Source organism: Pedobacter agri, from assembly GCF_032678665.1.
GTDB lineage: Bacteria > Bacteroidota > Bacteroidia > Sphingobacteriales > Sphingobacteriaceae > Pedobacter > Pedobacter agri_A.
On sequence record NZ_JAVTSH010000012.1, the window covers coordinates 1 to 115343 of the forward strand.

Genomic DNA, 115343 nt, shown 5'->3' on the forward strand with positions numbered 1-115343 from the left:
GTTGAGATTTATATCAAGTGATTTTCACGAATAACAATGAACGACTATTGAATATAAATATGAAGGCATTAAAAGTTTTAAAAAATTAAATCCCAACATCACTATCAATTTATATCCCCTTTAGGTATCCCCTTTAACATTACGCTGGTTTCACGCTTAGCGAAATCTATAAACACCAATTCCAAGTCCGAATATAACTGTATGCCTGCAGCCGTTAATGACTGATAACCGAAGTCTTCCATAGCCCTTTTATCCTTAAAGGAAATCTCGTATGGCAGATGGATGCCAATAATATTTGGAAGACTTACTTTAAGAAGGATATTGAAATTTCTAAATAGCGCTTCCAATTTTCGAGCTGCCAGTGCAAGCTCAGCGGGCGTCATGCAAGCCATAATTGATCACCTTTAAATATATTTCTTATATAAACAAATTAGTCATTGTCCATTTTCCTCACGCACCATGTAGTCATGCTTCGCAAATTCTGCACGTTAGTAGTTTTTATAGGCTCATGCAACATCCCGCCAAGCTTTTTGGTTAGACGGATAAGCATTTCCTGATTGACCAGGAAGCGTTCGGACTCGTCAGGCATGATGTATCTTCCGTTTCCGATAAAACGCACGGAGGACTCGATCCCAATATCCGAGGCCAGTCTGCAAAACAGATAACCACCGGGTTTGAGTACACGCCACATCTCGCCTAACATCTCCTCGAAATGCCCGAGACTTAGGGCAAAGTGTAAAACGGCACTGCTGATCACCAGGTCAAATTTTTCATTTTCAAAGGGCATATTCTCTACCGGAGCGATATGAAAATTTTCAGAAGCCCTTGATTTTAAAGTGTTCTTAACAAAGCTTTTTATATCATTAATGGATTCAGCATAATGATCAACTCCATGTACATCATATCCATTTTTTAGAAAGTAAATCAGATTTCGGCCTGTTCCGCAACCCGCATCCAGGACGGTATGACAATTTTGATAAGTGCCCTTAAGCAATTGATCAAAAAGATAAATATCTATGTTTCCAAAAGCTTCCTGTATATCCTGTGTTCCGTTCATGTGTACAGGCAAATATAAAAAATGATATTAATCGAATACCATTACTTTGCAAAGAGGTGAAACAAAAAAAGGCTATCTCCCGACCGCCTTTAAATTATTAATTCTGAAGTTAACTATTTACTCATAAGTAAAATGTAGGAAAACAACAACGTGCCATTCCATTTGTTTTGAAAAGTCACATTTGTTATCCACCGATTTTAATTGAATAAGGTTAGATCGGGGCCTGAGGGCTTATTGTTGTCCTCGTCCTTATTTCTGGAATTGTTTATTTTTTTATCGACCTGCCAGCCTTTCAGCAATTCATTATCCACAGAGTGCAAAACCTTCAACCGTTCTGTAACCGGAAGTTCCCTGTCGAGCCAGATGGCGCTTTCAGCCTGAGAGAGCATGCAGGGCATTCGATCGTGGATCCTGGACATAAATTCATTGGCGGGCTGCATGATCATGGTACAAGACGGAATGACGATGCCGGTCCTTGGATCTTTCCAACTGTCCCAATAACCAGCAATGAGCATCAGCGCTTTATCCTGGCGTTGAAAAAAGTAAGGTTGTTTCTCGGCATTACTCCTGTCCCATTCATAAAAACCTTCGACAACAAAGACGCAGTGACGCCTACCGACCAGGTGTTTATAAGTGGGCAAAGACTGCATGGTTTCGATGCGGCAATAGGTGGTATTAAACTTCGGAACCTCGCTGGAATAAGATGGGATCAGACCCCATTTGATATAATGGAGTTTACCCGGACGGGCATCCAGAATGACAGGCATATCGGTGCCCGGGGGACGATTGGTATCTTTTGGTTTTGCTTCCCCGCCTAAGATGAGGCCTGCTTTTGCCGCCATCGCTTTACTCTCGCCGATCAGTGTTCTTCCGCACATCGCTATGTCTCCTTTACTTTTTTTTGTTCCTAGATTTTTGGCTGTTGAGGCCGTTTATTAATGATTTTGACGTTTAATTTAAATCACTTTTATAATATCACTCCAGCGTGTGGTGTAGCCCTTGGACAGGTATTCATGTTTGAGTCTCCATTTTTTTTCAAATCCTTCAGTTGCCATTCTAAGCGTTCCCCTGCCATAGGCAAGATTGAGCTTATCCAGGACTGCAGAGACCGTATCTTTCTTGCCACCATCGTGGTCTGAAAACATGTTAAGCTGAAGTTCACTTTCCGGGATAAGCCCCGTGGCGATCACCCCGGCCTTTCGATACTTGATGCCATACCTAAAAAGTTTCTGCGCTACCTTTACCGCAATGCTCACCAGGTCAGTGGTACTGTTACTGGCGATGAGCAATTTGTGCGTATGGCTGGGAAAATGCTGTGGATGATCTTCGCGGTTTTTATTGGTATATAAAAACACCTGTAGGTACATACAACGAAGCTCCTGCGCCCTCAGCTTCTCAGCGAGTCTGCTGGCATAAAGCGTCAATGCTTCTGAGAGGATCTCAGGGCTTTCGATGTAGTTCCTAAACGAGCGGCTGACCGTAATCCCTTTGGTTGCCTCACGGATTTCATCCAGCGGGATGGCTGGCCTGCCCCATAACTCATTGTACATGCGCTGGCCCATGATAGTCATATTTTGCTTAAACCACATTTCAGGCATTTCCCTTAACTGTGCGACAGTTTCTATCTTCAGTTCCTCAAATTTTTTATAGTATTGTCTGCCCACTCCCCACAAATCATGCACAGGAAAGTCTTTTATGGCGGAGGCAATTTTTTGATCAGTATCCAATACCAAAACACCGTTGTGTTTTTTAGCGAGCTTATTCGCAAGTTTAGCGAGGGTTTTGGTCGGTGCCACACCAATGGATACGGGGATACCGGTATTCTGCATTACTGATGTCCTGATTCTCGGGGCATAGGAATTTAAGTTATTGATACCGCCAAGCCAGCCGAAGGCTTCGTCGATGCTATAAACATCAAGTCGGGGGAACCACCGGCCAAGCTGGTGCATCACGCGTTCACTCATATCACCATAAAGCACATAGTTACTGGAAAAGACATTGATCTGAAATTTTTTAATCAGGTCTCTAACCAAAAATTCAGGATCCCCCATCCTGATACCGCAGGCTTTTGCTTCTTCACTTCTGGCAATGACACAGCCATCATTGTTGCTTAATACCACAATGGGCTTGCCTTGTAACTCTGGGCGAAACAGACGCTCGGCGGAGGCGTAGAAGTTATTACAGTCACAGAGCGCAAACATGGCGGTACTTCCCGTTTTTAAGTGATTTGGGTAATACGTTCCTGCAGATTGAGGTTACTACACCCCAGACCTGCAAGGTATTTATTTCTGTCTGGAAGACAACATCATTATCGTTTCTAAGTGCCGGAACATTACCAGCGACCTGATAAATCCGGCAAGTAAAGTTTCCATTCACAAAGGCGACGACAACAGCGCCATGTTTAGGGTTTAAACTGCGGTCAATGATCAGAATATCCCCGTCATGAATGCCGATCGAAGACAAGGCATCCCCTTTCATTTGAAAATAGAATGTGGAATGAGGATCCACAACCAAAGTAGAGGCGATATCAAGCCGTCCCTCCAAATAATCCGCAGCCGGAGACTGAAACCCCGAAATCTTTTGCTCTGCTCTATTTTCAAACGTCCTGATCATAAATACCCTGCCTTAGTGCAGTACAAATTTATACTAATATTTTTAGTATTACAAATTTTTATGATTTATTTTTTAGTAACACAAGATTTCTGAAATGGAAGTTTTAATATACTAGGCTATTCCCCTTCAAAAGTTGATAATTAGCATTCAGAAATCCAGGCTCCCAAGTTTGGGCTGAGCCCTTAAAAAATTGTATAACATTGAAATAGATCTATCCAGTCTTGACAACAGGCCTTGTTTTATCTTGGGATCAAAAAATTACGAGTACTCATCATGGTTCAATCAGATGACAAGACAATTAATATATGCTTATTATCACCTGAATTAATAAAACACTTATTGTGGCTTACACGTGCTCAAAAAGAAGCCTAGTCAAAACGCTGAATCGCAAAAGCTGCAGATTGCACTTGCGATTTTCATTGACCAGTCTCGTCAACAGATTCAGCTAAAGATCAACAATCACATCATTCCTTCGTCCATAAAACTATAGAATCCATAAGCTGAAATGATAATGTGATCAAGCACCTCAATCCCCAACAGCTTTGCGCCTTCTGACAATCTCCTCGTTAATTTTATATCCGCATCACTCGGCTTAAGTTCCGAACTTGGATGATTGTGGCTGAGAATAATCCCGCTCGCACAAGCCCTTAATGCCGCCGAATAGATGACCTTCGGATCGACCATCACTTCGGATAAACCACCCTGAGCAACATTCAGCACGCCCAGTACCCTGTTTTGCCGATTCAGGAGCATCACCTTGAACTCTTCCAGTAATTCTATCCTATTGCGATCCCAACTCTGATCAAATATCGAGTAAGCGATACGAGATGAAGTTACTTTAGGTTTTTCCGAAAGTTTAAATGCCGGGCGGTAACTGATTTCAATTTCTGAAACTTTAAAAACTTGCTTTTCCATAATATTTAAGATTTAATTATGGTGCAGTACAAGGTTCAGTTCCAGCGCCAAAGCAAAAGGAGGAACGGAATAAATGGACTTTAGCTGAAAAGGCCACAGGAGGGTTTATGCCGGAAATTCCTTTGCGTGCCGCAACTGAACCTTAAATTTGTGGCGGAATTGGATCGTTAGACTAAAAAATAATCGTATCAGGTATTCAATATTGTCATGCTAATAGCTTATCATTCTCCATCATTTTACAAGTTATTTTACGCTCTTTCCTGGTTTTTAGAAACCAGATCATCTAATCAAACTGGATGATAGATAGAATGTAGAGCTGCTAAGACCGTTTAGATTAGTGTTTTGTTGGATTCTTATCATGAATATATCTCAAAATAATGCTTCAATATTCAAGGCATTCTGCTCATCAGACTTTTTTTCAATGGATGACTGAATAATCTTCAAAGGAAAATCAAAGAATCTTATTCCAGAAAGTTTTTGGATTTCAAAACCAACATTTGCTTTTGTATGTTTGGAACCGAAACCAAACCAACATAGCAGTGAGTAAACCAAATCATTTTTTAGGCATCATCATCTTAGGGCTTATAGTATTAACCCTAACGTCTTCTGCCCAGTCCTTTGTAGATTCAACGTGTTATAAATATTTTGAAATCACTGCGAAACTTAAAAATGGCGATACCTTAGACCGGTCGACCTGGGGAACATTTCTTTCTGACAAAGCCATTAAGGATTATATGGCTGATCAAGGTGTAGATGACCAGTATTTTGAGTCCTATCGTAAGAATATGCAAATCGTGTATATGCCACAAAATGCCGATCGGTTGAAGAAACGACTTGCTGATCCAGCTTCCTATTGGCTTACCTATATGATTAATCAGTATAAAATCAACGAGGAGGATATGAAAGCATATCTTAAAAAAATTGATGCAAATCCTAAGTCTTACTTCGAAACCTCTTATCAATATGCCTATTCGGCGCTTCCAAAAACTTCCCATAAAACGCTGCCAGATCTGAAAGTAGCTATTATTCCTATTCATAATGATGCACATGCGCAGGAAGATCTGATCATTTACACGCTGCTCTGTGCTTTCAAAAATGATCAGAATAAAATGGGTGCATTGGGCGGACATGAACTTCACCATATGCTTCGCCCTCAACCAAAATTTAATATAGAGCCACGAGATGAAAGTGCTGTAATGGCGATGTACAGGATACTCAATGAGGGGGCAGCGGATATGGTAGATAAAAAATATATGACTGATACCGCAACTAAGTTATTGCCTAGCCAAAGATACTTCCAGGAATTTTTTGACCAGGGCAAGAAAATACTTCCACGAATGGATTCTCTGTTTCAGCAGGGTGCAGCTAGTTGGAAAAATTTGCGCACCAGAGATTACTTTAAGGGAACACCGTTTTCAAGTGGTCATGTTCCCGGGACATACCTATCACATTATATTGAAAAAAATGGCCTCAAAAGTAAACTTTTAAAATCACTCGATGATCCTTTCTCATTTTTTTTAATTTATGACCAAGCGTCCAGACGAGACAAAGATAAGCCTTACCGTTTCTCAGCAGCAGCAATAAAAAACATCAAAAATCTGAGGGCTAAGTACATTAAAAGTATCTAGCTTTTTTCAGCGAGGGATTACGAAGAACAAAATTTGATCAGGTGATATGAACAGCGAGATATCTCCTATGGAATGTACTTTCTGATGGTCAATATAAGCATCAGCGCTATCGTTATTTTCGTAGTGATCGTGATGATGAGTACTGGAAATAATAGCATTATTTTTTTGGATGATATCATATTGCCCTATCTGCAGCAACGATATATCAATTGTATAGATGCTGCGATTTTACAAAATAAGTCTTGCGTCCAACGATCCTGTCACTTAAGACTTCTTCACCCTTTGCAGTTTCTTTTATCCCGGCCCCGTGTATACGCATGAAATCACGGAGCTCCCCCTTAAGTTCATCGCCGTTCTCCATTTCTATATCCCTGATCGCTTTCTTCAGCACGTGATGCAGGCTCTTGTAGAGCTTTTTCACTTCATTTCTAGGAATGGCCTTTGCTATCGAAAAAGGTGAGATTCCAGCGTGGTATAAAATCTCATCAGCATAGGAGTTACCAATCCCACGCATTTCCCCCTGATCCATCATCAGGGTTTTCACGTTTCTCCTCTTTCTGAAGAGCAGATTGAGAAAATACGCTTCATCCATTTCCAGTGCATCAGGAACCGTTGTAGGCTGGGGATTGAGGGTTGGAGTGGCCTGTTTTTGAAGGTCCACGACCGCAAAACCTTCTCCTCCTTTAAAATGAAATCCCAGTATCTGATATTTCGGGGTCTCATCTACCTCTAGCGAAACCAGTTGACCGCGAAGCATCAGGTGGATACCCAACACCTGGTTGGCAGAGAAATGCAGTTGAAGCGTTTTTCCCTCGCGGGATACGTTTTCAAGCCGCTGTCCTTCGAGACAATGCGTAAATTCTTTCACACTGACATTTAGCTTTTTAGCAACGGTCACTTCCATTTTCTCCAAAGTCTTGCCCTGAAAACGCCGGTAGAGTATCTTTGCAAAGACAGAAAGATCTGGTAATTCAGCCATTGTTAAACGCTTAAATATTTCTTTACGTCCGCTATTTTATTGCCGTGGAGTACAATGGCCGCTTTCAAATCTGGTACGCTTATCTGGAATTCTATCGCCCAATGATCGAGGTCATTTGGATCATCAGCATTTATTATTCCGGTAGTGGCACCAAAACTTTCCGCTTCGAGGGTATCTTCATCACTTTCCAGTGTGTTGCGGTCCATTTCCTCCTGCATATGACCAACCATTTTACCCGATCTGCCCTTTAGATTTTCAGAATTATCTTCAGTAATTGGAATTTCCATGATTGTTTTTTATAAGTCAATTGATAGTTATCCTTACAACACACCGATCATGCAATTGGTTTTTGGTACCACGGGCCCCAGGCAGTAAGCGTGATCAAAAAATTCTGATTTCTGCCCTTGAAAAATTGTTATCAAACATAAACATGCGAAATCGTGCAGAAATGCATTGGAGCTGCCGAAATAACTTTAGCACCACTAATGATGCAATTTGTTTTTTAAAAAAAAACAACAGCCGTGTATGGATTAAAAGACTAAAACTTTTGAATATGACGCAACTATTATCGTTACTAAAGTGTTAAGGCATTAATTTAGTAGTTGGATTTACTTTTTGCAATAAACCTACAACTAATCACTTTTCAGCAGTTTACACCAATCACTACCTCAGAATATTTCAATGAAAGCAATAGGATTTAGAAAATCGTTACCAATTAGCGAAGAAGAAAGCTTTATCTCCTTCGAAACAGAAAAACCCGAAGCCAGAGGCAGAAATTTGCTGGTTAAAATCATCGCGATAAGCGTCAATCCGGTAGATTATAAAGTTCGGCAGAGCAGCGCGAAAGATAAGGTTCTTGAGCAAACCAAAGTAATTGGCTGGGATGCGGTGGGTATTGTTGAAGACACCGGAAGCGAGGTCACTTTATTCGAAAAGGGAGACCACGTGTATTATGCAGGTGATATCACCAAAAGCGGCAGTAATGCAGAATATCAACTGGTGGATGAGCGTATTGTGGGTAGAAAACCCAAGAACCTTTCCTGGGCAGAGGCCGCCGCCATGCCCCTAACCCTTCTTACGGTCTGGGAACTTTTTTTCGACCGGATCCGGATCAATCAAAGTGACAGCGGCAAGTCATTGCTTATTATCGGTGGCGCAGGCGGCGTAGGATCTATTGCCATTCAAATCGCAAAGCGGATAGCCGGATTAACCGTCATCGCTACCGCCTCCCGGGCCGAAAGTCAAGAATGGTGTAAGCAACAGGGCGCAGATTTTGTAGTGAATCACCAGAACCTCGTTGAGGAAGTTCAACAGGCCGGTTTTCAACAGGTAGACTTTATAGTTGACTTTGTGGACGTTAATATGTATTGGGATGCCATGGTTACACTCATCAAGCCACAAGGTCAGATCGGATCGATCAGCGACCCGGTAGAAAGTGTAAATTTAAAGGCGTTAAAAGGAAAAAGCGTCAGCTTTCACTGGGAGCTGATGTTTACCAGATCAATGTTTCAGACAGAAGACATGAGCCGTCAGCACCACATTCTGAACCAGGCTGCGACACTTTTTGAAAATGGAACAATTACCTCCACAATCAATCAGTGCTTTTTTGGATTTAGCACCGAGAATCTGAAACGGGCCCACGGGTTGCTGGAAAGTGGTAAGTCCATCGGTAAGATAGTCATAGAATATTAATGCATGATGCAGGATACATTTAGAATTACAACCTGAGTCATCTGGGCCGCTATCCTGTTTGGAATCCAGATTAGCTTTTATTAGCAATCGAGCTGATTTGGATTCCAATTTCTACCAATAGGGCGCTGGATATGAATCGAGTACTCGACTATTCATGCACCAAAACAATTTTCCCGATATGTCCGCCGGACTCCATCAGTTCATGCGCCTGGATGACATCCTCAAAACTAAAAGTTTTGTAAATAAGCGGTTTCAATTGACCAGTGTTCAATAATGGCCATACCTGCTCCTTAATTTCTTCTGCAAGCTGTTTTTTGAATGTATATTCCCTTCCCCTGAGCGTACTTCCGGTAATGGTCAACCGCTTTTTCATCACTTCGGCAATACTGATTTGCGGGGAATTTCCCTCCATCGCATTGATATAAACCAGGCGGCCCTCCGGACGCATTATGGCAATGTTGCGCTGTAAATAACTTCCTCCTATCATATCAAGAACCACATTGACACCTTCCGGAGCGAGTAGCTTCTGAAAGTCCTGAGTTTTATAATTAATAGCAATGTCTGCACCGAGTGCAATACAGGCTTTTGCTTTCTCATCGGAACCTACTGTTACAAAGACCTTTGCCCCGAATGCCTTGGCTAGCTGTATAGCCGTAATGCCGATGCCGCTGCTGCCGCCGTGAACTAAAAAATGTTCATCTTTTTTCAATGCGCCTCTTTGAAAAACATTTGACCAAACCGTAAAGATGGCCTCAGGCAGGCTGGCCGCCTCGGCAAAGGACAAGTGCTCTGGTATGGATAAACATTGTCCTTCCTCTACTACCACCTGTTCTGCATATCCCCCGCCGGCAAGCAATGCACATACTTTATCACCTAACTTCCACTGGCTTACATTTTTGCCACATTCAACTACTACACCAGCGACCTCAAGTCCGGGAATTTCTTCCGGAACGCCTGCTGGCGGCGGATATTTCCCTTGGCGCTGTGCAATATCTGCCCGGTTCAGGCCGGCGGCTTTGACTGCTATTCTCACCTGTTGATCTGAGGGAGAAGGATCAGCATAATCTACCAACTTTAAGACACCTGGCCTGCCGGGGCGAGTGATTTGAACTGCTTTCATAATATGGTTTTTTGAAGGTTAAATTGTTTTTTATGATACGGACAATTCGCATACCAATAAAACCAAAATAATAAATGCACTAAACATAAATCTTTTTGCGGCAGGTGATGTTCTTCCATTACATCTTAATTTGAAAATATGGAAAACAGAAAAAAATTTGCGCTCATTACCGGTGCCACCAGCGGAATCGGACTGGAACTGGCTAAACTGTTTGCCCGGGATCAATCCAATCTGATCCTTGTCGCACGCGACAAACAAAAACTCAATGCTACTGCTGGAATGCTGAAATCCGAAGGCGTAGAAGTAGTAACCATTAGCACCGATTTGTTCATAGCCGGAAATGCCCAGGAGGTATACCAGCAGGTCAGTGCATTAGGCCTTCAAGTAGAAGTATTGGTAAATGATGCCGGCCAGGGCGTGTATGGTAAATTCACAGACAACGAGCTGGAACGGGAACTTGACATCATCCAGCTGAACATCTCTTCACTGGTTACCTTAACCAAGCTCTTTCTCAAAGATATGGTGAGCCGGGGATCAGGTAAGATACTCAATGTTGCCTCTGTAGCAGGAAAAGCCCCGGGGCCATATCAAGCCGTATATCACGGCACAAAGGCATTTGTGCATTCTTTCAACGAGGCCATCCGCAACGAGCTGAAAGACACAGGGGTAAGCGTAACTTCACTTTTGCCAGGAGCTACAGACACGGACTTCTTCAACAAAGCAGATATGCTGGAATCAAAAATCGTTCAACAGGGAGAACTGGCAGATCCGGCAATTGTTGCAAAAGACGGTTATGAAGCTTTACTGGCAGGAAAGGATATGGTGGTTTCAGGCTTTAAAAATAAAGTACAGGTGGCTTTGGGAAATCTAACACCTGACAGCATGCAGGCTGCCCAAATGGAAAAAGTGCAGGAGCCCGCAGATACCAATAAGAAATCATCATGAGAATATAATAGTCCTTGTAACCGCTATGGCAGAAAGAAGCAGTAAAAAAATGATTATCGTTCGCGGCGCAAGGGAGCACAACTTAAAAGACCTAAGCCTGGAAATCCCAAGGGATAAACTGGTGGTTTTTACCGGAGTTTCCGGATCAGGAAAGTCATCGCTGGCTTTCGGAACGTTATATGCCGAAGCGCAACGACGTTATCTTGAATCCGTTTCGCCCTATGCCCGTCGACTTTTTAACCAGATGAGTGTTCCCGAAGTGGATTCTATCGAAGGACTGCCGCCGGCAGTAGCGCTTCAGCAGCAGCGGGGCGGTGCCAGCACTCGATCCTCAGTAGGAAGTGTCACTACCCTTTCCAACTTGTTGCGCATGCTCTATTCCCGGGCAGGAGACTACCCTGGCAACCAATCCATTATATACGCGGAAGGATTTTCACCCAATACACCCCAGGGCGCATGCACAGTATGCCACGGATTGGGCAGTGTTTTTGAAATCAATGAGCAAACCATGGTTCCTGATCCGCGATTGAGCATTCGTGAAGGTGCCATTGCCTCCTGGCCCAAAGCATGGCAAGGACAAAACCAGCGGGATATTCTGGTTTCCATGGGCTATAACGTAGATGTCCCATGGAAAGAATTACCAAAACATGATCGTGAGTGGATACTTTTCACTGAAGATACGCCAACCGTCCCGGTATATCCTGGCTTTACGCCCAGGGAAACCGCAAAAGCGATCCGGGATAAAAAAACGCCCGACTATATGGGCACCTTCATCGGCGCCAAACCCTATCTTCTCAAAACGTTTTCTTCCAGCCAGTCCGAACTGATGAAAAATAGGGTTAGACAATATATGATCAGTGCTGTCTGCCCACTATGCGAGGGGAAACGTCTCAACAAAGCATCCCTTTCAGTTAAATTCGAGGGAAAAGATATCTCGGAACTGTCCCGTCTACCGCTTGCAGCTCTGGAAGGAATTTTTAACCATTATGCCGGGATAATGGCGAAAAACGAAAAACAAATTGTTACTCAACGTATTTCCGCCGACATCAGCTCAAGGTTATCAGTGATGCTTGAACTGGGTTTAGGCTATCTTGACCTGGAACGCAGCACCCCGACACTTTCACCCGGGGAACTGCAGCGGCTGAGGCTCGCGACACAGGTACATTCCAATCTTTTTGGCGTAGTATATGTTCTTGATGAGCCCTCAGCCGGACTGCATCCAGCCGACACACGGGCATTGCTTAATATACTGGATAAACTCAAAAGAGCCGGCAACAGCATCTTTGTCGTTGAGCACGAAATCGAGGTAATCCGTCATGCAGACTGGATCATCGATGTCGGACCGGGAGCAGGTGCTGACGGTGGCCAGATTATCTATAACGGCGTACCGGAAGGATTAAAAAATACAAATAATTCCCTAACCGCTGATTTTCTCTTCGATAAAACACCGCGTGTTCTGGTTGAAGCAAGGAAACCTGTATCGAAACTTTGCGTGAGCGGGGCAACCCGCCATAACATCAAAAGTCTGGATATTGACTTTCCGCTGGGTGTGATGACCTGCGTCACTGGGATTTCCGGTTCCGGAAAAAGCAGCCTGGTCAGTCAGGTACTGGTAGAGCTGGTAGCCAATGGCCTTGGACAGCAGGTCGAGATTGATAATGAGCTTACAAAAGATTTCCCGCTAGTCGAAATACCCCTCCCCGTACAGGGAAAAATCACTTCCGGGATTGAAGAAATTTCCCGCCTGATTGTTGTTGACCAGAAACCCATTGGAAGGACGCCCAGATCTAATCTGGCAACCTACACCGGACTATTTGATCTGGTCCGAAAACGTTTCGCCAGTACTCCGCTTGCCAGAAAAAGAAAGTACGATGCCGGACGGTTTTCCTTCAATGTAGCCAAAGGTCGTTGTCCACACTGCCAGGGCGAAGGCTATATTATGGTTGAACTGCTCTTCCTGCCAAGCGTCTATACCCCCTGCCCAACCTGTGAGGGCACCAGATATAATCCTGAAACCCTGGAAGTGACCTTTAGAGAAAAGACCATTGCCGAGGTATTGGAGATGACTGTAGACGAAGCCTGCACTTTTTTTGATGATGACCCTGGCATTTACCGTTCCCTTAGGTTGCTTGGGGATGTAGGTTTAGGCTATATCAAACTCGGACAATCTGCTACAGCTTTATCGGGGGGCGAGGCACAGCGCATCAAACTGGCTACCGAACTTCAAAAAAGCCAGAAGGGCTCCGCACTTTATGTTCTCGATGAGCCGACAACTGGCCTGCACCCCTCCGATGTCGAAAAGTTGCTCATCCAGCTAAACCATCTTGTTGATTCCGGAAACACAGTGATTGTAGTGGAGCACGATATGCAAGTGATTGCGCAAAGCGACTGGATAATAGATATTGGTCCGGGAGCAGGTGATCAGGGCGGGAATATCGTATATTCCGGAGTCGCCCAAGGCCTTACCATGATCAAGGAAAGCAAGACCGCCCCCTTTCTCAAACATTATCTAGCATCGATGCAAAGTGCAAAAAGTTAGTTTGGTTATCTCCTCAAACCAATGCCGTTTCAAATGGTTAAAAGAATATGGAAAAAATGAAAAGAAATGTAGTGATCACGGGTGCTTCGAGTGGTGCCGGCAGAGCCACCGCTCTGACATTCGCAAAAAATGGTGATGATCTAGTCATCGCCGCCCGACACTCAAAGGCGCTGGAAGAACTGGCTGAAGAATGCAGGGCTTTTGGGGTGCTTGTAAAAGCCATACCAACCGACGTTTCCAATTACCACGAAGTAATCAATCTGGCCGGAATTGCTGCTGAAGAGAACCGGAATATTGACGTATGGATTAATAACGCGGGTGTGCTATCCATCGGAGCATTTGACCTTACTCCAATGGAAATCAGCGAACAAGTAATCAAAACTAATCTGATCGGATATATGAATGGTGCACATGCGGCTCTTCCATACTTTAAATCACAAGGCCATGGCATTCTGATCAATAACATCTCCATTGGCGGCTTTCTACCTGTTCCTTATGGAGCAGGCTACTCCGCTGCAAAGTTCGGCCTCCGGGGATTCTCAGCGGCACTGAAATCAGAAATGAAATCTTACTCCCGTATACATATCTGCGATGCATTTCCAGGATTTCTTGACACCCCGGGTATGCAGCATGCCGCTAATTACACCGGGAAAGCATTGAAACCCGGACCTATCGTGTATGATCCGTTCCGACTCGCAAATGCGATCTATGAGTTATCACTTCATCCCCGGTCAGAAAAAATGGTGGGAAGCTTTTCAATCCTGATGCGTCTGTCCTATGGTCTGCTTCCTTCACTAACTAGGGGAATTGAAGCAGCAGTAATTAATACCTACCTGAAGCAGGCAAAAAACATCACGCCTACCAGCGGAAATGTTTTTAACAGCGTGGATTACGGTCATTCCACCCATGGTGGATGGGGAATCCCGGGAAAGCCCAAATCACATCATAAATATATAGCGATGGGCACAATTGCCCTACTTGCATTGCTGCTCACCAAAAGAAAAATATAGACATGATACCGCGCGCTATTGAAGAGGATAAACGATCTTTCTTTATATGCAAGGAAGTTACGCGTCGTTCAATAATGGTTTAAGCAATTTTAGGGTACCCGAAAAACAGGCTATGCCTTCAGTTATTTTTACCCGCAAGAAGCTTGTCAGCAGATAAAACCAAAATGAATAAGAGCATGTTGTCTTATTAACTACAATCAATCGAATCCGAGAAGGTCGGTCATGCCGACTCAATCTGAATACTCAAGTAGTGTAAGAAGCGTGAATAACTAATATTTTCAGTACTTACCGCATAAATGATTTAAAGCCAATAAATGATGAATATTCCAGAAAAATTAATCGTCCAGGTCGCGCTTGAAGGAACAGCTGCTAAATTCAATCCCATCATATTTAAAAATGAAGATAATTTCTGTGCACTGTATGGGAATAATCCGCAGAGCGGAATATATGGTTGCGGAAAATCTATTGAAGAAGCATTGTTAAACTGGGAGTATAATCTCCAATTAATGCTATCAAACAATATGGACCTTAAAAAAATGCTTTCAGAACACGAGCCGCCTGAAAGCGTGAAGCAATTTTTGAACGAATATCGGGAACGGGCAAAACATGATTCAACTGGGTATGATCTTAATAAATCTTTTTAAGCTGTACTGATGCGTTGGTCGTACCAGGAAAAGATCATCCAATATTCATTGATTAATTTGACATCCGCAGCGATTAAAGAGCTCAGAAATTAGTCATTAAAGAAATTTACAAAACTTCTGTATTTGATTACGGTTGTTAAGTAAGATCGATACAGACAAGATGAAAGAAATTCTACGTTGTCTAAACTATTCCTTCTGCGGTATTAAAGAAGTACTAAAGCACTACCAAATTATCCGAGAAATATTTTCCGGTACCATTTTCACCTTAAAACAAATCATATGCTAGCAATGAATTACAGAGGGCCATTTCGCGTACGCGTCGAACAGCGCCCGATGCCGGAAATCCTTCATCCTGAAGATGCAATTGTCCGTGTTACCAGAACTTGTATCTGTGGTTCAGATTTACACCTGTATCATGGTATGGTTCCGGATACCCGCGTGGGTTCAACTTTCGGACATGAGTTCATCGGAATTATTGAGGAAATTGGTCCACTTGTGACCAACGTAAAGATTGGTGATCAAGTTTTGGTTCCATTCAATATTGCCTGTGGTAAGTGTAACTTTTGCAAACAAGGCTTATACGGCAATTGTCATGAATCCAATTCGATGGCTACGGCTGTAGGGGCAATATTTGGTTATTCCCATACCGCAGGAGGTTACAACGGCGGACAAGCAGAGTATGTGAGGGTTCCATATGCAAACTTTGGCCCTACCGTCATTCCTGCCGATATGGATCCTGATGATGCCGTTTTACTGACCGATGTGGTTCCAACCGGATACCAGGCCGCCGAAATGGGTGGCATCAAAGAAGGTGACACTGTGGTTGTTTTCGGTGCCGGCCCCATTGGAATAATGGCAGCGAGGTGTGCCTGGTTTTTTGGCGCTGCCCGGGTGATCATTATTGACCATATCGAATACCGCCTTGAGTTTGCCAAAAATTATGCAAAATGCGAAGCTTACAACTTTAAATCCATGGCCGATCCGGTTGTATTTCTTAAAAAAACCACAGACTGGTATGGTGCGGATGTCTGTATTGATTGTGTAGGCTGTGAAGCGGAAGGCAATACCCTTCAGACCTTCACCGGTAAGCTAACCTTGATGCAGGCGGGTGCTGCAACTGCATTACAGTGGGCAATCAACTCTGTAAAAAAAGGAGGAATAGTATCGGTAGTCGGGGTTTATGGGCCGCCATTTAATTACGTGCCTATTGGTAATGTATTAAATAAAGGAATTACACTGCGAGCCAATCAGGCATCTGTTAAAAGGCTGCTTCCGAAACTTATAGAACATGTACAGGCAGGTCGATTAAATCCAAAAGGCCTGATTACCCATCGGGTTCCGCTGGAAGAAATTTCAGATGCATACAATATATTTTCAAAAAAACTTGACGAGTGTATCAAAACTGTACTTATTCCTTCAGCCAAACACTAAAACTATGAAAACTGAAAACAAAGATTATAAAAATATCCCGGGATGGGGAATGGATATTGACATTGATAATGAGCCAACTTACCCGATGAAAAACTATACGGGAGATGATCATAAGCGAAGTAACTACGAGCGTTCTGAACAACAAAAAGTTGACGTGGAGTTGCTAAAATCCAATGAAAGGCCACAATATAGTGCCGTTTTTGGAAATACCGTACCTCCTTCAGGGTTAAGCGGAATAATTAGACGTTATGCTTTTAAGCACAGTGAAGACAGATACCGACACTGGATCCCGCTGATACTTGCGGACCGGGTTAATGCATGGGAAGGCATCATCGAAGATATAGCTAATGGCACTCTCCCTAATGTACTGGCCGAACGTGGAATAAAATCTGAGCTCCGATATAATGCAAAAAATTTCGCTGCTAAAACGTTGGTTACCATAGCTGCAACTGTACTATTGATTGCACTAATTAAAAAAAGAAAATAGCGCCTGTTTATCAGTTAAAAAACCAACTGATCTTACCACATCAATCTGCATAACGGCAATCCTCGAAAGATTGCCGTTATATTCACGAAGTGAACCCATTATACCTTTGTTTTTCGATAAGTCCTACTAAATCAATCTGGTTAATTTCTTGTACGATAATTTTCACAGATGATGTATAAAACGGAGTTTTAATACATTATTAGCATAAATTACCTTATCAATATGTCACTAGCGCTCGAATAGACGCGCAGATAGATTTAAAGAGCTGGTTCAAGCAAAATGGTGTATCCATGAAAGTAAAAAATTATACCAACTACAATTTTGATTTATTGTTTATAGTTGCGAGTGGTGATGTAGTCACTAAACACATTGATCTTAAGGCTCACCATGAAAAAAAGATGAAATTATTGAGCTTCGGGAAGATCAAAAACTTGAATAGCATCAATGACACCGCGGTAGTTATTATAGTTATCGAGTTAAAAGGAAAATTTAACAGACAATGGGTTTAAAATAAATATCGTTAAATAATATGATGGAACATTTTGATGATCATGTTTCAGTGAAGGCATAACAGGGAATAGGGATTTTATGATTTGGAAGTCGACCAAAATAAAACAAAGAGCCTTTAAATTTTAGTTTACACAATTCAACGGATCAAGTAATGCACCAAATGATGAGGAACAATCCGTATTTTTATATTATTACTCCATCCTTAATTGCTGAATATGAATACCAGAAGAGATTTTTTACGAAATATAGGTGCATCAGCCTTGATGCTGCAATTGAATTCATTATCAACATTTGCTGATTCTTCAGATGATAATGAACAGCCCTACCAGGGAAAAGTATTGAGGGTTGCTATCATGGGTTTGGGTGGATATGGTACCCGTGTCGCCGAAGCAATGAAAGACTGCACTAAAGCTAAGCTGGTAGGTGTTATTAGTGGTACTCCTTCTAAAATCAAAGACTGGCAAGCGAAGTATAATATCCCTGAAAAAAATTGCTACAATTATAACAACTTCGATCAGGTGAAAAACAATCCGGATATTGATGCGATTTATGTAATTACACCAAACGCATTGCACCATAGTCAGGTCATCCGTGTAGCCAATGCGGGGAAACACGCGATATGCGAAAAACCCATGGCGCTAAATGCCAGAGAGGGACAAGAGATGATAGACGCCTGTAAAAAAGCAGATGTAAAATTGCTGGTTGGCTACAGAATGCATTTTGAGCCACGCACATTGGAAGTGATCCGGATGCGAAATGCCGGAGAATTTGGTAAGGTGATGTTTTTCCAGGGGCAATGTGGTTTTAAAGCAGGGGATCCTAAACAGTGGCGTTTAAACAAAGCGCTAGCTGGCGGCGGATCAATGATGGATATCGGGATTTATGCACTTAATGGAGCGAGGTATATGGTGGGTGAAGAACCGATTTGGGTGACCGCTCAGGAAACCAAAACGGATCCGGTAAAATTTAAAGATGGTGTTGATGAAACCATTCAATTTCAACTCGGTTTCACCAGTGGTGCTGTAGCATCCTGCTTATCTAGCTACAACATTAATCATCTGGATAGATTTTTTCTAAGTGGTGACAAAGGATTTGCAGAAATGCAGCCCTCAACCGGTTATGGTCCGATAAAGGGAAGGACACATCAGGGCGAACTCACGCAACCGGTAACCATTCACCAAACGGTACAAATGGAGGAAATGGCCGACATTATTTTTGCAAATAAAAAGCCGATAGTTCCAGTGAACGGTGAAGAAGCCTTGAAAGACCTTAAAATTATTGATGCCATCTATCAGGCGGTTAAAACAGGCAAAAAAGTCCCACTTACTACTTAAAAAACGTTTAGTAACAGATTTAGCTGCCTCGTTTAAAAACGTAATAGTGTTGATAGCAGGCTGCGATCTATCACAGCCTACTGCCAAAATACAAATAACTTACCTTACGGTTAATAGATTTACACTTATTTTATCACTATCTGCTGGGCCATAAATAGATACTTCATCTCATTCGCTACCTTTTTCTGATTAACTTTCGAATAAATTTGTGTCGTTCGGATATTTGAGTGCCCAAGCATATGCGACACGCTCTCAATTGAGATTCCTTTCTCTAACGTCACAGTCGTGGCAAATGTATGCCTGGCAACGTGAAAGGTCAATTCTCTGCGCACCCCCGCCTTTTGCGCAATTACCTTTAAACTCCTGTTTGTGTGTTGATTCGAAGGGCAGGGGAAAATTGTTTCCCTATTGATCGCTTCAGGAGATAGTTTATATTTTTGAATCAGAGCCATGGCTACTGGTAGTACCAATACATGAAAACTTCGCCCATTGGTATTTAATGTTTTCTTCCTTTGCATCACGAGCCAGACACCTCCTTCATTATCAGTCGTAATGTGATGGGAAGCAAGGGAGCTGATTTCACTGTAAGCAAGCCCAGTGTAACAACTGAAAATAAACATATCACGCACAACAGCTTGAACAGTATCGGGCAAATCTACCTGTTGAATTGAAGCCAATTCATTATCATTAAGAACCTCGCGGTCTTTAGTCACTAGTTTTCGAGTAAAATGAAGGAAAGGATCTCTCAAAATCCAACCAAATTTTAATGCAAGCCCCATCAACTTCTGAAATCTTTCCATGTGTTTCATTACTGTATTGTTAGTACAAGGTCTCTGTCCTTTATCAGGTGCTTTAGTTCGTAAATAAACGCCAAAATCAGTAATAAACTTAAAATCTATTCTTCCGAGCTGAATGTCTGATAACTTTTTTCTCTTTAAAAATTCTGACAGAAAGCGCTCTGTGGAATAGTAATTTTTTAATGTGCCTGTAGCTAGTAATTTACCCGGTTGATCGAAATGGTATTTAATTAAGTCTTTTAATGACTTGCCCTGCTCCTCGCCTTCCACTTTGATTTTAATCTTTTCTGCTGTTACCAACTCTTTCTTAAAACGTAGTTCATCGTAAGCAACATTGATATCGTTCAGAACTTGTCGCATTCTGTCACGCACAGAATTATTCTCTGGTGAATTTCCTTTCAATTTCTGAGCTTTTTGGTTCCATTGTGATGGATCCACCGACTTTTTTATAGAAAAATAAACCATCTTTCCATCAACCGTAATTCTAACATACAAAGGAGCGACCCCAAAGGCCTTCCTGTCACTTCTAACGTAGAAATTAACACTAAAACTGTGCTGAGATTTCATCGAATTTCCTCCATTTTTTTTTACCAAATCCAATACCAAAAGCAGATAAAAAATGGATATACGGATTTGGTAGTTTTGTTTAAAAAAATATGTCTAAAAAAATTTCGATTTTGTTGAGAGAACAATAATACTGAGAAAAGTCTGGTATTGGATTTGGTAAAAAAAAGTTTGATATTCTTTTACCTAAACTGATACCAATAAAAACATGAAACCCCCTAAATGAACCATTTAGAGGGTTTTTGATACGATTTGTATCTGTAAGTGTCGGGATGGCAGGATTCGAACCTACGACCTCCTGCTCCCAAAGCAGGCGCGATACCGGGCTACGCTACATCCCGAACTTAGGTATCACCTTTTGTTAAACCTTTTTTTGAAAAAGTTGGTTTAAAACTTTTTGTCGGGATGGCAGGATTCGAACCTACGACCTCCTGCTCCCAAAGCAGGCGCGATACCGGGCTACGCTACATCCCGAACTTGGTATCTTCTTTTTCCCTTTTTCTAAGGGTTGGCAAAGTAACGGTTTTAAAATGATAATTCCATTTTTTTTGTTACTTTTTTTTTGTTTTGCGGTGAGGGCGGGATTCGAACCCGCGGTACCGTTACCAGTACGACAGTTTAGCAAACTGTTCCTTTCGGCCTCTCAGGCACCTCACCGTTAACCTTCAAAATTTGTCCTACCGACCTTGTTTTGAGGTCTGCAAATATAGTAAAACAAGTTATTCTACAAAAAAAAATTACAAAACTTGTTGATAATCTATTCGCACATGATAGATACTCATCAGCATCGTCTTGAATATCAATTTGATAGTTTCAATATCTTTTAATGTTAAATCGCAATCATCTAATTGATTTTGTTCTAATTTGTAGTTAATTATCCGTTCAACGATGTCATTTATGTTCTGAGCATCGGGATTTTTAAGACTTCTAGAGGCAGCTTCGACAGAATCTGCCAGCATTAACACTCCTTGTTCCTTACTAAAAGGTATAGGTCCGGGATACCTAAAAATGTTCTCATCGACAAATTTTTCGGGTGTATTTTTTAAAAATGACTGGTAAAAATAATCAACACGGGTGTTTCCGTGGTGGGTTCTAATAAAGTCGATGATTGCTTCAGGGATTTGATTTTTCCTCAAAATCTCGATCCCCTTGTGTACATGCTGAATAATGATCTGTGCGCTTTGCTCGTAAGGTAATTTATCATGCGGACTCACCGCGGTATTTTGATTCTCGATAAAATATTGAGGATTATCTACCTTGCCAACATCGTGATACAATGCCCCTGCCCTTACCAATACAGAGTTTCCGCCGATTTTGAAAATTGCGGCTTCAGCCAGGTTGGCCACCTGTAGCGAATGTTGAAAGGTACCTGGCGCTTTAAATGCCAGTTCACGGAGTAATTTGTTATTGGTGTTAGTTAACTCAATCAGCGCCACATCAGATGTAATTCCGAAAATTCTTTCGAAAAGATAAATCAGTGGGTATGCCAATAATGATAGTAACACACTAAATACAAAAGGTAAAAAGTTAATCCATTCAATTTCACGGAACGAACCTTCGCGAAGCAACGCAATACCAACAAAAGAAACGAAGTAGGCCAGCAATATAAATAAAGCGGAAACAAGAAATCTTTCTCTTTTGACGAAATTTTTGATGCTGAAGATTGCCACCATTCCAGCAGTTACCTGATAAAATACAAATTCAAAACTATTGGCAACAAAGAAACCGGCAATTAGAATTACCAGCATGTGTAAGTAAAGTGCCAAACGTGTATCAAACAAAATCCTGATGATAATCGGAACTACACAAAACGGAATGTAATACAAGCTCGGAATTTCCATCTTTATTGCCCAGGTGAGCGCAAGCAGCATTCCAGTTGTTACAATCAGAATTAAAGATAACTGGCGATTGTCTGCAAAAATATCTTTCCTGAAAAGAAAGAGGAAAGACATTAAAATGGTAAGGATAAAACTAACCAATACCACCTGGCCAATATAAACGAGCACCCTGCTTCCAATTGTTTTTGTTTGTGCATCGTAGGTGGTTTTGTATGATTCTAGCTTCTGATAGATTTCCTCATCAATCACATCGTTTTTGGAAACAATTAATTCACCCTTCTGCACCATTCCCTTTGTTGTGGAGATGTTACTAACGGTGTTATCCTGGATTACCTGGGTTAAACGTTCATCAAAAACAATATTGGGAACAAGATGGTCGATTACCAGATTAGAAACTAAATCTGTCATTACCTGGTTAGTTGCATTGAAATTCGCTTTGAAAAAAAGTAATGCACTCTCTGTGGTAAAAACGTCTTGAGTATTCCTTGTTTTGGAAACATTATTTTCCATCAGAGAAAAGTCGTAATGTTTGGCACCTGCCTGATGTTTAATGTTTAGCCCAATGATCCCCCTTTGATAAATATTTTTTAAAAGATTAGCAGATTCAGCTTTGTATAACACCCTATTCTTCTCATCGAGTTGTGTTGACTTCCATTTAATATCAAAATCATTAGAAAACTCTTCTAAGGCATTATCAGAAATTGCTTTATCAAACTGATAAACCGGCAAAATATTTTTTAATGCATTTTTCTTATCATTACTTACCTGAGGATTCGTTTTTAAAATCGCGAAGCTAAAAGGTGAAATCAGATCTTTATTTTTCCAAACTGTGTTTTTCTCAAATTCATATCTGAAACGTGGCTGCTTTGGTAAAAATAGCGTAATGATGAAAACCGTAAAAATCATCATCACATATTTTAGGTTTGACGAATATTTACGGTAAAGAATTTTGTGTGAGTTTTTTTTGATTTTAGCCAAAACGAAGAGATTATTGTGCTTTCAAAATTAACATTTTTATCTAATATACATTTTACTGTTTTTGTTTGCAATTACCAGATTTTATATTTTATTTTATGATATCAAATTAATATCAATCATGTATCAAGAAAAAATTATCAGTCCTCCATCAGGTTATTTAACTTTTGTATTATGCCTTGCGCTTTTAGGCGCCTCTATTTTTTGTTTCGTAACAGAAAACTTTTTATGGGGCGGAGTTTTGCTAGCTATCGATGTATTCTTAATATTTCCCGGTTTTTTAATCATCAATCCAAATCAATCAATGGTTTTAACCTTATTTGGTAAATACATTGGCACGGTGAAAGCCGACGGATTTTTTTGGGTGAATCCGTTAACTGCAAAAAGAAGAATATCATTAAAGGCTAACAACTTAAATGGTCAGCAACTTAAAGTTAATGACAAATTGGGTAACCCGATAGAAATTGCAGCTGTTGTAGTTTGGAAAGTTAACGAAACCGCCAAAGCAGTTTTTTCTGTAGAAAACTATATGCAATACGTAAATATTCAAAGTGAAGCTGCAGTAAGGCATTTGGCAAATATTTTTCCTTACGACCACTCTGAGGGCGAAGAAGATAGCATTACGCTGAAAGATGGTGCGGAAAAAGTTAGTGAGCTATTGGAAAATGAGTTGAACGAGAGGTTATCGCGAGCCGGAATTGAAGTTTTAGAGGCAAGAATTTCGCATTTGGCCTACGCTCCGGAAATAGCAAGTGCTATGCTACAACGCCAACAAGCTACGGCTGTAATTGCCGCCAGGAAACTGATTGTAGAAGGCGCGGTTGGAATGGTTGAAATGGCGTTGGAAAAGTTATCCCAAAAAGGTATTGTCGATTTAGACGAAGAAAGAAAGGCAGCCATGGTGAGCAATCTGTTGGTTGTTTTGTGTGGCGATCGGCATGTACAACCTGTGGTAAATACAGGAACCCTTTATAACTGATAAGATGAAATTCGAAGAAAAACAAGGGTTAAAAATTTGGTGGTTATACCTCATTACCGGCTTAACCATATTTCCTACAGTAGCCATTCTCATTTTTTCTGAGGATGGACTGAATTTCAAAGAACTACAGGCAATGTATTTCGCCCCTGTTTTTGCTATTTTTCTTCCTTTCTTAATTATTTTTATCATCCAAAAAAACCAACTTACTTTATTGATTACGCAAGATGGTTTATCATACAGATATTTCCCATTTCATCGTAAAGGAAATGTTTATCCGTGGGAAAGCATTGAAAAAGCTTATGTCAGAAAGTTTGATGCGTTTTCTGAATATGGTGGCTACGGTGTGAAACACAGACTTTGGTTTAAGTTAAGAGACAAAGCCTACATTTTAAACGATCACTCGAAAGGGCTTCAATTTGAATTTAAGGATGGAAAAAAGGTCTTATTCAGCTCAAATAAAATTGATGAGTTGGAATTATTCCTAATTAATTTAAAAACAAAATACAGTATTCAAGCAATTAGTTGAGGGATGGCAGAAAAAGATAAAAAAGCTTTTGTATTGAGAATCAGTCATACTTTATTGAAAGAAGTAGAGACCTGGGCTGCTGATGAATTTAGAAGCACCAATGGACAAATTGAGTTTTTGCTTAATCAAGCGATAAAGACGCGAAAAAAACCAAAACCAAAAGAAGAATAACCAAAGCCGCAGTTTTGCGGCTTTGGTTATTAAATGGCATATCACCTACCCCTACGCTAAAATGACATGATATACGTTATTGCAATGTTAAAATATTTATAACTTAGCAACCTAACCAATAATTCATAAAAATTTTTATTCATGAGAGAAGTTGTAATTGTTTCGGCTACCAGAACGCCGATTGGAAGCTTTGGTGGTTCGTTGGCACAGTTTTCTGCTACACAATTGGGTGGGTTTGCAATTAAAGCTGCCATTGAAAAAGCAGGTTTAAAACCAGAACAGGTACAAGAAGTTTACATGGGAAATGTGCTTTCTGCTAACCTTGGGCAAGCCCCAGCTACACAAGCCGCAAAATTTGCGGGCTTGCCTGACCTACCAGCAACAACCATAAATAAAGTATGTGCCTCTGGTACGAAGGCTATTATGCTTGCAGCGCAGAGCATCGCCAATGGCGATAACGAAATTGTTTTAGCAGGTGGCATGGAGAGCATGAGTAATGTACCTTATTATTTAGACAAGGCTAGAAATGGTTATCGATTGGGGCATGGGCAGGTTACTGATGGTTTGGTAAAAGATGGCTTATGGGACGTTTACAATGATTATCATATGGGTTCTGCAGCCGAGCTTTGTGCTACAGAATGCAACATCACCCGTGAAGCGCAAGATAACTTCGCTGTTGAATCGTATAAAAGAGCGCAAGCAGCGCAGACTGCTGGTAAATTTGCAAATGAAATAACGCCAATTGAAATTAAGGACAGAAAAGGTGAAATTTCACTAATTGATACAGATGACGAACCAACGGCTGTTAAGTTCGAAAAGATTCCAGGATTAAAACCTGTATTTAAGAAGGATGGAACAGTTACTGCGGCAAATGCTTCGACACTAAATGATGGGGCGGCAGCATTGGTTTTAATGAGCGCTGATAAAGCCAGAGAATTGGGCATTAAACCATTGGCTAAAATTTTGGGTTATGCCGATGCACAACAAGCGCCGGAATGGTTTACCACGGCACCGGCGAAAGCCATTCCTCTAGCTTTACATAAAGCAAATATTGATATTAAAACGGTAGATTATTTTGAAATTAACGAGGCTTTTTCAGTAGTTTCCATAGCTAACAATCAATTATTAAAATTGTCGGACGATCAGGTTAACGTAAACGGTGGCGCTGTATCGCTCGGCCATCCGCTGGGCGCTTCCGGTGCGAGAATTGTAGTCACCTTACTTTCTGTTCTTGAACAAAACGATGGGAAGATCGGCGTAGCCGGAATATGTAATGGCGGCGGTGGTGCAAGTGCGATTGTAATCGAAAAATTGTAACACATGCGGTTTGTTTCTTTAGCATTTTTATCATAAATGAGAATTAAAACAGTATATATTTTTTTAATGATTGCTTTGTTTGGCTTTGACCTAAAAGCCCAGCAAAGTAATCAGAAACTTAATGTCTTTCAGGATACGCTAATCAAAATCTCTAATGCCGCCATGGCAGAAAATTTTGATCAGAAAAAACTGGATCTTAACGGAAAGTTTGTTAAAACTTTGGTTGAGGCTTTGAAAACACCGAGTTCCTTTAGTTATCCTTTTGATTCTTTAAAAAATGTTTCGGTAATCAAGTCTCCGGACCAATCGTTACGAATCATAAGCTGGTACATGCAATTGGAGAACGGTACGTACCGATATTATGGAGCTATTCAGATGAATACAAACAGCGGCCCGCTGAAGCTTTTTCCATTAATTGATCAAACAGAAAACATCAAAGACCCGAATGCGATTGATGATAACCAAAAGTGGTTTGGAGCCCGTTATTACGAGATTATTCCTGTTGTAAGCGGCACTCGTTTGCCCTATTATGTTTTATTGGGATGGAAGGGCAATAACCAAACCACAACAAAAAAGGTGATTGAAATATTAACTTTCAATAAAGATAAAGCTACTTTTGGTGCGCCGGTTTTCGATGGAAAAAACATTAAAGACAAAAACAGATTCATATTTGAATATGCCAAATCAAACGCCATGTTTTTAAAGTCTGATAGAAAAGCAGGTATGATTGTTTTTGATCACCTGGCACCATTTGATTCCGAAATGGTTGGAAAATTTGAGTATTATGGTTCGGATGGCACCTTCGATGGTTTTAAAGTCATCGGAGGAAAATTAAAATTTCAGGAAGGACTGGAACTTAATAATGATCCGAATGCGATGGACGAACTTTATGCCGATCCGAAAAAAAATGTTAAACCCATTAGAAAGTTCTAGCATTTCTTCTTTTCTTAACGGATTCATTATCCGCCCCTAACGCAAAAATTTGTGAGTTTGCCGCTCACTGCCTATATTGCGCCTTACAAACTAGCTTAACAACACACAAATTCTGAATTCATAAACTAACACCAACAAATGTTTTATGCAAACATCCATTGAAACCAAAGACGATTTCTTTAGTAGTAAGGTATTGGGTCATCCGGCAGGATTATTCGTGCTTTTTTTTACGGAAATGTGGGAAAGATTTTCGTATTACGGCATGCGGGCGCTGCTCGTTCTGTTTTTAACTTCATCAATGTTTGGCGACAACCCGGGATGGGGATGGCCAAGAGAGCACGCATTAGCTATTTATGGCTCTTATACTTCATTGGCTTACCTTACTCCAATTTTAGGCGGTTTCATTGCTGATAGATTTATCGGTTACCGCTGGGCCGTAATTCTCGGCGCTTTACTGATGACGTTAGGCCACTTATCTATGGCTTTTGAGTTCAACCCGATTTTCATGTACTTAGGGTTATGTCTTTTGGTAACCGGAAATGGATTCTTTAAACCAAATATGACTTCCATTTTATCTCACATGTATAAAAAACATCCTCAAAAGAAAGATGGCGCTTATACAATTTTTTACATGGGTGTTAATTCTGGTGCCTTTTTAGGAATGCTTTTATGTGGCTACATTGGTGAAAATCCAAATTGGGGATGGAGTTATGGTTTTGGTTTAGCGGGTATTTTCATGTTTGTGGGTATGCTGCAGTTCTACTTCACCAAAAATATTTTTGGCTCAATTGGACTAAAACCAGAAAAAAATAATGTTGTTGTTGATGAAGATGAAGATCCGGCAGAAGCTAAAAGAAATCCTTTTTCGGTTTTCGACATTGTTCTTATTGGGTTAATTTCAATCATCGGATTGGTTTGGATTATCAATGACCCGGCTTCTAAAATTACAGGATCAACTGTGTTTAATTTTAGTGTTGGCAGCTTAACAGGAGACAACGTAGCCATTATTGTTGCGCTAATACTATTCATTTTTATTTTGATTAAGAGAATTGCGCAATATACTCCGCAACTTCGCGACAAAATGATTGTGGTTATTGTCCTTGCTTTTATCACCATTTTCTTTTGGGCATCGTTTGAGCAAGCGGGCGGTTCAATGACAATTTTCGCAAAAGATTATACGGCCAGATTGCTGGAAGGAAATGCGAAAATTATATTTAATGTTGCCAATACCTTAATTACGATAATCCCGCTGGTTATCATTACTTATGTGCTTTTTAGCCTATTCAGAAAAACTTTTGCCAAATTCGCTTTAGGAAATATTATCCTGGCGGCAGGTTTTGCCATTATTTGGGGTTTAGTTATTTACATGCTCAAAAATCAGTATGCCGATGTTAAGGCAGAAGTTCCGGCAACTTGGTTTGGCGTATTAAATTCATTGTTTATTATTTCCTGTGCACCAATTGTATCAAAACTTTGGGAGAGCAAATTTAATCCTACGGCAACGGTTAAAAATGGGTTGGGAATGATTTTATTAGGAATTGGTTTCGCAGCCCTGGCTTATGGCTCAAGTTCCATTCCATCTGGAGCAAAAGTTGCATCTGTGAGTATGATCTGGCTTATTTTGGCCTATTTCTTTCATACCATGGGTGAATTATTTATCTCTCCGGTAGGTCTGTCTTATGTATCGAAATTGGTTCCAGGCAGAATGATTGGTATTATGTTTGGAATCTGGTATCTGGCTATCGCCATTGGTAATAAAATTGCCGGAACGATGGGGGGAGAAATTGATAAGATTACGGCAAAATATTCCATGTCGACATTCTTTTTGATTTTCACTTTGATTCCAATAGGTTTAGGTATTTTCATTATGCTCCTCACTCCTATCATTAAAAAACTAATGCACGGGGTAAAATAACATGCAAATCGCAACAGAAAAAACGCCTTCTATCGAAACTTTAGAAGCGATTCAAAACTTTGAGGGTAAGTACCCAAAACAACTTTGGTATTTATCGTTAGTAGAGATGTGGGAACGTTTCTGCTTCTATGGAATGCGTGGTGTTTTAGCTTTTTTCATGGTTGATCAATTGGGCTTGAGCGATCAGAAATCCAATCTACAGTACGGCGCTATCCAGGCTTTTGTGTATGCTTTCACTTTTATCGGCGGAATATTCGCTGATAAAATTCTAGGATTCCGTAAGTCGCTTTTTTGGGGTGGATCATTGATGATTATTGGTAACCTGATTTTAGCTTTTTCTCCTCAGGATTTATTTTATGTCGGTATAACTTTATCCATCATTGGGACTGGCTTTTTCAAACCAAATATCTCATCAATGGTTGGTGAATTATACCACGAAAAAGATAACAGAAGAGATGCTGGTTACGGGCTCTTTTATGCCGGAATTAACGTTGGCGGCCTTTTAGGTGGTGCAATGTGCATTTACCTTGGCAAGTATGTTTCATGGCATTTGTGTTTTCTTTCTGCGGCCTTAGTAATGGCTTTCGGTTTAGGCACCTTTATTTTCACCAAGAAGTTTCTGGGCCCGATTGGTAATTCGCCGTTATTAAACTTAGAAAAAACAAAACGGACTGCTTACGAAATTGCCGTTTATGTGGGTTCCCTGCTCTGTATTCCGCTCATTTTTATAATGGTAAAAAACACGGCCTATACAGATTACTTCATGTATACCATCGGCATTGTGGCGCTGATTTATTTCATTTACGAAACCGCAATGATTAAAGATATTAAAGCTCAATATAAACTGATTGCAGCTTTTGTATTTATTTTCTGCTATTTTATTTTTATGGCCATCTCTGAGCAAAGCGGTGGCTCTTTATCACTTTTTGCTAAAGACAATTTAGATCATAACTTACTGTTTTTTAACATCGATCCAAATGTGGTAAACAATAGTGTGAATTCATTTTTTGTCATCGTATTTAGTCCGCTGGTTGGTTTATTGTGGATTGGTATGTACAAACGAAAAATTGAACCCAACACAGTGGTTAAATTCGGAATCGGATTTTTATTACTGGCGCTCAGTTTTTATGTATTCTATGCCACCCGGTTTTTTGCAAACGATCAAGGCATTAGCTCACTGAATATTTTCACATTGGCTTACCTGCTGCTAACCCTCGGCGAACTTTGTTTAGGGCCGATTGGCATGTCAATCATCACCAAACTTTCGCCAAAGAAAATGTTTGGAATGATGATGGGACTTTGGTTTTTATCGAGTGCATTTGGCCAGCTTGCTGCTGGTAAACTCGGTGCGGAGATGTCAAGCATTGATAACGCCTCGTTAATGACTAAATTGGTAGCCTATACCGAAGGTTACAAATCGCTTGCGCTTTATTCGCTCATTGCGGGGGTGGCTTTAATTGCCTTTTCTCAACTGGTTAAAAAGTTGATGGGTGAAGTGAGATAAATCAATTCGAAATCAAATCATCAAAGGCCAGAAAGAAAATTTCCGGCTTTTGATTTTTAATAGCTAATTTCGCCCCATTCCAATAAATGGTCTATCGTTATTCTAAAATCTTAATTAATAGTGTCTGATAGTTTAGTAATCATCCCAACTTATAATGAAAAGGAAAATATTGAAAAGATTATCCGCAAGGTATTCTCTTTAACACAACCTTTTCACGTATTAATTATAGATGATGGATCGCCGGATGGAACGGCTGATATTGTTAAGTCGCTACAATCTGAATACGATGGGCATCTTTTTATAGAAGAACGTGCTGGCAAACAGGGTTTAGGAACAGCGTACATTTATGGTTTCAACTGGGCTTTGCAACGAGATTATCAATACATTTTTGAAATGGATGCCGATTTTTCTCATAATCCTGATGATCTTTCGCGGCTGAGAGATGCCTGTGTTCAAGGTGCAGATGTGGCTGTGGGCTCGAGGTATGTAAAGGGTGTTAATGTGGTAAACTGGCCGATGGGTCGTGTGCTAATGTCTTATTTCGCCTCGATGTATGTTCGGTTTATTACCCGTATTACCATCCAGGATGCTACAGCGGGATTTAAATGTTACCGCAGGATTGTATTAGAAACCATTCCGCTTAATAAAATTCGTTTTGTGGGTTATGCTTTCCAAATTGAAATGAAGTTTACGGCGATTAAGTTTGGTTTTAAAGTGGTTGAAGTTCCCATTATCTTTACGGATAGAACAGAAGGCACATCGAAAATGAGCACAAAAATTTTTAGAGAGGCTTTTCTGGGTGTGATTCAAATGAAAGTAAATAGTTGGTTTAGGAATTATAGTCGGAGTTAAGGAGTTGAAAGTAAAAGTTAAAAGTTTGGATGAACTTAAAATGTAATGAAAATACTTCCTTTGCCATTTAAGACTTTCGACTACGGACTTAAGACTTTTTTCCTTTGTTTTCTCTGATCATTGCACCAAAATCTTGTTTCTTCACCATCGCATCTACCGTCATCGCCAATCGTTTAGTCCGGGTCGTTTCTGTTTTTGCTTCATTGATCCACCTAATGAAATAATTTTGATGCGATTTTGGCTGCGCTAAAAACACATCCAGCAATCCGTCGTCATCAGCCAAACACATTTCCAAATCTTCTGGTATATCAATTTTAAAATCCTGATCCTCTTCCAGCCATAATTCAATTTTAGCTCCCGCCTCCTTTTTTAGTTTCTTTCGAAGCGCTGCCTTTAATGCGATAATAAAATCGCCCGCTCCCATTGGTATGGTTGCCACGCCACTAATTTCCAATGCATCAATTTTTCCTTTTACCCTAAAACTGACCTTACAATCTGGTTTGATTTTACTCGCAACATCTGCCGGAATAAAAACATAACTCCAACCTGTTTTTTCGCCCATTTGGTCGAATTTCTCTATTTCAGCTTTGATGTTAATCATGGATTTGAGCAACATTTAATTTATAATGAATACTTCTGCCTCCGCCTGAAACTATAAGCACACCTAATTTTTCCAACTCTTGCAAATCTCTTGTTGCTGTAGCTTTAGACACTTTCGTTAACGAGATGTATTTTTTCGCAGTCATTCCGCCTTCAAAACCATCTGGACCAAAGCTGTACATTTTTTGTAGAACCTTTACCTGCCGTTCATTAAATCTGTTCTTAAATAAGTCAAAAGTCTTGATTTTATTAAGTGTAAAATCAATCATCTCTTTAGCATCAAACTGAGCTGTCAATGCCAAATCAACAAAATAACTCAACCAATCAGAAATATCATTGCTTTCCTGGGCATTTTTCAATGCATTATAATAAGCAGCTTTGTTCCTTTCTATTATTTTAGATAAGCTTAGCATAACTGGCCTTCCTAATGTTTGCGATAGTGCCTTTTCTGCTATGGCACGACCTATTCTCCCATTCCCATCTTCAAAAGGATGAATGCTTTCAAAATATAAATGAGCGATTCCCGATCTTATTACAGGATCTTTAAGCTCATTTATGCCTCCAGGCATAGTTTCATTAAACCATCTTAAAAACACTCTCATTTCATGTAAAACCAGAGCAGATGGTGGAGCTTCAAAATGAATTATTTCTTTATTTAAACCTCCCGAAATCACCCTCATTGGCTCGTTACTCTTTCTCCAAGCACCTACGTTAACCCGGCTGTTTTCTCCAAGTAGTAATATATGCCAATGAAACAACGTACTTTCTTCCAGGGGGGCTTCATAAGTATTTCTTACATCAATCATCAAGTCAGCTATGCCAGAAGCTCGTTTATCTTTAACTATTTCAGCAATTTTATTTATTCCTAAGTTATTCTTAATAGATGACATAACATCTTCTCTACTTAAGAATTCTCCCTCAATCGCTGAGGTTTTTATTGCCTCCGATAAAATTGTTTCTAGAAGAGTTTCTGTTCGAAGATTACTGGGTAATGCTTTTAACAAAGCATTAACTTCGCCAGTTTGTTGTGCAAAATCATACAACTTCCCAGAAATTTTGTCAGTAGAATAACTGAACTTTGGCCAATCAGAAAGCTCCCAATTATATCTCATGAGCCGAATATACGATTTATTCGGCTCAAAAAAAAGGTAAATGATGAGCCGATTAATTCACCTAATCGGCTCATCATTTTACTGAAACAAAGAAAGTTGCCCTTTTTAAAAAAAGAGATTCATTTAAATAGCCTCATTCTATGATCATAATATGAGCTTCTGAATTTGATTTGACTTTATTAATAATTCCCTTCTGAGGGTAAACAACTGCCGAATACCAATCCTTTTTCAATTTTATATTCATACTTCTGTGATTAATCAACCGCAACCGGATTCATCATAATATCTAGCTTGGCGAACTTTAAAACCTCTATGCTCGGGAAACCAAAATCTTCAACAATTTTACCTAATATTAAATAACAGCCCTTCCCTTTAAAGGGATATATCGGCGTTGAGTTTGGAAAATGTGTGGTATCGAAAAAATCTCCGTTATGATCTAAAAAGGTACCAAACCACATTTTGGAATTTTTAATGGTGTGAACCGTTTTTTCACATACATAGTTGCCTACCATCCGAACGGTTTTGCCAATGTACTGATGCATATCGGCAGCCATCACATCTCCGCGATAGCTCGTTTTCAGGAAATCGAACATGTTGAAATTTAAAGGATAACCCAACAGTTCCCATTCAATATAGGCATCTTCAAGTGCTGAATTTTCCAGCTCAGGTAATGTATAACTCTTTTGCGTTACACTAAAAAGCTCCGCCGAATTGATCCGTTTTTGTTTATGCCCCAAGTAGTTATAAATTTCCCAAAGCAAGGTTTTCTTATCTTTTCCGGTAAACCTCAAAGCGCCTAACCGAATTAGCAATATTGCCTGTTCTAAGGTAATTTGAGTCCGTTTGACAAACTGTTCGAGATTCGGATAAGCGCCGTTTAACTGCCGTTCTTTCGGTATAAGTTCGATCAATTTCTGCTCTAATCCTTGTATGCCAACAAAGCCTAAATAAGCATCGTTTTCTTTAATAGTCACCACTTCGTCGCTATGGTTAACACATGGCAAATGCACCTTCGCTCCTGTTTTTTGCAACTCGTGAACGTAAACCCAACGCGTATAAAAACCGCCATAGTTATTTAAAACGGCAACCATAAACTCTTTCGGGTAATAAGTTTTTAAGTACAGGCTCTGGTAACTCTCTACTGCAAAGGAGGCAGAATGTGCTTTCGAAAAACTGTAACCAGCAAATGAAGAAATCTGGCGCCACACTTCAGTAATTAGCTTTTCGCTATGCCCTTTTTTCCGGGCCGATGCAAAGAACTTGTTTACCAGTTCATCAAAAGCAAGCTTAGATCGATACTTTCCACTCATTGCCTTACGCAAAACATCAGCATCAGCCAGATCGAGGCCAGCAAAATAATGGCAAACCTTAATCACATCTTCCTGATAAACCATCACCCCGTAGGTTTCTTTGAGTTGCGTTTTCATTTCTTCGCAGAGGTAAACCACCTTATCGGGTGCATGGTAGCGCTCAATGAATGATTTCATCATTCCTGAACTTGCAACGCCTGGCCTGATGATGGAACTGGCCGCAACCAGGGTTAAGTAATCTTCGCATTTCAGTTTTTTTAATAGTTGTCGCATTGCCGGCGATTCAATATAGAAACATCCAATGGGCTGACCTTCGCGTAAAATCGCATTTAGTTTCGGATCATTTCTAAACGTTTTAAAATCGTGAATATCGATATCGTGATCGCAGTTTCGCTTAATAATTTGCACAGCCTCGCGGATGTGACCAATTCCCCGCTGACTTAAAATATCGAACTTTTCATAACCAATTGCTTCGGCTTCATACATATCCCACTGTACGGTAACAAATCCCTTTGGCGGCATATCCAGCGCAGTATAGTAGGTTATCGGTTCTTCAGAAATCAGGATTCCACCGGCATGAATAGACCGCTGGTTGGGCATATTTTGCATGTAGCGATGTACCGCTGCCAACTTTTTATACGTTGCATTCTGTTGATTCTCTCTTTCCTTCGTGGGATCACTAAAACTATCAATCTCACTTTTAGGCAGGCCCAACACCTTTCCTATCTCCCGAATAATCGCCCGGTCTTTGAAAGTACTCATGGTCCCTAGAAATGCAACATGCCATTTTGGGTACTTGTTGAAGATATATTTTTGGATGGTTTCGCGTTCATCCCAGGCAAAGTCAATATCAAAATCAGGTGGACTAGTCCGCTTTTCGTGGAGAAACCGCTCAAAATACAGGTCAAGCGCTATAGGATCAACATCTGTGATACGCAAACAGTAAGCAACGATGCTATTGGCGCCAGAACCTCTACCCACATGATAGAAATTACACCTGCCGATGGCGTAACGAATAATATCGAAAGTGATTAGAAAATAGGCGCAATAGTTCTTAAGTTCGATGATGCGTAGTTCTTTCTCCATTCGCTCCTGCGCAACCTTATTATCAGGTCCGTAGCGATAAACCAATCCTTTGTATGCTATTCTTCGCAGCAATTTCTGGTCGAATGCTGCACCTTCTTTACTATAAGAAAATCTGTTTTTCGATGTTGGCTGGGGCCCCGATTCAAAGTAAACACTCAGATCACAATGATCCATCAGCCTCTGCGTATTTTCAATGATGAAGGGGAACCTATCGAAACTGCTTTTTAATTGTTCTTCAGTAATCAAAACCTCCTCATGGCTACATTTCGCATCTTCAGGAACCATACTTAAGAGCGTGTTCAATTCGATGGCTCTTAAATATTCGTGCAAACGATATTCGACCTTATTACTCACGGTAACCGGATGCCAAACAACCAGTTTTTCTTTTTTGCCAAGCAGTTGGTGCTGATACAGATGATTAAGCTGTTTCGCTTTTATCCCCACAAATTCATTTAGTTTCAGCTCACGATTGAAGTTTTTTGTAAAAGGATAAATGAAAAATACATCAGAAAGCGAAGGTGCATCGCTGGGCAGAGGTGTACCTTCTATATTGTGGTGGCTTAAAAACTCATTGAGTTCACGCATTCCCTCTTTGTTTCTGGCGATACCGACGTATAACAGATGGTTGTCTCTTCTAAATTCAATACCGGCAATTGGTTTAATTTGATAGGGAATATTACCCGCCTGAATATCATCCGCTTCGCGGGAAATGCCCTGCTGGTAACATTCGCGAATAAACTCCATTGCGCCAGTAGAATTATTGATATCTGTTAGAACCATTTGTCGAACTCCCAAAGCACGAGCTTGCCTCACGATTTCTTTCACATCAATCGTTCCGTATTTTAAACTATATGATGAATGTACGTTAAGGAACATATTCAGTTTGCAGTTCTCAGTTTGCAGTTTTCAGTAATTAATCCAGTTTGGTGGCCGTTCCTAATTCAGCATTAATGAAGGTTCTGATTCTCGATTTTTTGCGCTCCTCAGTTTTATCGGTTTCACCTTCCACAGGCGTTTTGAGTTTATTTTTCCGGGGATTATATTTAATTACCTTGCCGTTTTCATCTCTTTCAGGGCCCTTCACGATACAGGCCTTTACCACCGATTCAATTCCATAGTGATTCCGCACCTTATCCATTGCCTGATATAAATCATACTCCTCCTCTGAAGTATGATATAAACCAATTTGTTCGAAACCACTTACCAAATGTGAAAGTTTGACCCCTATTAACCGCAGCAACATCCGTTTAGAATACAGCTTTTTAAACAGATCATGTGCCTTGGCAATTAAAAATGAATCGAGTGCGGTATATGGAATCCGTGATTGTTGGGTTACGGTTTCGAAATTCGAATAACGAATGGTGACGGTTATGCAGGCCGTGAGTTTCTGCTGACTCCGAAGTTCATAGGTTAAATTGGTAACCATTCCGCTCAGTATGGCCTTCATCTTCGAAATATCCATGCTATCGCTCTCAAAAGTTGTTTGCGTACCAATTGATTTGCGTTCTCTGTACGGTACCACCGGAGAGAAATCTATGCCGTTCGCCTTTTGCCAAAGTCCTAAACCATGCTGTCCTAAAATCTTGAACATCAAATCCTGAGGTATTTCAGCAAGTGTCTGAATCTTTCGAACGCCCATTTCACTCAATTTTTTAAATGTAGCATCACCAATGCCCGGTATCTTATGTATGGCAAGCGGGTTTAAAAAGTCACGTACTTCCGGAAAAGGAATTTCTTTTTCGCCATTAGGCTTACATTCATTGGTTACGATTTTAGATACTGTTTTATTTACCGATAAGCCGAAGGAAATGGGTAAACCCGTTTCTTTAATAATTGTCTGTCGTAATTCCGACGAAAATTTCATACAACCGAAAAACTTATCCATTCCGGTCATGTCGATATAATGCTCATCGATACTGGCTTTTTCAAATAGCGGAACTCGATCGGCAATAATCTCCGTAATTTCATGCGAAGCCTTCGAATAATCATCCATATTGCCCCTAACAAAAATAGCCTGCGGACAGAGCTGTTTTGCCATCCGCCCAGGCATTGCAGCATGAACGCCAAATTTCCGGGCTTCATAGCTGCATGAGGTAACCACTCCCCGATCAGCATTGCCGCCAACAATTACAGGTTTGCCTATTAGCTTTGGGTTTTTCCTGAGCTCCACCGATACAAAAAACGCATCCTGGTCCATATGAATAATCTGTTTTTCCTTGTCCATCACTTTTCTTTCATTAATTTACCACCCCGACTAAAACCATTGAATCAAAAATACTAATAAATTTAGTTTTCAGGACGAGCTTTTTATCCACAAAATACTAACATTTTTAGTTTTATAGGCCCTCGTATTTGTTGCAAAAGTCTTGGATTGCCTATTTTGAAGTAATTAGCCTACACCGGATTCGTATCGCTAAGAATATATGTTAGCCATCTGATTTCAGGTACTTTTTGCTGCCATAACCGACGAATTCACGCTAATATGGCTTAGGAATGTTTACATGATGTTTTTTAATTAAAAAAATTAAAAGTTCCATCAGTAATACTACGCGAATAAATAACATACGACGTTAGCGGTATGATGTTTGTCAATATTTAGGCACATTACCTAAAAATCAAACCTATGAACAAAACAGAATTTAGCAGCATTGTTAACAGCAATGCGAGCTCGCTACGCTCTCACGCTCTTCAGTTTACGAAAGACCTAGATGATGCAAATGATCTGGTACAAGACACCCTGATGAAGGCAATTAGATTCTTCCATAAGTTTGAGGAAGGTTCTAACCTAAAAGGATGGCTTTTCGTAATTATGCGTAACACGTTTATTAACGATTACCGCAAAACAGCAAAGAAAAACGCACTGATTACTACGGAAGAAGAAATTACTTACGCAAATTTGAGTCATAGCGCTACAAGGAATGTGGCGGAGAACAAGTTTATGATGAGCGACATTCAGAAAGCGTTAGATAAACTTCCTAAAGCTTACCGTGATCCATTCGTTCGATATTTTGAAGGTTATAAATATCACGAGATAGCCGAAGAACTTGGTTTACCCATTGGTACGGTAAAAACCCACATCCACCAGGCCAGGCTTGAGCTTAAAAAGAATTTAAAAAATTATAAAAATGATGCTTATTACCGAGCATAAAAAAAGCCTTCCTAATATTGGGAAGGCTTTTTTATTTATTGATCGGCATCCGCGTCGGCACCTTTTTGATCGGTATCTTTATCATCAAGTTGCTTAAACGTTCCGTCTTCGGCATAGGCCTTATCGGCGTCGCTTCCAGCCAAATCATTATCCGGAATTACGCCTGTTTTGCTTTCATCCTTTGTCTGTTGCTTTTCTTGTTCCCCTTTGGGATTTCCATTTTCCATATCCTTAATCTTTTATTAACAACCATTTCTACCGATAAGGGTTTTGTGTTTATGAATTTAGCTTAATAATTATTCCGGTAGCGATATTTTAAAATCAGCATTAAAACATCCATTGAAAAAGAAAAAGCGTTTGTGATGAGAATGGGCCAATCCATAATTAACATTCCGTAATAAAACCATAAACCATTTCCGGTGAGTAAAACGACAAACATAAACGGCGAGACATTAGCTGCCTTTTTGGTTTGCAATGTTTTAACAATCTGCGGGATGATGGCCAATGCAGTTAATACGCCAGCCGTTATTCCAATTACCAATTTTAAATCCATCTTATTTTTCTACACACAATCGCATGATTTCGAGAAAGTTTTGCTTTCGAAAATTCACGTATTTAAATCTTTAATCAATTGATAAAGGCAGGTAGTTAACGTTGCGCAATACGGCTCATCAATGTATTTCTACGCAACGTTTCAAACCATAAAACTATGTGCATTTAATTCAGTTATGTATCAAACATCAACCTAAATATAATATTATGGCAACTACAGCAAAAACGAAAAAAACAAGCAAAACACCAATAGGTAATACAGGTAAAATGGAAGATTCAGCGTTCCATAAATTCTTCGTTGACGAATTGAAGGATATTTATTGGGCAGAAAAGCATTTGGCAAAGGCGCTTCCAAAATTTAAAAAAGCAGCTACAAGCCCTGAACTGGCAAATGCTTTTGAAAAACATGCTCAGGAAACAGAGCAGCATATTCTTACGCTGGAGGAAATTTTCTCATCACTAGATGAAAAGGCTGCAGCAAAAAAATGTGACGCCATGGCTGGATTGCTTGAAGAAGCAAATGGAATTATCGAAGAAACAGATAAAGGTACAATGATTAGGGATGCGGGATTAATTTTGGCAGCACAGAAAGTTGAGCACTACGAAATTGCGACCTATGGTACCTTAGCAGTATTTGCAGAAAATATGGGCCATACGGATGTGGCTGCCTTGCTTAATCAAACGTTAGAAAACGAAAAGGCTACTGACGCTATATTGACGCAAATAGCCGAAGGCGCCATTAACACTCAGGCTGCAGAGGAATAAAAAGTTCTTTCAGCCAAGTAAAAGACTTCCAGTTTTGGAGGTCTTTTTTTTTTAATAAAAATTGCATTCCTTATAGCTATGCAATTTTTTTGACAATGCTAAACAAATATTTGAAACTGCTTGTCATTATTACAAAATCTATACTATGAAAAAGACAATCATATTTGTACACGGCATGTTTCAGAACCCAAAAAGTTGGGAAGGCTGGATTAATTTTTTCGAATCGAAAGGTTATACGTGTATTGCGCCGGCATGGCCCTATCATGATGGAGAACCTGCAGCTTTACGAAACCATATTCCTGAACAATTAGGCGATTTGGAACTGGATGACATCATCACGCCAATTGAAACTGAAATTTTAAAACTTGATGAAAAACCAATTATCATTGGCCACTCCGTTGGTGGTTTAATTGCACAGCTTTTGCTTGCAAGAGGTGTGGTGAGTTCGGCAGTTGCCATCTGTTCTGTAGCGCCAAATAAAATGATCACTTTCGACTGGTCGTTTTTCAAAAATGCCGCAACCATTGCAAATCCATTAAAAGGAAATGAACCAATTCCGATGGATCTGGAAACTTTCAAAGGCGCTTTCGCAAATACTTTAACTGATGCACAAGCGCAGATTGAGTTTGAAAGAACCGCTACTCCGGATAGCAGAAATGTTTTCAGAACCTGCATGACTGATTCGGCAGATATTGATGTTGAATTGCCCCACGCACCACTCCTGCTCATTGCTGCCTCGGAAGATATGATCTGCCCGGCTTCTTTAATTGAGAAAGAACAGCAGGCTTACACGGATGAAAATAGCGTAACAGATTTGAAGGAATTTCAGGGACGAAGCCACTATATCTGTAATGAACCTGGCTGGGAAGAAGTTGCCGCCTACGCATCAGAATGGATTGACAGGCAGATGAACAATATGCCGCTAACCGAAGATTTTAAACAGATTTAGAGAACCTGACACAAAAAAAGCTCATGTTAATCATGAGCTTTTTTATTTTTCTGAAATAATGCAATTAGCGGCTATTTTAAATTTATCGAAACTTTAAAAAGTAAACGGTGTTGATTTTTTAAAAGAATGATATATGAAACTTACCAATTTTACTTTAGCAGCACTTGCATTAACTTTTTTTTTAAGTTGTAGTAATTCAGAAAAAACCGGGGAAAAATCTTCCGATTCTAATGAAAATGCGATAGAGATAGATACCGGAATTACCAAAAACGAAAATGCTGCAAAGCTCGATGAAGCAGATATTGAGTTCTTAAAAAGTGCAGCAATCATTGAAATGGCTGATGTAGAAATCGGAAACAAAATTATCCAGCTGGGTGCTACAAATGATATTTTAACATTTGCCAATACGCTGGTAAAGGATCAAACTGCTTCTGGTAGTGCGTTGAAAAACCTGGCTAAAAAGAAGGGTTTCAGTTTGCCTGGCACATTACCAGATTCAAAAATACAAACAATTAAAAGATTAGAAACTTTTAAAGAGGATGGCAAAAATGAATTTTTTATTGATACCATTATCAAAGACCGCCAGACTACAATTGATCTTTTCGCAGCCGCTGCAAAATCTAAAGATGCTGATATTGCTGCATTTGCCGAGTTGACAAAACCAACTTTATTAAACCATTATGAAGAAGCCAATAAAATCAAGAAAAAGATACTCGAATCGAAAGCTGGCCAGGGAGAAGATCCATTAAAAAAGAGCGATCAGAAAAATTTTAAGGGTTAACAGATCGCTTAATTCGCTTCAATGGCAGTTATATTCTTCACTGCCAACTCCAATGCACCAATTTCATCAGGAAAAAACGGCTGAATAACAGAAAAAGTTATTGCTAATAAAAAAGCAATCAATATACAATAGAAACTAGCCTTGGCGCTATATTCCATTTGTTCGGGTCTTCTGCCTTGTTCCATTTTTATCATAGGGATAGTGACAATCAAGACAATAAATATTGTAAAATGTTTGACGAAACAAAAAATATCTGCTCAGGCTTAAAAAAAAAAACGATATGACATTAAAAACTACAAACAAACCGTACCAATTATTGCTTGATATACTTAGCGCAGCAGGTATGGGTTTAGGCATTTATCTTACTAAACCTTCGTTAGAAAAAAGGCTGTCAAAAAGCTTAAATCTGGCAGATTCGAGCGTAAATAAAACTTTCAAACATTCGCCGGCATCAAAAAGCATCAATCCTATAAATTTTGAACTTGCTGGTTTAGGTGGTATCGCCGCTTATAAAATGTATAAAGGATTTAAGAGGAACAAAAAAGCAAATGTGGTAGAAGGCTTTTTCTTAACTGCAGTGCTGGCTGCCGCTGTAATTTATACAGCAAGCATATCAAAATCTAAAGCTTAAATTATTTTAACGGGACAATAAGAACTGTCCCGTTTAGAAAAAATTAACGAATGGTAGAATACCAATTAATGGGATGCGACCTTAAATTCATTCCATCTCGTTCAATGTGGTATAAGATGATTGGTATTGTGAAATCTATCATTCGTTCAACTTTCTTAGATAATCTTCCAAGAAAATCAATACTAGAGATTCCTTCTTTTAGATGAACATAAATTACCGTCGGCGTTTTAAATTCAAAACGATCGATCATTCCTGGCCATTCGCTTTTAATGCGGTTTAGGAAATTAGGAATTTTAACATAGTCTAGGTTTTTTTCCATATTTCAATTATTTATCCCTTAAATTAAGTAATCAGTTGCAATATTTGAAGCGATTGCTCAACATCAACAACTTTTTTACACAGGGATAAGTAGCCTAAACTCAACAAAATCGTTACCTAAAACCGTAAAAAACACGTAGTAGGCAACGTATTTATACTTAAATTGTTCCGTTTATAGATATTAATTTAGGCGAGTAGACAAACGGTCGATTAAAATGAGCAAGCGGGTTTTAATTCTTGATGATGATTATTCAAATGCGGAAGCACTGGCCTTAATTATGAAAGAAGAAGGTTACGAAGCCTTGTCTATTTTTTCTGCAACAGACTTATTTTCCACCATTACAGCCTTTAATCCGCATATTTTACTTTTAGATATACAATTGGGACAATATGATGGTAGAATCCTTTGCAGAGAACTGAAACACCGAACGGAAACAAAGCACTTACCTATAATTCTTATTTCGGCCATGCTTGCAAGCCAGCTCACCGAAACGAATGCAGAAGAGGATGGAATAATAAATAAACCTTTTGAAATTGAAGAACTCGTTTCGATGGTTGAACGTTTGCTCAAACTCCCTTAGAATGAACAATTGAAAATTCTGAATCCCTAAAGAAATTGGACAATAAGTATTATTACGCAATAATATACTGAATTTAAAAAAGCCCGGATTTCTGCTTAGAAATTCGGGCTTTTTTTAAACTGCGTAACCGTTTAAGATGGAAAACCGTACGAGTGCTGCTGTGTTTTTACAACCTGTCCGATCGATGAGTGCCTGCCTTAATCCCTCAACAGTTCGCCTGCTCAAAAATAGCTTATCAGCCATTTCCTGATTAGTCATTCCCTCGCCGATAAGTTTGAGCACACTTAACTCCCGCTCTGAAAACTGAAGCCTGTGATTTTGTTCGGGAGAAAGCATAACCAACTGTTTATTAAACCTTTCCAGTATAGAAATACACAAAGCGGATGAAACATAGCGATGGCCTTTCATTACATGTTGCAGGCAAAATAATAGTTCATCAGCACCCACACTCTTTAACAGGTATCCGTTTGCACCTGCCAAGAAAGCATTGGATGGATACTTTTCATCCTCCAAAACACTTAAAAGAACAACTTTAAGATTTTTAGACTTCTTTTTGATCAGTGGAATCATTTCAATACCATCCATTTCGGGCATTAAGACATCTGATAAAATGATATCAGCCTGAATGCCAGTATCTATCAAATCAAGCAGCTCACGTCCGTTAGCAACATCTGCTACCACCTCAACCGATTCGTATTTATCCATAAGTGCGGTAAGCGACTCACGCATTAAGTGATGGTCATCTACCAGGATTATTTTGATCATAAACCAAATATAATTGAAGGAATGTAATTCAGAAAACAGGCCAATTTCGATAAGTACGGAAAATGGCTTTTTTGCGCTTATTTAAGTATTTATTTGGGTAATTCTACATAAAATGTAGTTCCTTTTCCAGTCTCGGTATCAAACCAGATTCTTCCGCCGTGAAGCTTTACAATATTATAGATAATGCCCATTCCCAAACCGCCAGAATCTTTGCCTTGCAGGCCAGCTTTAAAACCTTGTTTGCCTCGTTCAAATAAAGTTGATCTGATCTCTTCGGGTATTCCTCTTCCATCATCATGTACCGAAATGATCACACTTTCGCCCAAATCATTTACAGCAATTCCAATTGTACCGTTTTCATCAGTAAATTTTATCGCGTTTGATACCAGGTTATTGATCACCTGCAAAAATTTCATTCCATCAAGCGGAAGGTAGATTTTATCTTTATTGCTCTTAAATTTAAAATTCCTGACTGCCCGAAGCTGCGACCGGCGGTAATACCTTAAAGCATCTTTAAGTTCCCAGACCAGCTCCAACCTGTCTTTACTAATTTCTACTTCGTTTGATTTAATGAACTCATGATTAATCACACTTCTTACCAAACGCGTATTCCGATCGCACATATCCATAATAAACCGAAGCGACTCTTTAAGTTCCTTATCGCCGGTACTGGCTATGCCTCTCTCCATTGATGAAGCCGTTAACTTCATCATTCCTAAAGGTTCTTTTAAGTCATGAGATAAAACTTCAAGCGTAATATTTTTACGGTAATTAACTTGTTCGATATGGAGTTTATTCTGTCTCTCAACCGTTATGTCTTCCACAATACCACATAAAATTATTTCCGACTGCTCAAAGGGATAGATGCTTGCTTTTACATATTTCTCCCTTTTACCATGAAAACTCAACCGAAACTCATACTTTTTAGGCGCCATATCTTCTAGGCACTCTTCGTAACAGGAAACAATATGCTCCCGGTCATCATCATGTGCAGATTCAAAAAGTAGATTTGGATGATATAGAATGGATTCTTTTTCTACTTCCCAAATGTTGGCCAGGCCGGCGTTTACATAGATAAAACGTTCGGTTTGTAAGTTATAGATGAAATAACCATCGCTAGAACTTTCACCAATTTTGCGAAATAATTCAGTGTTTGTTTCAGTCATAAGGATGCATCTCGATTAGAATAGTTAGGCAAATCAGAAACGCAGATTCGTAAAAAAGGTTTTAGTTATTTAATAAAAAGCAGATTATCAGCTATTGAGGTTGTGCATAAAGATGATCTTTCTGAGCGCTAGCGATTTAAAAACAAATTCTGTTTTTTTGGGAATGGACTGAATTTTCATTTGTAACTTTACCTCATGACAATGCAGGAACTTCAGGAGCTGGAAGATTTTTTCGCCAATGCTGGCAAACAACAAGTGCCCATCTTTTTAAATCAGGCCACTGAAATAAGTGATTACGATCATTTTCTGCAAAGCCACTTTCAGCCATTAAAGGCAAATCTTACTTCTAAAGTTAACCAACCACTAATTTACAGGCTGAAAACCTTAAAATTAATTATTGAATCAAACGCCTAGGTTTATTTATGATCGCTGTGCCCCAAGTCCATACCGGGACTTACATGATCACGAACCAAACGTTTTAATTCTTTGATTTCCGGAAATCGTTCCATCGCCTTTCTGTCGAAAATTAATTCCTCGTTTACAGAAACATAAAATGCACCACCGGTTTCACTCGGAACCAACATTACGCCCTTAATCTCGTCGGTAAAGGTACTTAATAATTCCTGCGCCATATAAGCCGACCGAAGCATCCAGCCGCATTTTGGGCAATATTCAATAGTGATGATGGGTTTCATGCTGCCAATATAAAAATATCTTTTCTTAAGCTACGTCATTTCTATGCCTGAGCTAAATCCTGCGGATTTATTTTTTAATATAGAATTAAAAAAATTATCAACTATATTGGCGAAAGTTGGTTATTGTAATCAGTATTATCCTATTTTTTATGACGAAAAACATCTTTATCGCATCTGCAGAACCCTATACCGGAAAATCAGTGATTGCATTTGGCATGATTAATATGCTGCTGGCTAAAACCCAGAAAGTAGGTTATTTCAAACCCATCATTGCACAAGAAGATCCTAGCAAAAGGGATGAACATGTTGAAGCCATGCTCGACTATTTTTCGCTTCCTATCCGTTATGAAGATGCTTTCGCATTTACGCGACAGGATATGCTGCACCAGGCAGAAGATAGCGGGACGATTATTAATACCATCATCAGTAAATACAAAAAGCTGGAAGATAATTACGATTTTACGGTTATTGAAGGAAGCGATTTCCTGGGCGAAGGCAGTGCCTTTGAATTTGAATCAAACGCCCTGATGGCGAAAAACCTTGGTGCTCCTGTATTAATCGTAGTCTCCGGAAAAGGGAAAACAGCAAGCCAGTTATTTAAAAGTGCCATTAATATATACCGGAACTTTTTGTTAAGAGATGTTCAGGTGTTGGGTGTTGTGGCCAATATGGTTAATCCGGAGGAAGCCGAGCGGATTAAACAAGCCTTAACTAACCAATTACCGCCTGAATTATTGATAGCAGTAATTCCAATTGAAAGTGGCTTGCAAAGCCCTACAATGAAAGAAATTGCAGCAGCTTTAGACGCTGAAATTTTATTCGGAGCAGATTTATTGGATAACCAGGTAGATAATTTTGTAACCGGTGCGATGATGCTGCCCAATTTTTTGAGGCACATTAAAGATAACTTGTTAATTGTAACACCTGGAGATAGAGGCGATATCATCATTGGTTCACTGCAGGCCAATCTTTCAGCCAACTATCCAAAAATCGCGGGCATCGTACTCACAGCAGGCAGTTTGCCTGATGAGCCGATGATTAAATTAATCGAGGGTTTGCAAACCATTATCCCAATTATTGCGGTACAAAAAGGCACTTTTGAAACGACTACAACTATTGGGTCCATCCACTCTAAAATTACTATCGATAATAAAAAGAAAATTGAACTGGCCATCGATATTTTCGAAAAACATGTTGATTTAAAAGCGCTAGATGATAAGATTATCACTTTCAGTTACCAGGGAATTACCCCGCACATGTTCCAGTACCAATTGGTGAAATGGGCTAAACGGGAGAAAAAACATATTGTTCTACCTGAGGGAAATGACGAACGGATATTGAAGGCGGTAGAAAAACTCATTGCTCAGGATATTGTCGACATTACTTTGTTGGGCGATCCGGTAGAAATTGGAAATTCAATTAAACGACTTGGCTTAAATTTAGATGCAAACGCCATTCACATCCATAATCCAGCGCATTCTGAGCAATACGATGGGTATGTAGAAACTTTGCATGAGTTGCGTAAGGCTAAAAATGTAAACCTTGAAATGGCCCGCGATATGATGACCGATGTATCCTATTTCGGCACCATGATGGTTTACAAAGGCGATGCCGATGGAATGGTTTCGGGTGCGGTTCATACCACGCAACACACCATCCGCCCTGCGTTACAATTCGTTAAAACCCGGCCAGGTGTTTCTGTGGTGTCATCTATATTTTTCATGTGTTTGCCAGAACGTGTAGCCATTTTTGGCGATTGCGCTGTAAACCCAAACCCAACCGCACAGCAGCTTGCCGAAATAGCCATTTCATCAGCCGAAAGCAGTGCCAAATTTGGCATTGAGCCAAGAATCGCCATGTTATCCTATTCATCGGGCACATCAGGCGAAGGTGAAGACGTAGAGCGGGTAAGAGAAGCTACCGCAATTGTGAGGGAAAGATATCCGGAGTTGAAAATCGAAGGTCCTATTCAATATGATGCAGCGGTTGATCCAATTGTGGGCAGACAGAAGATGCCAAACTCTGAGGTTGCCGGCAGGGCGAGTGTATTAATTTTCCCTGATCTAAATACAGGAAATAACACTTACAAAGCAGTGCAGAGAGAAACTGGTGCTTTAGCCATCGGCCCAATGTTGCAGGGTTTAAATAAGCCAATTAACGATTTAAGCCGTGGCTGTACGGTAGACGATATTTTTAACACGGTAGTGATTACGGCAATACAATGCCAGGATTTATAAAATTAACATGAACATTTTAGTCATCAATTCAGGGAGTAGTTCCCTAAAATATCAGCTCTTTAAAATGCCAGTGAAAGCCCCCATCTGTAGCGGATTGGTGGAACGCATTGGCATCGAAGGATCATATATTAAACACACCGTATTTAGCGATGCAGAGAAATTTGTAACCGAGAAAACAGATTTCATTGCTGATCATGGCGATGGTTTGAGCCAGGTTTTGGCCTTATTAACCGAAGGAGAACAGGCGGTAATAGCCAGTCCGGATGATATTGCAGCCGTAGGCCACCGCGTGGTGCATGGAGGAGAGCATTTTTCTGGTCCAACCTTGATTACTGAGGAAGTTAAAAATCAGATTAAAAAACTGTTCTCACTTGCGCCGCTTCATAATCCGGTAAATTTAAAATGTATCGAGGTAGCTGAACAAACTTTTCCAAATGCAAAACAAGTGGCTGTTTTTGATACCGCTTTTCATCAAACCATTCCGCAGCAAGCCTTTCGATATGCCATTCCTGATCAGTACTATAAAGAACATGGCATTAGGGTTTATGGATTTCATGGCACCAGCCACAAGTATGTGAGCGAGCAAGCCATCAAGTGGCTGGATAAAAAAGATTCAAAAATCATTACCATCCATTTGGGTAATGGTTGTAGCATGACGGCCGTTCGCGACGGCAAATCAATTGATACAAGCATGGGTTTTGGACCATTAAGCGGGCTGGTAATGGGTACACGCTCTGGCGATATCGATCCATCTGTTATTTTTCATTTGATTGAACATGCAGGTTACAGCCTCGATCAGCTGAGCACTTTATTTAACAAACAATCAGGATTGTTGGGTGTGGGTGGCTCGAGCGATATGCGTGATATCGGCAAACTTGCTGCCGAAGGTAAAGATGGTGCAATATTATCACTTGAATTATATGCCTACCGCATTAAGAAATTTATTGGTGCCTATGCTGCCGTTTTAAATGGTTTAGATGCCATTGTTTTTACAGCAGGTGTTGGCGAAAACGACAAATCTATGCGGGCAGCAGTTTGTGAAGAGTTAAACTATTTGGGTATCGACATGAACAAAGCAAGCAATCTGGAATATTCTGGTGGGATTGCTGATGTCAGTTCAGATGAATCGAAGGTAAAAATCCTGGTGATTCCGACCAATGAGGAATACGAAATTGCGCACCAGTGTTTTGGTTTATTAGCGTAAAAAAATCCCTCATCAGGAAGTGTCTTTTGATGAGGGATTATAATTTAACCTTCCAAAATGGATAAAATATTTCCAGATGGATCTTTGAACCAGGCGATTTTAGGCCCGTCCGCACCTCTCGATATTCCTTTTTTGTCGGTTTTGATGTATTCCGAATGATATTGTTCGAATTTTATGCCTTTAGCGGTTAAATCATCAACAGCTTGCTCAATACTTTCTACCGGGAAATTTAATACGGTGAAGGTTGCAGGTTCATGATCATCTTTTGGATAAAGCATAATATTTTCGGCATTATCTATTACCAATTCTAATATGCCCATTTCTCCAACTTTGGTTTCCAAACCGATTGATTCATAAAACGCTTTTGCTTCTTCTATATTTTTAACAGAAAAAGAACTAAATGACTTGCTTGTTTGCAACATGATTATAGGAATTAGTTAAACAATATGTAGAGCGTTGTATTCAGTTAGCTTTTCCAGGCGCCGATTAATCGTCTAATCACAATAATTTCTGCAATGTGGTAGGCATTGTGATCGGCTATTTGTAATGCTTCGCGTAAAAGTGTTTGTCCTTGCCCATGTGGAATTTCGAGGTAAAGATCTTCAGTTTCGATCAGCTCAATAAATTCTAAAAGATCTTTTTCAATGCTGGCAATGGTTTTATTCCAGGCCTCCATACTTTCAGGCGCAACTTCTTTAGGCCAATACTCATCGGGCCATTTCGGCGATTGATGATTTCCGTCTTTACTAAACTCCAACATATCCCATTGAGCAATCCGGATATGTTCCGCTAACTGCCAAATGCTATACGGTAAATGATCAGGTTTTTGCGAAACCTGTTCCACACTTAAATCAGCTAGTGCTTCTTTTAATCCAACGTGTGCGCCTCCTCCATTTAATAATTTTTTGAGTTCGTTGATTAGAATTGAGGTATGATTTTCCATGGGTTTTATAAATGTTCCAAATGTTCAACAAAATAGAAAGCTGATGGTTTGGAGTTGTAATTTTCTATTACTTTTGAATATGAACTTTCAAGATATCTTCCCTGTACTTAAAGAATATACTTATTTTAATACCGCCTATTCCGGAATTTTATATCAACCATTGATAGACTGGCGCCAGCAGCATGATCAGCAATATTTAGCTGCAGGCAGTAATTTTAGGTTAGAAAGCGGCACCCTCATCGAAAAGTTAAGACTAAAACTAGCTGAAATTTTTCAGGCTACAAACGTATTTCTCACACCGAACTTTTCGTTTGGCTTTAATACTTTGCTCAATGGGCTGGCAAAAAATCAGCGCTTTTTGTTGTTAAATGAAGATTATCCCTCTCTAGCCTATCCTGTAAAATCCAGTGGTTTTGAATTTCAAGAAGTCCTGATTGATGAAAATCTTGAAGAAAATATCTTGAAAGCAATTGAATCTTTCAAACCGACTGCGTTTGCGTTTAGCATGGTGCAGTACATCAGTGGTTATAAATTATCAGAAGGTTTCATTAAACAAATAAAACAAAGTTATCCGCAGCTGCTTCTGATTGCCGATGGCACACAATTTTGTGGCACTAAAGCATTTAATTTCAAAGAATCAGGACTGGATGCCATGCTTTCCAGTGGTTACAAATGGCTCCTTTCGGGTTTTGGTAACGGTTTTTGTTTTTTATCAGATCATCTTGTTGATGTACTTTATCAGGAAAAATCGGCTGAAAGCTTACCAACTGCGCCTTTTTTACAAGGTAAAAGCCATTTAGCGATGAGTTTCGAGCCTGGTCACCTGGATACCTTAAATTTTGGCTCGCTAAATTACAGCCTCAATTTCCTGCAAGCTATCGGTTTTGAGAATATTGAGAAAAGTAATCAGCAGCTTTGCAATCAAGCTAGAGCGGAATTTTATAACAGAGGCTTGCTGCCTGAGTGGATGGTTAGCAGGCAAAGTCAATCAACGATTATCAGTCTACCCTTGAAAGCGGAAATGGTAGAAAATCTGGCGAACGCAAAAATTCTATGTTCAGCAAGAGGTGCCGGGACAAGATTTTCATTCCATTTTTATAATACTTTGGATGATTTACAACAGTTGCTTGATGTAATTGATGGAAAAGATTAATCCACTTTCCAAACGGCATCAACAAAATATTCCCGGCGATCGAAAAAGCGATGCATTGGCGTAAATCCTGTTTTACTTGCTAGTGCATCAATATCTGCTAGTGAATATTTTTGTGATATTTCCATATAAATATGCTCGTTCTTATTGAAGCGAATGGTTTCGTCGCCGATATTTACTCGTTGATCGTTCAAACTAATTAAATAACTTTTACAGGCGCCACTTTCCGGATCGTAGGAAGCATAATGATCAAAATTTGAAACGTCGAAATCGCCATCCAGTTCTCTGTTGATTCGATTGAGCAGGTTCAGGTTAAAAGAGCGGGTAATTCCAGCCGGATCGTTGTAGGCAGCTAAAATTTGTTGCGGATTTTTCTTCAGGTCAAATCCAATAATCAACAAATCATTTGGAGAAAGCTCCTCCCGCAAATCGCGACAAAAGTTTTCCGCTTCTGCCAAATCCATATTGCCAATATTAGCACCCATAAACAAAACCACTTTTCGACAGTTAGAAATAGCCTTTGCCTTTTCCAGCATTTTAAAATAATCACCATTTAAACCCTGAATTTGCAAAGCAGGTAATTTTTTAGGTAAATTTTCTTCTAAATCAGCAATTACATGTCCGGAAATATCGATTGGTAAGTAGGTGAAACTTAACTGCGCTTGTAGCAAAGCCTTTAATAAATGAATGGATTTGGTGGCATCACCTGCACCAAGCTCAATTAAATCGAAAGCATCTTCACCTGAAGAAATCAAAGTAGCCAGCTTAGCCGATTGTTCCTGAAGAATTTCCATTTCCGAATCGGTAAGGTAATATTCTTTCATGTCCATAATCTGCTGAAAAATCTGGTCGCCTTTTTCATCGTAAAAATATTTGGAGCTTAAGAATTTTGGTTCAGCTTGTAAACCAGCTAAAACATCATTTAAAAACTGCGAACCAACCGGAACCATACGTTTTGTAATCATCGTATCCATAAAAATTATTTTGCTAATCGAATGCCTGTAAACTGCCACCTCAAATGTGGATGAAAGAAATTTCTGTAAGTAATACGTTCATGGCCTGCTGGTGTAGCAACAGATGCGCCACGTAACACTTTTTGATTAACCATAAACTTGCCGTTATATTCACCAATGGCACCGGGAGCTTTGCTAAACCCTGGATAAGGCAGATACGCACTCTCCGTCCACTCCCATCGTTTGCCCCAATTAAATTTTTGTGCCGCGATTTCCCACTCAAATTCTGTTGGCAAACGTAAAGCTTTCCAACTGGCGTAAGCGTAAGCTTCATAATAACTAATGTGAGTAACTGGTGCACCCAAATCAATTTGCTGTAAGCCATTTAAAGTATAGTTATGCCATAGTCCATCGATCTGATTCCAGTACAAAGGCGCATTAATCTCGTTGTTTTTTACCCAATCCCAACCTTCGGCATGCCAGTAACTAAAATCCTGATAACCGCCTGCGTTAATGAAATCAAGATATTCCTGATTAGTAACCAGATTGCGACTAATGGAGAAGTCATTTAAATAAACTTTGTGTCGCGATAGTTCATTATCAAAACAAAAATCATCACCCTTACACCCTATTTCATAAACACCTTCAGTAATGTTGATCATATCCTCTCCAGAGCCCAACTCCGTGGAATCTTTCCAATCTTTTGAGTAAGCTGGAAACAAAGGATTGTTGCCCAGAATATATTTGATATCAGTAAGCAATAGTTCCTGATGCTGTTGTTCATGGTTGAAGCCCAGAATCAGCAATTCTATTAGCTTTTCATCAACCGTGCAGGAAAGCAATTTTTCCATCGCCTCATCTACATAGGCACGATATTGATAAACTTCATTAACACTTGGTCGGCTCAAATTTCCACGATCGGTACGGATTACCCTTGCGCCAACCGATTCATAATAACTGTTAAAAACATAATTAAACTCCGGATTAAATTCCTGGTAGGTTGCAGAAAAAGCTTTGAGGATAAAAGTTTCAAAAAACCAGGTGGTATGGCCAAGGTGCCATTTCGGCGGACTCACATCTGCAATCGGTTGAACAACATAATCCTCCGTTTGCAAAGGCTCACATATTTGTTCAGAATGCTTTCTTATGCGCAAGTATTCTTCAATAAAATTCATTTGTTGTTATCCAGATATTGCTTAAGATCTGTGATGGTATAAACACCCAGTTCTTTCGATTGTTTTCTCCGCATCATTAATGCATAAGAATTATTAAAGCCAATAGGTGTTAACCATTTGATCTGAAATTTCTTACGAAACTCATCATTTACATAACGGTAAGTTTTGTCTTTATCATGCGCTATTTGCTTTGCAAATTCGGCTTTGGGTTGCAGTAAAACCAGTAACCCTGTACCAGTATATTCCGGATAAAAATCAATCTGATCGTTTACCAAAGCGTCGAAACAAATTTTCGTACCGCCCAAACCTGTTTTGGTAGCTACCTGATAATTGGTATTTCCTTGGATCAGCATTTTATACATTTCAGCAAGGATGTATTGTTCCCCAAAAATTTTCGAGCCAATACGAATGGTGCCTCCCTTTCCATTTTTCGAAACTTTAAAAAGATTCTGGCTGATCAGGAAATCTTTCGCTACCTTTTCAGGACTTTGATGCAGCTGGTCTGTTTTATAGTTCAAATCCGTCATGATTGAATCGGTAATTTTACCTGCAAGTAAATTCAATACATTTTCAAGTTCCGGGAACTTTTTCAGTGAAGATTCACGCACAATCGGTGCGGCATAGTAAGGTGGAAAAATGCGTTGATCATCTTTCAGAATAGTGAGGTCGAAAGCTTTTAATCTTCCATCAGTAGAGTAGCCGCTAATGACATCCAGTTCCTTTTCAAAAGCAGCTTTGTACATTACCGCATCGCTGATTACGATGGTATGGATTTTCAATCCGTACACAGATTTCAAACCCAAGTCGCCATCTTGCCGCCCCATAAATTCGGGTGTAAAACCAGCTGTAAGTGAACTTCCGTATGCTTTTGGCAGCAAATAAAAGCCACTTAAAATCAGTAGAAAAACTGGCAAAACAAGTAGGACTTTGCGTAACCTTTTAAAGTTTAAATTCTGTAGCAAAGCAAGCAAACCATCCAAAACAATAGCTAAAACTGCTGCCGGGATAGCTCCAGCCAAAATCATATTGGTGTTGTTCAAAGATATTCCACCGAAAATAAATTCGCCCAAACCTCCCGCCGCAATGTATGATGCAAGTGTAGCTACACCTACATTTATGACCGTTGCCGTTCTAATCCCAGCTAAAATAACCGGCATGGCCAGTGGAAGTTCTACTTTGAAAAGTATTTGCCAAGTGCTCATCCCCATTGCTTTAGCAGCTTCCCGAATGCTTGCATCTACACCCACAATTCCGGTATAAGTATTTCTGATAATCGGTAACAATGCATAAATAAGTAAAGCTACAATAGCGGGTTTGGCGCCAATACCCAGTAAGGGAATCATAAAACCTAATAAGGCGATACTTGGAATGGTTTGAAGCACACCGGCAAAAGCCAGAACAGAACCCGATAATTTTTGTTTCCTGGCGATTAAAATACCGAGCGGCAAACCTATAACTACTGCAAAAAGAAGAGAAATAAAAGTTAAGCCTACATGTTGTAAGGTTTGGTTGAGCAATTTATCAGATTGCTCGGTCATGAATTGCCACAGGCTTTGCTGATTTTCACTCATGATATTGCTTTTTTTGATAGCGCTTAAATGCTTCGGTAAGTTCGCTAAAAGTAATATTTTTCTGTTCGCCGGATGAATTTTTAACTCCGAGCGCTGGTGCCGATTGCAATTTATCCATCGCATCCCAAACACTTGCTGTAGAAGACAGCGAAATATTATTTACAGACTCGGATGATGATGGAATCAAATCCCAAATATCATCCAGCGAGATGATTTTAAATTCCAGTGAAAGTTTCTCGCTGGCTAGAAAGTTTTTAGCAAAATCATTTACAGGTTTGTAAAGCAAATCCTTAGGCGTTCCAATCTGAACAATCCCCCCCTTGTTCATCAGGCAAATCCGGTCTGCAAGTTCGAATGCTTCATGAATATCGTGAGTAACCATCACCATCGTTTTTCGCTTCAATTCCTCTAAGCCTTTAAATTCTTTTCTGATGCTGGTTCTGGTGACATTATCCAGTGCTCCGAAGGGTTCATCCATTAATAACACGGATGGATCTGTGACCAATGCCCTGGCCAAACCCACACGTTGCTGCTGGCCTCCACTAAGTTCGCCTGGGTAGGCGGATAAATATTTCTCAGATAAATGAAGCTTCTCTATAATTTCGTTACTTCTTAATTTGATCTTCTCTTTTTCCCAACCTAACAATTTAGGAACAATGGCAATGTTTTCCGCAACGGTATAATGTGGAAACAATCCTGTGTTTTGCAGCACATAACCAATTTCTCTTCTTAGTAGCTCAGGTTTTTCTTTGGAGATATCTTTCCCGTTGACGAAAATGTTTCCAGCATCTGGCGTAATTAACCGGTTAATCATTTTAAGCGTGGTTGTTTTACCACACCCACTTGTACCGAGCAAAATGAGATTTTCTCCCTCCGATACTTCAAAGGAAACCTTTTTAACAGCCAGAGTATCGCCGTAGCTTTTGCTTACTGCCTCAACTTTAATCATCTAATTTCATAAATAGATTGTTCAAAGATTCACTATAGGTTGGGTGGGCAAAAATACCATATCGAATGTCTTCATAAGTAATTCCACCTTGCATGGCCATTTGTAAAACCGACATAATTTCTCCCCCGTCGGCTGCAATGACAGCTGCTCCAAGGATTTTTTTGGTTTTCGCATCAACCACTGCTTTCATTAAACCAAACGTTTCGCCGGTTTCAATCCCCCGGGCTACATTTGCCATTGGTAACAGTGCCACTTTATAATTTAAGCCTTGCGCTTTCGCTTCAGTTTCTGAAATACCAACCCTCGCTAATTGCGGATCAGTGAACATGCAATACGGAACCGGTCGGTTTTTTGTGCTAAGTTTTGTTTTTTCAACTAAATTGCGATACACAATTGTATAATCGTTGTATGCGATGTGTGTGAATGCCGGACCGCCCTTGACATCACCCAAAGCATAAATACCTTTGATGTTGGTTTCTAATTTCTCATTTACGATGATGTGACCTTCCTCATCTTTTTTTATTCCCGAGTAGGTTAAGCCTAATTCATCTGTTTGCGCTTTCCGACCAGCTGCCACTAGAATATGACTGCAATTAATTTTTCTGGTCCCTGATTTATCTTCAATTTTTATAGATACACCATTCTTGGTTTTCTTTACCTCTTCAATAGTAACCGCTGTTAAAACTTCAATTTTTTCGTTATCCAGTACCTTACATATTTCATCAGCAATTTCCTGATCCTCTTTCGCCAGAACATGTGGTGCTTTCTCCAGAACAGTGATTTTACTTCCAAAACGAGCGAACATTTGTCCGAATTCTAAACCTATATAATTACCACCGATAATTACCAGGTGCTCCGGAACTTCGTCAATATCAAGAATTGAAGTTGAGGTTAGATAGTCTACATCTTTTAAACCTTCTATGTCAGGAATAATTGTTTTCGCACCGGTATTAATAAAAATAAGATCTGCACTTAAATTTTCTATCTTTCCATTCATCATTTCTACCTTCAACGTTTTAGCTGCAGTAAATGAAGCATTACCCAAAAACAAAGTTAACCCTTTAGTACCTTTAATTCCTTTTTCGGCTGAAGCCTGAAATAAGTCGACTATTTCATTTTTTCTCTTGATGATTTTTTTGAGATCAACTTTCACATCCGGAATGACAACACCAAGTTTACCAGCAGTTCGAGCCTGAAAAGCAGCTCTTGCAGAGGCAATCATCGTTTTGGTTGGCGTACAGCCATCGATAATGCAGGTTCCGCCTACTATCCTTTTTTCAATAATAGCGGTTTTCATACCTGATTCTGCTAACTTCTTAGCCAATGGTGTTCCTGCTTGTCCTGCCCCGATGATAATTGCGTCGTAGTGTTTCATAATTCTCTTTTTACAGAAATAAAACTAGAAAAGCCAGTCATTGTTTGACTGGCATAGATTATAGTTTTATGGCTTTCTTTTGAGTGCTTTTTAATGCCCAATAGATAAGCACAGGCTGAAAAAATAACCGCATAAATCTTTTTTCATCAGTATCCAAACCAAAACCATTGCGTTTGTTAACGTACTGGGAAATATTGCCGGGAAAAACAGCTACGAATAATGATGCAGCCAATATACCTACAGCAGGTCTATATTTTCGGGGTGCAAATACCAACGAAGCACCCATTGCTATTTCGACAATTCCTGAAGCCACTACAGTATCATCTTTTTTCAATGGAACCCAGTCTGGAACCTGCGCTTGAAACTCTTTTCGTACAAAGGTTAAATGGCCAATGCCAGCAATAATTAATCCTGTTCCCAATATAACCCTGGCGATATTTTGTGCGGTATGCTTTTTCATAATTTCAAAACAAACTTTTATTGGAAAAGGTTTCCTGTTCATTAGTTAACGAAATTAACATCTGTAGAAAACTTTTCTAAGCTCATTCATGTTATCATTCTGAAATTAGACAGCTCAACACAAAACAAAATGAACCAGATTTTAACCGACCACGACTATAAATTAGTTATTCAAAAAATTAAGCAACTTTCTGAGATAAAAAACGCTCATTCCATTTTCATTCCGGAGATTAATGCGCTTAGAGAATTGGCCATGAATTATGAATGCAAACGTTATGATTTAACGCTAATAAATAACGCTTCGCAGCAACTTTCTGCTGCAGGTTAAATTCAAATTAATTGCTACAAGATTGTTCTAAAGTAGAATGCTTAATTTGCTATACAATTTTTAAAAAAGCAATTAAGTTATAAGTATTGAGCTAATGGGCTGGTGTTACCTACTTATTACGGACAGGTATAAATACTTGAAATATTACGCTAAGGCAATAAAAACGCTATTTTTGGAAACCAAGTTAACAAAGCTGTGTTATTAAAACTCATTCTCAGCAACAGATGCTGTAAGTATTAATGATGTTTAACTAACGCAAATAATGGATCAAATAGAATTTAGCCGAAACGCAGATCAACATTCATCTTCTTTACACTCTCATGCAATGCGTTTCACCAGAGACGAGGATGAGGCGAAAGATTTAGTTCAGGATACGCTTTTAAAAGGCATTCGTTTTTGCCATAATTTTGATGAGGGGACCAACATTAAAGGTTGGCTTTATGTAATAATGAGAAACACTTTCATTAATAATTACAGGAAAGATCAAAAACGTAATGAATTAATCACAACTGAAGAAGACCTTTCGAGTGCGCATTTGCTTAAAAGTGCCTCTAAAAATGCTTCGGAAGGAAAGTTTGTAATGGGCGATATTCAGAAAGCGCTAAACAGCATCCATCCAAATTATAGCATTCCTTTTCAACGTTATTTTGAAGGATATAAATACCATGAAATTGCAGAAGAACTAGGTATTCCGATTGGAACCGTTAAAACGCATATCCATCAAGCCAGAATAGAACTGAAAAAATACTTGAAGAACTATAGAGGCAATTATAATTTGTAAAATTTATTCAAATCTGCTAATTAGAAGGGCCAACAAAAGCGTCAACTCTTTTTAATAAATCGAAAATATCAAATGGTTTCGCGATAAAATCTTCGGCGCCACATTGCTTTTTCATTTCACTTAAAGCAGCATGGGCACTCATCATCATTACAGGAATATCTTTAGTAGCTTCGCTGTTTTTCAGCATATCGCAAACTTCAATGCCGTTGCCGTCTGGAAGCTTCACATCAAGTAGATAAAGGTCTTGTGATGCTTTACCATCAAAAGCCATAAATTCTTTAACGTTGGAGAAGCCGTAAACTTCGTATTGTTCTTCTGTTAAAATAAGCTCAATAATTTCTTTAATGCCCTGATCATCTTCGAGCAGGCATATCTTCTTCCCCATAAATTCTTAGTTCAAATTAGTTTCACTGTGTAATCAGTGATAAACCGCTAAAGTGCAAATTTGTTTTAGGTTTTAATAAAAAAAAATCAACCAGAAAAAAATATGTTGCCAAGGTTTAAATATTCTGGGGAATGAAGACCTCCATCCCCCAGAGCTTTTTCTAAGATTACATTATACTAGTTCACATCCGGAAGGAGATTTAAAAACTGTTCCTTACTTGCTGTTTTTAAATTTATTTTCACTTCAACGCCATAGGTTCGATCGTCGATATAGTTTGGAAATTCTACAACAATCCGGTCATCACTCCAAGATATGATGCTATTTATATTTACAGTTTCCTTTACGCCATTATTGATCCGATAAATACTAACTGACCTTGCTGTTTCAGCAGTATTACCAAACCCATCTCCTACTATGGTCATCCAATTCGTGTTGTTGACAAAACTTCTTGAAAAACTGCTTAAGGTTATATTACGCTGAAATGCTGAGATAAAAGCACCCCACTTATTCCTCACCTGAATGTTATAACCATTTTTAATGGCGCCGGTTGGCTGGGTCATGGTAATTGTGGCAACATTTGCATTTACTACGGCCGGGTATTTTATGCCTTCGATAAACATTTCGAAATTGGCATTGGCCGCTGTTGCATTATAATTATTTCCACTTACCACGAACGTTAACATTGAAAATCCTAAAATTCCTGATGGTGTTATGGTACAACTTGATGACAGTATTGTTGGCTCCAAATAGGTGAACGTTAAATTTCCGTTTGGATAACTGGCTTCCACATTGTTACGGTAAATCTTTATTTGTTGAACATTGGGTTGAGAAGATGAAAAACTTGGTATCAGGAATGTAACGTTTCCATCATCAACACTTACCACTTGTGCATTCTGACTACCGACTGTAACCCGGATGCCATTTGTTTGTGTACCAAAGCTATTCCCTTTAATCACCACTGTGGCACCATCAATTCCGGAAACATTGCGTAACACGGGCGACGCCTGGTTTAAACTGCTCGCCACAATATTCTGCAGGTAACTAAATGGAACGGCGTTGCTGGCTATACCATCAACAGTTACTAAAACATTTCCATTGGTACCTGCTGGTATCCGTACTTTAATCTGATTAGCAGAATGACTCAGCACCGTTGCCGCGCTTCCATTAAACGATACCACCGGAGCAGCAGCACCAATAAAATTAGCGCCAAATACCGTCAGGGTATCTTGAGCAAAAGCCGATGTTTTGCTTAAGCCTGTAATGGTTGGTGCAATTTTGTAAGTAAACGGTTGGGTATTGCTACTTACTCCATCAACGGTGACCATTACATTTCCCGATGTTGAGGCAGGTACTTTAACTTCGATACCTGTACTATTCACTGAATTAACGGCTGCAGTTACACCATTAAAAGTTACGCTAAGGTTTGGTCCGGCATCGAAATATTTACCTGCGATTTTAATTACATCGCCTACATAACCACTTCCTTTATCAAGGCTTGTAATCTGGGGAATAAATTTAAACACCGGCCCCTGATTGGAAATGCTATTGGAGGTAACGGTAACAGGTCCGTTTTTTGCCTCGGGCACTTGCGCAATCAACTGAACGGTAGATGACCTGAGGATATTTGCAGGAACGCCGTTTATGGTAACCTGATTATTGGCAGCCGTAGCGCTGAACTTACGCCCGTTAATGGTTAATTCCGTTCCTGCAATGCCTGTTAAAGGCAGTACTTCTAAAATTACAGGTGAGTCAAAATCATAAGTAAATGTAGGCCCATTAATCGCCTGGCCATTTATTTGAAGCATAACGTTACCAGTTCCAGCTTCATAAGGCACGGTTGCCAATATTACATTATTTGTTGATTTTTCAATAATAAGACCTTGCTTATTGTTGAATAACGCCCGTATCTTGGCCGTATCAACCGGGAAATTTTTTCCGTAAATGCGTACCTGTGTATTTTCTGTACCTCTACGCGGACTAATACTATCAATTACAGCAGAATTATCTGTAGGTTCATATTCGAACTTTTTTGCGCATTGCGAAAAGCACATTGCCAGTACCACCAGCAATAACCCATAAATACTATTTTTGTAAATCATCTCATCAGTAATTAATTTTTCAATTTCTTCTTATTGATTTTTCAATACCTGGCTCGCTGATACCGAGTTTGGTTTTAGCCACAATTCGATAACTATATAGCGCACCTTTTTGAGCGGAAGCATCAATGTAAAAATCATTGGTTTCTACACTGGCAATGAGTTTGAATTCCTTTTCAAGATTAGATTTCCGGTAGATGGAATTTGTGAGTTTTAAGTTATTGTGCGCTGGCCATGAAACATAAATGCCCTCAGGTTTATTGATCAGATAAAGATCTGCAGGTGCTGCTAAAACTGTTGTTAATGGAATGGTAATGCTGCTTACAGGCGATAAAATGCTCTGATTTGCTGAAGCATCAATAGCCGAAACGGCATACTCATAATCGTAACCAGGTGTAACAATGGTATCATCAAAAACAGTAGTTCTTAAAGGAGCTTCATTTAGTGATTTAAATTCCTTTTCAGTTTTTAATTTTCGGAAAACCCTATAACCAACAATGTCGTCATTTTTTTCGATCATGTTTTCCCAGAAGAGTTTGACTGCTTCATCAGCATACCTTACCCCCAAACCAGATGGATAAGGAACAAATTCTACTTTTAAAGGCTTAAACATTACAGGCAATGATACCTCGCTCATTTTCTGAGAAATATTCATCAACTGAATACCGTAAAAGTAAGTGCTTTGTCCATTTAAATTTTGCAGAGAATCTGTATAGGTATTGGTGCGCAATGCACCGGAAACAACCCTCATATCGTCTTTCGAAGTTCCTCTGAGTACATAATAAGCAAACTGATCAATCTCAGGATTTACATCCCAAAATAATTTTACCTGAGCCGTACTATCTTGCCAAACTTTTAAACCTTGTGGTGCCATCGGTATATCATGCTGACTTTTCACAGCGATATTTGCCGTTGCTGCAGGAAGCAAGGTGTAGCCTTTAACTTGTATAGTAAGTGGGCGAACCTGATAATGATAGGTTACATTAGGCAAAATTGCTTTATCAAAATACGAACTATCTGTAGCTGAAAGTGTGGCTACCTCAATAAATCCATCTGTAGACTTTCTGGATTTCAAAATTTGCACACCGGTGTAAATGCCTTCATTCGGCAATGCTTTCCATGATAACCATGCACCTTTTAACGAATCTTTAATGGAAAGATTAGTGATGCTTTTTATCTGGCTAAAAGATTTACTAACTGCATAGGCGGTGTCAGATGGCAAGCCCTGATTACCGGCAAAATCTTCAGGAACAACATAATAGCGATATAATTGACCTGGTTTTACTTCCTCTGCATAAAATGTTTTGGAAGTATCGTTCACTGAATAAAACAATGAAGGTGGATTAACTAACTGATATGATTTTTCGCCATATTTTAACCTGTAAATTTTACCAAACACAGCTGGCGCATTAGTCAGTTTGGCGGTCCAGGTAAGTTGAATCACACTATCTGCATTAACTAGATCTTTTAAACGATAGGCTCCAAAAGGAACCCGTTTTACCTCACTTATTTTTTGGGTAAACAAAATTTGTTCTTTTCCATCGCTATTTACCTTTACAACGCGGTACGCTGTTGTTGGGTTGGTATTTTTGATATTTTCATCTTCCCAAATCATACCCATTCCCCTTAAAAACTCCTTCGAAATAAGGAACATGCCCAAGCTTTTAATATTGCCAGATTGCAGCTGTTTGTAAGCCGCGCTACCGTCTGTTACTTCGAGTGCATTTTTAACAGCATCAGCGATAACGTTTCCAGCCCGCTTAGTAAAGTCATCAAAGGAATTTGGAAAGGTTAGTGTATTAATTTTTTTAAAGTTTCCTCTCCCATTTTCATCTTTATAAACATCAAACTGTTTAACCATGCCTTTGTAGCTATTAAAACTTGATCGGCCTTCTACAGAAGGAACGATGCCATACACAGCATTTTTACCAGGCATTAATTGGCCCATTTCTACTCCTGTATTTGTTGGGCCTTGTGCCTTAACCCAAAAGCAAATAATGGAGAGACACATTGTGATAATTGTTTTCATAAATTTTTTTAGGTTATAAATCAACATAAAAGCTTAAATCGAGTTTCTTTGCAGCCTTCTCTTTGAAGGTGATCTTCGCTCCTCCTCCTGCACAGAGTTTTACTCCCATTCCACATAAAACGCCGAAGTCAACATCATTACAGCTTGGGTTACAGCCACCTAATTTGCATTCTATTCTTCCATGCGCTTTCCCGCTGAAAAACCAACCATCTGCTTCGTTTCTTCCGCCCATAAATTCGAATCCAGCCTGGTAGTTTATACCGGCACAGAAAACCAGACAAGCATCAAATCCACCCCCCATATCGCCCGCAACGCCAATGAGGTAGCTATTTTCTGCAAAATTGAAAATCAATTTCGCCTTTGCTTCAGTCGAATACCAGAACTTCAAACTCGCAATCAGCACTTTAAATTCGAGTGGTTTTTCTTTTGGAATACCCATTTTAGAATATGTATTTACATATATTCCTGAGAAAACATCTTTTACATATCTCGTATCTACATTTTGGAAGTAATGACTCACCCTATCGCCACGAGTGCTTGGGTTTTTAACACCCACACCCAGTGCGAATTCTCCATTTGATTTTATTAAACCTAATAAATTGGCCTCCATGCTGCAGCCTAAAAAAGCAAAGCGATCGTCATTTTTCAAACTGATGATTAAATCGCCTTGAATTTTTGCCTTTGCTAAACCTTTTATGGGTTCAATTTGTGCGTCGACAGCGATACTGAATGTTGCCTGAGGAAAATCTAATTTCATTCTAGCGTGTGCTACGTTCAAGGCTGTGCCGATTACCACAGTGCCATAACCTTCAAATATAGGCCCGCTGCGAACGGTTAAACCAATTGGATCCAGCTTGATTGCAGTACCTAAATTGGCAATGGAAAGTGCGCCATTAATATCAACCATAAAATCTTTGGTAGCGGTGTTATATTTAAATCCGCCTCCTACACCTTCTATGGTTACAAAACCAATCGGAATGGTGATATTAGCATCAAATTCGGCACCAAAATCAATTCCTCCCTTAACCTTCCAATAATGAAACTTAATTCCTGCATCGATTGGTGTGCCTGGTATTCCGAGTTTACCTCCACCTTCAAAACCTTTATCATTCATGGCAACTTCAATCTCGGTTTTCAATACCGGTACATCCAGCGATGCCTTGATTTTGCCTACCGAAACACTTACATCACTGCCACTATTTTTGAAGGAAATATCTGCGGCGCTCAAACTCAACAAGGGTACATCAACCGAAAGTGCGCCCTGAATGCCGATTAACGGCGTGCCACCTGTATTATCGAATTTGATGGCCTGAACTTTAATTTTTGCGAATGTAAGGTCAGATTCGAAGTTTACCGGCGCATCTACCAGGAAGCGTCCGTTGGTATGCACTTCAAAAATTGGAATATTGATTTCAGAGGTGAAGAATTTGGTAAACTTAATTTTACCAGAACCACCTAACTTGTACACTCCTGACTGGTTTGGAACCTGGCCAAAAGAAATTGGAGAAGCGCCCTTTTTAAGATTTACAATATTGAAGATATTGATTCCAGATTCCGGGATGATAAATTTCCCGCCAAAAAACATATCGCGGCTGATGGAAACATCAGAAAAATCGATGTTCGAAGTTCCGGATGCCGGCACTTTAATCACCATTTTGCCGCCAATTTTAAAACCATCTTCATTAAATAAGAAAGAAGCCAGCGTAGCACTCCAATCTAATATTTTAATAGCGGGCAAGTTGTTTTGTGAAACTTTAACGCGTTTTACCGATAAATCTGAGCCGATAACAAATTCCTCAATTTTAAAAACAGAAGATTTAATCGGACCTAAATCTGGCGTGTGTATTTCTCCGACAAAATGTAATCCATCTTTATCGATGAACGATTGTTCGGTTTGGGCCAAAAATTTAAAGCCGTAAACGCTGCCTTGCCAACCTGCCTGCGGACCTTTGATTTTATATTTTATGGCAGTTTGAGCAGTGCCCGCTGAGCTAAACAGCGTTACAGAACTAAAAGCTGTAACATTTTCAGGAACCAGTTTAACCGCAGCATTGATTAAACTCCAGCCACGGCCGCCTTGTATCGCTGTCATGTTTGCCTCAACTTCTCCTGTAACTTTACCCCCGCCATTGCCATCGGATTCTACAATTATTCCGTTTTGAGATTTAATGGCAACCGGAATGAAATTTAGCAACTTGAAGGATAATGAAAGTTCGTCGGTTACAATTTTATTACCCTCCGGAACTGCGTTATTATTTGCATCGAAGTTGATTTTGGCATTACTAAACTGCATTTTGATATTGCCAATAGCTTTCAAATCGCTCAAAGCAGGGATCAGGTTCACAAAGGCGCCAGAAACCCGATATCCGTTGCCTTCCTGAACCATTTGATCGAGCTCTACCTCGAAACCTAAAATTTTGGCAATGTTCCTTCCACCGCCATCGGCCAAGGCAAAATCTTTTTGTACAGCGCCACTATTTGTATTTACGGTTTCTGTTTTAGCAATATAACCTGATTTTGATGCTTTCAATTGGAAGCTACCCTTTGGAATATATAGGTTATAACCACCTGTTGCATCAGTAGTGGTAAAGAGATAAGGTTTTTCTTCTACTTTAACGGTAGCGCCGCTAACCGCCGAATTATTATTTCTTACAAAACCACTAACTTTTATCCCTTTTTGGAGTTTAATTGTTTTCGGCAGCTCACTACCATTTTCGTTGATGAGTAAACTTTCCTCAACCATCACATAAGCACTGCCTGCTGGCGCTTTAACCGAAACTTTCGCGTCGCCGCCGAAGCCTACGTAAAACCATTCTCCTTTGTTATCGGTAACTCCCGTGGTATCAAAAAGCTTAATTTGTGCATTGGCAATTACCCCATTTGTTTCCGCATCGGCTATTTTAAATCTAATTTTCCCCAGTTTTCTTTTCAAAAAGCCAACGTCACCCAAATCAAGTGTAGTAAGCGTATTCGATCCATAATTTGAGCCCGTTAAAGTATTGTCAAACAGCTCTGACAAGGCCCCAACTACATTGCTGTTTAAATTGGCGGTCGAACTAAAATTAGATGATGAGAAGTTAACCATTTTCGCACCCGAGCCCGAAACATTTGTAATTGTTGGTGCAACAGGCGAAGAAAAAGATTTAATACCAGAGTTATTGATACTGGCAACACTTTGAGAGGCAGCAACGCCAAACAATACTGGTGAAAAGGAAATTCCTTTAGCCAGTTCGTTTTTAACGGTTGGAGTATTCATCAATTGAATACTTAAATCAACTGCGTTGGCCTGCGTGTTTTTAAGGTTAACCGCCCGGGTATCTTCGTAAATTTTATCGTTTTTGAAAATATGTGCAGACTCCAATACATTGCCCGGCAGTTGAACAGAATTACCCGCTGTTCCGTTACCATTATTGTTTCCAGTAGATTTTGCAGGAATGATCACCTGGATTCGCTCATCTACATAACCTTCCTTTTTGATGATTAAATAATGCGTTCCCGGAAAATAAGTAGTACTGAACAAACCGGTTTCTCCTGAAGTAAACATATCCGTTGAGCCTTCAAAATTGAGCCTGGCATTGCCTAAAGCTTTTTTATCCTCAGCAACAACTCTACCTGCAACCTGTACCAATTCTGGTTTTATCCTGAATGAAACATCCTTTTTCTCGCCATCTAAAACCCTGTTAATGATGATTTCGTTTGATGGATCAATCTTGAGGTTTTTAAATTCGGCAGGCACCTGAATAAGTTTAACCGTGAATGATTTACCCTCTTTTAATCGGGGTAAATTACCAATGGCGTAATTGCCCGCACTATCTGTTCTTGACGTATAAGCCATATCTACGAGCACTCTGTCGATACCGCTACTGCCTTGGAATGAAGTACCAAGATTAGCTGCAAGTGTATTCATTTTTCCACCGCCCAAGGTTGAATTTACCGCGGTACTAGCATAGAAATTTCCAGTAGAGGTTGATTTAGTTGTTGCAAGGGTTTGTAACGGCTTACTGGCCTGCACATTTGTATTTGCAATAGAAATACCTGCTACCAACTGACTACTGTATTGACTTGCTCCAACATTTACAAACGGCGACCCCTGCACAGTTGATTCTTCAACATCATCTTTATTAAATACAACCTTAACGATAGCATCCTTAACGGATGCGAAACCATTTTGTAGTGATAATTGAACCGAACCAACAATAGCTGGAGGAAGCGCAATCAGCTGGTACGTTGGTTTTACGTTAACCACTTGTGTGTTTGACAGTTCAACATCAGCCACTTTTAAACCACCTGATGTAGAGGTTATGTTGCCACCAGTACTGAGTTTAACCGTGTAATTAATGCTATGAAACAACTTCGCAAATTTGAAACTAGCCCCGCTTCTGGCAGCCACACTATCTACCGCAACAAGAACCATGCTTTTTCCATTAACTGTTTCTCTCACTTTCCTGTCGGATGATAAATTGCCATCATCATTTAAAAAAGGATAAGCAATGGCATCTGCATCTTCACGATAGATTTTTACTACAATGTTCTTTTTATCATTTTCCGATCCCTGAATTTGGGGCAGTTCAATCACTGGAGAATAACGATAGGTTGATGCCAGGCAGATGATTTCTCCCAAATCAATATCCGTATTCTTCAGCATGCTTACTGGTATAGTTTTAGTCTCCTCGATAGCACCTTTACTTACCACAATTTTAATCTGGCTGTAGCGGTCTCCGCCAGTGAAATTCAAGTCGGCAAAATTCACATCGAAATTACCTTCAGCATCGGTTTTGCCAGAAGCGATTAAATTAGGCTCAAGATTTTTGATGGTAAAATTCCCTTCATTTTTTTTACCACTGGCCGGTTCGCTCGAATTTTTACCATCCTTTGATGTACCTGGTATTACGGCTACTTTGCTATTTTTGGATGAGAAAATACCGAACTGCGAGTTGGTTTGCTCCTTCTGTTTTTCCTGCTCTTTTTGAACAGTTGCGTTGTAAGGGTTTAAAATTGCCGGCGTTGTATTAGGAACACCAATTATTTTGACGGTGGCACCAGCGAGCGGCTTTTTATCGGATGATGCTATCCCGCTGGATGCGTCAATGCCAGAATCTAATTTTCGGTGACCAGTTACAAATATGGCCGAAGAAACTGCAGCATTAGCAGTAGCCGTAATTGCGCTTACATAACCATTATTGGCTGCTGCAGCAATAATGGTTTTATCAGTAGTAATTGCGTTGCGAACGTTAGTAGGATTATCTGTTAATGGATTAAAGGCATTGTAAACAATACCGCCAATTACCCCATTTCCAACAGATGCATTACTGGTGGTTGCTGAATTTGATGTTGATGTTGTTGCAGTTGCGGCCATAAGTCCGGCAGTCGCATATCCGTTTGGCATTTTCAATATGTCTGCAACGGTGTTCATTCCCGCAGTAATCAGCGGATTACCTCCACTACCACCACTATTATTCGGCGTAACGCCTTTATAACTGTCTTCGCTCGCCTTGAAAGCCCAAAGTGCTTTACCTTTTATGCTATTGGTAGTCATCGGTTTTTTAGGCGATGATTTTGTTTCTTCTGTTGTGGTTGTCGCCGTGGCTGTAGTTGCAGCGTTATAAATAAATGAGCTTACCTGACTAATTCCATTATTTCGAAAAGCATAAGCATTATTCGGATCGAAGGCAGTTACCGCTAGCACATATCTTCTGCCAGCTGTTAGCTGTGGATCTGCCGGATTATAAACATATACATTGCCCATCACCTCCTTTTCAAAGAAATAAGGGGGCACGGCAGTTAAATAAGCGTCATTCGGGTTTCGATTCACCTGGGTTTCGATTATCCTCACTTTATATCTGATTGAAGGCGGTGCACCGGGAGGAGTGGTCCAGTTGATGGTAAAAATATTTCCGGCAGTTGATTTCAGTTCCTCTCCGTCAAGGGGTTTGATTACCAGTGGAGGTTCCAAACTGCTAATAGAAAACCGGTTACTACATCCAACAGGTTCATCGGCACTAATTGGCGCATTGGTGTTGTAGTCGTAAGCCTGCATACAGACCTGATAACTGCCTTCTGGCAATCCATTTCCACGGATAAATTCATCTTTGGTAATGCCTGTATAGGTAAGCTGGTTATAATCAAAAAGTGTAACCAGATCAGCTCCGTTCAAGTTGCGCACCTGCCCAGGTGCCAGTGTTATTGCGGCTGAGCTTTTATAATTCCTGCCAACTTCCAATCTAATGCCATTGTCGCCCACTACCGCAGCACGTAACTGTATTTGCTGTGTTCCAGCCGATTGATTGGTTAAGGTGATAAGCACTTGTTGCGGTCTGCTTTCGTAATCGGTAATTCGATTTGGATAAGGTGGTAAAATCCGAATGGAAACACCTACCTGTGCTTTTAGTGTCTGTGTAAAAGCCAATGCTAAAATGAATACGATAAAATAGATAAATTTTTTCATGACTAAAATTTTATTTGATAGGCTAATTCCCCTCTTAACTCGCTGTATTTTTGCTGTAATCCTTCGGTATTTGCCGGAGAGTTACTTAAAAAGTAAAGTCCGAAATCGATGTTATGCCCCTTTCTAACCCTATATTTCGTATTAAAGGAGCCGTTGTAAATCAAACTTTTACCGATGGCTTGCTCGCCAATTGTTATCGAATGGTTGGTTGACATCCGCAATAAAGATTTTAGCAGGGTGATGTCGCCGCCTAATGAAAATCCGGTATAGGTTTGGTCGATGCCCATTCCTTTCAATTGGGTGGCATTAATGCTGGTATTGAGGTTGATGCCTTGCTTAACAAAGCCAATATTATAACTTGCTAAAAACTGTTTCGTATCCATGTTCCTGCTCATCGCACTCTCGCCAAAAAATTGATTAAAATCGTTGAGGTTGCTGAGTGTAGCCGCAAGGCTGATCATATGACTATATTTTTCGTTGCTAAAAATGTACCTGGGCATCAAGCTATACATTTCTGTGGTTTGTACAATCCTTAATGAATCGGCAAACCGTACGGTATTAGGACTCTGGTTATTGGAGTAATTGCTATAACTGGCATCGATACCAAACCTATCGGTAAATTGTATCGTTGCATTTCCTGCGCCAATGAATCTTTTATTGGTAGCGTTTTTCTGGTTTTGAAGATTATCCTTTTGGATACCCACACTGCCATTAAAACTGATTTTATTTTTCCAGGCCAGAAATGAGGGTGCGATGGTCCAGGCCTCAATATCTGAAGTAATAAAATAGGCGCCCATCGATTTAAATTCAGGATCAATACGGCGATAGTTTACTTTTAGGCCATATTTTTTGTCGCGATAACCCACACCAGCACTAAAGGCAGTATATAATTCGCTGGTTGCATTAATATCGGCATACTTTTTTATGGTTTTTAAAATCGGATCCTCTAAAGAATCTAATGGCAAAGTGGTGTATAAGTTGCGGGTATATAAACTTACTGCAGCTTCACTTTCAATTAGGAAATATTTCAGGAAAGTAATTTGCCCTTTATAACCTAAAACAGTGTTTCCGGCAGGCGCAATAGGGTTATATTGTTTATTTAGCTGACCACGGGCAAAACCTGTACTATCATCCTTCGCTTTTAAATAGCTAAAATCGATAAAACTCTTTGCCGAGCCATAACCAACTTTTACAGCATAACCTTTACGGGTAAATGCTTGTGGTGCTAACGATTGCGTTAGCGTATCAATCACAGTGGCCTTATTTAATCGGCCATACATAAAACCCAGCCTAAATTTCCCCGGATTTAGCTCAACACCGGCGCCCAACATGGTATGGCCACCTAAAGTATAAGGAGAAAAATTTACGTTGCGGTAACCCGCATGTAAGGTAATCCATTTATAGGTTGGGCTTAAACCAAACTGATTAAACGGCTGTTGGAAGTTTGTTTTTCGGTCTGTGTAAACAATACTAAAAGGAACATCCCATCCATAAAAACTTAATGTAGGGCTACCGCTTAAAATTAATGAAAAGGGATTGCGCCGGTTTGCCGCTCCGTTCATTTGGTAACCAATTGTACGAACCTCTAATGCGCCACTGTAACTGAATGGTTTTGCATTTTTGATATTTGCAATATCCTGTGCAAGCAAAGGTTTTGTCAGCACTAATAGGAGGAGGATGCAGCTTAACCTTCTAATGAGAAAAAAGAATTGTATCATAGCTGTTCAATTAATTTAGTAATCAAAAAAACAGCTTTAATTCATCTCATTTTTAGCTAGTGATTGGGTATGTGCTTTTATTGAGCGAATTAGGATTTTCGATGAGTAAGCTTTTTCAAGCCCAGAGCAAATAGCAGCTTAACAACGCCTATTCGCAAAATGATAAGGTTTTAGCGGAAATCATGAGCACCAAAAATAAGCCTATAAAAAAGGCTCAACCAGGTTGGTTGAGCCTAAGAGCGCTCATATTAATTTCATAAATCAAAATAATCTTTGCATTAAATTTTCTTTTTTCTGAACAGATACCTCGATTTCTGCTCCATCCGATAATTCCAGTGTGCCACCATCTCCCTTACGGTATTTCACCACATAATCAAGATTAATAATTACAGAACGGTTAACCCGCATAAATTGTGTATCGTCCAAAACAGGTTCATACTCTTTCAGGGTTTTTGAAACCACTATTTTTTTGTTGTCAGAAAGGATAAAAACACTATAGTTACTCATGGCCTCTACCCTAATGATATTGGCTTTATCTACCAGGTAAATACCTTCGGCAGTTGGTAATGCCAATTTGTTTCTTGATTTTTTTTCAGGCAAACTGATCTTGCTTGAAGCTTTTTCCATAACCCTCTTTTTCAGTCGGTTGATAGCAGTTTTTAGTTCATCTTCATCAACTGGTTTCATTAAATAATCCAGGGCACTTAATCGCAGCGCATCCAAAGTATAACTGTCGTAAGCAGTAGTAAAAATCACTTCGAAATTAAATGTCCCAATGTTCTCCAATACTTGAAAACCATTCATACCGGGCATTTCTACATCAAGGAATAAAACATCAATACCAAGATGACTTAAATTTTCTAATGCTTTGGCGGGCTCATTGAAAACGCAAATTACCTGAAGCTCATCCTCAAAAACAGCCAGCTTCCTTTCAAGGAGTTTGCTGCCTCTAATTTCATCGTCTAAAATGGCCGCTTTTAACATAGCTTATTTTTTAAATAAATTTCGTTTAATTATTTCTGCCGAACAATGATATCATGCGATTTTATTTACGAATATATCATCATCAAAAATTTATTGAAACATAAATGATTGACTGATCGTGTTCAATGAGCAGAATTCGCCTTATAGTGAGTGAAGGACACTTTACAAAACATTAACTGCTCACTAAAAACATAATGCGCTACTGTTTCCAGAAAGGTTTTCCCAGTCATCATTCAAAAATCTTTCATGCAAAAATATACATTGAGCAAAGCGTGAGTTTAAATGAGTGAATGGGCAATTTAGCTTAGTTTAATTTGATGTTACTTGTTATATTTATGTGTTATTTTGGTTAACGGGAAACACCAGTAAATTAAATTACCGCTCAACAGTTATGAAAACGTGGATAATTTCTTTAATTATTCTTGCATTTAGCTATAACCTGGCTAAAGCGCAGCCTTTTCCTAATTTAAAGTTTAATCAAATAACGGTTAAAGATGGCTTAAGTACCAACGCGGTAAGGTGTACTTACGAAGATCGAAACGGGATTATCTGGATTGCCACTGCCAAAGGGCTAAACCGATACGATGGAACGGGCATTAAAGAATTTAAGCACAATGATGCCGATAGTACATCTATTTGTAATGATGCAATTATAAATATTGCTGCCGACAAGGAACAACAGTTGTGGTTAGGCACCGCGAAAGGTTTATCGCGTTTTAATCCGCAAACAGGAAAATCAGTCAACTACCTTAATCAACCTAAAAATAAAAATAGCTTAGCAAGTAATTATAATTGTACACCCTTTGTAGATAGCAAAGGTAACCTATGGATTGCTACCGGAAAAGGGATACAACTGTTTAATTATCATAAAAATATTTTCGTTACCATCCCACCACCTCCGGTAGAAAAAGCTGATGAACACAATGCTTTCAATTTGATTAGGGAAGATAAAAACCACAGGTTATGGGCTCTGGCCCAAAAAGGTTTGTATTTAATTGATCAACAGAACAAGAAACTTCGTGCTTACAACCAGCAAGACAACATATTAACACTCTATCAGGCATCTGACGGGAACAGCTATATAGGCAAGGCAGAAGCTGGCCTTAATTCTTTTAATCCGAGAGAAAATATTGTAAAACCAATTGTTATTCCATTTTTGAAGAGACCAAGCAGACGGGTAAATGATATCGCTGAATGGACTGATCACAATCAAAACACGTGGTTATGTGTTGCTGCAAGCGGTGGTTTTATTTTGAAAAATTTAAGAGATGACCAGATCCGGGGCTACATATCTGACGAACTTAATCTAGCGGCCTTAAACGCGTTTAACATCTACCACATAGCAAAAGACAGGCAAAACCGTTTATGGTTATCAACCGATAATGGCATTAGCATTATTGACCCGAACTTTCAAAATTTCGAAAACATTCCGCTTTATCAGCAAATTAAACTAAACAATCCGAAACTATTAGGTATTCCAAATAATATGCTCGAAACGGAAGACCGATTTTACATTACCTGCTATTACGCAAAGGGCATTTATACTTTTAACAAGAACTGGCAGCTTTTGTCGCATATTGCACAAATACCGGAAAATGCTAAGAGTTTTCTGAGCAAATCAATCAACAGCATTTACCGGGATGATCAAAAGAATTTTTGGTTTAGCACTGATTCAGGACTGGTAAAAAAAACAGGTACTCGTTACAAAATATTCTTCCCTCCTGTTGATACAAGCAATAAAGATAACCTGGTGATCTCCAAACTGTATAAAAGAAAAGATGGTAAATTTTGGATCAGAGCCAGGCAAAATGGCGTTTACCTATTTAATCCGGAAACTGAAAAATTCCTTAAACAATATCTTCCAGATGGTAAAGACATTGATGGGCCAGTTTATTCAGGTTTAATTGATAAGCAGGATGATTTTTGGATTGGTGCTACAAAAAACATCAGCGTTTTTAACCCTACCAGAAATGCTTTCGACAAAATTACCATTAAAGATATTGATGGTAAAGTACGCGATGTAACCTGGGTTACCGACATCACTCAAGACAAAGAAAATGTGATTTGGGCGGTTTCGGATATTGGATTAATGAAAATCGATAAGAAGCTTAAAACCGGTTTGCTCATCGATCATAAGATGAAATTGCCTGAAAATTACCTTAAAAGAATACTCATTGATTCGACAGGAAACTTATGGATTCCATCACAACAGGGAATTATCAGGTACGATAGAAAAAAAAAGTTTACCTACTTTAATTTCAATAATGGCCTACCCTTTCAGTACGAAGGACATGGTTTTTTTGAGATTGATAAAACAGGGCATTTCTTACTAAGTTACAGTGGCTATGTAACGCGTTTTAACCCCTATAACATTAAATCGAACACGGCTATACCAAGGGTTATTTTTATGGATTTTAGTGCCGACGGACAAGAAAAGACAGTACAAGTTGCCAGCAATACAAAAACAATTACACTTAAGCCTGGTACGAAAATAGTAAACATTCATTTTGCCTTAACCAGCTATACTGCGCCACAGGAAAATAAATATTTTTATAAAATTGGGAAAGAGGCAACGTGGCAGCAGGTAAAAAATGGGGATATTGCTTTAGGGAGCATGCCACATGGCCAGTATGTGCTGTATATAAAAGGTTGCAATAATGATGAAGTTTTTAGCACAGAAGAGCAGCTCTTAATCATCGTATCGCCACACTGGTACGAAAAAAATTGGTTTATAATTTTGTGTGTTCTCCTAATTGTAGTTACCATATTTTTACTAGTCAGACGAAGAATAATTTTTATTCGAAATCAGTTTCTGATCAAACAAAAGTTATCTGAAAGCGAGCTGAAGTCTATCCGTTCACAGATGAATCCACATTTTATCTTCAATGTGCTCAATTCTATTGAAGCTTACATCATGGAAAATGATAAAAAAACAGCTTCGAGATTGATACAAAAGTTTGCCGCATTGAGCAGGCTCATTTTAGAAAATTCGACCAAAAGCCTGGTTACTGGTGATAAGGAATGGAAGGCGTTAATGTTGTACACCGAATTAGAGGCCATGCGCTATGTTGGGGCATTCACTTATAGTTTTGAGGTAGATGAAGACATTCAGCTAAAAAGCATTCATCTTCCGCCCATGCTCATTCAGCCTTTAATTGAAAATGCCATCTTGCATGGACTCATTTCTGATGAACAAACTGATGGACAGTTGAAGGTAACACTAAGTAAAACCGATAGTAGCATTTGTATTTCTGTTCAGGATAATGGTGTTGGTTACGGTACCACCACTAAAACCAATCGGTTCAATGGCATTAAGGAAAAATCTATGGGTTTGGCCTCTATTAAAGAAAGGATCGAGATGATTAACAAACAGAATCCTAGAGGTGTAATGGCGAGTTTTTCAATTCAACCAGGGAAAAATCAGAAAGGTACAATTGCTCAAATATGTTTACCGTTTTTTGGTGAACCCGATGAAAGGTAATTTTTAGGCCAGCTAAAGCTTATTGTATTAACAGCTCATCAAAATGTTGCTTTGCCAACACATTTACATCACATCGTATTAATATATTTGTAATACCGATGAAGAAAAAGCTCATATTAACCATACAGATACTTTTACTATTCAGCAGTTTTAGTTTATTTGCCCAATCAGCCCGTGTTCAGGTTTCCGTTACCGAAGGTATATTGGAAGGTAGAATGAAGGACAGCGTTTATATTTTTAAAGGAATTCCCTACGCCAAACCGCCGGTAGGCCATTTACGGTGGCGGGCGCCAGAACCTGTAGCCAAATGGTCGGGCGTTCGAAAAGCCATTGATTTTAGTGCCAGGCCGGTTCAAAAATCAGGCATCTTGTATGAATTCAGATCGGAAGAGATGAGCGAAGACTGCCTTTATTTAAATGTATGGAGCACGGCAAAGGCAAATGATCAACCTCAACCCGTTTATATATTTATTCATGGCGGATCATTTATACATGGAGATGGATCGCAACCCGCTTACGATGGTGCAAGTATGGCGAAGCAAGGAATTATATATGTTTCAATTAATTATCGCCTTGGTGTTTTCGGCTTTTTGGCTCATCCTGATTTAGGCAAAGAAAATAAATGGGGTGCCTCCGGAAATTATGGTCTGCTCGATCAGGTGGCGGCAATTAAATGGGTTCGTGAAAATATTGCGGCTTTTGGTGGCGATCCCGACCGCATCATTATTGGAGGCGAATCTGTTGGTGCGCAATCTGTTAGCGCACATATGGCTTCTCCGCTTTCCAAAGGGCTTTTTGCTGCTGCTATTGCGCAAAGTAGCTCCTTATTGGATTCACGCAGGTTAATCAAATCAAAAAAAGCCTCAGAAAAAATGGGGATAGATTTTGCTGAACTGACTAAAAGTACCACAATTGCAGAAATGCGGGCGATCGACGAAAAGCGATTATTGAAAATTGCTTCCAAAGGCGATCCACGAAGATTTAAGCCTACCGTTGATGGTTATTTTTTAAATCAGTTTCCAATAGATGTTTTTGAGGCAGGTAATCAAGCTAAAGTTCCGCTCTTAGTGGGTTGGAATGCTGATGAAGTTCCGGCATTGGCTTTTTACAGGCTCAAAAGGATTAATCCTGAGAATTTCAGGAAACGGGTAAATAAAATTTATGGCGAAGATGCTGATGAGATCTTGAAATATTATCCGGTTAAAACAAAGGCTGAGGCAAAAACAGCCGGGTCTAAGTTAGGCAGCGATTGGCTTATTAATTACGGAACCTGGCAATTGGCGGAATTACATGCACAAAGCAAGGCTCCGGTATATCGCTATTTATTCGATCAGCCTCATCCAGGCCTAACTGCTAAAACCATCAACGATGGCAACTTTTTCCAGGTTATCCTAAAAAAATTAATTAATAGGGCCATTACCGGCTCAGCATTCCATGCCGCAGAAATAGAATATGCCTTAGGGAACTTAGAAGTACAGAGAAATTACGCTTGGAAACCAGAAGATTATATTGTTTCAAAGCAGATGCAATCCTATTTTGTGAACTTTATTCGTACAGGTAATCCCAACGGCGAAAGTCAGAACCAAACGGCTCTTGTGAACTGGCCGCAATTGAGCAGTGATCAAAAAAATAAGTTTTTAAGAATAGGCTTAACCAGTAAAGTAGAAACAGAGACAGATAGCACAAAAAATCGATATTTGCTCTTGCAAAAAATAAGTTTTGGAGAATGAACGGGCAAAAAAAAAGCTGCATGAAACCATGCAGCTTTTTTGATTTTTTAACTCAATTACAATGATTTGTGTGCATCGCGTAATGCTTTAATTGCATCATGACTGATATTGATACCGTCTTGTTGTTTAAGCAAAACTGATCTTACGTTTTCACCCAATTCATTTTCCTGAAGAGCATCTTTATATGCTTTTTTAATCGCATCTTCTCCTCTTTCGCATTCAGCTAAAATGCTATGGCGATCATCACCACCAAAGCTAGCTTTGATATCAATCCATGCTCTGTGTAACGTTCCTAAAATAGTATTTCCAGTATCTGGATCTTCATTATTTCTGCCTACTAAACCTGCAAGTTCAGTTACGTTTGATCTACTATCTGACGATAGTTTGTCAAAAGTTGCTTTTAAATCAATGTTTTCTTCGCTTAGGTCTTTTGATGCTTTATCAAAGCCATCAGCTCTGTCATTGTTAATTTGGATAAGGTCATTTAATACCTCTACTGTTTTTTCTTGATTTTCCATAGTAAATTATAATTCTATAATTGGTAGTGATATTATAACACGATCTTTCATTTAAAGTTTTACCAACTCAAATATTTAAATGAAAAATATTGATAGGCACTTAAGTTGATAAAACACTTTTAGCTGACAAACATTAGTAGTAACCATTCGTTTGTTAATTAGATTATTAAAGAAGAATACTATGTCTATATTAAATAACAAAGTCGCCATTGTATCAGGCGCTGGATCAGGAATTGGAAGAGCGATTGCCATTACTTATGCAACCGAAGGTGCTAAAGTTGTAGTTGCTGATATTAATGAGGAACACGCAAACGAGACTGTAAAATTAATTAAGGATAATGGCGGAGAGGCCATCGCGATCAAAGCTGATTCGTCAAAAGCAGAAGAAAATAAAAGGTTGGTAGAAGAAACGGTGGCCCATTATGGGCGTTTAGATATCGGCTGCAATAATGCAGGAATGGGTGGTCCTGCGAAACCGACAGGAGATTATGAGCCAGAAGAATGGGATCGGGTGATCGCACTGAATTTGAATGGCGTTTTTTATGCCTGTAAATATCAGTTGGAACAAATGGAAAAAAACGGCGGCGGTTCAATTATTAACATTGCATCTATCCACGGACAGGTTGCCGCACCAAATAGTCCGGCTTATACCGCTTCAAAACATGCCGTTGTGGGCTTAACGAAAAACATTGCAGTTGAATATGCACAGAAAAATATCAGGTGTAATGCAGTTGGGCCAGGTTATATTGAAACCCCTTTACTAACTGCGAATTTGAATGAAGAAGCCATGAAAGCTGTCGCTGCAAAAAGTGCCATCAATCGGTTGGGGACTGTTCAGGAAATAGCCGATTTAGTTGCTTTTTTAAGTTCAGATAAATCATCATTTACAACAGGAAGCTACATTATTGCCGATGGTGGATACACCGCTGTTTAGCGATAACATTTTTATAAGTAAGGCCAAACCAAAAAAGGATTTGGCTTTTTTTTTTGCAATAGACTTTCCGCTTAAATTGCATTCCGCAAAATGCAAACTATGCAAAACCAAGCAGTTACAAAATTGTTAAATAATTACCACAGCACCTAAAACTTGAACTATGAAATCAAAATTTCACTACATCGCATTAGCGAGTACATTGCTCTGCATAACCGCCTGTTCTAAAAATGACATAAATGAGGGTACTGAACCAGATCCTACTGACGGACCAGGCGTAGAAACAAATGCTCCAAATACGAGTTACAAGCCTGCATTTAATGGGCAAACAAGAGTAAAAGCCGTTCGTACTACTGCAGCTTTTCAGGGTACTGCAATTAGTACCGGTTTAACAGCCCCATGGGGAATTGTTGCACTGCCTGATGGGCGCTTGCTCATCACACAAAAGGCCGGCACAATGCGCATCGCAACCACTGCTGGCGCTTTGACTGCCCCTATTACCGGATTACCCGCCGTAAATGCTTCAGGCCAGGGTGGTTTACTCGGACTATGCATCGACCCACAATTTACCAGCAATAGAATGGTGTATTGGGTATTTTCTGAAAATGTTGCCGGTGGAACACAAACTTCTGTAGCCAAAGGCAGGTTAGCACAAAATGAACAGAGCATTGAAAACGCCACGGTGATTTACCGGGCTGGTCCTGCTTACAATGGTACGCTACATTATGGTGGCCGGATTCTATTTGATCGCAGCGGAAATTTAGTGGTAAGCACCGGAGAAAGATCTGATTTGCCTACCCGCCCATTGGCGCAGTCCGTTACTTCTGGTTTAGGAAAAGTTATCAGGATTACGACAAGTGGCTTGCCTGCTACAGGAAATCCTACATTTTCTGGTTCTGGCGCTTTGCCAGAGCTGTATAGTATCGGCCACCGAAATCCTCAAGGCTTGGCCATACATCCAACAACTGGCGAAATCTGGCAGGGAGAACATGGTCCACGGGGTGGAGATGAAATAAACCGCTTACAGGGAGGTAGAAATTATGGCTGGCCTACGATTACCTACGGAATAGAATATAGCGGAGCGGCAATTGGTGCACCTATCCAACAACAAAATGGATTGGAACAACCTGTGTATTACTGGGATCCGGTAATTTCACCCAGCGGGATGACATTTTATACCGGCAACCGCATCGCCGAATGGCAAAACAACCTGTTTATTGCATCGCTAAGCGCAACACATATAGTGAGGTTAGTGATTGAAAATAACCAGGTAACCGGGGAAGAAAGATTGTTGGTTAGCGAAAATCAAAGATTCAGAGACATTACTCAAGGGACTGACAATGCACTCTATGCCATTACTGATGGTGGAAGGCTTTATCGGATTGATCGGTCATAGACGCGAAATGTATTTAGTTGAGAAGCGTAGGAAATATCATTTGCTACGCTTTTTTTGTACAAAAACAATTTAATTTTTTAAACTAAAACATGAAATGAGTTAAAATATTGATTATTAAGTTAATAAATGAAAAATTAATTTCCAATCTCGAAGGTTTTTGACTATATTGACAGCAGTTAATAGCAATTAAATCAGAACGTTATGAAAAATTTTCTTTTTTTCTTAGTTTCTTGTCTGATATCTGCTACTGCATTACTATTATCTGGTAAAATTGCCGACTTTGAATTAGGGATTAGTACCGTAATTTGTGTTTGGACAATTTTCGCATGGAGTATCATCAATAAAATTAGCCAAAGTAAAAATAGCCAGAGCTGAATTAAAATTGGATGAACAGTAGAAGCCTATCGTACTAATAAATCCTAGCATTCATGAATGCTGGCAGGAAACTTTATGCTTGCTATTTGGCACAGGATAAATAGTCAATCCTAAAATATTCACTAACCTTAAGAATCAGATTAGTGAATATCAAGCCCATTATCAATCTTCAGGATTACCTGCAGCATTGCCTGCTAAATCTCCAGATACATCCTCGTCATCATCCGTTTCGCCGGTTAGCCCTTCCTGCACATCGTTATCTTCATCTTTGTCTTGCGGATATCCGGCATTTTGTTTTTGATCATCGTGATCATCCCAATTTTTTTTGTCTTTTGGATCAATATTCATAAGTTTTTATATTAAGTTATTATGAAATTACAACCACACAGTTTCGCTTTAGGTTTTAAATATCTCAGTTTAAAAGCCTTTTGCCTTAAAATGGCAATAAGCCCACTGTTTTAAATTATCTACAACAAAGCGCTTTAACTTATTCATTGTTGTTGTGTTTAACCCAGTATCTCAAAAATCCTATGATGCAGCTTTTGCGTTTATTAATTCAAATGACGGTTAAGTCCGGATACAGAAGAAGCTGAGAATCTATAACAGAGTAGGCAATATTTAAAACTTGAAATTATCAAAATGCAAGAATTGAATTTAAACGAAATGAAAGAAATTAACGGTGGTGGAATTTTTGGAAACAATGATTCTGCAAGTTCTGGTGGTTTAGGAGGTGCGTTAAGCATTGGTAACTTGTTATCATTCTCTAACTCTACTCAGGATGGTGATGAATCTAGCAGTACGTCGTTCTCTTTAGGTAACAATATCGGTGGCAGCCTTGCTGGCATATTCGATAGCCTAAAATCTTAATTGAAAAATTAAGTAGGTAAAAAGACTGGTTCCGAACGGAGCCAGTCTTTTTCATTTGAAGCACTTTAATTGCTTGTGCTTTTGCCAGAGGGCTGAATTTTAATAAGTCACCCAGCTGGAAAGCCATGCATTTTAGCAGATGCCAACCAATACATCATCATAACGTCACCAGAGGTTCTGTTTTTTGGGAAAATAAATCGAAACGATAAAAATCAGATTATCAAATAGCTGCAGTACAATATGTTTATAACTGATTAGCTGTTGATAAAACAACGTAAACAAAACCAGCCATGAATTTATTTACATGTAAATTAAAATAGAAACTATGCAAAAGACCACTACTCAAATTAGCGAGGATCTTCAAAAATTCATCGATAAATTTCAGCCTAGCAAGTTTAAGTTATTAACCAGAGGCATTGAAATAAGAGGAAATAACGACCTTCATAGAAGCATTACCGCAGCCCGGGAGCTTATTGAAAAAATGAAATTAAAACTAACTGTCGAACACTCTGCCGAGATGGCGATGTATGGCGGCTTTGAGGTAGTTCACGCTGCTTAATATCACATTGCAGAAGCGCTAACCTTTAGCGCTTCTTTCATTTACAAGCCAGGTAAATTCATCCTGATTTTCTCTGTTCGAACATTCACATCAGGCAGCTTTCCTACTGAACCTTCGTGTCACTCAATACATCTCTTACCTGCATGTATTACCTAAGTTCTTAAAAACGCCATTTTTCTAATTGCGTGATAAATACCTACGCATTTGAGCGCACTACGCGATTATCCAAATTTCTAAACAATGAACCATAAAGCAGGTTCTTTGGATACCAATACCATAATATATTCCAATTCAAATATGATTGACATCTTAAAATATCGTCAACTCTCGGATGAAATTTTTGATGTAGAACAAACGGGAACGAATGAGCTAACGATCATATTTCAGAGTGATGCTGATGTAAAAGCATTAATCAAAAAAGCGAATGCATTGGCGATGCAAAAGCCTGGCGATGAAAACCTTTCTATCGTTTTTACTTACGATAATGGAAGAACAATAGAACCTCATTAACCTGACTTTTACGCAAATGATTGAATTTGAATGAATATTTATTGGTATTGTATATCAAAATCTATCCTTATAAAATGAACGAAAAAAAAGAATATGACTATTTAATTGTTGGTAGCGGGCTATTTGGCTGTGTTTTCGCTCATGAAGCGATTAAACGAGGGAAAAAGTGTTTAATCATCGACAAAAGAAATCATGTTGGTGGTAACGTTTATTGCGAAAAAATAGAAGATATTAATGTTCATAAATACGGTGCCCATATTTTTCATACTAATGATAAGGTAATTTGGGATTATGTGAATTCTTTTGTTGAGTTTAACAGGTATACCAATAGTCCGATGGCGAATTATAAAGGACAATTGTTTAACCTCCCCTTTAACATGAATACTTTTTATCAATTATGGGGAGTAAAAACACCACAGGAAGCCAGAGATAAAATTAAATCTCAAATCGATCAGGCGCTAATTACTGCGCCAGCCAATCTGCAGGAACAAGCCATTTCTTTGGTAGGTAGCGACATTTACGAAAAACTAATTAAAGGTTATACCGAAAAACAATGGGGTCGATCGGCGAATGATCTGCCTGCTTTTATTATTAAAAGATTACCCGTTCGCTTTACTTACGATAATAATTATTTCAACGACAAATATCAAGGCATCCCAATCGGAGGTTATAATAAACTGATAGATGGCCTTTTAGGCAATTGTGAGGTTCGCCTGGAAACAGATTATTTTGCAAACAGACAGCAGTGGAATGACATGGCTGAACATACAGTGTTTACCGGAAATATCGATCAGTTTTATGATTACAAATTCGGCAAACTGGAATACAGAAGCCTAAGATTTGAACATGAAGTACTTGATAAAGAAAATCACCAGGGAAATGCAGTAATAAACTATACTGAACGAGATATTCCTTATACGCGGATTATCGAGCATAAACATTTTGAGTTTGGTACACAGCCTAAAACCGTTGTGACAAAAGAATTTCCTGAAGACTGGGCGCCAGAAAAGGAAGCGTATTATCCGATAAACGACAAAAACAATAGCGAAACTTTTGAGAAATATAAAACGCTAAGTAGAGCTGAGCAACACGTGATCTTCGGCGGCAGGCTTGCCAACTACCAATATTACGACATGCATCAGGTAATTGGTTCAGCACTTAAAACTGTTTCCACACATTTTGCACCTTCAAATGCTATCCCTAACCCAATATCATAAATATGAATATCCAAAAACCTCTTTTACCCAAAAACCTACTGTGTTTCTCGCACCTTCGCTGGGATTTCGTTTTCCAACGTCCGCAGCATTTAATGAGCCGATTTGCTGCTGAAATGAATGTTTTTATCCTGGAAGAACCCATTTTTGAAAATCTTGAAGCTGGTTATCTGGCAATGGACAACAGGCATGAGCAGTTAACTATTGTTACCCCTCACCTTCCATTTGGTTTAGATCAGGAGCTTGAAAAATTATTGATGCGAAAATTATTAACGGAATTTATCGGAGAAACAGATTTAAATGACTGGATATTCTGGTACTACACACCCATGGCACTTCAATTTTCCGATCACCATACTGCGGCATTAACGGTGTTTGATTGCATGGATGAACTTTCTGCCTTTGATTTTGCACCCAAGGAATTGGTATTACTGGAAAAAATGTTACTTAAAACAGCAGATGTTGTTTTCACCGGCGGACATTCGCTACACGAAGCAAAGAAAGATCAGCACAATAACATACACGTTTTTCCAAGCAGTATCGACAAAGCGCATTTTAGCAAGGCCCGCACCGCAGACGCAGAACCAGCTGACCAGGCAAATATTAAAGGATTTAAACTTGGTTTTGTAGGGGTAATTGATGAACGCTTCGACGCAAAGCTGATTGAGGAAATTGCGTTTAAACGCCCGGAATGGCAAATTGTATTGTTGGGCCCTGTGGTGAAAGTGGCAATGGAAAGCTTGCCAACAGGACCTAATCTTCATTATTTAGGTCAAAAGAATTATCAGGATCTACCTGCCTATCTTTCAGGTTGGGATGTCGCTTTAATTCCCTTTGCCATTAACAATTCTACCCGCTTTATCAGTCCAACGAAAACTCCAGAGTATCTTGCAGCCGGTTTACGGGTGGTTTCTACACCTATCCGCGATGTTGTTAAACCTTATGGAATTGAGAAATTAGTGAGCATCGCATCAAATGCTGATGAGTTTATCAGTGCTATTGAACAAGCCATTGCTAAAGACAATACTGTTGAATGGAAAAATAAAGTTGATGTGTTTTTATCAGATAAATCTTGGGAAAACACCTTTGAAGAAATGAAAAAGAAAATGCACTGGACACTATTTGAAACCGATAAATTACTGGCCAGTTAATGGGAGATGAACATCCATTTAAAACCTTTTGGATGGCTGGTTTTGAATGTTCAGACCAGCTTAACCACTATGGAAACCGGGTAGATTTGCTTACGGAAACCGGACACATTACCAACGTTTCAGCTGATTATAAACGCATAAGTGAAATAGGTATATCAACCGTTAGAGAAGGTATTCGGTGGACACATGTGGAACCGAAGCCATACACTTATGATTTTAGCACCGTGGCGAAAATGATTGATGCCGCCAGAATAGGCGGTATTCAGCAGATTTGGGATATTTGCCATTTTGGCTATCCCGATGACCTCAGTCCTTTACATCCCCATTTTATAAATCGGTTTGTTGGTGTATGTAGTGCCTTTGCCACCTTTTACCGTGATTATTGCCCAGGTGAAACACTGATTGTTACGCCGATCAATGAAGTGGGATTCATTTCGTGGCTAGGTGGCGACCACGCCAGTACTACGCCTTATGCCCGTGGCATGGGTTGGGATGTTAAGTATGCACTCGTTAGGGCTTACATACAGGCGATTAAAGTTTTTAAGGAAATTGATCCGAATACGAAGATAATGACCACCGAACCTATCGTTAACATTGTACCTGCGCTAGATGCAACAATGGAAATGGTTATACAGGCCGAGGAAAGTCATGATGTACAATACCAGGCTACCGATATGCTTACAGGGAAAATGTGCCCGGAACTTGGAGGCTCAAAAGACCTGATTGATTACATGGGTTTTAATTTTTATTATAACAACCAGTGGGTAGCCAGCGATTTTTCTGGTCTTCCCTGGGCAAACAATGATCCTGATCCGAGATGGAGGGGATTATCTTCATTATTTGTAGAAGCGTATCACCGTTACGGCTTACCGATAGTTCTTGCAGAAACGAGTCACCCGGGCGAACATCGGCCAAATTGGATCGAACTGATTACACGCGAATGTGTTAAAGCGCTTCAATATGGGGTGCCGCTTAAGGGCATTTGTTTATATCCAATCATCGATCGGCCAGATTGGGATCACCTGCACTATTGGCACCACTCCGGATTGTGGGATGCTGATGCTGAAAACCCTTTTTCAAGAATCATTTATCAACCCTATGCTGATGCCATAAATGCTGCAATGAAAGTGCTAAATATCGGCTCCTCTTAAATCAATAAAACGGGTAATTTTCTATTTTGTGATTTCAATTTTTCCATCGTTTTTAATCCTGAAGATATATTGTATAAATTTTCTAAATTTTGATATATCAACTTTCGCAACCTTCCCCTGATTGCCTTTTCCATCAGTAATGGCATCTCCCACCTCGATACCATCTAATTGTTCTTTTGTGGAATTTTGATTGATCAACATTGTATTAAGAGTTAAAGATAAATACAGGCATTGCGATGATTTATAAATTATTGATGGTCACGCTATTGCCTTTAAAACATTAATTTAAAATTGTTTTAACCAAGTTGTGGTAGTAAAGGGCTATAGCATTAGATTTTTGTTAAAGTTACATTTGTAATGTTAAGATAGGAGCAATTATTTTAACACGGGACGAATTCTATGCCTGGATAGGATAGGAAGATTAATTACAGATCTTAACAGATTTGTTAAAGAAGCCTTTCAGAGATGAAAGGCTTCTGTTATTTCCTCAATATTTTCCCGACGTGTTTTGTTACAACACTGAATAATGCTGCTATGTTTCTGGTTTCAATAAGCCCTTTACTAAGCTTTTCCATTGTGGATAAGATAGACCGATCCTGGCGGCTGTACCGACTAATGCATTTCGAAAATTATCTAACCCACTTCCGGTTTCCATATTTGGTGATTCGTTGCGGGCATGTTCTTCGGCATACACCACGTTTTTTACACGTCTAATCTGGAAGGTTGATGTGGCTTTCGACGTAAGAAAATGAGCGGTTTTTCCTTCCGGATCAAGCGGATGCGATGATGGGCGTACCCGAAGGGTGAAAACATCTTCGTCAAAATCAACTTCTGAAAATACTGCTTCTACATGAACCCAATCATAGCCCTTGCCAATACTGGTTCCAGGTCCTGGAATATCTATACGAATAAAATCTCCTTCCGCTACCGTTCTTTCACAACTTCGTCCGTTGGAATCAAAAAGCTTAAAGGAAGATAAAGGGATACTTGACATTTCACCCCAGCGATTAACGTCTGAAAGTCTGTTTTTAACAATCTGATATAATTCTATTGCCTGAATGTAGCTTTCACACGCTACACACTCAATGGCATCAGTTTCGGCCCCACTTTGGTGTACCGGAACATGATCACTTCCAATTATTTCTCTTTCCATTTTAATGCGCTTTATTTCATTAAAAACAGGTTGTTTTCAAAAATTGTTCCGAAGATAAGTACCTCTTTTAAACGTTGACAAATACGCGGTAATGATGGGTTGAATACGGATAATAAGGATCTTTTTGGCCGTTAATATTTCTTCACCGTATCACCAGGATCCAGTCGCTTGGCAGGCTGAATGGAATCTTTCGTTTTAGTGGTATCCTCCATGTCTTTATAATGATTGCCTTTTTCAGGATTATAATTGGAACATCCGGCTAAAATGATGATGCCTGTTGCAAGGCTTAAGATAAGTTTGATATTTTTCATAGCATTTAAGGTTAGGTTTTGTTTATACAAGCCTAAGTACAAACACATTGTTTCAACATTCCGATATGAAAATTTCAAAGCCATTTACTTTAAGCAGCCATGATAAAATTACCCCAGCCGCTTCTTCCACTCCAGCTTTCTTTGCTGATAATCGTCAAAACCTTCTGCCCGCTTCCAGAAGTCATAAAAAATTGCAGCTGCCGCTGCTTTTTCATCCGTTCCGGTCCCCCGTTCCAGCGGAGCATAATCTTTCTCTTTATCGTATTTCTTCCCACCCTTGTAATTTGCATAGCGCCTAGCCCGGGTATAACCCATTTGCAGGTACTTTCTGGCAAGATCTGCACCTACAAAATCATCATTTGATAAATAATCTTTAAATAATTCAAAAATCTTTTCTGCACTCTCCTGAGCAATGGCCGGGTTTTTAAAACGCCAGAAAGGTCCAATTTCTGATTTATAGGGTTCACAGATTAGCACACCTTGCTCACCCTTCCCTACTTTGTATTGTTCAGGATGTTTTTTATAATCGATATCAGGTTTCCAGGCATAAGCTGAAACCTGAAAATCCAGATAAGATGGCTTTTTTTGATTTTTATTTTCAGGATGATTGCTCATTACAAAGTACCCTTTACCATTTCATTTAACGTTTTTAAATTTGCATGGGCATCGCCCATAGTATTATTAAAGTAGCTAAAAACGGTTTTACCTTCTTCCATCCAGTCGTTAATATAACTGGCATATTCTGCAAGTAACGCTTCAGAATAACTGCCTTTGTAATTGCCACCTGGACCGTGGAAACGCAGGTAAACAAAAGAAGCTTCATCCATCTGCATCGGACTTGCCGCATTTCCCTTGTCATGAATCACTGATGCCATTTTAAATTCAGCAAGTAATTCAGAAACCTCCTCAACATAAAGTGAGGCATGTCGAAATTCAAGGGCAATTTTCCATTCTTCTAGTGGATCACATTGCCGAAGTTCGGCCATGAGCTGTTGTAGCTGGCTGAAATGAGTAATACGCACACTCGGCGGAAACTGAACCAGTAAACACCCCTTTTTATCTGCTAGCACGTTAATCACCTCGAAAAACCTGGCCATTTCACTTGGGTCGAATGCTAATCCAGGATGGTGTGTAATGCCCTTAAAAAGTTTAAAAGTGAATCTAAAATCTTCCGGCACTTCTGCACACCATCTTTTAATGGTTGAAGCTTGTGGAATTTTATAAAAAGAACTGTTGATCTCGATACTGTTTACAAGCGAACCATAATAGCAAAGTCTCGATCGGGTTTGGTATTCTTCGGGATAAAATGCTTTATTCGGAACCGGCAAAAGCAATCCACTGGTACCTGTGTAGTAATTATCCATTAGGTTACTATTTTGGAAGTTCAATATAAAATGTTGTGCCTATGCCCTGTTCACTCACCAGCCAAATTCTTCCCTGATGCAGATCTACGATATCTTTAATGATATTCATTCCTAACCCTCCAGATTCCTCCCCATTAAGCCCTTTTCGCAACACTGATTTTTCATTTTGAAAAAGTTTCTCTTTGATTTTCTCTGGTATACCGATGCCGTTATCGCTTACCGAAACCACCACCGTTTCTCCGCGGTCTTCGGCATTTACCTCAATATTGCCGCCAAATGAAGTAAATTTTATTGCATTTGAAACCAAATTATTGATCACCTGCATAAATTTCATGCTATCGAGGAACATAAAAATTTTCTCCTGACTTGAGGAAAAAGTAAAGTTCCTGATTTCACGGAGATGAGAACGTTTATAGAAACGAACCACATCTTTGAGTTCCCAAATCAAATCTACCCGCTCCCGCTTAATCGCTACTACTGACGATTTTAGAAATTCATGGTTAACCATACTTCTGATCAGTTTCAAATTGCGTTCGCACACATCCGCAATAAATTGTAATGAACCTTTAAAATCTTCTTCAGCAACTCTTCCAATTTTGTTTTCCATTGATGATACGGCCATTTTAATCATGCCTAATGGTTCTTTAAGATCGTGAGAAAGTACTTCAAGCGTAACATTTTTTCGCCCGTTAATCTGTTCGATATGTGTTTTGTTTTCCTGTGTAGTAGTGAAATCATCCAGGATCCCGTAAATTTCGTTATTTTCCTGATCCAAATAAGCGGTACATTTCAAATATCTTACCTTTTCATCGGCTGTTACCATGCGAAAAACATATTTTTTTGATCCGCCATCTGCCAGTAATTCTTCGTAACAACTTTGTAAATGGTCTTTATCCTCATCATGAACTGCAGCCCATAATTGCTTTGTATTTACCGGATGCTCCGAAAGATTAAACATCACAACAAAAGCTTGATTTACATAAACGAAATCCGATTGTTGAACGTCATAAATAAAATATCCATCCGAAGTGGAAGATCCCATTTTATAAAAAATATCATTGCGAATTTCTGCCATTAATTATATTATTTTTTGTTAAAACCCTAAAACAAAAGGCATTGTTTTAGCCTTAAAAAGGATGAACATTAATCTATAATACCGTTTGCATAAGCAAAACGCATCAATACGGCAGTGTTTCTGGCTCCGGTTTTATCAATCAAACTTTGCCTGTGCCCTTCAACAGTACGTTTACTGATAAATAGCTTATCAGCCATTTCTACATTGGTTAAACCCTGCCCAATCAGTTGTAAAATTTCAATCTCCCTTGAAGAAAAATCGCCACTGCGCATTTTAAAGCTTGGAACAAGTTCTTTCTGGATGACATGATCAATGATGGGTATGGCCAGGCTGGAACAAACGTAACGCTCTCCAATCAACAACCTGTTAATGGCGAAAAAAAGCTCTTCGGCATCAACTGATTTAGTTAAAAAACCACGGGCACCTGCCTTTATGGTTTGATAAAGATTGGCGTCGCTTTCCATCATCGACATAATCAAAACAGGAATTTGAGGATATGACTGCTTCAGTTCGGCTAACATGGTAATGCCATCCATCACAGGCATACCAATATCAGAAACAATTAAATCAGGAATTAATCCTTTGTTTAAAGCATCAATCACCTCTTGCCCATTGCTGGCCTCCTGTAATACCTGGTATTGCTGTGTAGATTCCAATAACATTTTAACGCCGTTTCTAATCACCTTGTGATCTTCGGCCAATATGATCTGTTTCATTTGTTTTGTTGTTGGCCATTTCTTCACTACCATGAGATCGGGTATGATCAAGCTATGTGCTAACATAAGTTATTCCAGATAGTTTTAACTGAATTAGCTGTTCATCTCATGAATAAAAATGGTAATAAAAAAACCGGATGCGATCAGGCATCCGGCGGTTATTTGTTTGTGTGTTGTTTATTATTTTGAATAATCGCTCCATTGCGCAATGCCATCTGGCTCAGCTGCAATTACTTCTGCACTTTTCTCTTCACTCATTTGTTTATTTAATTCCTCTGTTTCTTCCAGTTCCGAAGCCATATCATCATCCAGTTTGGTTAAGCCTTCTGTTTCCTGAACAAAAGCGGCCGGATCTGAGACAAATTCCCATTCCTTATCCATACCTGGCATTTCACCTTCATTCCATGGTCCGGTGAATGATTTTTCTGGAGAAAGATTAAAATACTGCTGCGTAAATCGTGGATCGGCCTGCAATACACCTGGAGGAAAATTCGGTTGGATCGTATCCAGTGCCGCCTCAAACATTTTATAATGCGCCACTTCTCGGGTCATTAAAAACGAAAGTGTTTCTTTTACGTAGGGATCATCAGTAAATTTCATTAAGTGTTCATATACCAATTTTGCCCTTGATTCTGAAGCCAGATTACTTCTTAAATCTACGGTTAAATCGCCATTGGAGTGGATATATGATGCACACCAAGGAATGCCCTGGCTGTTAGCCAACCGTGGTCCGCCACTGCTTAGCATCACGAAATGAGGATTTGCAGATAATGCGGCATGAATAATATTTTCTTTCGCGGCTTTACCATCAAGCACCTGCATAATCTCTGATGAATCAGCAGCATCTTTAAGCGAGCCAATTACACCTTTTAGTAACATTTGTATGGTGGCCCCCACTATTTCGAGGTGACTAAACTCTTCCGTTGCAATATCCATCAGCATGTCGTACTTATCTGGATGGGGTTGCTTTGCACCAAATGCTTGCGTAAAATATTGCATGGCTGCTGCAAGTTCGCCGTTCTCACCGCCGAACTGTTCTAAAAGAATATTTGCAAAAACAGGGTCAGGCCTGGAAACCCTTGCATTAAACTGCAGGTCTTTTGAATGATGGAACATAGCTTTGTGTTTTGTTAGCGAAAATTGTTGATCAATCTTCCCCATATACACCACAAAAAATGTTAAATGGTTTGCAATAACAAAAAAACAGGTATTAAGATTTAAGAACGTAGCCAACCATGTTGACTACCTGCTTTAAAACAGGTGAAAAATCAGGTATTTTATTTCTTCTATATCAACCAACTAAGCCATACCTTTATTTGTCTAATTGGTATGATAATAAAAAACACTATAGTAAGATTACATAGCCGATTGATAGGCAAGCCGGCGAAAACTGATCATATACAATTAACTACACTTTACGGAGACCTTTTCGCTGCTAGTGGAATCCTGTTATCATTGGTTAGCATTATATTTTTTTACAAGGGCTGCATTGAACATTCAAAATTAGATTATGTGTGCGTAGGTTATGGATTTTTCTTCGTTTTATTTGCAATCCTGGCTATCCTTTCCTCTATTAAAATTAACGACCTTTTAATCAAAAGACGGTAATTGACTATAAGCATGATAAAAACATCAATGCACTATGTTTTCGCATTACAATTAACATCAATAAAATGAAGGTTTTTGGCAGTGAATTAATCAGCCTCTACAGTGGCGAAGTGGTGATGATTATGTTGGCACATGATGAAATAGATTGTGAGCGGCTGTATCACTATTTAACCATAGATGCCTATGAATTTAAAAAACATTTAGTTGAGCACCATCCTGAAGTAAATTACCTTTCAGTAGGATTTAGAAATCCGAATGGAAAACTAGATTGGAACAAAAACTACATTGAACTTCCAAAATGGTATGATCTCAATTAATATGAGATGATTTTTGAGGAATTTGTGGCAATTAGAACTGGCAAACATTTTTATACGCTTACCGTTTCTATTTAAAATTTGAATGGGAACAATTGTATTCTTCGGAGATAGCCTTACTGCTGGTTACGGACTTCGCGATCCGCTCACCGAATCTTTACCGGCCCGAATCCGGCAGATTTTAAGGAGTGAGGGGATGGAGCATCAAGTTATTAATGCAGGGCTTAGTGGTGATACTTCTGTTTCAGCGTTGAAGCGTTTACCTGAGATTTTGAAAATAGATACAGATATTTTTGTACTTGAACTTGGCGCCAATGATTTGTTACGTGGGCATCCGGCAACGTTGGTAAGCCATAACTTACATAGCATAATTTCAGCAGTAAAAGAAAAACATCCTGCAGCAGCTATTCTCATTTTAGGAATGAAACTTCCCATTTGGATACCAGATGAACGGGCTCCTGGTTACCGCCGCATATATCAGGATTTAGCAACGCAAAATCACTGTGAACTTGTCCCCTACTTGCTAGATGGAATTGAAGGAAGAAAACACCTTAACATGTACGATGGTGTTCATCCGCTGGCAGAAGGCTACAAGATTATGGCAAATAACGTTTGGCCAACGCTAATAAGAATGATCACTAAAATAAACTAAATGAAAAAGAGGTGGGAATTACTCCACCTCTCCTTCTCCAAGTCCTTCTAAAAACCAACCAGATTTGTAATCAAATTTTGCTGATTTTGAACCTGATTCATCTCTGACTTCGCTGGTAAAATCATGGGCAATAATTTGCTCTGCTTCTAAAAGCTGTTTGGCCATGATGCTATATTCTTCAGGATCCAAACCTTCCTTAATGATATAACTCGGTGCACCTGTATCCGACCAAATGGTTTCAAGAAGTGCGTCATTAAATTTTTGCCTGACAAGATCCAAATCGTGATTTTCTGCTTTCATGGGATATTTATTAATGGCTAATTTTAACTAAGGATGTCCGCTTCCACCTGCGGCACCATATATTTGCCCGGTAGCATAACTTGCATCGCTGGCTGCTAACTGTACATAAATAGATGCTAGCTCAGCAGGTTGCCCTGGTCTGCCTAAGGGTGTTTGCGCTCCGAATGCTACAATAGCATCTTGTGGCTGCCCACCACTGGTTTGCAGGGGTGTCCAAACAGGACCTGGTGCCACACCGTTTACGCGAATACCTTTTGGGCCTAACTGTTTGGCCAGCGATTTGACGAAAGCTACGTTTGCCGCCTTGGTTTGTGCGTAATCGAATAAATTTTCAGATGGATCGTAAGCCTGAACCGAAGAGGTTGCGATAATTACAGCACCTTGGGGTAAATGTGGCAAAGCTGCTTTGGTAATCCAAAATGGTGCATAAATATTGGTTTTAATGGTTTCATCAAATCCTTCGTTAGTTAAATCGAGTAAGGATTCTACAGCTTGCTGATGACCGGCATTATTTACTAAAATATCAATTCCTTCCAGTTTTTCAACCGTTTGTTCAACCAGTTGCTTGCAAAACGATGGATCGGTAATATCACCCGGAATGCCATAACCTTGTCTTCCGGCAGCTTTTATTAAAGCGATCACTTCATCAGCATCAGATTGCTCTTCTGGCAAATAGTTAATTACCACATCTGCCCCTTCTCTGGCATAGGCAATAGCCGCGGCCCTTCCAATACCGGAGTCGCCTCCCGTAATTAATGCTTTACGTCCGAGCAAGCGCCCTGAGCCGTGGTAGCTGCTTTCTCCATGATCGGGTACCGGCAACATTTTCGACGCTAGGCCTGGAACTTCCTGTGGCTGCTTTTCGAAAGGCGGTTTCGGATATTTATTTAATGGGTTTTCAAGTGTTTTACGGTTCTGTTCCGGCATCATATGTATTTAAGTTTTAGTGTTGGTGCAAATCAATTCAGCACCAATGGTTATCTATATTTAAGCATGTCTCAATCAACCCAGATATCTCTATATGAAAGATTGACCTTTATTTAAGCAACAGCAGGAAATAGAAATTTGTTCAGAAAAAATTTCCCGCTGAAAAAAATCGTCAGAAAAAGCCTCACGCTTTACGAATTAATCTTTTAAAACCTTGTGCGCCCCAAAATGTTATGGTATAGAAATTAAAATATTAACGATGACAGAAGAGAAAAAACAGCAGGCAATAAAGTTGCTGAAACAGGGACTTGAAACCGTTGAAGAACGCGAATACACAGAGATTGCAGAGGTACCTACAGAAGATGAGAACCGGTTCGAAGTGAAATACAGTTTTGTACACGATGGTATTGAAGGCATATTCACTGTAATTGGTGAACGTGCAAATGCTGATGATGAACAAGAACTGAAAATTAATCTGTTAAGTGAGTTTGCAGATGATTCTCTTCACTATGATTCGGCTACTGCAAAAGATCAGGTAGACAATGATTTGATCAATGTAGAAGAATATTTACATCGTCATATCAACGAAGGTTAAATAACGCAATTAACTTAACAACAGAGGGCAGGCAAAATGCCTCCTGTTGTTATTTAATGTTACGATTTAAAGTTCCCCTAAGATAGTCACAAGCTTTTCTAAAGCTAAATCCCGTTGCTCAAATTCCTGAAACAAAAAAGGAAACGACCCTTTTGTGGTGTCGATATGTATTTCAGGGAAATCCTTACTCAATATTCGATCTTCATGATCATACTGAACCAGATCTTTCGGTCTGACCATGATGATACTATCAATTTTAATAAAAGTGTTTTGTACGCGAACAAATTTTCCATGTTGTGAAATGGGCATATTAATTTGGTTTAGTTTAGTTCATGCAAATTTGAGCATCAGCTAAAGCAGAATCAAGCGTTAAAAGGCTATATCACAGAATGAACAGAACATAAAGATGATTTCTATTGATAATTATCAAATCAAATGCTTGTTAAGGTTTTATTTTAACAATCGGGGTCGATTTGAAGGGCTACGGTAAGAACAAGATTACAGCCTAAAAACTAGTGGTTATGGCTATCCTAAATACATTTGTAAAAGTATTTTTTTCCTCGCTTTGGTCGGCCATTAAACCATAATCGAAACTGCTTTCAATTTTCTTGCTAAAGCGATATCCTATTGAAACATAAGGCCGGTTTTGATCAAAGACATGACTGTTTGCATATTGTCGGTTTAATACATTTAAGAATACCTCATTCTGCAGGCCAGCAAAAAGCCCAGACGAAAAGTCCTTGTTAGCATATAATGGGAACTGGGCGGCAACAAAACCCCTCGCCCTTAATGCCAGATGTGTGCCTGAATCTTGCAGGAAACGCTGTTCGAAACGTCCACGTAATTGGATTTCAATGCGTCTGATCTTAAATTCATATTGATATTGTTGATAAATCCTGTGTTCATATTCATATTCGTTATCAAGCCAATCACCCTTATAAGCATAACCTAGCGCAAAACTATGTTGATCATTAAAATGATAAGCCAACGCAGTCCTCAGCAACAGCGTGTTTACCTGGTTAAGGTTTTCTTCCGACCGGCTCTGGGCATCGGCCAGTAGTTCGAACTGATCATTAATTTTTTGGCTATGCGTTAGGAAAAGCCAAAACTGTTTTGGTTTGCTTTGCGCAAAAGAAAGCGTGTGCAGTGCACCAACCATCAGCAGTAACATCACTATTTTTTTGATTTTCATGTGCCTAGCCAACATTTTAAAACCATTAAAAGTTTTTATTGCTTAAGTAACTTTAAAAAACATGTCAGCCGATACGCTTGCCTTTCATAAAACAACAAGTAACGTCTTGTAAGCGTTTCTGGTTATCCAAATATTGAACGCTAACTGACATCATGTTTTTCAGGATGTTTTTCCTATCAGAACATCCAGAGCCGTTAGAAATTAATATATGTTTTAGTCAAAACTTATGTCAATTTTTTGGTGTTGACAAGGAAAATCCCTACCATGAAGAAAAATTATTTTAGATTAGCTTTAGCAGTATTTATGCTAAGCACAACTTTGGCCCAGGCGCAACGTGGTCTCCCACCAAAAGAGGTCACCAAATCTATATCTGTTACAAAATATGCACAGGTATTGGAGTTTAAACCTGAAATGCTTAAGCTTTTAAAAACGCCACCAGGCTGGCAGGTAAGTTTAGCTGCATCTGGCTTAGGTAAACCGAGAATGCTTTACACCAGCCCAGCTGGAAAAGTATATGTAACACGCAGAGATGGTGGAGATGTTTTGCTGCTCGATGACGCGAACAAAGACAATAAATTCGAAAATCTGATCACCGTTGTCGCTAATTTTAAAGGTGTCCATGGCATTACCATGAAAGATAACTGGATGTACCTGTGCAACAGCAACGAACTTCGCCGCTATCCGGTAAAGCCAGACGGCACATTGAACGTTTACGCTGCAGAAACGCTGATTAAAGATCTTCCCGACGGTGGACAACACCCGAACAGAACAATGGATTTTGGCCCTGATGGTATGCTTTACATTTCAGTAGGCTCACTTTGTAATGACTGTAAGGAAAGTGATAAAGAAACCGCAACCATGTTACAGGTTGATCCAAAAACCTGGGGCAGGAAAATTTTTGCAAGCGGTTTAAGAAATACCATCGGCTTCGATTGGCACCCTCAAACGAAAGAACTTTGGGGTATAGATAATGGCGGAGACACCAAAGGCAGTGATTGGCCACCAGAGGAAGTAAACCGCATCATGATGGGTGCAGATTATGGTTTTCCTTACGCTTATGGCAAACAGGAAGTTGATAAAAGCCGCGAAGATCCTGCTGGAAACACCAAAGAAGCTGTTGTAAAAAATACGCAACCTTCAATACTCGAATTAACTGCACACATGGCCCCTATTGGTTTCACATTTTTTCGCGGCGCAGCCAATATTCCTGCAGAGTGGTCGGGAGATGGCCTTGTGGCATGGCATGGTTCATGGAATGCCGATAAGCCGGTTGGTTTCAAAGTGCAACGCATCCATTTTGAAAACGGTGTAGCCGTGAAAGCTGAAGACTTTTTAACCGGATTTTTACAAGGCGAATCTCGCTTTGGCAGACCTGCCGGTATTACCGTGACAAAAGAAGGAACAATTTACATTTCGGATGATGCTGCCGGAAATATTTACGCCATTAAAAAAACAAATTAATTATGAGAGCTTTAACCTATATCTGCTTAGCAGTAGTTTGCGTGGCTACGGTAGCGGCAATTAAACCTGAACCAACGCCCAGGATTGAATTTGATGCATTAGAAAGTTATCCTGAAGGCATTGCATATAATCAAGCCAAAAATATTTATTATGTATCATCGGCCCGGCTGGGCAATATCGGGCAGGTAACTCCTCAGGGTGCTTACAGTATTTTGCATGCTGATACCACCTTAAAATCGACCTATGGATTGAAAATCCATCCGGATGGCAAACAGCTTTTTGCCTGTGTAAGTGATGCAAATTACAGTAAATACACCAACCCAGCTACCCGCATGAAAATGGCCAGATTAATTGCCATTGACATCCAATCCGGGAAAAAAGTATCAGATGTTGATTTATCTGCACTACTGCCTGGTAAACATTTTGCCAACGACCTAACATTCGATACCCAGAGAAACGCTTACGTTACCGATAGTTTTGCCGGTGCCATTTACAAGGTAAGCCCAGATGGCAAAGCATCTGTATTTGCTAAAGATGAGCTGTTCAAAACCGAAGGCGTGGGATTAAACGGCATTGTTTTTCATCCAGATGGCTATTTAATTGTTGACAACAGTTCAAAAGGTCAGCTTTTCAAAGTAATGCTAAATAATCCAAAGAGCGTGCAAAAGGTTATGATCGATCAATATTTTTTAGGTGCTGATGGTTTGTTGCTTAAAGACAAAAATAATCTTACCATGGTTGTCAACGGTGGGAATGATAAAATTTATCAACTCACCAGTAACGATAACTGGCAAACTGCTGTAGTTAGCGCAGCAACGGCGTCAACGGATCGTTTTACTTACCCTTCTACGGCAACCTCGAACGGCGCCGACATTTGGATTATGAATGCACAATTTAATCAACTGTTAGATAGTAACTCAGTACCAGTGAAAAAATTTGCCATTCAAAAAGCGGTTTTCAAACCAATGAAACCATAAGTATCAAAGCGGTTTACTACGTACAAAATTTTAAAAAAGCGTATTTACCACGTAACTTATACAGGTATATTTACGATACCTAAAATTAGATGGATGACACTTTCTAAAAGGAAAGACCTGGTTGCGGATGCTTCAGGTCTTTTTTGTTAAATACGCATACCATATCGGTAAATACTTATTCTTTTGAGGAACTGTTGATAAATATCAACAACGTATTGACAGCCGTTCGCATATTTTATATCATTGCGCCCGACAATTAAGTCGAGCGGCCAATGGATGACGGCCTGCTCCCCTTTCGGATGAAAGACAATCCCTCGCGATGAAACTCGTGAGGGATTTTTTTTAATAAAAGTAAATAATTGCTTCAAATAGAAGCGTTGAATCAAACATTTTACATTGCTTTGGGTTTGAATTTAAATCCTCATTTCAATTAGAACTTGCTGAAGCGCCTATTCATGAAAAAGCTACTCTTACCCATCTTATGCACATTTTTTTTTGCCAATCAAAAAGTTAACGCCCAATTTAATTTTGAGCAACTGATTAAAGCCGGTCCAGCCGATGTAGAAAAACTTGTTGACGCCTATTCCCGACCATTACTTTATGGTTTCGGATTGGGCATGAATAGTGGATGGGCAAATACCGCACAAACAATAGGGCCCTTACATTTTGATCTGAGGATCATGGCAACTGGTTCAATCATACCCAGAGCGAAACAAACCTTTGATGTGACCAATATAGGCCTTTCCAGCAATCTTCGCCCTGCCGACCCAACGAAGATACATTCGCCAACATTTACGGGCGATCGTTATAACAATGGGCCTTATATGGATTTGTTCGATGGAAATGGCAACAAACTTATTTCTTTTGAACTGCCCAGTGCAGTGATCGAAGACCTTGTGCCTACACCCCAGATTCAACTTACAGTGGGCTTTATGGCTAATACAGAATTGATGGTTAGGGCGGCACCAAAAATTAAACTTGGAGAACGGTTTGGTTCGGTTTCATTGTTTGGCCTTGGCATCAAACACAATATCGTGAGGGATTTTATACCAAAAGATGTTAAAAAAACACCTTTCGATCTTTCTATACTTGCTGGCTTTAACGTATTAAATTATAGCAGAGCACTTAACCTTCAACCACTTCCAGGCACCATTCCAGAAAATAACGAACAAGCAACTGATTTTACTGGTCAGGCGATTTATGGTCGTTTTGATAACTACCTCCTGCAAACCACCCTATCAAAAGAAATTGGTTTTTTCAGCCCTTTCGTTTCATTGGGTTACAGTATATCATCGGCTACCCTGGGCTTAAGGGGAAATTTCGCCATTCCGAATAGTATACGTGATAATCAGGTAGCCTACATTACCTACACCGATCCATTTGAGCTCAAAAGAACCTACCTAAAAACACTACGTGGCGATGTTGGCTTTCAAATGAAATTCCCCGTGGTAAGGATTTATGGATCTTACTGTTTTTCAGGAGGTTACGGAATGCTGAGTGCTGGAATTGGATTGGGCTTTTAGTTTTTTTCGATTTCTTTCAGGTTGTCCATTTTTTTATAAGCCAGGAAACCTTTAATATCTTCAAAATGTTCGCGGACACGCTTATTACCAAACTCAAATACTTTTTCAACCAGGCCATCGAGAAAATCCCTATCGTGTGAAACCAGAATAAGCGCGCCATCAAAGTCTTTCAAAGCATCTTTAATGATATCTTTCGTTTTCATATCCAGGTGGTTTGTGGGCTCATCCAGTATCAAAACATTTACCGGCTCCAACAATAATTTAATCATCGCCAACCGGGTTTTTTCACCACCTGAAAGCACTTTTACTTTTTTAGTCGTATCATCGCCACTGAACATAAAAGCACCTAAAAGGTCTTTAATTTTAACTGTACCTTCACCCAAGGGAATCTGATCAATCGTATCAAATACGGTAAGATTTTCATCCAGCAAAGCAGCTTGATTTTGAGCGAAATAACCTATTTTAGCATTGTGACCAACTTTTAAACTTCCTTTAAAATCGATTTCACCCATGATGGCTTTGATCATGGTGGATTTGCCTTCACCGTTTTTCCCTACAAAAGCTACTTTCTCGCCGCGTTCGATTACCAGATTTGCCTTCTGAAATACCACATGATCGCCATAAGTTTTGGTAAGCTCTTCTGCCATTACCGGATATTGGCCAGAACGTGGCGACGGCGGAAATTTCAGTCTTAATGCTGAAGTATCTACTTCGTCAATTTCTATCACCTCCAGCTTTTCAAGCATTTTTACACGCGATTGTACCTGAAGTGTTTTAGAGTAAGTCCCTCTGAAACGGTCAATAAATTCCTGGTTATCGGCAATAAACCGTTGTTGCTCTTCGTAAGCTTTTAGCTGATGTATTCTTCTGTCGGCACGTAACTGTAAATAGTGGCTATATTTGGCTTTGTAATCGTAAATTCTACCCATCGTTACCTCAATGGTACGGTTCGTGATGTTATCTACAAAAGCCCTGTCGTGAGAGATTACCATTACTGCTTTGGCCGAATTGATGAGAAAATCCTCCAGCCATTGAATACTTTCAATATCCATGTGGTTGGTAGGCTCATCCAGTAAAATCAGATCAGGTTTTTGAAGTAGAATTTTGGCAAGTTCAATACGCATACGCCATCCACCAGAAAATTCAGAAGTTTGGCGGCTAAAGTCTTTACGTTCAAAACCTAAACCTTTGAGTACTTTTTCAACCTCTGCATCGTAATTAACTTCTTCGATCGAATAAAACTTTTCGCTCAGTTCTGATACCCTTTCAATCAGTTTCATGTAATCGTCACTATCGTAATCTGTACGAATGGTAAGCTGTTCATTCAGTTCATCAAGCTCCTTTTGCATCTGGTTTACTTCCTGAAAAGCTTTCATGGTTTCTTCGAACACCGTAAGTTTATCTTCGGTAAGCAAATGCTGTGGTAAATAGGCAATAACCGCATCTTTTGGTCCAGTAACACTTCCCGAAGTGGGTTTTGCAACATCAGCAATAATTTTTAAAATGGTCGATTTTCCCGCACCATTTTTGCCCATTAAAGCAATTTTGTCGTTCTCGTTTATGGAAAAAGTTACGTCGCTGAAGAGCGTGGTTCCGCCAAATGAAACGGAGATGTTGTTTACATTAATCACAGTTGAAATATTGAAATTTCTGCAAAGATAAAAGAAAGACCTTAATTTATAATCACCAAAGGCAGTTATAAATTAAGGTCTTCAAGCGGTTCTTAATAGGTGCGATCACTCAATCTACATCAGAACAGCGATAACAACCATCGTTATTTGGCTTTGTCTATACGGGTTTCACTTGGCCCGCCATAGTAAACAGAGCGATCGTTAAAAGTTGTTTTACCCCTGTCAACCTGTAAATCCATCGTAAAAGACACTTCCATTTTATCTGTGTACTTTAATGGCTTCCCTTCGTTATCGTAGAAAACAACCTGATCCATGGTAAAAGTTTCTGGCGCATCAAATTCGTTTTTGCCTGTTCCATTGGCTACAGGCATTAAGGCAAGCATTTTGCCTTTTCCTCCCGGCTCTTCGTAGAAGCCAATCTGTGGCAATTGGCTATCGTGGCTAACACCGCTTCTTACGGTAATATCGCTATCAATAAACGGGTAGCCAACAATGGCAAACCTTTTACCATTATTTTCCTTTACCTGGTTTAATGCCTGGTACTGCTCAAAATTTACCACTTGCCCTTTTTCCTTGTTTTGACTGCATGAAATAAGCATTGCCGATGCAATAGCGATAAAAAACATTTTCTTCATATTTTATATTATTTTGTTAGTTGATTAGTTATATTTTAAATTAGTTGAGCAAACCTGATACTTTTAGGTTTAGATAGCGTTCGCCAAGTTTTTTAAGGAAATCATTCGCAATGATAATTTCTTCTATATTTTTCTGAATGTTCAGCGAAAATGCACTCGCATTTGTGTTGGCATAGGTAAATAACAAGGCCGAAAACATAATTAATTCGATGGGATTGCCATCAGTAGCCAGCGAAATCCGGTAAGCTTTAACATTATCTCCTTTTTGTTTAGCAAATGCTTTGATTACACCCTCTAAAGGAACTTCACTTATTGATGATGCCTGTAAACGAGTAGCATCAAAAACCAGGTGATTGGAAATTTCACCATCCGTGTCGGTATCTAACAAATGTAAATCGGCACCGCTTAAAATGAAGTACTTCGGCGTTTGAACAGTTTGAAACCTAACGGTTCCTAAAGTGGCCATTCCTTTTAAACTGTCTTTAATACCATCTTTTATTGAATCTTTAGTGGAATAATTGATATTGGCATAATTAAATGCATCAATAGGCTTGCCTTCCATTTGCTTAGGTAAAAAGGAAAGTTCGGAGTTTAAAAATTTGTTTTTGTAGGTAAGCACATTACGCATTTCTGCATTGAAATCGGTATTCTGAAACATTTCTATCTGCTTCTTTTTCTTCAATTGCATAAAGTAAAAAATGCCTCCATAAGTCACAATTATGAAAACAATAATAAAAATAACTGAGCTACTCATTTTTTTGGGGTTTTAGTGGATAAATAAGAATTTAGACTGTTTTAGGTATAACTTTTGGTTTCTGATAAGGAAGAATTCCCCAAATTATAAAGGCCAAAAATAGTATCACGATTAATTTGGCGCCATACCTTGTATAAAAGGGTAAGCCAATCAAGTCTTTTTGATTTAATTTTTGAGAGCGAAGAAGCACTTTTAATTCGCTTTCCGGCAAATCGAAATAGCGGTCTGTTTCTTCATCGTAAATAACCAGTTTTGGTTCTTGTGTGATGTACAAGGGCAGAATATAAGCGATGTTAAATTCTTTATGCAGCGTTGCCAAATCAAGATAATTGCCACTGTCAAGTTTAAAATCATTGATATTTGGTAGATCATGAACGGTGTTCAAAACCGATCGCTCTCCAATTGGTATTCTACCCTTTGCTAATGCTAAGCTGGAAGTAGCAAGCACAATTAACAGCACCAAAACAATTTGTTTCGAACAGATCATCCTCAAATTTTATATCTTTATCAATCATAATATTGCGATACTGGGGGATGAACAGATCACGATATAAAAATACATTATGGCATTCAATTTGGCCGGCAAAATCATTATCCGTTGGAATCGTCTTTAAATTCGCCGGTTCAGAACTATTTTTCGTATTCCCGCTTCGCGTGAAGCAAAGCATATAATGAAAATATATGATTGGGTTCGCCCCATTTTTTTTGTTTTGCTGAAGCCGCTTATCTTTGATCGTTTAAGATTTTAATTAAAAGAGAACCACACGAGTATGAGCTTACTTTACCCTGTGGTATACCCTGTTAAGAAAACGATTTTTATCTGCAGGCCGTGGATTTCCATTCCTGTCCCAGATGGCAATCTGGGATTGAAAAATTAGCGTTTTATCTTTGATATATAGCTGAAAATAAAAATCGTTTTGATGCGTTTGCGGATAGATAACCAATTTATCGCCTTGCATTTGTGCCTTTAATTTAAAAGGTGGTGCTTCTCCGGTTCCAATATCTGTAACGGTTGCATAATCTTTTCCTTTCTCAAATTCGATCACAATAAGCAGGTTATGGTGTGTTTGCTCATATTCCCATTTACCTGCAAAAGCACTTTTTGGAAACGGTTTTTTTTGCGCTTTGCTTGAAATAGAAAGCACTAAAAAAAAGCTTAGCATAATTAAGTTTTTTGCCATCATTTTAAAAGCAAGGTGAAATCGGTACAAGTCAAAAACCTGTGCCGCTAATCATTAAATTTTCTCAATAACAACGTTGGAGACTTCGTAACCGAAATCTTCACCTTCATCTTTAACTGTTACCTTGCCGGTGCTGTAATCTTTTACGGATGAAGATTTTTTAACACCTTTATTCGGGTAAACAATTTGTGCGGTTATTTTCACTTTGTCGCTGGTGGTTAATTTATTACCATCCTTATCAAAAATAACTACGTCTGTCTGCTCAAACTTCCGGCTATCTTCAGGAACATCAATGAACACCGAATTTTTTCCTTCGCCATAATTAACAGTTATCCCATTAATTGTTTTATTTCCGGTTTGGATGATAAAGAAATCGTTGTAAACCTCAAATTCCATAGCGATATTCTTACCAGTTCGCGTAAGAAATGGCGCTTTAAATTTACCTTCCAAAGTAATGGTCTGGTTGTGATGGGTATAGGTGGTTTCGATTTCTTTGGCAGTTTTTACACTGCTACTGGTGTAGAAAAATACTACGCCGATAAATAGCACTACCGCTATGCCTAAAATGGTTTTGATTGTCTTCATATTGATATTTGTTATTGATTAATTGTGTTGCTATTAATAACACTTTATGCTCGTCAGGAGCAGGATGATCAGAAATAGAATGATGCTAAATAGCGTGATAACTCTAAAATCACAGATTTCCATCTGAAATACTCTTCACGAACCAGCTAGGTTTTCATTTCATTTTTTCATTAGCTAAGCCAACTATCAAATCATTTTAGCTATTGGTTGTTATTTGTATAATATTTTGAAGGTACAATGGCAAGTTTAGCTTGATAATCATCTTTCAAGGTATCCATGATCAGGAAGGGTAAAATATTGATAGATGGAATTACAGCGCCTGGTAAATATTTTTGTTTCGGTATTGAATACGTAACACACCAGGCATCCGCACCACCACTTAAGCTACTTCCTAGTTTGAAACAGAAAATACTTTGGTCATCCCTCAATACTTTAATAAAGGCAAATACATCTTGTGGCACGTTGTTACTTTCTTTCATGTCAGCTATTTTGTCTGCTGTGTCAATTAGCCAATCAGTGTTAAATCTATGTTCTTCATCTAAAGCAAATACCAACACCATAGGCAACATGTCTTCATTTCCTTCTTTATACAATTGATGATTTGCCTGCACCACCGAGGCAAGCACCATTTGTGCATTGGTGATTTTTTCTATATTTTTTGATGAACTGCTATATAAGGCAGCTGTATCCTTTATAAATCCTGCATCAATTCGAGGTGTATTTTTATACGGCGACAACTTTTCATAAGTTATGCTCTCGCTAATTTTTAAACTGTAATCTTCTTTATCTTTTTCTATTTGAGCAAAATAATCTCTATACTGTTGTGCTTGTTCGTGTTTACCTCTTCGCTCTAACGAGGCTATAATTTCCTCAGGAGATTGCCCTGGTTGCGACTCTTTTGATTCAGAAATTGCACTTGAAATCAAGTTGATAATTGTTTTTAAAAATCCCATAATTTTAGTTTAGATGGTTAATGAATGTTTATTAATTTCTTGATAATTAGTAATTTATTAAATATGGGATGAGATTATGTTTTTAATAGATTTTAGTAGAAGGTTTAAACTTTTTTAATATTAATAAATGCGTTTATTGTTATTCAAAGTATGTCAAGCTATCTTTTGCATCATCAATTATATTTTTAGGATATTTTTCACTTGTCGCTATTTTTTTCATTAGTTCAAGATAGATTTGATGATTAGGATGGTCTTTATCATTTATGAGACGATGCAATAAATACAGCGAATACGCTGTTGGCTTTCTTTCAATGGACTGTAAAAGCAATTCTTCGTAGCCGTTTTTGTAATGAGTTTCTATAAAACTGCCTAATGGCCCTGGTCCGCCGTAATCTATATCTGGACTACGTTCTAACAGTTCGAATATGGGTTCAATTGCGTCACATTATTTTCAATTTTCTCTAGCTCGTCAATAACTTCATAAGCAGGATCGATAAAATCGTATTTATCTCCTGTTTCTTCAGCCTTTTTGATATACGTTTCAAGTTGGTCGATAATATTTTTAATTTGTGCTGTCATGGCATATATAATTCTTTGTATTAACTCGTTACGAATTTGCTCCAGCCATAATCAACTGCTCTACAATTTCATTGTAACCCTTTTCTGAAGCATAATGTAATGCCGAATGTTCATCATTATCTTTCTCATTTACATCAGCACCACTATCAATCAGCAAAGCTGAAATTTCATTAAAGCCGCAAATGGCAGATACGATTAATGGCGTTTCACCCTCGTTGTTTTTACTGTTGATGTCCATTCCTTTTTCAACCAGCAACTTTACTATTTCCTTATTCCCTCTGCCACTGCTGTAATGCAAAACCGAATTTCCATCCAATCGCTTCAACAACATATCGGCATTTGCATTAAGCAGTTGTTGGGCAACCCTCAAGTTATTTTGCATACAAGCCAATACCAAAGCACTATCTCCGCTGTCATTTACAGCGTTGATGTTTATCGTGCTAACTTTCAGCAACTCGCCTACCACTTCTGCCTCGTTGTTCCAAACCGCCTGGTGCAAGGGTGTATTTCCACTGCTATTTTTATCATCGGCATTGCCAACTAATAATGCAACGGTATCTCGCAAACCTCTGCTCGTGGCATAATCCAATGCACTATGGCCCTCATTATCTTTAATGCTTTTGTCTGCTCCTTTTGATAATAAGAACTTGGTAAATTCCGTTCTTCCTTCGGCCAGCGAATAAATCAAGGCAGTTTTTCCTTCTTTGTCGGTTGCATTGATGTCGGCTCCACTATCTAACAAAACGCTTAAGATTTCTTTATTACCACTTTGCGAAACAATGTGTAAAGGTGTAGCGCTTTGGTTATTGGCCAGGTTAACATCGGCTCCTCCATCTACCAAAATTTTAACGATATCCCTCGCCCCTTTCTGGCAAGCATAAAATAATGGCGTATTGCCCATTCCATCGCGTTTATCGAGGTTTATTCCACCCTTTTTCAGTAGTGTTTGTACGATTGCTTTTTGATTATTCTTGCAAGCGTTTAAAAATATTGCGTCCATTTAATGTCGTTTATAATAATTTTTAGTTTCTACATTTTTTCAACGAGCCAGGCAACCAGCGTTTCATTATTGCGTTCGCCTGCATAATCCAGTGCCGATTTCCCATCATTGTCTTTTGCATCAATCAAAAGATTTCCAAAATCTGCCATCAGCTCGCAGTAAGTTTTTGCTACTGATCTATCTGAATTGTTAACCGCATACATCAGCGCTGTTTTACCGTTTTTATCACGCAGTTCAGTTGAAGCACCTTGCTCTAAAATGGTAATCAGGTTTTTCTCGCCCCTTTGCGAATCTGCCAAACACAAGTACATTAATGCCGAAATTCCATTTCGATTGGTTTTATTTACATCAGCATTCGTATATATCGCTTCCTGCGTTAAAACTGTCGAAATCGTATTGCTATTGAAAAGCATTAAACTATCGGCATATTTAGCCGAAATAGTTAATAAAGTATTTTCTTCATCATCCACTAACGAATCTATTTTATAACCGGCTGTGATATAGGCCGCTAAAATTTTCTGAAAAACTTTATCGTTAAACTGGTCGAAATTGGTATTTACACCCGAAACAGGCGTATATAAATGCCTGAAAGGATGCCAGGCACTGCTATCAAGCGCATTTGGATCAGCGCCATTTTTTAGCAATAATTCAGTAACCTCAAAAGAATGTTTTTGCATGGCAATGGCTAGCGGGGTCATTCCATTTAAAGCATCACCTTCTACATCATAAATTTCATTTACATTTTCACCTACCTGGATCAAAGCATTTAGGGCCACCAAATCTTTGTGATAACAAGCCTGATGCAAATCCATTCCTCCGGCATCGAAGTAGTGTGTTACCGTTTCCTGATTGTTAAAATCGACTCCTTTTAAAATGGCCCCAATTGATTTAGATTTCTGAGCAATGGCCACATCAACAGCCGTTTTTCCCTCATTATTTTTTTGAAACGGATCAATTCCGAATTCCCTGGCAACAATGGCGAATGTGATAAATTGATTAAATCTCGCCTTACATACATGATGCCTCCATTCTAGTTCTCTTCTGGTTTGCGCTTGTCTTTGGTTGTTTTCATCAAAGTCAGGATCATTTTGATGCGTCATTAAGCGTTCCAGGGCGGTTTCAAATGCAGAAACTGGAGTGTAGGAATACTCAGCCAGGATATGCAATATGGTATTTCCCTTACGATTGGTAAAATCGATTTTTGCACCAACTTCCTGATAAGCTTCCAGCATTTCGGTATAACCAACCCTGGCACCAAGCATTAAAGCCGTTTCGCCATCGCTATTTTTCCTCAGCGGACTAACCTTTACCTCCAGTAGTTTTTTGGTACATTCGTAAACCTTTTTTTCACCAATAAAGTAATCATAAGTACGCAGTGGCGTGGCTAAAAAATGCAATAGGGTATCGCCATGTCTGTCTTCCACCCCGGCACTTCGCCAGCCTTGTGCAATCAGAAATTCAACCATTTCTAAATTAGCAAAACCACAAACCTGCCTCCAAACTTCTATTTGCTGTTCTTCCGAAATATCAACGATCTCCTTTTTATATAATTCGTTTATCTCTGCAAGGTCTTTCCCCTGTATATATGCTTGTTCTATCTGGTATAAATTCATGTGTGTTTAAGTGTTAGTTTTAGATTTCGCAGTGGTTAGTGCTTCAATCACGTTTTTACATCTATCCATTTCCGGCAAAGCCGCTAAACGAATAACTTCCTGCCAGTTTTCGAGTTTCAGATTAATGTCTACCAAGACTCTTCTGATGCGCAATTTGACGAGATTGGTATTTAACAGCACCATCGTTTCGTTCAACGCAAGGCGATAAAACCCATTTTCATATTCATCCGTTAATAAATTATCAGGTAAGTGGTTATTTACATGTTGTGCGCTTGATGGCGTAGCAATTTTCATCTGTGCCTCGCCCAGCATCGCGATAGCTTTTGTATATTCATTTGCAGAGCGATGGCAAAGGGCCATGTTGTATAATAAAGCCACAGATTTTTCTTTGGTGTTTTGATGCAAGTAAGCAAAAGCCGAATAAGCCAAAAACCATTGATTGGTGTTGATGTACACCATACCATCGGCCTCCAACTTTGTTGGATTTAACTGGTTAGCTGAAGCATTTTTATCGATAAGCATGTTTATGGATTTATTTACCAAACAATTTGCTCCAAAATCCTTTTTCCTCCTTTGGTTTTTCAGGTTCGATATGGGTTACCACATGTTCTGCATTGTTTATTATGGTTCCTTCGGCCAAACCTTCTCTTTGCTCAATTTCTGCAAACTGAGCCATTGCCGTTTCTTGATAAAGGTGTGCACCTTCAGGATCGCATTTATATAGGTTAGAATAACATGAAGAACTGTTTAAATCTAACGGATTGGGTTCAACTACTTCGGTTGCTTCTAACAGCCCTAAACCTTTTCCTTCAGCGTAAGCCAGCGCCTTTAGAAACACCGCCATTCGCCCATGCGAAAAGAGCTCATCCAATGTTGATTTTATTAGCGCATCATTTTGATAATCATTCAATAACTGCTTTACTTTTTGTTTAGGAATGTAAACTCCCGAACTATAGTTTGCTACAATGTGATTAAGAATTTTTTGAGCAAATCTGTTTTCAGGAATAATAGCTTCCCAAGGCTTGAAATATTTTTGCAACACATCGCTTTCGGCAAAAGATAACGCACCTCCCCGTACGTAAAAATATTTTTCGAAAAAACCTTGAATAACAGCTACGTAATAGCCGTGTGTATGTTCGAAAATATCGTCAGCTTTCGTTTCTAAAGCAACATTGATGGTGTCGCCATATTTTTGCTGGTAAAATTCTTCAATGCCGTTTTTACTCGCTATGTCTGCTATTTGCGCTTTGTTTTCCAGAACATCGAAATACCAGGTCTGCATCTGTTCTTCGCTAATCGGATGATAACTAATGTCCCAACCCATGATATGATCTTATTTAAGTTTACCAAAAACCACACTTATCTTTCTTTCTGTAAAATAGCATACCTAATCAATTTAAGTACAGCTGAATTGAAATTCGTTGGATATTATTTATAATTCGCCAGCACAAATTGATTATTCGAAAAAAGAATAACCAGGGAAGCGTTAAATTGAAACTCACATTGCCATGCAAAACCTATTGAACCATGTGGCGCAAAAAAACCAAAACTTATCCTTGTTTTTTAATGTTAGCAGAACAATAGCTACCACTAACAATTCCATAAGATGCGAACAGAAACGCAAAATCATCTCTACGAGAAAGAAAACACCTATGCTTTAACTTTAAAAGTGAATGGTGAAGAAAAAAAATTACTCCTTAAACCGTGGGTAAGCCTATTGGATGGTTTGCGTGACCATTTAAATTTGACCGGAACCAAAAAAGGTTGCGATCATGGGCAATGCGGCGCCTGTACGGTAATTTGCGATGGCAAACGAATTCTAAGTTGCCTTACGCTGGCCGTGATGAAAAACGGATCTGAAATTACTACCATTGAAGGTATTGCTCGAGAAGATGATTTACATCCGATACAACAAGCTTTTATTGATCATGATGCATTTCAGTGTGGCTATTGCACGCCTGGCCAAATATGCAGTGCAATTGGTTTAATACAAGAAGGAAAAGCCAACTCACGGGAAGAAGTAAAAGAGTTGATGAGTGGAAATTTGTGTCGCTGTGGCGCAAACGTGGGCATTATTGATGCCATTATGCAGGTAAAAAACGGAGGTAGCGGTGAATAACTTTGAATATAAACAAGCAGCAACTTCTGAAGAAGCGATCAACCTTATTCAAAACCATGAAGCTAGCCGTTTTCTGGCAGGCGGCACTAACCTGATTGATCTGTGGAAATATAACATCACCAACCCTACTGAACTGATTGACATCAATCGCATTGCGGAACTTTCAGAGATTCGGGAACTGGAAAATGGAGGACTAAGGCTTGGAGCGGGATTTAAAAATGCTGATACCGCTTATCACCCGGTGGTTGAACAAAAATATCCGCTACTTTCAAAAGCAATTCTTGCAGGCGCATCGGCTCAGATCAGAAATATGGCCAGTAATGGCGGCAACTTGTTACAACGAACGCGATGTTATTATTTTTATGATCATGAAGTACCCTGTAATAAACGAGTTCCAGGTTCTGGCTGCCCTGCCAAAGATGGCTATAACAGGATTCATGCAATTTTAGGAACCAGTGAACATTGCATTGCGGTTTTTCCATCTGATATGTGCGTGGCTTTGGCTGCTTTGGATGCGGTGGTGAATGTTGTTGGTCCGGAAGGAAACCGCAGCATTAACTTTGCAAACTTTCACCGCCTACCAGATGATCGGCCAGAGCTGGATAACAACCTCAAACCTCACGAGCTGATTATTTCCATTGATCTTCCTGAAAAAGGCTTCGAAGCAAATTATTCGTACCTGAAACTCCGCGACCGCCATTCGTATGCTTTTGCGTTGGTTTCTGTTGCAACCGCACTGGAACTTGATGGAGATACAATTAAAGAAGCCAGAATTGCACTTGGCGGTGTTGCACATAAACCCTGGCGTTCGGCAGAAGCTGAAGAATTTTTAAAAGGCAAAATGGCGAATGCAGAGAATTTTGCCCTAGCGGCGGATTTGATTTTAAATGGCGCAAAAGGATATGGCCACAATGATTTCAAAATAAAACTTGCCAAAAGAGCAATTGTACGTAATGGGTTGATGGCTTTAAATCCTGAATCTCAACTTCCTGGGGCAAAACCATCAGCATAAAACCAAAAAAAATTAAAATGGATTTAAACAAAACTGTAGGACAACCCATTAGCCGACTGGAAGGAAAGTTAAAGGTAACAGGCATGGCAAAGTATGCGGCCGAGTACGAGGTAGACGACTTGTTACATGGTTATGTGGTGAGCAGCCCCATTACAAAAGGCAAAATTATTAATATTGATATGTCAAAAGCACTTAGTATTCCGGGTGTTGTAGATGTGCTCTCCCATCAAAACCGTACAAAACTGGCATGGTTTGATTTGCAATATACCGATATGGATGCGCCACCAGGAACCGTTTTCAAACCATTGTATGATGAAAATATTCTTTACAACGGCCAACCGATTGCGTTGGTAGTGGCTGAGGATTTTGAAACGGCCAGGTATGCTTCTACTCAAATTATATTTGAGTTTCAGGAGGAGACTTTTGAAACCAATTTAAGAGATAATCTCAATAAAGCCCGGCCGGCTAAAAAAGGCTTTGCCACAGCGTTGAAACCGCCCCCGCCCCCGCCTACAGGTGATTTTGAGACTGCGTTTGCACAAGCCGCAGTTAAGGTAGAAACGGAATTTCAACATGGCACTGAACACCATAACCCAATTGAGCTTTTCGCTACAACCACCGTGTATGAGGGAAAAGGAAAACTCACCATTTATGATAAAACACAAGGTACCATTAACAATCAATTATATGTGGCCAATATATTTGGTTTGCATTATAAAGACGTAAGGGTTCTGGCGCCATTTGTGGGTGGTGCATTTGGTTCAGGACTTCGTCCGCAGTACCAGCTGTTTCTTTGTGTAATGGCAGCACTTCACTTAAAACGAAATGTGCGGGTGGTGTTGGATCGGAAACAGATGTTTTCTTTCAGCCACCGACCACCAGCCATACAAAAAATGCGTTTTGCCAGCGATATCAATGGCAAAATTACAGCGCTTGGCCACAGTGCCTTTGCCGAGACGTCTAATTTTGAAGATTATACGGAACCAACAGCAAACTGGAGCCATAAATTATATCCATCACCAAATACACTTTTTGAGCATAATCTCGTTCCGCTAGATGTGTATACACCGATGGATATGCGGGCACCCGGCGGAAGTACGGCACTTCATGCCATTGAATGCACCATGGATGAACTTGCCCATCAGCTTAACATCGATCCGTTGGAACTCCGCCTGATCAATTACTCGGAGATGGATCCCTCAAGCAAAAAGCCATACACCAGTAAGGCACTAAGGGCCTGTTACCTGGAGGCTGCAGAAAAGTTTGGATGGAGCAACCGAAACGCTGAACCACGGGCCATGAAACGTGGCAATAAACTGGTGGGCTACGGCATGGCTACAGGAATCTGGGATGCCTTTCAGTTTCCCGCTCGGGTAGAAGCCATGATTACTAAGGATGGCAGAATGGTGCTGAACAATGCCACCACCGATATCGGAACCGGAACGCTAACCGTAATGACCCAAATTGCTGCCGATGAGCTTGGCCTTTCTTTAGAAGAAGTTGATTTTCAATACGGAGACAGTAAAAAACCATTTTCGATGTTTCAGGGTGGTTCAGCCATCACTTCCTCTACCGGCGTTGCCATTGTAGTTGCAGCTAAAGCCTTGCGCAAAAAACTTCTGAAAAAAGCAGCAGAAATGGATGCTTCACCATTTAAAAAGGCAAAAGAAGAAGAGGTGATTTTTAGTGCAGGAAACATGCATTTGAAAAGTAAGCCTGAGATTTTTACCTCTCTTAAAGATATTATTGCCTTTAATAAAGGTAAAGCGATTAAAACCACTAACATGGGGAAACCCCACATGTTGAAACTTAGGAAATACAGTTTGGCCACACATAGTGCTTCCTTTGTAGAGGTAGAAGTAGATCAGGATCTTGGTACAGTAACGGTAACCAGGGCAGTTACGGCCGTTGCCGCAGGGAAAATTATCAATCCCAAAACCGCAAAAAGCCAAATTTCCGGATCTATGATTTGGGGGATCAGCAAAGCCTTACATGAGGAAACGATCATGGATGATCACCTGGGGAAATACATGAATGCCAATCTCGGAGAATATCACATTCCGGTGCACGCCGATATTAACCAGCTTGATGTGATTTTTGCAGATGAAAAAGATGAACTAATCAATGAAATAGGTACAAAAGGTGTTGGCGAAATTGGCCTGGTTGGTATGCCTGCCGCCATTTCTAATGCAATTTTTAACGCTACGGGTAAGAGGATTTATAGCTTACCCATCCACTTCGACGAATTGATTTCATAATTAAATTAAAACACTAACTGCTAAGGAACAAACCATAATCCTTTTATTCTTCCTTAGCGGTTAATGTGAAATCCAGGCTGTTTTCATCACTCAGTTCGCTTTCCTGGTGAGTAACCACGATGACAGTAGTTTGCTGCTCAGTGAAAAGTTCTTTTAGCCCACTAATCAAACGGTGTTTTAGCTGGCTATCAAGTGCCGCGAAAGGCTCATCCATCAAAAGCAGTTTTGGCTTTGTAGATAGGGCTCTCATGATCGCTAAACGTTGCTGTTGGCCGCCAGAAAGCTGCCGGGGCAGTTTATCACGCATTGTCGTCATCTCACCAAGTTCGAGTAAACGGGAGATGTAAGTTTGATCATTGCTTCCATACTGAAGATGTTTTTCTACGCTCATGTTCGGAAACAGTGCATAATCCTGAAAAACAAATCCAACACCACGCTCCTGTACTTTTTTGGAAT

General features: G+C 39.4%; 113 protein-coding genes and 3 tRNA genes (1 of these 116 running past the window's edge). 50 read left to right on the forward strand and 66 right to left on the reverse strand.

Annotation, left to right across the window (positions count from 1 at the left end; translation table 11 throughout):
* Positions 1–104: 104 nt before the first annotated feature.
* From R2Q70_RS20445 to R2Q70_RS20470, 6 genes are all read right to left on the reverse strand, one after another.
* Entirely contained in the window at positions 105–383 is a 279-nt protein-coding gene (locus R2Q70_RS20445) for a hypothetical protein (RefSeq protein ID WP_316809410.1), read from the reverse strand.
* A gap of 47 nt (positions 384–430) precedes the next feature.
* Complete coding sequence (locus R2Q70_RS20450) at positions 431–1057, reverse strand: class I SAM-dependent methyltransferase (protein ID WP_316809411.1); 627 nt, start codon at positions 1055–1057, stop codon at positions 431–433.
* Between the two features lie 197 nt (positions 1058–1254).
* Positions 1255–1935, reverse strand: coding sequence for an SOS response-associated peptidase (locus R2Q70_RS20455; protein WP_316795754.1), 681 nt, complete (start codon positions 1933–1935; stop codon positions 1255–1257).
* 78 nt (positions 1936–2013) lie between these two features.
* Positions 2014–3258 (reverse strand): Y-family DNA polymerase, encoded by a 1245-nt coding sequence (locus tag R2Q70_RS20460; protein WP_316809412.1) that lies wholly within the window; start codon positions 3256–3258, stop codon positions 2014–2016.
* On the reverse strand, positions 3242–3670 hold the full coding sequence (locus tag R2Q70_RS20465) for a LexA family protein (RefSeq protein WP_316809413.1): 429 nt from the start codon (positions 3668–3670) through the stop codon (positions 3242–3244). The genes R2Q70_RS20460 and R2Q70_RS20465 overlap by 17 nt, the downstream gene beginning before the upstream one ends.
* 459 nt (positions 3671–4129) lie before the next feature.
* Entirely contained in the window at positions 4130–4585 is a 456-nt protein-coding gene (locus R2Q70_RS20470; RefSeq protein ID WP_316809414.1) for a JAB domain-containing protein, read from the reverse strand.
* Positions 4586–5124: 539 nt separating this feature from the next.
* On the opposite strand from R2Q70_RS20470, the gene R2Q70_RS20475 reads away from it, so the two are divergent.
* Positions 5125–6213, forward strand: a complete 1089-nt coding sequence (locus R2Q70_RS20475) for a DUF5700 domain-containing putative Zn-dependent protease (RefSeq protein WP_231424202.1) — start codon at positions 5125–5127, stop codon at positions 6211–6213.
* A 205-nt stretch (positions 6214–6418) separates the two neighbouring features.
* Here the strand turns inward: R2Q70_RS20475 and R2Q70_RS20480 are convergent, their stop codons facing one another.
* Positions 6419–7192, reverse strand: a complete 774-nt coding sequence (locus tag R2Q70_RS20480) for a DNA-formamidopyrimidine glycosylase family protein (RefSeq protein WP_316809415.1) — start codon at positions 7190–7192, stop codon at positions 6419–6421.
* 2 nt (positions 7193–7194) lie between these two features.
* A complete protein-coding gene (locus R2Q70_RS20485; protein ID WP_231424200.1) occupies positions 7195–7479 on the reverse strand; it encodes a DUF3606 domain-containing protein in 285 nt (94 codons plus the stop codon).
* 394 nt (positions 7480–7873) lie between these two features.
* Here R2Q70_RS20485 and R2Q70_RS20490 point away from each other — a divergent pair, with 394 nt between their 5' ends.
* Entirely contained in the window at positions 7874–8884 is a 1011-nt protein-coding gene (locus tag R2Q70_RS20490) for a zinc-binding alcohol dehydrogenase family protein (RefSeq protein WP_231424199.1), read from the forward strand.
* A 148-nt stretch (positions 8885–9032) separates the two neighbouring features.
* On the opposite strand, the gene R2Q70_RS20495 is transcribed toward R2Q70_RS20490, so the two are convergent.
* Complete coding sequence (locus tag R2Q70_RS20495) at positions 9033–10004, reverse strand: NAD(P)H-quinone oxidoreductase (RefSeq protein ID WP_316809416.1); 972 nt, start codon at positions 10002–10004, stop codon at positions 9033–9035.
* A gap of 138 nt (positions 10005–10142) precedes the next feature.
* On the opposite strand from R2Q70_RS20495, the gene R2Q70_RS20500 reads away from it, so the two are divergent.
* The 8 genes from R2Q70_RS20500 to R2Q70_RS20535 all read left to right on the forward strand — a co-directional run bounded on the left by R2Q70_RS20500 (position 10143) and on the right by R2Q70_RS20535 (position 18904).
* Entirely contained in the window at positions 10143–10949 is an 807-nt protein-coding gene (locus tag R2Q70_RS20500; RefSeq protein ID WP_316809417.1) for an SDR family oxidoreductase, read from the forward strand.
* A 25-nt stretch (positions 10950–10974) separates the two neighbouring features.
* Entirely contained in the window at positions 10975–13488 is a 2514-nt protein-coding gene (gene uvrA, locus R2Q70_RS20505) for an excinuclease ABC subunit UvrA (RefSeq protein WP_316809418.1), read from the forward strand.
* A 47-nt stretch (positions 13489–13535) separates the two neighbouring features.
* A complete protein-coding gene (locus R2Q70_RS20510) occupies positions 13536–14498 on the forward strand; it encodes an SDR family oxidoreductase (protein WP_316809419.1) in 963 nt (320 codons plus the stop codon).
* 314 nt (positions 14499–14812) lie between these two features.
* Positions 14813–15142, forward strand: a complete 330-nt coding sequence (locus R2Q70_RS20515; protein WP_316809420.1) for a hypothetical protein — start codon at positions 14813–14815, stop codon at positions 15140–15142.
* Positions 15143–15430: 288 nt separating this feature from the next.
* Positions 15431–16573, forward strand: coding sequence for a zinc-dependent alcohol dehydrogenase (locus R2Q70_RS20520; RefSeq protein ID WP_316809421.1), 1143 nt, complete (start codon positions 15431–15433; stop codon positions 16571–16573).
* A gap of 4 nt (positions 16574–16577) precedes the next feature.
* Positions 16578–17060: a hypothetical protein gene (locus tag R2Q70_RS20525; RefSeq protein WP_316809422.1), complete on the forward strand. Its 483-nt coding sequence runs from the start codon at positions 16578–16580 to the stop codon at positions 17058–17060.
* Positions 17061–17350: 290 nt separating this feature from the next.
* Positions 17351–17569, forward strand: coding sequence for a hypothetical protein (locus R2Q70_RS20530; protein ID WP_316809423.1), 219 nt, complete (start codon positions 17351–17353; stop codon positions 17567–17569).
* A 216-nt stretch (positions 17570–17785) separates the two neighbouring features.
* Complete coding sequence (locus R2Q70_RS20535) at positions 17786–18904, forward strand: Gfo/Idh/MocA family oxidoreductase (RefSeq protein ID WP_316809424.1); 1119 nt, start codon at positions 17786–17788, stop codon at positions 18902–18904.
* Positions 18905–19029: 125 nt separating this feature from the next.
* On the opposite strand, the gene R2Q70_RS20540 is transcribed toward R2Q70_RS20535, so the two are convergent.
* The 5 genes from R2Q70_RS20540 to R2Q70_RS20560 form a co-directional block, all read right to left on the reverse strand.
* Positions 19030–20268 carry a site-specific integrase gene (locus R2Q70_RS20540; RefSeq protein WP_316809425.1) on the reverse strand — a complete coding sequence of 413 codons (1239 nt, stop codon included), beginning with the start codon at positions 20266–20268 and terminating at the stop codon, positions 19030–19032.
* A 264-nt stretch (positions 20269–20532) separates the two neighbouring features.
* Positions 20533–20606, reverse strand: a tRNA-Pro gene (locus tag R2Q70_RS20545).
* Between the two features lie 59 nt (positions 20607–20665).
* Positions 20666–20739: transfer RNA gene (locus R2Q70_RS20550), tRNA-Pro, on the reverse strand.
* Between the two features lie 96 nt (positions 20740–20835).
* Positions 20836–20922, reverse strand: a tRNA-Ser gene (locus R2Q70_RS20555).
* An 80-nt stretch (positions 20923–21002) separates the two neighbouring features.
* Entirely contained in the window at positions 21003–23081 is a 2079-nt protein-coding gene (locus tag R2Q70_RS20560) for an HD family phosphohydrolase (protein WP_410478394.1), read from the reverse strand.
* Between the two features lie 118 nt (positions 23082–23199).
* On the opposite strand from R2Q70_RS20560, the gene R2Q70_RS20565 reads away from it, so the two are divergent.
* From R2Q70_RS20565 to R2Q70_RS20600, 8 genes are all read left to right on the forward strand, one after another.
* Positions 23200–24057: an SPFH domain-containing protein gene (locus R2Q70_RS20565; protein ID WP_316809426.1), complete on the forward strand. Its 858-nt coding sequence runs from the start codon at positions 23200–23202 to the stop codon at positions 24055–24057.
* Between the two features lie 4 nt (positions 24058–24061).
* Positions 24062–24583 (forward strand): hypothetical protein, encoded by a 522-nt coding sequence (locus R2Q70_RS20570; protein ID WP_316809427.1) that lies wholly within the window; start codon positions 24062–24064, stop codon positions 24581–24583.
* 3 nt (positions 24584–24586) lie between these two features.
* Entirely contained in the window at positions 24587–24754 is a 168-nt protein-coding gene (locus tag R2Q70_RS20575; RefSeq protein ID WP_316809428.1) for an Arc family DNA binding domain-containing protein, read from the forward strand.
* Between the two features lie 141 nt (positions 24755–24895).
* Entirely contained in the window at positions 24896–26071 is a 1176-nt protein-coding gene (locus tag R2Q70_RS20580; RefSeq protein WP_316809429.1) for an acetyl-CoA C-acyltransferase, read from the forward strand.
* Positions 26072–26107: 36 nt separating this feature from the next.
* Positions 26108–27004: a hypothetical protein gene (locus R2Q70_RS20585; protein ID WP_316809430.1), complete on the forward strand. Its 897-nt coding sequence runs from the start codon at positions 26108–26110 to the stop codon at positions 27002–27004.
* Positions 27005–27149: 145 nt separating this feature from the next.
* Positions 27150–28919, forward strand: a complete 1770-nt coding sequence (locus R2Q70_RS20590) for a peptide MFS transporter (RefSeq protein ID WP_316809431.1) — start codon at positions 27150–27152, stop codon at positions 28917–28919.
* A gap of 1 nt (position 28920) precedes the next feature.
* Positions 28921–30423, forward strand: coding sequence for a peptide MFS transporter (locus tag R2Q70_RS20595; protein ID WP_316809432.1), 1503 nt, complete (start codon positions 28921–28923; stop codon positions 30421–30423).
* A 120-nt stretch (positions 30424–30543) separates the two neighbouring features.
* The gene (locus R2Q70_RS20600) at positions 30544–31275 is read left to right on the forward strand and encodes a polyprenol monophosphomannose synthase (protein WP_316809433.1); all 732 of its coding nucleotides are present in this window, start codon (positions 30544–30546) and stop codon (positions 31273–31275) included.
* An 88-nt stretch (positions 31276–31363) separates the two neighbouring features.
* Here the strand turns inward: R2Q70_RS20600 and R2Q70_RS20605 are convergent, their stop codons facing one another.
* From R2Q70_RS20605 to dinB, 4 genes are all read right to left on the reverse strand, one after another.
* Positions 31364–31876: a YdeI/OmpD-associated family protein gene (locus R2Q70_RS20605; RefSeq protein WP_316809434.1), complete on the reverse strand. Its 513-nt coding sequence runs from the start codon at positions 31874–31876 to the stop codon at positions 31364–31366.
* Entirely contained in the window at positions 31869–32987 is a 1119-nt protein-coding gene (locus R2Q70_RS20610; RefSeq protein WP_316809435.1) for a Fic family protein, read from the reverse strand. Before R2Q70_RS20610 ends, R2Q70_RS20605 begins: the two co-directional genes overlap by 8 nt.
* Before the next feature lie 254 nt (positions 32988–33241).
* A complete protein-coding gene (dnaE, locus tag R2Q70_RS20615) occupies positions 33242–36259 on the reverse strand; it encodes a DNA polymerase III subunit alpha (RefSeq protein ID WP_316809436.1) in 3018 nt (1005 codons plus the stop codon).
* A gap of 37 nt (positions 36260–36296) precedes the next feature.
* Positions 36297–37607: a DNA polymerase IV gene (gene dinB / locus R2Q70_RS20620; RefSeq protein WP_316809437.1), complete on the reverse strand. Its 1311-nt coding sequence runs from the start codon at positions 37605–37607 to the stop codon at positions 36297–36299.
* A gap of 399 nt (positions 37608–38006) precedes the next feature.
* On the opposite strand from dinB, the gene R2Q70_RS20625 reads away from it, so the two are divergent.
* Positions 38007–38531 (forward strand): RNA polymerase sigma factor, encoded by a 525-nt coding sequence (locus tag R2Q70_RS20625; RefSeq protein WP_316809438.1) that lies wholly within the window; start codon positions 38007–38009, stop codon positions 38529–38531.
* Between the two features lie 35 nt (positions 38532–38566).
* On the opposite strand, the gene R2Q70_RS20630 is transcribed toward R2Q70_RS20625, so the two are convergent.
* Both R2Q70_RS20630 and R2Q70_RS20635 read right to left on the reverse strand, forming a co-directional pair.
* Complete coding sequence (locus tag R2Q70_RS20630) at positions 38567–38758, reverse strand: hypothetical protein (protein ID WP_316809439.1); 192 nt, start codon at positions 38756–38758, stop codon at positions 38567–38569.
* Between the two features lie 62 nt (positions 38759–38820).
* Entirely contained in the window at positions 38821–39084 is a 264-nt protein-coding gene (locus tag R2Q70_RS20635; protein ID WP_316809440.1) for a SemiSWEET transporter, read from the reverse strand.
* 206 nt (positions 39085–39290) lie between these two features.
* On the opposite strand from R2Q70_RS20635, the gene R2Q70_RS20640 reads away from it, so the two are divergent.
* From R2Q70_RS20640 to R2Q70_RS20650, 3 genes are all read left to right on the forward strand, one after another.
* Positions 39291–39848 (forward strand): ferritin-like domain-containing protein, encoded by a 558-nt coding sequence (locus R2Q70_RS20640; protein ID WP_316809441.1) that lies wholly within the window; start codon positions 39291–39293, stop codon positions 39846–39848.
* A 145-nt stretch (positions 39849–39993) separates the two neighbouring features.
* A complete protein-coding gene (locus R2Q70_RS20645; RefSeq protein ID WP_316809442.1) occupies positions 39994–40797 on the forward strand; it encodes an alpha/beta hydrolase family protein in 804 nt (267 codons plus the stop codon).
* A gap of 133 nt (positions 40798–40930) precedes the next feature.
* Positions 40931–41578 carry a DUF4142 domain-containing protein gene (locus R2Q70_RS20650; RefSeq protein ID WP_316809443.1) on the forward strand — a complete coding sequence of 216 codons (648 nt, stop codon included), beginning with the start codon at positions 40931–40933 and terminating at the stop codon, positions 41576–41578.
* An 8-nt stretch (positions 41579–41586) separates the two neighbouring features.
* Here the strand turns inward: R2Q70_RS20650 and R2Q70_RS20655 are convergent, their stop codons facing one another.
* Positions 41587–41763, reverse strand: a complete 177-nt coding sequence (locus tag R2Q70_RS20655; protein WP_316809444.1) for a hypothetical protein — start codon at positions 41761–41763, stop codon at positions 41587–41589.
* 95 nt (positions 41764–41858) lie between these two features.
* Here R2Q70_RS20655 and R2Q70_RS20660 point away from each other — a divergent pair, with 95 nt between their 5' ends.
* Positions 41859–42209 (forward strand): hypothetical protein, encoded by a 351-nt coding sequence (locus tag R2Q70_RS20660; RefSeq protein WP_316809445.1) that lies wholly within the window; start codon positions 41859–41861, stop codon positions 42207–42209.
* A gap of 43 nt (positions 42210–42252) precedes the next feature.
* On the opposite strand, the gene R2Q70_RS20665 is transcribed toward R2Q70_RS20660, so the two are convergent.
* Positions 42253–42528 carry a hypothetical protein gene (locus R2Q70_RS20665; protein WP_010599681.1) on the reverse strand — a complete coding sequence of 92 codons (276 nt, stop codon included), beginning with the start codon at positions 42526–42528 and terminating at the stop codon, positions 42253–42255.
* Between the two features lie 214 nt (positions 42529–42742).
* Between R2Q70_RS20665 and R2Q70_RS20670 the strand changes: the two genes are divergently transcribed.
* A complete protein-coding gene (locus tag R2Q70_RS20670; RefSeq protein WP_316809446.1) occupies positions 42743–43108 on the forward strand; it encodes a PleD family two-component system response regulator in 366 nt (121 codons plus the stop codon).
* A 114-nt stretch (positions 43109–43222) separates the two neighbouring features.
* On the opposite strand, the gene R2Q70_RS20675 is transcribed toward R2Q70_RS20670, so the two are convergent.
* Both R2Q70_RS20675 and R2Q70_RS20680 read right to left on the reverse strand, forming a co-directional pair.
* Positions 43223–43873, reverse strand: a complete 651-nt coding sequence (locus R2Q70_RS20675; protein WP_316809447.1) for a response regulator transcription factor — start codon at positions 43871–43873, stop codon at positions 43223–43225.
* Between the two features lie 89 nt (positions 43874–43962).
* Entirely contained in the window at positions 43963–45039 is a 1077-nt protein-coding gene (locus R2Q70_RS20680; protein ID WP_316809448.1) for a PAS domain-containing sensor histidine kinase, read from the reverse strand.
* Between the two features lie 201 nt (positions 45040–45240).
* Here R2Q70_RS20680 and R2Q70_RS20685 point away from each other — a divergent pair, with 201 nt between their 5' ends.
* On the forward strand, positions 45241–45453 hold the full coding sequence (locus tag R2Q70_RS20685; protein ID WP_316809449.1) for a DUF6965 family protein: 213 nt from the start codon (positions 45241–45243) through the stop codon (positions 45451–45453).
* A gap of 2 nt (positions 45454–45455) precedes the next feature.
* Here the strand turns inward: R2Q70_RS20685 and R2Q70_RS20690 are convergent, their stop codons facing one another.
* Positions 45456–45734 (reverse strand): Rdx family protein, encoded by a 279-nt coding sequence (locus tag R2Q70_RS20690; RefSeq protein ID WP_316809450.1) that lies wholly within the window; start codon positions 45732–45734, stop codon positions 45456–45458.
* A gap of 149 nt (positions 45735–45883) precedes the next feature.
* Here R2Q70_RS20690 and pta point away from each other — a divergent pair, with 149 nt between their 5' ends.
* Together pta and R2Q70_RS20700 are read left to right on the forward strand one after the other, a co-directional pair.
* On the forward strand, positions 45884–47971 hold the full coding sequence (gene pta, locus R2Q70_RS20695; RefSeq protein WP_316809451.1) for a phosphate acetyltransferase: 2088 nt from the start codon (positions 45884–45886) through the stop codon (positions 47969–47971).
* A 7-nt stretch (positions 47972–47978) separates the two neighbouring features.
* The gene (locus R2Q70_RS20700; protein ID WP_316809452.1) at positions 47979–49175 is read left to right on the forward strand and encodes an acetate kinase; all 1197 of its coding nucleotides are present in this window, start codon (positions 47979–47981) and stop codon (positions 49173–49175) included.
* 44 nt (positions 49176–49219) lie between these two features.
* On the opposite strand, the gene R2Q70_RS20705 is transcribed toward R2Q70_RS20700, so the two are convergent.
* Both R2Q70_RS20705 and R2Q70_RS20710 read right to left on the reverse strand, forming a co-directional pair.
* Positions 49220–49597 (reverse strand): VOC family protein, encoded by a 378-nt coding sequence (locus tag R2Q70_RS20705; protein WP_316809453.1) that lies wholly within the window; start codon positions 49595–49597, stop codon positions 49220–49222.
* Positions 49598–49641: 44 nt separating this feature from the next.
* On the reverse strand, positions 49642–50118 hold the full coding sequence (locus R2Q70_RS20710; RefSeq protein WP_316809454.1) for a DinB family protein: 477 nt from the start codon (positions 50116–50118) through the stop codon (positions 49642–49644).
* Between the two features lie 79 nt (positions 50119–50197).
* Here R2Q70_RS20710 and R2Q70_RS20715 point away from each other — a divergent pair, with 79 nt between their 5' ends.
* Positions 50198–51271, forward strand: a complete 1074-nt coding sequence (locus tag R2Q70_RS20715; RefSeq protein WP_316809455.1) for an aminotransferase class V-fold PLP-dependent enzyme — start codon at positions 50198–50200, stop codon at positions 51269–51271.
* Here R2Q70_RS20715 and egtD read toward each other — a convergent pair.
* The 6 genes from egtD to R2Q70_RS20745 are packed head-to-tail and all read right to left on the reverse strand — an operon-like array spanning position 51268 to position 57751.
* Positions 51268–52242, reverse strand: a complete 975-nt coding sequence (egtD, locus tag R2Q70_RS20720) for an L-histidine N(alpha)-methyltransferase (protein ID WP_316809456.1) — start codon at positions 52240–52242, stop codon at positions 51268–51270. The genes R2Q70_RS20715 and egtD overlap by 4 nt on opposite strands.
* A gap of 5 nt (positions 52243–52247) precedes the next feature.
* Entirely contained in the window at positions 52248–53396 is a 1149-nt protein-coding gene (gene egtB / locus R2Q70_RS20725; protein WP_316809457.1) for an ergothioneine biosynthesis protein EgtB, read from the reverse strand.
* Positions 53393–54967, reverse strand: a complete 1575-nt coding sequence (locus tag R2Q70_RS20730; protein WP_316809458.1) for an ABC transporter permease/substrate-binding protein — start codon at positions 54965–54967, stop codon at positions 53393–53395. The genes egtB and R2Q70_RS20730 overlap by 4 nt, the downstream gene beginning before the upstream one ends.
* On the reverse strand, positions 54960–55916 hold the full coding sequence (locus tag R2Q70_RS20735) for an ABC transporter ATP-binding protein (RefSeq protein WP_316809459.1): 957 nt from the start codon (positions 55914–55916) through the stop codon (positions 54960–54962). Before R2Q70_RS20735 ends, R2Q70_RS20730 begins: the two co-directional genes overlap by 8 nt.
* On the reverse strand, positions 55909–57291 hold the full coding sequence (locus R2Q70_RS20740; RefSeq protein ID WP_316809460.1) for a mercuric reductase: 1383 nt from the start codon (positions 57289–57291) through the stop codon (positions 55909–55911). The genes R2Q70_RS20735 and R2Q70_RS20740 overlap by 8 nt, the downstream gene beginning before the upstream one ends.
* Positions 57292–57349: 58 nt before the next feature.
* Positions 57350–57751, reverse strand: a complete 402-nt coding sequence (locus tag R2Q70_RS20745; RefSeq protein WP_316809461.1) for a hypothetical protein — start codon at positions 57749–57751, stop codon at positions 57350–57352.
* Between the two features lie 129 nt (positions 57752–57880).
* Here R2Q70_RS20745 and R2Q70_RS20750 point away from each other — a divergent pair, with 129 nt between their 5' ends.
* On the forward strand, positions 57881–58078 hold the full coding sequence (locus R2Q70_RS20750) for a hypothetical protein (protein WP_316809462.1): 198 nt from the start codon (positions 57881–57883) through the stop codon (positions 58076–58078).
* Between the two features lie 262 nt (positions 58079–58340).
* Positions 58341–58859 carry an RNA polymerase sigma factor gene (locus R2Q70_RS20755; protein WP_316809463.1) on the forward strand — a complete coding sequence of 173 codons (519 nt, stop codon included), beginning with the start codon at positions 58341–58343 and terminating at the stop codon, positions 58857–58859.
* Positions 58860–58875: 16 nt separating this feature from the next.
* On the opposite strand, the gene R2Q70_RS20760 is transcribed toward R2Q70_RS20755, so the two are convergent.
* The 6 genes from R2Q70_RS20760 to R2Q70_RS20785 form a co-directional block, all read right to left on the reverse strand.
* Entirely contained in the window at positions 58876–59244 is a 369-nt protein-coding gene (locus R2Q70_RS20760) for a response regulator transcription factor (RefSeq protein ID WP_316809464.1), read from the reverse strand.
* Between the two features lie 176 nt (positions 59245–59420).
* Positions 59421–61343 carry an IPT/TIG domain-containing protein gene (locus R2Q70_RS20765; protein WP_316809465.1) on the reverse strand — a complete coding sequence of 641 codons (1923 nt, stop codon included), beginning with the start codon at positions 61341–61343 and terminating at the stop codon, positions 59421–59423.
* A gap of 19 nt (positions 61344–61362) precedes the next feature.
* Positions 61363–63369, reverse strand: a complete 2007-nt coding sequence (locus tag R2Q70_RS20770) for a hypothetical protein (RefSeq protein ID WP_316809466.1) — start codon at positions 63367–63369, stop codon at positions 61363–61365.
* Between the two features lie 13 nt (positions 63370–63382).
* Positions 63383–69814 (reverse strand): carboxypeptidase regulatory-like domain-containing protein, encoded by a 6432-nt coding sequence (locus R2Q70_RS20775; protein ID WP_316809467.1) that lies wholly within the window; start codon positions 69812–69814, stop codon positions 63383–63385.
* 2 nt (positions 69815–69816) lie between these two features.
* Positions 69817–71532: a hypothetical protein gene (locus tag R2Q70_RS20780; protein ID WP_316809468.1), complete on the reverse strand. Its 1716-nt coding sequence runs from the start codon at positions 71530–71532 to the stop codon at positions 69817–69819.
* Positions 71533–71793: 261 nt separating this feature from the next.
* On the reverse strand, positions 71794–72516 hold the full coding sequence (locus R2Q70_RS20785; RefSeq protein ID WP_316809469.1) for a LytTR family DNA-binding domain-containing protein: 723 nt from the start codon (positions 72514–72516) through the stop codon (positions 71794–71796).
* Between the two features lie 391 nt (positions 72517–72907).
* Between R2Q70_RS20785 and R2Q70_RS20790 the strand changes: the two genes are divergently transcribed.
* Together R2Q70_RS20790 and R2Q70_RS20795 are read left to right on the forward strand one after the other, a co-directional pair.
* Positions 72908–75997, forward strand: a complete 3090-nt coding sequence (locus tag R2Q70_RS20790; protein WP_316809470.1) for a two-component regulator propeller domain-containing protein — start codon at positions 72908–72910, stop codon at positions 75995–75997.
* A gap of 98 nt (positions 75998–76095) precedes the next feature.
* Positions 76096–77727, forward strand: a complete 1632-nt coding sequence (locus R2Q70_RS20795; protein WP_316809471.1) for a carboxylesterase/lipase family protein — start codon at positions 76096–76098, stop codon at positions 77725–77727.
* 56 nt (positions 77728–77783) lie between these two features.
* Here R2Q70_RS20795 and R2Q70_RS20800 read toward each other — a convergent pair whose 3' ends face one another.
* Complete coding sequence (locus R2Q70_RS20800; protein ID WP_316809472.1) at positions 77784–78245, reverse strand: PA2169 family four-helix-bundle protein; 462 nt, start codon at positions 78243–78245, stop codon at positions 77784–77786.
* Positions 78246–78426: 181 nt separating this feature from the next.
* On the opposite strand from R2Q70_RS20800, the gene R2Q70_RS20805 reads away from it, so the two are divergent.
* The 3 genes from R2Q70_RS20805 to R2Q70_RS20815 all read left to right on the forward strand — a co-directional run bounded on the left by R2Q70_RS20805 (position 78427) and on the right by R2Q70_RS20815 (position 80947).
* Positions 78427–79179, forward strand: a complete 753-nt coding sequence (locus R2Q70_RS20805; RefSeq protein ID WP_316809473.1) for a glucose 1-dehydrogenase — start codon at positions 78427–78429, stop codon at positions 79177–79179.
* Positions 79180–79339: 160 nt separating this feature from the next.
* Entirely contained in the window at positions 79340–80572 is a 1233-nt protein-coding gene (locus R2Q70_RS20810; protein ID WP_316809474.1) for a PQQ-dependent sugar dehydrogenase, read from the forward strand.
* A gap of 201 nt (positions 80573–80773) precedes the next feature.
* A complete protein-coding gene (locus R2Q70_RS20815; RefSeq protein ID WP_316809475.1) occupies positions 80774–80947 on the forward strand; it encodes a hypothetical protein in 174 nt (57 codons plus the stop codon).
* Between the two features lie 162 nt (positions 80948–81109).
* Here R2Q70_RS20815 and R2Q70_RS20820 read toward each other — a convergent pair whose 3' ends face one another.
* The gene (locus tag R2Q70_RS20820; RefSeq protein ID WP_316809476.1) at positions 81110–81295 is read right to left on the reverse strand and encodes a hypothetical protein; all 186 of its coding nucleotides are present in this window, start codon (positions 81293–81295) and stop codon (positions 81110–81112) included.
* A 315-nt stretch (positions 81296–81610) separates the two neighbouring features.
* Between R2Q70_RS20820 and R2Q70_RS20825 the strand changes: the two genes are divergently transcribed.
* The 6 genes from R2Q70_RS20825 (at position 81611) to R2Q70_RS20850 (ending at position 86399) form a co-directional block, all read left to right on the forward strand.
* Positions 81611–81814 carry a hypothetical protein gene (locus R2Q70_RS20825; RefSeq protein WP_316809477.1) on the forward strand — a complete coding sequence of 68 codons (204 nt, stop codon included), beginning with the start codon at positions 81611–81613 and terminating at the stop codon, positions 81812–81814.
* Positions 81815–82139: 325 nt separating this feature from the next.
* Positions 82140–82373, forward strand: a complete 234-nt coding sequence (locus R2Q70_RS20830; protein ID WP_010603386.1) for a hypothetical protein — start codon at positions 82140–82142, stop codon at positions 82371–82373.
* Positions 82374–82613: 240 nt separating this feature from the next.
* A complete protein-coding gene (locus tag R2Q70_RS20835) occupies positions 82614–82883 on the forward strand; it encodes a hypothetical protein (protein ID WP_316809478.1) in 270 nt (89 codons plus the stop codon).
* A gap of 74 nt (positions 82884–82957) precedes the next feature.
* Positions 82958–84100 (forward strand): UDP-galactopyranose mutase, encoded by a 1143-nt coding sequence (gene glf / locus R2Q70_RS20840; RefSeq protein WP_316809479.1) that lies wholly within the window; start codon positions 82958–82960, stop codon positions 84098–84100.
* 2 nt (positions 84101–84102) lie between these two features.
* The gene (locus R2Q70_RS20845) at positions 84103–85248 is read left to right on the forward strand and encodes a glycosyltransferase family 1 protein (RefSeq protein ID WP_316809480.1); all 1146 of its coding nucleotides are present in this window, start codon (positions 84103–84105) and stop codon (positions 85246–85248) included.
* 32 nt (positions 85249–85280) lie between these two features.
* Positions 85281–86399: an amine oxidase gene (locus R2Q70_RS20850; RefSeq protein WP_316809481.1), complete on the forward strand. Its 1119-nt coding sequence runs from the start codon at positions 85281–85283 to the stop codon at positions 86397–86399.
* Between the two features lie 21 nt (positions 86400–86420).
* Here R2Q70_RS20850 and R2Q70_RS20855 read toward each other — a convergent pair whose 3' ends face one another.
* The 8 genes from R2Q70_RS20855 to R2Q70_RS20890 all read right to left on the reverse strand — a co-directional run bounded on the left by R2Q70_RS20855 (position 86421) and on the right by R2Q70_RS20890 (position 92134).
* Positions 86421–86600 (reverse strand): hypothetical protein, encoded by a 180-nt coding sequence (locus R2Q70_RS20855; protein ID WP_316809482.1) that lies wholly within the window; start codon positions 86598–86600, stop codon positions 86421–86423.
* Between the two features lie 331 nt (positions 86601–86931).
* Positions 86932–87552 carry a hypothetical protein gene (locus R2Q70_RS20860; protein WP_316809483.1) on the reverse strand — a complete coding sequence of 207 codons (621 nt, stop codon included), beginning with the start codon at positions 87550–87552 and terminating at the stop codon, positions 86932–86934.
* A 131-nt stretch (positions 87553–87683) separates the two neighbouring features.
* A complete protein-coding gene (locus R2Q70_RS20865) occupies positions 87684–87863 on the reverse strand; it encodes a hypothetical protein (RefSeq protein WP_316809484.1) in 180 nt (59 codons plus the stop codon).
* Between the two features lie 108 nt (positions 87864–87971).
* Positions 87972–88478, reverse strand: coding sequence for a DUF4385 domain-containing protein (locus tag R2Q70_RS20870; protein ID WP_316809485.1), 507 nt, complete (start codon positions 88476–88478; stop codon positions 87972–87974).
* Positions 88478–89227 carry a DUF72 domain-containing protein gene (locus tag R2Q70_RS20875; RefSeq protein ID WP_316809486.1) on the reverse strand — a complete coding sequence of 250 codons (750 nt, stop codon included), beginning with the start codon at positions 89225–89227 and terminating at the stop codon, positions 88478–88480. Before R2Q70_RS20875 ends, R2Q70_RS20870 begins: the two co-directional genes overlap by 1 nt.
* 7 nt (positions 89228–89234) lie before the next feature.
* Positions 89235–90302 carry a PAS domain-containing sensor histidine kinase gene (locus R2Q70_RS20880; protein ID WP_316809487.1) on the reverse strand — a complete coding sequence of 356 codons (1068 nt, stop codon included), beginning with the start codon at positions 90300–90302 and terminating at the stop codon, positions 89235–89237.
* A 68-nt stretch (positions 90303–90370) separates the two neighbouring features.
* Positions 90371–91018: a response regulator transcription factor gene (locus R2Q70_RS20885; RefSeq protein ID WP_316809488.1), complete on the reverse strand. Its 648-nt coding sequence runs from the start codon at positions 91016–91018 to the stop codon at positions 90371–90373.
* 180 nt (positions 91019–91198) lie between these two features.
* Positions 91199–92134, reverse strand: a complete 936-nt coding sequence (locus R2Q70_RS20890) for a manganese catalase family protein (RefSeq protein WP_316809489.1) — start codon at positions 92132–92134, stop codon at positions 91199–91201.
* A gap of 557 nt (positions 92135–92691) precedes the next feature.
* Here R2Q70_RS20890 and R2Q70_RS20895 point away from each other — a divergent pair.
* On the forward strand, positions 92692–92943 hold the full coding sequence (locus tag R2Q70_RS20895; RefSeq protein WP_316809490.1) for a hypothetical protein: 252 nt from the start codon (positions 92692–92694) through the stop codon (positions 92941–92943).
* Positions 92944–93025: 82 nt separating this feature from the next.
* Positions 93026–93592 (forward strand): arylesterase, encoded by a 567-nt coding sequence (locus R2Q70_RS20900; RefSeq protein ID WP_316809491.1) that lies wholly within the window; start codon positions 93026–93028, stop codon positions 93590–93592.
* 18 nt (positions 93593–93610) lie between these two features.
* Here the strand turns inward: R2Q70_RS20900 and R2Q70_RS20905 are convergent, their stop codons facing one another.
* Positions 93611–93892, reverse strand: coding sequence for a hypothetical protein (locus R2Q70_RS20905; RefSeq protein ID WP_316809492.1), 282 nt, complete (start codon positions 93890–93892; stop codon positions 93611–93613).
* Between the two features lie 27 nt (positions 93893–93919).
* On the reverse strand, positions 93920–94822 hold the full coding sequence (locus R2Q70_RS20910) for an SDR family oxidoreductase (RefSeq protein WP_316809493.1): 903 nt from the start codon (positions 94820–94822) through the stop codon (positions 93920–93922).
* 256 nt (positions 94823–95078) lie between these two features.
* Here R2Q70_RS20910 and R2Q70_RS20915 point away from each other — a divergent pair, with 256 nt between their 5' ends.
* On the forward strand, positions 95079–95414 hold the full coding sequence (locus tag R2Q70_RS20915) for a hypothetical protein (protein WP_316809494.1): 336 nt from the start codon (positions 95079–95081) through the stop codon (positions 95412–95414).
* Between the two features lie 66 nt (positions 95415–95480).
* Here the strand turns inward: R2Q70_RS20915 and R2Q70_RS20920 are convergent, their stop codons facing one another.
* Both R2Q70_RS20920 and R2Q70_RS20925 read right to left on the reverse strand, forming a co-directional pair.
* A complete protein-coding gene (locus tag R2Q70_RS20920; RefSeq protein ID WP_316809495.1) occupies positions 95481–95723 on the reverse strand; it encodes a hypothetical protein in 243 nt (80 codons plus the stop codon).
* A 196-nt stretch (positions 95724–95919) separates the two neighbouring features.
* Positions 95920–96606, reverse strand: a complete 687-nt coding sequence (locus R2Q70_RS20925) for a DUF2490 domain-containing protein (RefSeq protein WP_316809496.1) — start codon at positions 96604–96606, stop codon at positions 95920–95922.
* Between the two features lie 264 nt (positions 96607–96870).
* Here R2Q70_RS20925 and R2Q70_RS20930 point away from each other — a divergent pair, with 264 nt between their 5' ends.
* The 3 genes from R2Q70_RS20930 (at position 96871) to R2Q70_RS20940 (ending at position 100567) form a co-directional block, all read left to right on the forward strand.
* Positions 96871–98067 (forward strand): PQQ-dependent sugar dehydrogenase, encoded by a 1197-nt coding sequence (locus R2Q70_RS20930; protein WP_316809497.1) that lies wholly within the window; start codon positions 96871–96873, stop codon positions 98065–98067.
* 2 nt (positions 98068–98069) lie between these two features.
* Positions 98070–99044, forward strand: a complete 975-nt coding sequence (locus R2Q70_RS20935) for a gluconolaconase (RefSeq protein WP_316809498.1) — start codon at positions 98070–98072, stop codon at positions 99042–99044.
* 455 nt (positions 99045–99499) lie between these two features.
* Entirely contained in the window at positions 99500–100567 is a 1068-nt protein-coding gene (locus R2Q70_RS20940) for a DUF6588 family protein (protein ID WP_316809499.1), read from the forward strand.
* Here R2Q70_RS20940 and R2Q70_RS20945 read toward each other — a convergent pair.
* The 12 genes from R2Q70_RS20945 to R2Q70_RS21000 form a co-directional block, all read right to left on the reverse strand.
* Positions 100564–102198 carry an ABC-F family ATP-binding cassette domain-containing protein gene (locus R2Q70_RS20945; protein WP_316809500.1) on the reverse strand — a complete coding sequence of 545 codons (1635 nt, stop codon included), beginning with the start codon at positions 102196–102198 and terminating at the stop codon, positions 100564–100566. The genes R2Q70_RS20940 and R2Q70_RS20945 overlap by 4 nt on opposite strands.
* Positions 102199–102341: 143 nt before the next feature.
* Complete coding sequence (locus R2Q70_RS20950) at positions 102342–102833, reverse strand: hypothetical protein (protein WP_316809501.1); 492 nt, start codon at positions 102831–102833, stop codon at positions 102342–102344.
* Positions 102834–102873: 40 nt separating this feature from the next.
* A complete protein-coding gene (locus R2Q70_RS20955; protein WP_316809502.1) occupies positions 102874–103587 on the reverse strand; it encodes a hypothetical protein in 714 nt (237 codons plus the stop codon).
* A gap of 31 nt (positions 103588–103618) precedes the next feature.
* Entirely contained in the window at positions 103619–104074 is a 456-nt protein-coding gene (locus R2Q70_RS20960; protein WP_316809503.1) for a hypothetical protein, read from the reverse strand.
* A 289-nt stretch (positions 104075–104363) separates the two neighbouring features.
* A complete protein-coding gene (locus tag R2Q70_RS20965) occupies positions 104364–104750 on the reverse strand; it encodes a hypothetical protein (protein ID WP_316809504.1) in 387 nt (128 codons plus the stop codon).
* Positions 104751–104822: 72 nt separating this feature from the next.
* Positions 104823–105353 (reverse strand): hypothetical protein, encoded by a 531-nt coding sequence (locus R2Q70_RS20970; RefSeq protein ID WP_316809505.1) that lies wholly within the window; start codon positions 105351–105353, stop codon positions 104823–104825.
* A gap of 200 nt (positions 105354–105553) precedes the next feature.
* Positions 105554–106306: a hypothetical protein gene (locus R2Q70_RS20975; RefSeq protein ID WP_316809506.1), complete on the reverse strand. Its 753-nt coding sequence runs from the start codon at positions 106304–106306 to the stop codon at positions 105554–105556.
* A gap of 411 nt (positions 106307–106717) precedes the next feature.
* The gene (locus tag R2Q70_RS20980) at positions 106718–106885 is read right to left on the reverse strand and encodes a hypothetical protein (RefSeq protein ID WP_316809507.1); all 168 of its coding nucleotides are present in this window, start codon (positions 106883–106885) and stop codon (positions 106718–106720) included.
* A 28-nt stretch (positions 106886–106913) separates the two neighbouring features.
* Positions 106914–107885 carry an ankyrin repeat domain-containing protein gene (locus R2Q70_RS20985; protein ID WP_316809508.1) on the reverse strand — a complete coding sequence of 324 codons (972 nt, stop codon included), beginning with the start codon at positions 107883–107885 and terminating at the stop codon, positions 106914–106916.
* Between the two features lie 29 nt (positions 107886–107914).
* Entirely contained in the window at positions 107915–109498 is a 1584-nt protein-coding gene (locus R2Q70_RS20990) for an ankyrin repeat domain-containing protein (protein WP_316809509.1), read from the reverse strand.
* Between the two features lie 6 nt (positions 109499–109504).
* On the reverse strand, positions 109505–110020 hold the full coding sequence (locus R2Q70_RS20995; protein ID WP_316809510.1) for a hypothetical protein: 516 nt from the start codon (positions 110018–110020) through the stop codon (positions 109505–109507).
* A 10-nt stretch (positions 110021–110030) separates the two neighbouring features.
* Positions 110031–110822 (reverse strand): hypothetical protein, encoded by a 792-nt coding sequence (locus tag R2Q70_RS21000; RefSeq protein WP_316809511.1) that lies wholly within the window; start codon positions 110820–110822, stop codon positions 110031–110033.
* Between the two features lie 282 nt (positions 110823–111104).
* Between R2Q70_RS21000 and R2Q70_RS21005 the strand changes: the two genes are divergently transcribed.
* From R2Q70_RS21005 to R2Q70_RS21015, 3 genes are read left to right on the forward strand one after another with little or no spacing between them, the layout of a single operon-like run.
* The gene (locus tag R2Q70_RS21005) at positions 111105–111617 is read left to right on the forward strand and encodes a (2Fe-2S)-binding protein (protein WP_316809512.1); all 513 of its coding nucleotides are present in this window, start codon (positions 111105–111107) and stop codon (positions 111615–111617) included.
* Complete coding sequence (locus R2Q70_RS21010) at positions 111610–112629, forward strand: xanthine dehydrogenase family protein subunit M (protein ID WP_316809513.1); 1020 nt, start codon at positions 111610–111612, stop codon at positions 112627–112629. Before R2Q70_RS21005 ends, R2Q70_RS21010 begins: the two co-directional genes overlap by 8 nt.
* Before the next feature lie 17 nt (positions 112630–112646).
* Positions 112647–114887 (forward strand): xanthine dehydrogenase family protein molybdopterin-binding subunit, encoded by a 2241-nt coding sequence (locus R2Q70_RS21015; protein ID WP_316809514.1) that lies wholly within the window; start codon positions 112647–112649, stop codon positions 114885–114887.
* A 43-nt stretch (positions 114888–114930) separates the two neighbouring features.
* Here R2Q70_RS21015 and R2Q70_RS21020 read toward each other — a convergent pair whose 3' ends face one another.
* On the reverse strand, positions 114931–115343 hold the 3' portion of the coding sequence (locus R2Q70_RS21020) for an ATP-binding cassette domain-containing protein (protein WP_316809515.1). Its footprint extends 217 nt past the window's final position; the window shows 413 of its 630 coding nt (coding positions 218–630); its start codon lies beyond the right edge, outside the window; its stop codon occupies positions 114931–114933.

Bases quoted from the DNA above. Each gene is read 5' to 3' on its own strand.
- R2Q70_RS20445 (WP_316809410.1), bottom strand. From the start codon at position 383: ATGACGCCCGCTGAGCTTGCACTGGCAGCTCGAAAATTGGAAGCGCTA.
- R2Q70_RS20450 (WP_316809411.1), bottom strand. From the start codon at position 1,057: ATGAACGGAACACAGGATATACAGGAAGCTTTTGGAAACATAGATATT.
- R2Q70_RS20455 (WP_316795754.1), bottom strand. From the start codon at position 1,935: ATGTGCGGAAGAACACTGATCGGCGAGAGTAAAGCGATGGCGGCAAAA.
- R2Q70_RS20460 (WP_316809412.1), bottom strand. From the start codon at position 3,258: ATGTTTGCGCTCTGTGACTGTAATAACTTCTACGCCTCCGCCGAGCGT.
- R2Q70_RS20465 (WP_316809413.1), bottom strand. From the start codon at position 3,670: ATGATCAGGACGTTTGAAAATAGAGCAGAGCAAAAGATTTCGGGGTTT.
- R2Q70_RS20470 (WP_316809414.1), bottom strand. From the start codon at position 4,585: ATGGAAAAGCAAGTTTTTAAAGTTTCAGAAATTGAAATCAGTTACCGC.
- R2Q70_RS20480 (WP_316809415.1), bottom strand. From the start codon at position 7,192: ATGGCTGAATTACCAGATCTTTCTGTCTTTGCAAAGATACTCTACCGG.
- R2Q70_RS20485 (WP_231424200.1), bottom strand. From the start codon at position 7,479: ATGGAAATTCCAATTACTGAAGATAATTCTGAAAATCTAAAGGGCAGA.
- R2Q70_RS20490 (WP_231424199.1), top strand. From the start codon at position 7,874: ATGAAAGCAATAGGATTTAGAAAATCGTTACCAATTAGCGAAGAAGAA.
- R2Q70_RS20495 (WP_316809416.1), bottom strand. From the start codon at position 10,004: ATGAAAGCAGTTCAAATCACTCGCCCCGGCAGGCCAGGTGTCTTAAAG.
- R2Q70_RS20500 (WP_316809417.1), top strand. From the start codon at position 10,143: ATGGAAAACAGAAAAAAATTTGCGCTCATTACCGGTGCCACCAGCGGA.
- uvrA (WP_316809418.1), top strand. From the start codon at position 10,975: ATGGCAGAAAGAAGCAGTAAAAAAATGATTATCGTTCGCGGCGCAAGG.
- R2Q70_RS20510 (WP_316809419.1), top strand. From the start codon at position 13,536: ATGGAAAAAATGAAAAGAAATGTAGTGATCACGGGTGCTTCGAGTGGT.
- R2Q70_RS20515 (WP_316809420.1), top strand. From the start codon at position 14,813: ATGATGAATATTCCAGAAAAATTAATCGTCCAGGTCGCGCTTGAAGGA.
- R2Q70_RS20520 (WP_316809421.1), top strand. From the start codon at position 15,431: ATGAATTACAGAGGGCCATTTCGCGTACGCGTCGAACAGCGCCCGATG.
- R2Q70_RS20525 (WP_316809422.1), top strand. From the start codon at position 16,578: ATGAAAACTGAAAACAAAGATTATAAAAATATCCCGGGATGGGGAATG.
- R2Q70_RS20530 (WP_316809423.1), top strand. From the start codon at position 17,351: ATGAAAGTAAAAAATTATACCAACTACAATTTTGATTTATTGTTTATA.
- R2Q70_RS20535 (WP_316809424.1), top strand. From the start codon at position 17,786: ATGAATACCAGAAGAGATTTTTTACGAAATATAGGTGCATCAGCCTTG.
- R2Q70_RS20540 (WP_316809425.1), bottom strand. From the start codon at position 20,268: ATGAAATCTCAGCACAGTTTTAGTGTTAATTTCTACGTTAGAAGTGAC.
- R2Q70_RS20565 (WP_316809426.1), top strand. From the start codon at position 23,200: ATGTATCAAGAAAAAATTATCAGTCCTCCATCAGGTTATTTAACTTTT.
- R2Q70_RS20570 (WP_316809427.1), top strand. From the start codon at position 24,062: ATGAAATTCGAAGAAAAACAAGGGTTAAAAATTTGGTGGTTATACCTC.
- R2Q70_RS20575 (WP_316809428.1), top strand. From the start codon at position 24,587: ATGGCAGAAAAAGATAAAAAAGCTTTTGTATTGAGAATCAGTCATACT.
- R2Q70_RS20580 (WP_316809429.1), top strand. From the start codon at position 24,896: ATGAGAGAAGTTGTAATTGTTTCGGCTACCAGAACGCCGATTGGAAGC.
- R2Q70_RS20585 (WP_316809430.1), top strand. From the start codon at position 26,108: ATGAGAATTAAAACAGTATATATTTTTTTAATGATTGCTTTGTTTGGC.
- R2Q70_RS20590 (WP_316809431.1), top strand. From the start codon at position 27,150: ATGCAAACATCCATTGAAACCAAAGACGATTTCTTTAGTAGTAAGGTA.
- R2Q70_RS20595 (WP_316809432.1), top strand. From the start codon at position 28,921: ATGCAAATCGCAACAGAAAAAACGCCTTCTATCGAAACTTTAGAAGCG.
- R2Q70_RS20605 (WP_316809434.1), bottom strand. From the start codon at position 31,876: ATGATTAACATCAAAGCTGAAATAGAGAAATTCGACCAAATGGGCGAA.
- R2Q70_RS20610 (WP_316809435.1), bottom strand. From the start codon at position 32,987: ATGAGATATAATTGGGAGCTTTCTGATTGGCCAAAGTTCAGTTATTCT.
- dnaE (WP_316809436.1), bottom strand. From the start codon at position 36,259: ATGTTCCTTAACGTACATTCATCATATAGTTTAAAATACGGAACGATT.
- dinB (WP_316809437.1), bottom strand. From the start codon at position 37,607: ATGGACAAGGAAAAACAGATTATTCATATGGACCAGGATGCGTTTTTT.
- R2Q70_RS20625 (WP_316809438.1), top strand. From the start codon at position 38,007: ATGAACAAAACAGAATTTAGCAGCATTGTTAACAGCAATGCGAGCTCG.
- R2Q70_RS20630 (WP_316809439.1), bottom strand. From the start codon at position 38,758: ATGGAAAATGGAAATCCCAAAGGGGAACAAGAAAAGCAACAGACAAAG.
- R2Q70_RS20635 (WP_316809440.1), bottom strand. From the start codon at position 39,084: ATGGATTTAAAATTGGTAATTGGAATAACGGCTGGCGTATTAACTGCA.
- R2Q70_RS20640 (WP_316809441.1), top strand. From the start codon at position 39,291: ATGGCAACTACAGCAAAAACGAAAAAAACAAGCAAAACACCAATAGGT.
- R2Q70_RS20645 (WP_316809442.1), top strand. From the start codon at position 39,994: ATGAAAAAGACAATCATATTTGTACACGGCATGTTTCAGAACCCAAAA.
- R2Q70_RS20650 (WP_316809443.1), top strand. From the start codon at position 40,931: ATGAAACTTACCAATTTTACTTTAGCAGCACTTGCATTAACTTTTTTT.
- R2Q70_RS20655 (WP_316809444.1), bottom strand. From the start codon at position 41,763: ATGGAACAAGGCAGAAGACCCGAACAAATGGAATATAGCGCCAAGGCT.
- R2Q70_RS20660 (WP_316809445.1), top strand. From the start codon at position 41,859: ATGACATTAAAAACTACAAACAAACCGTACCAATTATTGCTTGATATA.
- R2Q70_RS20665 (WP_010599681.1), bottom strand. From the start codon at position 42,528: ATGGAAAAAAACCTAGACTATGTTAAAATTCCTAATTTCCTAAACCGC.
- R2Q70_RS20670 (WP_316809446.1), top strand. From the start codon at position 42,743: ATGAGCAAGCGGGTTTTAATTCTTGATGATGATTATTCAAATGCGGAA.
- R2Q70_RS20675 (WP_316809447.1), bottom strand. From the start codon at position 43,873: ATGATCAAAATAATCCTGGTAGATGACCATCACTTAATGCGTGAGTCG.
- R2Q70_RS20680 (WP_316809448.1), bottom strand. From the start codon at position 45,039: ATGACTGAAACAAACACTGAATTATTTCGCAAAATTGGTGAAAGTTCT.
- R2Q70_RS20685 (WP_316809449.1), top strand. From the start codon at position 45,241: ATGCAGGAACTTCAGGAGCTGGAAGATTTTTTCGCCAATGCTGGCAAA.
- R2Q70_RS20690 (WP_316809450.1), bottom strand. From the start codon at position 45,734: ATGAAACCCATCATCACTATTGAATATTGCCCAAAATGCGGCTGGATG.
- pta (WP_316809451.1), top strand. From the start codon at position 45,884: ATGACGAAAAACATCTTTATCGCATCTGCAGAACCCTATACCGGAAAA.
- R2Q70_RS20700 (WP_316809452.1), top strand. From the start codon at position 47,979: ATGAACATTTTAGTCATCAATTCAGGGAGTAGTTCCCTAAAATATCAG.
- R2Q70_RS20705 (WP_316809453.1), bottom strand. From the start codon at position 49,597: ATGTTGCAAACAAGCAAGTCATTTAGTTCTTTTTCTGTTAAAAATATA.
- R2Q70_RS20710 (WP_316809454.1), bottom strand. From the start codon at position 50,118: ATGGAAAATCATACCTCAATTCTAATCAACGAACTCAAAAAATTATTA.
- R2Q70_RS20715 (WP_316809455.1), top strand. From the start codon at position 50,198: ATGAACTTTCAAGATATCTTCCCTGTACTTAAAGAATATACTTATTTT.
- egtD (WP_316809456.1), bottom strand. From the start codon at position 52,242: ATGGATACGATGATTACAAAACGTATGGTTCCGGTTGGTTCGCAGTTT.
- egtB (WP_316809457.1), bottom strand. From the start codon at position 53,396: ATGAATTTTATTGAAGAATACTTGCGCATAAGAAAGCATTCTGAACAA.
- R2Q70_RS20730 (WP_316809458.1), bottom strand. From the start codon at position 54,967: ATGAGTGAAAATCAGCAAAGCCTGTGGCAATTCATGACCGAGCAATCT.
- R2Q70_RS20735 (WP_316809459.1), bottom strand. From the start codon at position 55,916: ATGATTAAAGTTGAGGCAGTAAGCAAAAGCTACGGCGATACTCTGGCT.
- R2Q70_RS20740 (WP_316809460.1), bottom strand. From the start codon at position 57,291: ATGAAACACTACGACGCAATTATCATCGGGGCAGGACAAGCAGGAACA.
- R2Q70_RS20745 (WP_316809461.1), bottom strand. From the start codon at position 57,751: ATGAAAAAGCATACCGCACAAAATATCGCCAGGGTTATATTGGGAACA.
- R2Q70_RS20750 (WP_316809462.1), top strand. From the start codon at position 57,881: ATGAACCAGATTTTAACCGACCACGACTATAAATTAGTTATTCAAAAA.
- R2Q70_RS20755 (WP_316809463.1), top strand. From the start codon at position 58,341: ATGGATCAAATAGAATTTAGCCGAAACGCAGATCAACATTCATCTTCT.
- R2Q70_RS20760 (WP_316809464.1), bottom strand. From the start codon at position 59,244: ATGGGGAAGAAGATATGCCTGCTCGAAGATGATCAGGGCATTAAAGAA.
- R2Q70_RS20765 (WP_316809465.1), bottom strand. From the start codon at position 61,343: ATGATTTACAAAAATAGTATTTATGGGTTATTGCTGGTGGTACTGGCA.
- R2Q70_RS20770 (WP_316809466.1), bottom strand. From the start codon at position 63,369: ATGAAAACAATTATCACAATGTGTCTCTCCATTATTTGCTTTTGGGTT.
- R2Q70_RS20775 (WP_316809467.1), bottom strand. From the start codon at position 69,814: ATGAAAAAATTTATCTATTTTATCGTATTCATTTTAGCATTGGCTTTT.
- R2Q70_RS20780 (WP_316809468.1), bottom strand. From the start codon at position 71,532: ATGATACAATTCTTTTTTCTCATTAGAAGGTTAAGCTGCATCCTCCTC.
- R2Q70_RS20785 (WP_316809469.1), bottom strand. From the start codon at position 72,516: ATGTTAAAAGCGGCCATTTTAGACGATGAAATTAGAGGCAGCAAACTC.
- R2Q70_RS20790 (WP_316809470.1), top strand. From the start codon at position 72,908: ATGAAAACGTGGATAATTTCTTTAATTATTCTTGCATTTAGCTATAAC.
- R2Q70_RS20795 (WP_316809471.1), top strand. From the start codon at position 76,096: ATGAAGAAAAAGCTCATATTAACCATACAGATACTTTTACTATTCAGC.
- R2Q70_RS20800 (WP_316809472.1), bottom strand. From the start codon at position 78,245: ATGGAAAATCAAGAAAAAACAGTAGAGGTATTAAATGACCTTATCCAA.
- R2Q70_RS20805 (WP_316809473.1), top strand. From the start codon at position 78,427: ATGTCTATATTAAATAACAAAGTCGCCATTGTATCAGGCGCTGGATCA.
- R2Q70_RS20810 (WP_316809474.1), top strand. From the start codon at position 79,340: ATGAAATCAAAATTTCACTACATCGCATTAGCGAGTACATTGCTCTGC.
- R2Q70_RS20815 (WP_316809475.1), top strand. From the start codon at position 80,774: ATGAAAAATTTTCTTTTTTTCTTAGTTTCTTGTCTGATATCTGCTACT.
- R2Q70_RS20820 (WP_316809476.1), bottom strand. From the start codon at position 81,295: ATGAATATTGATCCAAAAGACAAAAAAAATTGGGATGATCACGATGAT.
- R2Q70_RS20825 (WP_316809477.1), top strand. From the start codon at position 81,611: ATGAAAGAAATTAACGGTGGTGGAATTTTTGGAAACAATGATTCTGCA.
- R2Q70_RS20830 (WP_010603386.1), top strand. From the start codon at position 82,140: ATGCAAAAGACCACTACTCAAATTAGCGAGGATCTTCAAAAATTCATC.
- R2Q70_RS20835 (WP_316809478.1), top strand. From the start codon at position 82,614: ATGAACCATAAAGCAGGTTCTTTGGATACCAATACCATAATATATTCC.
- glf (WP_316809479.1), top strand. From the start codon at position 82,958: ATGAACGAAAAAAAAGAATATGACTATTTAATTGTTGGTAGCGGGCTA.
- R2Q70_RS20845 (WP_316809480.1), top strand. From the start codon at position 84,103: ATGAATATCCAAAAACCTCTTTTACCCAAAAACCTACTGTGTTTCTCG.
- R2Q70_RS20850 (WP_316809481.1), top strand. From the start codon at position 85,281: ATGGCTGGTTTTGAATGTTCAGACCAGCTTAACCACTATGGAAACCGG.
- R2Q70_RS20855 (WP_316809482.1), bottom strand. From the start codon at position 86,600: ATGTTGATCAATCAAAATTCCACAAAAGAACAATTAGATGGTATCGAG.
- R2Q70_RS20860 (WP_316809483.1), bottom strand. From the start codon at position 87,552: ATGGAAAGAGAAATAATTGGAAGTGATCATGTTCCGGTACACCAAAGT.
- R2Q70_RS20865 (WP_316809484.1), bottom strand. From the start codon at position 87,863: ATGAAAAATATCAAACTTATCTTAAGCCTTGCAACAGGCATCATCATT.
- R2Q70_RS20870 (WP_316809485.1), bottom strand. From the start codon at position 88,478: ATGAGCAATCATCCTGAAAATAAAAATCAAAAAAAGCCATCTTATCTG.
- R2Q70_RS20875 (WP_316809486.1), bottom strand. From the start codon at position 89,227: ATGGATAATTACTACACAGGTACCAGTGGATTGCTTTTGCCGGTTCCG.
- R2Q70_RS20880 (WP_316809487.1), bottom strand. From the start codon at position 90,302: ATGGCAGAAATTCGCAATGATATTTTTTATAAAATGGGATCTTCCACT.
- R2Q70_RS20885 (WP_316809488.1), bottom strand. From the start codon at position 91,018: ATGAAACAGATCATATTGGCCGAAGATCACAAGGTGATTAGAAACGGC.
- R2Q70_RS20890 (WP_316809489.1), bottom strand. From the start codon at position 92,134: ATGTTCCATCATTCAAAAGACCTGCAGTTTAATGCAAGGGTTTCCAGG.
- R2Q70_RS20895 (WP_316809490.1), top strand. From the start codon at position 92,692: ATGAAGGTTTTTGGCAGTGAATTAATCAGCCTCTACAGTGGCGAAGTG.
- R2Q70_RS20900 (WP_316809491.1), top strand. From the start codon at position 93,026: ATGGGAACAATTGTATTCTTCGGAGATAGCCTTACTGCTGGTTACGGA.
- R2Q70_RS20905 (WP_316809492.1), bottom strand. From the start codon at position 93,892: ATGAAAGCAGAAAATCACGATTTGGATCTTGTCAGGCAAAAATTTAAT.
- R2Q70_RS20910 (WP_316809493.1), bottom strand. From the start codon at position 94,822: ATGATGCCGGAACAGAACCGTAAAACACTTGAAAACCCATTAAATAAA.
- R2Q70_RS20915 (WP_316809494.1), top strand. From the start codon at position 95,079: ATGACAGAAGAGAAAAAACAGCAGGCAATAAAGTTGCTGAAACAGGGA.
- R2Q70_RS20920 (WP_316809495.1), bottom strand. From the start codon at position 95,723: ATGCCCATTTCACAACATGGAAAATTTGTTCGCGTACAAAACACTTTT.
- R2Q70_RS20925 (WP_316809496.1), bottom strand. From the start codon at position 96,606: ATGAAAATCAAAAAAATAGTGATGTTACTGCTGATGGTTGGTGCACTG.
- R2Q70_RS20930 (WP_316809497.1), top strand. From the start codon at position 96,871: ATGAAGAAAAATTATTTTAGATTAGCTTTAGCAGTATTTATGCTAAGC.
- R2Q70_RS20935 (WP_316809498.1), top strand. From the start codon at position 98,070: ATGAGAGCTTTAACCTATATCTGCTTAGCAGTAGTTTGCGTGGCTACG.
- R2Q70_RS20940 (WP_316809499.1), top strand. From the start codon at position 99,500: ATGAAAAAGCTACTCTTACCCATCTTATGCACATTTTTTTTTGCCAAT.
- R2Q70_RS20950 (WP_316809501.1), bottom strand. From the start codon at position 102,833: ATGAAGAAAATGTTTTTTATCGCTATTGCATCGGCAATGCTTATTTCA.
- R2Q70_RS20955 (WP_316809502.1), bottom strand. From the start codon at position 103,587: ATGAGTAGCTCAGTTATTTTTATTATTGTTTTCATAATTGTGACTTAT.
- R2Q70_RS20960 (WP_316809503.1), bottom strand. From the start codon at position 104,074: ATGATCTGTTCGAAACAAATTGTTTTGGTGCTGTTAATTGTGCTTGCT.
- R2Q70_RS20965 (WP_316809504.1), bottom strand. From the start codon at position 104,750: ATGCTAAGCTTTTTTTTAGTGCTTTCTATTTCAAGCAAAGCGCAAAAA.
- R2Q70_RS20970 (WP_316809505.1), bottom strand. From the start codon at position 105,353: ATGAAGACAATCAAAACCATTTTAGGCATAGCGGTAGTGCTATTTATC.
- R2Q70_RS20975 (WP_316809506.1), bottom strand. From the start codon at position 106,306: ATGGGATTTTTAAAAACAATTATCAACTTGATTTCAAGTGCAATTTCT.
- R2Q70_RS20980 (WP_316809507.1), bottom strand. From the start codon at position 106,885: ATGACAGCACAAATTAAAAATATTATCGACCAACTTGAAACGTATATC.
- R2Q70_RS20985 (WP_316809508.1), bottom strand. From the start codon at position 107,885: ATGGACGCAATATTTTTAAACGCTTGCAAGAATAATCAAAAAGCAATC.
- R2Q70_RS20990 (WP_316809509.1), bottom strand. From the start codon at position 109,498: ATGAATTTATACCAGATAGAACAAGCATATATACAGGGGAAAGACCTT.
- R2Q70_RS20995 (WP_316809510.1), bottom strand. From the start codon at position 110,020: ATGCTTATCGATAAAAATGCTTCAGCTAACCAGTTAAATCCAACAAAG.
- R2Q70_RS21000 (WP_316809511.1), bottom strand. From the start codon at position 110,822: ATGGGTTGGGACATTAGTTATCATCCGATTAGCGAAGAACAGATGCAG.
- R2Q70_RS21005 (WP_316809512.1), top strand. From the start codon at position 111,105: ATGCGAACAGAAACGCAAAATCATCTCTACGAGAAAGAAAACACCTAT.
- R2Q70_RS21015 (WP_316809514.1), top strand. From the start codon at position 112,647: ATGGATTTAAACAAAACTGTAGGACAACCCATTAGCCGACTGGAAGGA.